Consider the following 115,343-nt stretch of genomic DNA (forward strand, 5'->3'; position numbering starts at 1 on the left):
CGGTGCCCACCGACGTCATACTCGCGCTTGCGGTCGATGGCCCGGACTGGGCGATGCAGGCGGATCGGTCAGCCGCCCTTGGGGTTCCCGACCCGGCCCAGGCATCGCGGCACAGCCTTCGAGGTGCCGCCCACACCGGCCAGATACCATTCGACCGTCCGCCGACCCTGCAGAACAACGGATTCCACGCCTCGGACTCACCGGCTACCGCCCAACACGAAAGACGTATCTGGTTCGCCGACCGGGCCTAGTAGTGGCCTAGTAGTGGCCTAACGGAGGGAAAATATCGTCTCGAGCGCTATGGCGATGGCGCTGGCCGCGACGGTGATCGCAAGTGTCACCCAGTCCGCGAGTTTGGGCCGCGCCGGATACGCGGACAGCTGCCCGGTTCCGCCGCGGGCGGTGATCGCGTCGCCCATCTCGTCGGCGCGCCGCAGGGTCACCGTCATGGCGGCAGCGAGCAGGTCGATCAGCTCACGAGCACGCCATTGGCGTCGGGCTTTGTGGGTTCGCGGTATCCGCTTGGGCCGCAATCGACGAGCTGCGTAGAGCACCTGGAATTCGTCGATCAGCATGGGAAAGGCGCGCAGCGCAAGCGCCAGTGCCACTGCCCATTCGTCGACCGGGATCCGCAAGGCACGCAGTGGACGGCCCAAAGTGGCTACCGCAGGCCCGATTTCGGCGACGTTGGTGGTCCACGACACCATCGCCCCAAGCGCCAGCATCACGATCGACAACGCGGTGATCCGCAGGAAGTTCAACGCCCCACCAAGCGCGAGCTCGACGCCACCCACCGAGATCACGGGGTCACCGCCGGCCAGAGCGGCCGTGAAACCACCGATCGCGATCACGATCCACAGCCAGCGCGGCACCGACGGCAGCGCTCCACGCGGGATGCGCGCGATCCACAGCGCCGCCAGCATCAAGGCGGCCATCATCCCGATCGCCGCCCAACCCGGATAGAACGTCAACAGCACCGAAACGCCGAAGACGACCAGCAGCTTGGTGCCGGCCCACAGGTCGTGGATGGCCGATCGACCCGGCACCGGAATCAGCAGCACGATCGGACGTCCGGGGCGACGGTTACCGCGACGCGTCGGGGCCGACGTGGAAGTCATCGCCTGCCCCCCGCCCCCGGTGCCGCCGCGGCCGACGGCGATTCCAGCACGCCATTGCGCAACTGCAGCGTGCGCGGGCAGAGCTCCTCCATGCCCACGAAGTCATGCGAGATGACCACCACGGTCAGACCCCGCTCTCGGCGCAGGTCCGCCAGTAGCCGCAGCAGGCCACGCTGGCTAGCGGCGTCCAAACCCGCCAACGGCTCGTCGAGGATCAACGCCCGGGGCGAACACGCAAGCAGTCCGGCCAACACCACCCGCCGCATCTGGCCGCCGCTGAGCTGGTCGATGCGCCGCTTGGCCAGCGTGGGATCCAGCCCGACGACGCCCAGCGCCGCGGCCACGCGGTCCTGATCTCGAGCGGAAAAGCCTGCTGCGGAAGCAACTTCCAGGTCGACACGGCTGCGCATCAACTGCAGTCGAGCCGCTTGGAATGACAACGCCACCGCGCCGACCTGCTCGTGTGTGGGCCGGCCATCAAGCAGGCACGCGCCGGTCGTAGGAACCGTCAGCCCGGCCATGATCCACGCCAGCGTCGACTTCCCGGAGCCGTTGCCGCCGTGGATCAGCACCCCGTCGCCCTGCTCCACCACGAAGTTGATATCCCGCAACGCGGTCTTGGCCCACGGTGTGCCGCTGCCGTATTCGTGGCCGACACCCACCAGTTCGAGCGTCGGCGCGTGCTCTCGGTGACCAACCCCGGCGGCCGGCACCGGCGCTTCCTCGGTCTCGGCGATGTCGGTGTTATCCGGCGAATCGCTGAGTTTGATTGTGCGGTGGGCGGAATCGGCCTCGTTGTGGTAGTGCGTGATGTGCACTAGAGCGGTGCGGTGCCGTTTGGTCAGGCCGGACAGCACTTTGAGCAGGGCCTCGCGGCTCTGCTGGTCGACCATGGTGGTGACCTCGTCGGCGATGAGCATTGCTGGCTCTCGCGCCAACGCCGCCGCGATCGCAAGGCGCTGCAGCTCACCGCCCGACAGACTCCCGGTGTCGCGTTCGGCGAGGGCTTCCAGGCCGACCTCGGTCAGGAGCTGGCCGACATCGATCTTGGTGCCCGCCGGCAGACCCCAGACCACGTCGTCGGCGACCCGGGTACCCAGAACTTGGGATTCGGGATGCTGCAAGACAACCGCCGTCCCGCCCAGCTTGCCCAACCCCACCCGGCCCGGACGGTCCACGATGCCCGACGTCGGTTCCCGACCCGCCAGGATCAGCATCAGCGTGGTCTTGCCCGAACCGTTGGCGCCGGTAATAGCTACATGCTCGCCTGCCCCGACGTTCATGCTGAGTTCGCGCAGCGCGTCTTGGCCGGCACCGGGATAACGGAACCGCACCTTGTCTAACCGCACCGGCACCGGACCAATCGTGTCGCCATGATCACCGGCCGGTGCGTCGAGCATGTGCACATCGGGGATTCCGCGCATCCGCTCCAACAGGCGCGACAACGCCCACCACCCGATCAAGGACACAATCATGACGAAGATGGTGAAGTAGCCGAGCACCCACCACGGCCAGGAATGCAGCCCTACGGCGAAATTGCGCTTCAAGCCGGCGCCGGCCCCCTGCAGATGCACCCTGCCCAGGAACTCAGCCAGCCCGTCAATGTTGGCGGTCATGACAGCGAAAATCAGGTGCCGCAGTCGGGCGAGGACAACCAACATGACAACGACCATCGCGCCGAATCCAAATCCGGCGATCAAGGACGCGACAACGACCGTCGGCGTACCCCGGCGCCGGCGTTTGACGATTCCGGTCAGCCCGCCCATGTAGGCGCTTTGGACCACCGCCATGAAACCGCCCAGCCCCGCGATCAGGAAGGCAATCACCGCGGCAGCAACCGTCGCGGCCATCAGCGCCCGGAGCCGGTAGCGATAGGCCAGCAAACCCATGGGCACGGTTCCGAGCAGTGCCAGACCCGCGGCGAACGGGACGACGACGGAAATGATCGCTGTCACCGCGCACAGCGCGGCCATGACCGAAGCCTGTGCCAATTCGCCCGGTCGCAGCGGCCCACGCCGACGATACGAAGAGGGGGGGTCCGCCGCGGTCACTTCATCGATTGTGCCAGGCCCAAGCCCTATGTCGGCGCAGCACACGATTGGTCTCGCATAGCAAACCTATGCAACGATGGGTGCATGACTTCATCCGCCACAGCCAAGCAGGCCGAGGTCGCGCACGGGCTGGGCGCGGATCTGCTGGCCGTGGTCGCACGGCTCAACCGGCTGGCCACCCAGCGCATCCAGATGCCACTGCCATCCGCCCAGGCCCGGCTGCTGGCCACCATCGAGTCCCAGGGCGAGGCACGCATCGGCGACCTGGCCGCCGTCGATCACTGTTCTCAACCGACCATGACCACTCAGGTGCGGCGTCTCGAGGATGCCGGGCTGGTTACCCGAACCGTCGACCCCGGAGACGCGCGGGCCGTCCGCATCCGCATCACGCCCGAAGGACTACGCACGCTCAACGCGGTCCGCGTCGATCGTGCCGCTGCGATTGAACCGCAATTGGCCCGGCTCGAACCGGCCGACCGTCAGATTCTGGCCGATGCCGTCGAGGTGCTGCGCCGTCTGCTCGACAATGCCGCCGTGGCGCCCGGCCGCAACACCCTGTGACGGCGGCGCGCAAGTGGGTAGACACTTGATTCGAGATGAATGCCTTGCCATTGACCGTGTGGGTCGGATCGATGCGGTACGTCTTTGCGCCCGACCGCAACGTGATCGTGGGCTACGGCGAGCGGTGCGACATCCGTCTGGACCGGCTCGGCCCTATCGACCCGAACGCGGTCCCGAATTTGGTGCTGCGGTTTAACGGCACCCATTGGGTGGCCATCGACCGCAGCAACAACGGCATCTTCGTCGATGGTGCACGGATGTCGACGGTCGATATCCGCAACGGCCAATCGATTGCGATCGGCGATCCTGCGCGAGGCCCACGACTGACCTTCCAGCTCGCCGCTCCCGTCGGCCCGGGGGAAGCGGCCACAAAGCAAATGCGGGTACCCCAACGCCCGCAACCGCCGCTCGAACGAGCAACCAGGCCAATGCCGTTGCCACAATCCGCACCTGCAGCCCCAGCAGAGGACGCGCCGCCACAGAGCCGGGGTCTGGTCGATTGGATGGCGATAGCAACGAAACAGCTGCATATCGGTCGCCCTGGCACCGGCGCCGGCGAACCAGCACCACCGACCACCAGTCGGTTACCGCTCAAGCCCGGCGCGCGCACGATCGGTGTGGCCGCATATGAGCTGGGGCTGACCACCGGTGGACACGACCTGCTTTCGAGTGTGTCGTTCACCGCGCGCCCGGGCTCATTGGTCGCGGTCATCGGGCCGTCGCCGGCGCGCAACTCCGCCTTGGTCGGGCTGCTTGGCGGCACCCGGCCGCTGAGCTCCGGTGTGCTGACCGTGGACGGCCACGATGTGCACGCTGAGCCCGAGTCGACCCGATCCCGCATCGGGGTAATAGCGCGTGACGACCGCGTGCACGCGGGCCTCACCGTCGAACAGGCCGTCGGGTACGCCGCCGAGATGCGGCTGCCCCCAAACACTTCGCCGGACGATCGCCACCGGGTGATCAACCAGGTTCTCGACGAACTCGAGCTGACACCGCATCGCAAGACCCGGGTGGCCAAACTGCCCCCCGAGATGCGTCGGTGTGCATCCATGGCGATCGAACTGGTCACCAGGCCGTCGTTGCTGGTTGTCGACGAGCCGAGCGCGGGCCTGACGCCGGCGCAGGAACACCACGTCATGGCGTTACTGCGCCGCCAGGCCGACCTCGGCTGCGTTGTGGTGGCGGCTACGGCGTCACTGTCGCAGTTGAACCTGTGCGACCAGGTGTTGCTGCTCACCCCGGCCGGCACGCTGGCCTACGCCGGGCCGCCCGCGCAGATCGAGTCCGCGATGGGCACCAGCAATTGGGCCGACATCTTCGCACAGATCAGCACCCATCCGGTCGGTGCCCATCGGGCGTTCCTAACTCGGCAGCAGGCGTCGGTTTCCACGACGCCACCGGCGGTCGCCGCACCTGACCGAGCTCCTGCCGAACTCACCTTCTGGCAACAGATCCGCTTGGTGACCCGTCGTCAGGCCCGCCTGCTAGTAGCCCACCGCGGCTACTTCGTCGTTCTGCTGCTGCTGCCATTCGCGATGGGGGCATTGGCGCTGCTGATTCCCGGCAGTTCCGGCTGGGCAAAGGCAAACCCATCGGGCAAGAACCCGCACGAAGCCGTCGAGATCCTGGCGCTGCTCAACATCGGCGCAGTGCTGATGGGCACCGCGCTGACCATCCGCGACCTCGTTGGCGAGCGCCGGATCTTCCGGCGCGAGTACTCCGTCGGACTGTCGACATCGGCCTACCTGGCGGGCAAGATCATCGTCTTCAGCGTGGCCGCGGCCGTCCAGGCGGCCATCCTCACCGCCATCGTCGTCGTCGTCAAAGGCAGACCCGTGCAAGGCGCTGTCCTGCTCCACGACCCCGCGCTCGAGCTTTACGTGGCGGTGACTACCACAACCATCGTTTCGGCGATCGTTGGGCTGGCGCTGTCCTTGCTAGGAAACTCGCTGCGGGAAGTCCTGCCACTGGTGGTGCCGGTGATCCTGGCGTCGCTGCTGTTCGCCGGAGGTCTGGTCTCGCTCGTAGGCACCTGGGGCTACGACCAGATTTCGTGGCTCGTTCCCGCCCAATGGGGCTTTGCGGCAACGGCTTCCACCGTCGATCTGCGCCGCGTCGACACGCTGGCCGCGCACAACCAGGTGTGGACCCACTATGTGGGCTGGTGGATGTTCGACATGTTCGTGCTCATCGTGTTTGGCGCGATGTGCGCCGCGTTTGTCCGATACCGACTGGGCCAGACCGCCACATCGCGAACAACGGGAACTGCGTGACCGCAACGGTTGAGAAACCGTTACAGATACCGCCTGACGCGGCTGCAGTACTCGACGTACTCCTGGCCGTATCGCTGCCGCATGAATTCCTCCTCGCGCAACACCTGCCGGTTGAACAGCCAGGTACCGCCCGCCAGATACGCGAGGGGAATCCAATTGGGAAACACCAAGAACTGACCCACAAGGAACAGGAAAAACCCGACGTAGATCGGATTGCGGCTCACCGCGAATATGCCCGTCGTCACCAGCCCACCGGGATGTTCGGTGTCAATGCCAACCCGGAAGCTGTTGCCGAACGCCACCAGGCTGAGCACCAGGACCACAATTCCACCCAGGCACAGTCCCACCCCGAGCCAAGCGATGAGTGCGGATCGGAAGAACCTCTGGCTGCTTACCAGGGGCCAACCGAAAGCGGCGGCGAACACCGTATAGAAGTAGAACAACGCCACCGGCGGTATCAAGAAATCGGTCTTGTCGAGTTCCCCGAAATGCATTGCCCGTATACCGGTTTTGCGCAGTACCACGAGCCTTCCCAACACCGTGCCCAGCAGAAGCACGATCGTGAGTGCGGCCAGAATCTGCGGCATCGCTGTCCTGTTCGGTCACTTCGGCTCAGGCTCGTTGTCCGCGACATTACCGACTTGCCCGCGCTACTGCCACGGCGGCGAGCCTCGGGCTACGGTCGGGAGTATGGCGCCAGACACCACAACCACTGCCGAACATCTGCGCAACGCGCTGGACGGGCGTTGGCGCGATGTGAAGAACCAGACGCGGGCCAAGCTCAACCACGAAGCATTCCGCCCGCACTACACCCCGAACACCGTTATCGCCCGCGCCAAAGTGGCGGAGCAAATGCAAATCATGGCGGCCGCCGGCGTTTCCGATGAAGGATTCCGCAAAGAGCACGGCGGCACCGGTGACGTCGGCGCGGCCATCACGATGATCGAAATGCTGGCGATGTCGGATCTGTCCCTGATGGTCAAAGCCGGGGTGCAATGGGGCCTGTTCGGCGGTGCCGTGGAGAACCTGGGTACCGAACGCCATGGGGCGTACGTGAAGAAGATCATCACCCTCGAGCTGCTCGGTTGTTTTGCCATGACCGAGACCGGACACGGCAGCGACGTGCAGTCCTTGGAGACGACGGCAACCTACGACGCCGAAACCGAAGAGTTCATCATCGACTCCCCCACCCCGACGGCCCGCAAGGACTACATCGGCGGTGCCGCCGAGACCGCAACCATTGCAGCGGTTTTCGCGCAGCTCATTACCACCAAAGATGGCAAGCCGGTGAACCACGGCGTGCACTGCGTCTTGGTGCCGATCCGCGACGCCGACGGCAATGATCTGCCAGGTGTCACCACATCGGACTGCCACTACAAGGGTGGACTGCCCGGTGTCGACAATGGCCGCATCATGTTCGATCACGTGCGCGTGCCGCGGGTGAACCTGCTGAACAAATACGGTGACGTTGCCGCGGACGGCGCCTACAGCTCGCCGATCGACAACCCGAACCGCCGGTTCTTCACCATGATCGGCACGCTGATCCGAGGCCGGGTCACCGTCGGCGGCAGCGCCGGCGCCGCCGCTCGCGTGGCTTTGGACATCGCCACTCGATATGCGTTGCAGCGCAGGCAATTCAGCGCACCCGACGACGGGGACGAGGTGCTCATCATCGACTACCTGGCGCACCAGCGGCGGCTGTTCCCGTTGATTGCCAGGTCTTACGCGCTGCAGTTCGCGCAGAACGAGCTGGTGTCCAAGACCCACGACCTACAGACGTCCGACGTGGTGGATGCCGAGGAACAGCGTGAGCTGGAAGCTCGTGCCGCCGGGCTGAAGGCCGCCAACACCTGGCACGCCAGTCGTGCCATTCAGGAGGCCCGAGAGGCGTGCGGTGGCGCGGGATACATGGCAGAGAACCGGCTGATCGCGTTGCGCGCCGACACCGATGTGTTCACCACGTTCGAGGGCGACAACCACGTGCTGACACAGCTGGTGGCCAAGGAGCTGCTGACCGCCTACGCCGACGACATCCGCAGCATGAGCCCAGTCGAATGGGTTCGTTTCGCCGCCAACGCCGTCGGTAACCGCGTGATGAAACGCACTGCGGCAGAAACGATTATGCAGACCATCGTGGACTCCCGGCAAGACAGCGAGGAAGAGGGCAGCCTGTTCAACCGCGGCACCCAGGTCAAGATGTTCGAGGACCGCGAGGAATACCTGATTTCGTCGGTCGCCCGGCGGCTGCAGGCCAAATCCAAAGAGATGTCGTCATTCGACGCGTTCAACGCGGTGCAGGATCACGTGCTGCACGCGGCTGCGGCGCACATCGACCGGGTGGTGCTGGAAGCCTTTGTCGCCGGGATCGAGTCGTGCCCAGACCGGGAGGCACGTGAGCTGTTGGGCGTCGTATGCGACCTCTACGCGTTGTCCGTGATCGAGGAAGACAAGGCCTGGTACATCGAGCACCGGTACCTGTCGACCGAGCGGGCCAAGGCAGTCACCCGCGGCATCAACGATCGGTGCCGGGTTTTGCGTCCGCACGCCAAGACGCTGGTCGATGGGTTCGGTATCCCGGAGCCGTTGCGTTACGCCGAGATGCTGCACCCAGAAAATCTCTCCGAGTGAACCCCGGCGCCGGCTGGTCGGCGTACGTACACCTTCCAGGTCAGCGCGGCAGCGGCAGCGTAGAAAGCCATGAAGATCAAGAACGCCGACGTCCCGGTGCCCGTGCTGACGTAGGACTCCCGCAGCGCCAAGTTGATTCCGACGCCGCCCAGCGCGCCGAAGGCCGCCACGAACCCGATGGCTACCCCTGAGATGACTCGTGACCAATCGCGGCGTTCGGCCTCCCCAGCCTCCGGGCCGAGATCCAGGGAACGGCTGCACGACTCGAAAATCGTGGGGATCATTTTGTAGACGGATCCGTTGCCCAGCCCGGACAAGATGAACAGCACGATGAAGCAGACGAAGTAGCCGACGATGGCCGCGCCGGCAACCGAACCGGTCTGCAGGCCATGGTGGTGGCGGTCCTCGAGAGAACTCGCGGCGATCAGCAGGCCGGCGGCAAGGGCCATGGCGACGAAGACCATCAGGGTGAGGCGGCTGCCGCCGATCCGGTCGGCCAATCGGCCACCGTAGACCCGGGCCAGCGCCGCCAATAGCGGCCCGACGAAAGCCAGTTCGGCGGCATGTAGCGCCGCCTGTCCCGCACTTTGTCCACTAGCGATGAAGTTGGTCTGCAATACCTGGCCAAATGCGAAAGAAAACCCGATGAACGAGCCGAAGGTGCCGAGGTAGAGCAGCGAGAGCAGCCAGGTGTCCCGGTTAGAAAGGACCGCGGTGATGATCGGCCGGAGCCGCTTCGCATCGACCCGGTGCTGCTCGACATTGTTCATCCACAATGCCGCTCCGATCGCGGCGATCGCCAGCAGCACCGCGTACAGTCCACAAACCAAGTAGGGCTTCCCGTCGCCCGCAGTAGCGATGACCAGCAGCCCAACCAACTGGATCACCGGCACACCGAGATTGCCTATGCCACCGGCAATTCCAAGTGCGGAGCCTTTGAGCCGATGCGGATAAAAGGCGTTGGCGTTGCTCATCGAAGCCGCGAAATTGCCGCCACCGAGTCCGGTCAGCGCCGCGCATACCAGATACGGCCACAGCGGCAGACCTGGATGGGCCAACAACGCAATGGCGCCAATGATGGGAATTAACAACACGACTGCCGAGAACATCGCCCAGTTGCGACCGCCGAAGATCGCGGTGGCCAATGAATACGGCATCCGCAGGCACGCCCCAACCAGGGTTGCGGTGGTGCCGAGTAGAAACTTGTCACCCGCCGAAAACCCGTAGACGTGCTGCGGCATGAACAACTCCATCACCGGCCACAGCGTCCACACCGAGTAACCGAGGTGCACCGTTACGACCGACCAGAGCAGATTGCGCCGGGCGATGGTCTTGTTACCCGCCTCCCACGCCGCCAGATCCTCGGGGTCCCAACGCGAGATGTGTCGGGAGCCGGAGCGGCGCTTAGTCAAAACCTGGGCTTCGGTAGGTACAGCTCTCACGTCGTGCCCGGGACTGCGCGGCGACTCCTCGCGTTGCAGCAGCAACTGCTGGTCCATCACCCTCCTTACTCCCCGGCCTAGTCCTGGGCCGTCCTCAAGCTGCGTCGACCTTCCAGAGTGCCAGTCTTGCGAGCGCGGAGCATTCCGTGCGTCGCCTGAAACTCCTGTAGAAGTCCTGTAGAACTGCTGTAGAGAACGTGCACCAGGCGGCGGAGCAATATACCCGAGATCGCTGGAAGTTGGTGTGCGCGAACGCTACTGATGCGGAATCGTGTCGAGCGCTTTCAGCTTACCGTCTGGTCCGATCCGAAATCGAACGGTGCCAACGCCGCTGGGACAGCAGGGCCGATCGCCGGCAGTCTGCCATCGGTACTGGACCGTCACGGTGTCATCTCCGGGAGGCAGCACAGTTATGTAGGGCTTCGGGTTGGGAGTTGGTGAACCTAGCGGGGTGTTGTGGTCAAAGAACAACAGCTGCTGGGGAGTCGCCTCGTCGGCAATGGTCGGAATGATCTGCACCCAGTACAAGCGGCATTTTCTGGTATGGCCGCGCCCGATTTCGGCCCAGGCCGAACCGGGTACCACGATCGGAACCCCGGCGATGGCCTTCCCCACGGTGGCGGGAGACGGCCCGTCAGAGTCCTTGCAGGCGTTCGGCGGCGCCGGTCGCGGTGTCGGGGGCTTCGAGCCGCAACCGGCGGCCGCCAGGCCCAAAATCACCAGAATCGCACTCAGCCGACGACGCACGCCGCGAGCTTAGCGAAGACTGTGAATCTTCCCCAGGTTTCGTCATAAGCCCAGGTGTAGGGCCTAGAGCAGGCCACGGCGCGGGTACTGTTGGGCCCAGACCCAGTTGGTCGTTCTCAACGGCGCACTGCCGCGCCCGGAGCCGTCGCGGGAAGTCCGTAAAACGGCTGAAACCTCGGATATCTCGTCCTGAAACATCCTTGTCGCACGATTCAGCGCAAACGATTGAGCACCCGAGAAAGGACGTAAGCGTGGCTACGCAGCCCGGTCAGCATGCCGTGCACTCGATGTGCGCGTACTGCGGTGTGGGCTGCGGAATGGTGCTGCAGATCACAACCGACCCCGAAAGCGGCCGTCGTCACATCACCAAATCGACTGGGGACAACAGCCATCCGGCCAACTTCGGCCGGTTGTGCACCAAGGGCACGACCACCGTAGACCTTTTCGGCGCACCGGGCAGGGCGGAGTCGGCACACCTGCGGTCCGACCGCGGTGAACCCCTCCAACCAATCGATACCGATGACGCCATTACCCTATGCGCCAAACGGTTACGAGCGATCATCGATGAACACGGCCCAGATGCGGTAGCCATCTACGTGTCGGGGCAGATCTCCATCGAGGCCCAGTACCTGGCGAACAAGCTGGCCAAGGGGTTTGTCGGCACCAACCAAATCGAGTCGAATTCGCGGTTGTGCATGGCGGGTGCCAGTTCGGGCTACACACTGTCGCTGGGCGCCGACGGACCACCAGGCTCATACCAGGACATCGATCATGCCGACGTCTTCTTCGTCATCGGCGCGAATATGGCTGACTGCCACCCGATTCTGTTCCTGCGGATGATGGACCGCGTCAAGGCGGGCGCCAAACTGATCGTCGTCGACCCGCGCCGCACCGCGACGGCTGACAAGGCTGACCTGTTCCTACAGATTGCCCCCGGGACCGATCTGGCACTGCTCAACGGATTACTGCAGCAGATCGTCCAAAACGGGCACACCGACGCCGAGTTCATCGCCGAATTCACCGAGGGCTGGGAGGTGATGCCGAGCTTCCTGCGACAATTCACCCCCGCCAGGGTCAGCGAAATCACAAGTATTCCTGAGGAACACATCCGCACGGCGGCACGCTGGATCGGCGAAGCCGCGAACTGGATGAGCATCTGGACGATGGGCATCAACCAGAGCACCCACGGCACCTGGAACACCAACGCGATCTGCAACCTGCACCTGGCCACCGGCGCGATCTGTAAGCTCGGCAGCGGTCCGTTCTCCCTGACCGGTCAGCCAAACGCTATGGGCGGACGCGAAATGGGTTACATGGGACCGGGTCTGCCGGGTCAGCGGTCGGTGACTTGCGCCCAAGACCGCGAGTTCGTGGAGGAACAGTGGGGCATTCCCCACGGATCGTTGCGCAGCGACGTCAGCGCCGGCGTGATCGACATGTTTTCCCGAATGGCCGACGGCCAGATCAAGGCGTGCTGGATCATCTGCACCAATCCCGTTGCCACCGTTGCTAATCGGAAGACCGTGATCGCCGGCCTGGAGCAGGCCGAACTGGTGATCGCCCAGGACGCATTCCTAGAGACCGAGACCAACGAGTACGCCGACGTTCTGCTGCCCGCAGCGCTCTGGACCGAATCCGACGGGGTGATGGTCAATTCCGAGCGCAACCTGACCCTGTTCGAGCAAGCCGTCGATCCGGCAGGACAAGCGCTTCACGACTGGCAGCTCATTGCCCGGGTCGCTTGTGAGATGGGCTTTTCGGACTCCTTCGGATACGAGTCCGCTGAGGATGTTTTCGAAGAGATCAAACGGTTCTGGAATCCCACGACCGGCTACGACCTGCGCGGGGTCAGCTACGAGCGGCTGCGGCAGACACCACTGCAGTGGCCATGCCCACCCGGGGACGCGGCGGACCGTCACCCAATCCGCTATCTGAATGACGGTGTCAGCCAGACTCAGTTGGTCCGCGAGGACGGCCACGTGCCCCGGTTGGCGTTCCCGACCGCGACTGGGCGCGCGGTGTTCTTCGCCCGCCCGCACCTGCCGCCCGCGGAGATGCCGGACGCCGACTACCCGTTCTTGCTCAATACCGGCCGGCTGCCCCACCAATGGCACACCATGACCAAGACCGGCAAGGTGGCCAGGCTCAACAAACTGAACCCCGGACCGTTTGTCGAGATTCATCCCGAGGACGCCGACGCGTTACAAATCGCCGACGGCGACCGCGTCGAGATCGCTTCCCGGCGTGGCCGTGCCGTATTGCCGGCCGCAATCAGCGACCGGGTACGCCCCGGCAACTGTTTTGCACCCTTCCACTGGAACGACGTCTTCGGCGAATATCTCTCGATCAACGCCGTCACCAGCGACGCCGTCGACCCGGTGTCGCGGCAGCCGGAATACAAGGCGTGCGCGGTCACCGTGACGAAGGTCCCCGTTCCGCCGGAGACCGCCGCACCAGACCCGGGAGTGGCCGAAGACAGCCCCGAAATTCGGGGGATCAATGTGTCTCAGGTCGACGCAGTGGCCGAAATTCTCGGCCTGGCCAACGAACCAATGCCGCAGTTCGGTCCGCTCGGCCGTGCCTACCTGGCCGGGGTGATCGCCGGGCTGCGTTCGGAGGCCGGTCGCCGCACGGCGGGCGTGCCCACCCTGCCGCTGAGCGCCCCGTTCGATTCCAACACTCGCCTGTGGGTGGACGGTCTGCTCGCCGGGATGTTCTCGCGCGCCGAGCCACCACCCTCACTGGCGGCACCGATAGCCACCGAAACCACCGCGGCAGCGCCCCATCGGGCGCCGATCGTGGTGTTGTGGGCCTCCCAGACCGGAAATGCCGAAGAACTCGCCGCCGGGATCGCCGCAAAGCTTCGCGGGGCCCGGTTGCCTGTCGCATTGCACGGTATGGACGACTTCGGCGTTGCCGACCTGCCTACCGCGCACGAGCTCCTGCTGATCACCAGCACCACCGGGGACGGCGACCCCCCGGACAACGGCGTCGGCTTCTGGCGAGCGCTATCGGACGACAGCGCACCACATCTGCACGACACGCGCTATGCCGTTCTCGCGTTGGGCGACTCCAACTACAACGACTTCTGCGGTCATGGACGCAGGCTCGACCAACGCCTTGCCGAGCTGGGAGCGACCCGCCTAGCCGGCCGCGTCGACTGCGAACCCGATTACGAGGACGCGGCAGCGGGATGGCTCGACACGGTCTTGCAAGCGCTGACCCGACCCGGCGCACCGACCGGTGATGACCGCGCCCTACCGCCCTCGGCTCTGGTGGCACCAGCGCGCCTTGCCTGCGCACCGCAGACGTACACAAGGAAACGCCCCCTGGTCACCAGCCTCGTCCGTAACACCACGCTCAGCCGACCACGGTCAGCAAAAGACGTGCGGCAGTTGGTGTTTCATTTACCGGAGGGAACCGTCAGCTACGAAGCCGGTGACTCTCTCGGGGTGTGGCCGCGCAATAACGACGGGCTCGTCGATGAATGGCTGACCGTGACCGGGTTGGACGGCCACACCGAGGTGGAGATTGCCGGCCACGGCTCGATGACTTCAATGTCACTACGCGACGCTCTTCTAGAGCGACTTGAGATCGCCCACATCAGCCCCGACCTGCTGCGGTTTGTACGGCAGCGTACTCACGACGCCGCGTCCGCCGCTGAACTTGCCGAGTTGATGAAGCCGGAAAACAAAGCGGCACTGGCTGATTGGTCATGGGGCCGCCAGTCGATCGACCTGCTCGCTAGTGCGCCGGTCACCGCGCGTGTCGACGAATGGCTCACGGTGCTCAAACCGCTACAGCCACGGCTGTATTCGATCTCGTCCAGCCCTAAGGAAAACCCCGGAGAAGTGCACCTGACCGTGTCGCCGGTGCGGTACAACTTTCGCGGTGTACCGCGGCGCGGGGTGTGCTCGACCTATTTGGCGGACCGCTCTCCACGCGATCAGATCGCGCTGTACGTAAGGACATGCAGAAACTTCCGCGTGCCCAGCGATCCGCACACGCCGATGATCATGATCGGGCCGGGAACCGGGATCGCACCCTTCCGCGGCTTCCTACAGGAGCGACGCGCGCTCGGCCACACCGCACCCAACTGGCTGTTCTTCGGCGAACAACATGCCGCCACCGACTTCTACTACCGCGACGAGATCGAGGCGATGCATGCCGACGGGTTGCTCACCGAACTGGATCTGGCGTTCTCCCGGGATCAGCGCGAGAAGGTTTACGTGCAGCACCTGATGCGCAAGCGGGGTGCCCAGTTGTGGCAATGGTTGCAGGAGGGAGCGCAGTTGTACGTCTGCGGCAACGCCAACCCGATGGCCAAGGACGTCGATCGCGCGCTGTGCGAGATCGTGGCCGAACACGGGCGCCTGGACGTTGACGAGGCCACGGCATACATAGAGGCGCTCAGCGCAGACAAGCGCTATCACCGCGACGTCTACTAAGACGTCTACTGCGGGGAACTTGTAATACGGCGGAAACATCGCATGTCGGCCAGTTGAAACATGCCGGTCGCACCATCGAGCCATGACTCGGGAATGCCCGCTGCGGTGTAGTCAGGCGTCGGCACCTGACCACATCGCCTGGGCAGGGCTGCCCGTCAACCTGGACTTGGCATTCTCCCCCGAGCAGCGCGACAAGGTCTACGCGCAGCACATGATGCGCAAACGCTGGTCCCAACTGCGGCAGTGGTCCCGCAACGTGGCACCGCTGTGCGTCTGTGAGATCGCGTTCCACGCGCAACAGCTCGACCCGGACGCGGCCAATTCCGTCTCCGGTCGTTAAGCGCGGGTTCATCTCGATCAGCGCTACCGTGACGTGACGCGCGAAGTCACGGACGGAGGTTCTAAAGATGGGCGATGCCTGCGTGCCACGGTTTCCGGCCGCACTGTCCACACCAAGCCTCAATCGCGGGGTTGGGTTTACTCATGAGGAGCGGCGACGGCTCGGGCTCACCGGCCGGCTGCCGTCGGCGGTGCTCACCCTCGAGCAGCAAGCCGATCGGGTGTGGCATCAATTGCAAAGCCTCGCAACAGATTTAGGACGCAATCTGCTTCTCGAGCAATTGCACTACCGCCATGAACTGTTGTACTTCAAAGTGCTCACCGAGCATCTGCCGGAACTGATGCCGGTGGTGTACACGCCCACCGTTGGCGAGGCAATCCAGCGCTTCTCCGACGAATACCGCGGGCAACGCGGTTTGTTCCTGAGCATCGACGAACCCGGCGACATCGGCCCAGCGTTCGAAACGCTCGGGCAAGGACCCGACGACATCGACCTGATCGTCTGCACCGACGCCGAAGCGATCCTGGGTATCGGCGACTGGGGCGTGGGTGGCATCCAGATCGCGGTGGGCAAGTTGGCGCTGTACACGGCCGGCGGCGGCATCGATCCGCGCCGTTGTCTGGCGGTGTCCCTGGATGTCGGCACGGATAACGAACAACTGCTGCAAGACCCGTTCTATCTCGGCAATCGTCATGCGCGCCGCCGCGGCGCCGAATACGACCAGTTCATCAAGCACTACATCGCGACCGCTCATCGGATGTTTCCGCGCGCGCTGTTGCATTTCGAGGACTTCGGGCCGGCCAACGCGCGGATGATCCTGCGGACATACGGTGCCGATTACTGCGTGTTCAACGATGACGTCCAGGGCACCGGCGCCGTGGTGGTGGCCGCCGTGGACGGCGGATCGGAGGTCACCGGTATTGCGTTGCGCGAGCAGCGGGTGGTTGTCTTCGGCGCCGGAACGGCGGGGATCGGGGTCGCCGATCAGATCCGAGACGCAATGGTCGCCGACGGCGCCGGCGTTGAGCAGGCGACCGCCCAGATCTGGGCGATCGACAAGCAGGGCCTGCTGTTCGACGACATGACCGACCTGCGCGATTTTCAGGTGCCCTACGCCAAGAGCCGCGCTCAGCTCGGCGTAGCGGCCGGGGATCGGGTCGGACTGCTCGACGCCATCAAGATGGCGGCGCCGACCATCCTGCTCGGGTGCTCGGCGGTGTCCGGTGCGTTCACCCAGGAGGTTGTCGAGGCGATGACGGCGTCCTGCGAACGACCGATGATCTTCCCGCTGTCCAACCCGACCTCGCGGATGGAGGCCATGCCGGCCGACGTCCTGTCGTGGTCCGACGGCAAGGCACTGCTTGCTACCGGCAGCCCCGCCGCGCCCGTCGAATACAACGGGACCACCTACACCACCGGCCAAGCCAACAATGTGTTGGTGTTCCCCGGCATTGGACTGGGCGTGATCGTCGCCGGCGCCCGGCTGCTCACCCAGGGCATGCTACACGCTGCAGCGAAAGCCATTGCACGCCAGGCTAATCCGGTGTGCACCGGCGATTCGCTATTGCCGGATGTCCAGGACTTGCGTGCCATCTCGAGCACGGTCGCGGAGGCCGTGTATCACGCCGCCGTGGCCGACGGGGTGGCCACCAGAACGCATGACGACGTCAGGCAGGCCATCCTCGACACCATGTGGCGGCCGACATACGACTAAATGCCGTTGCGATTGCAGTCATTCAACGGCGGCCGGTGTCGCGGCCTCGCGCTTGGCGATGCGACGCGGGAACCAGCGCCAACCGGCGACGAACACGCCCGCCAACGACACGGTGGCGATGAAAAACGCGATGCGGATGCCGTCGATGAAGTCTTCTTCCGCAATTTGCACGGGGTCGCGGTGCGGGATATGTTGCCGCGGTGCGATTGCGCTGACATGCGCTCGCGGGTTGGCATTATCGATGATGACCTCGGCGATGGCGTGTCGTTCGACCGGGTCGGGCACTACCGGCTCCAGATGAGGCTCGAGTGTGGCCGTTAGCCAAGCGGCGAGGACAGAGCCTAGGACGGCAAAACCAATCGTCGAGCCGATCGCGCGCTGGGCGCTCATGATGCCGGACGCCATGCCCGCACGTTCCGGGGGGACGGCGGTCATGGCGACGGTCGTGATCGGCGTCAGACACAACGCCACGCCCATGCCGCACAGGCCCAACCCGAGCAGAACCAAGCTCGAGCTCCGGTGCTCGCTGGCGATCAGCGTGAGCAGACCCAGCATCAACAGGCAGAGCCCCAGTAAGACGAGCATGCGTGCGCCAACCCGGGCAACCAGGGGCCCAACCAGAGGCGACAAGACGACCACGCCCGCGCTGAACGGGAGGATCATGAGGCCGGTCACGCTCGGGGTGTAGCCGCGCACGTTCTGCAGGAACTGAGTGGTGAGCAGCAGCATCCCGTAGACAGCGAAGAACACCGTGCAGATGGTTCCGATGGACAGTGCGTACGAGGTGTCGCGGAACAAGCTCAGATCCATCATCGGATCCGGCGATCTGCGTTCGAGCCACAAGAACAGGGCGCCGCCAACGGCCGCCACCAACAGCAGCCCGACGGTTTGCGTCGATGTCCAGCCGACCTGGGGGCCCTCGATGATCGCGTACACGAAAGCCCCCACGGTCACGATGAACAGCAGCTGCCCGGACAGGTCGAAGCGTCCCGACCGCTCGTTGCACGACTCCTTCACAAAGCCCACGGTCAGAAGAAGCACAACCACGCCCATGGGCACATTGACGTAGAAGATGCTGCGCCACCCCCACTGGTCGACCAGCAAACCGCCCAGCGTCGGGCCCGCCGTCGTGCCGACACTGGCAATGGCGGTCCAGATCCCAATTGCTTGGGCCTTCTGCTTGGCTTCCGGAAAGGCCGCGCTGACCAGGGCCAACGAGGTCACGCTGGCAGTCGCCGCGCCCAAGCCCTGCACGCCCCGGGCGGTGGCAAGCACCCCGATGGAGGGCGCCATGCCGCAGGCGATGGATCCCAGCGTGAACAAGGAAACCCCCGCGATGTACCAGCGACGGCGGCCGTAGCGGTCGGCCAGTGTCGCCGCCGACATGATGAAGACCGCCATGCCGAGGCTGTAGGCCGCCACCACCCACTGCAGGCCGTCCTCCCCCACGCCGAAGCTGTGCTGGATGTTCGGCAGCGCCACGTTCACTATCAGTGCGTCGAGAAAGATCATGAACAGGCCCAAGCCCGTAGCGACGAGGGTGAGGAGCTGCGTTCGGTTCATACGGGGCCCCAGTTCGCGGAGTATCAGTGGCGATCTGGGGATGAACTTTATGCGGCAGGGAGCGCGAGCAGTCGCAAAAGCGCCCAAATCAGGGGTGATTTGGGCGCTTTTGCGTCTGCTCGCGCTGGTCTCAGCCGCCCTCGGCGATGCGGCGCACCGCCCGCAGGAACACGTCGATCTCCTCGAAGGTGTTGTAGAACGCAAACGAGGGACGGACGGTGGCCTCCAAGCCATAGCGACGCAGAATCGGCTGAGCGCAGTGATGCCCGGCGCGCACCGCGATGCCTTCGGCGTTCAGCGCCTTGCCCACCTCGAGCGGCTCGTGTCCGGCCAGCACGAACGACAACACGCTGGCCTTCTCGTCCGCGGTACCGACGAGCCGAACACCCGGAATGTCCGCCAGCCGCGGGGTCGCATACTCCAACAACGCATGCTCGTAGGCGGCGATGCGCTCGATGCCCATCCGCTCGACATAACGCAGCGCCTCGCCGAGCCCGACGGCGTCGGCGATGTTTCCGGTCCCGGCCTCGAACTTGTTGGGCAGCCCTTGATACAGCGACCGCTCCAGCGTGACGTCGGCGATCATGTTGCCGCCGCCCTGCCACGGTGGGGTCTCGGCCAGAGCTTCCTCGGTCCCGTAGAGCACACCGATTCCGGTGGGGCCGTATATCTTGTGCCCGGAGAACGCGAAGAAATCAACGCCGAGCGCCGAAACATCGATCGGCAGATGCGGAATCGACTGCGCACCGTCGATCAGCACCCGCGCGCCGTAGCGGTGGCCCAGCTCGACGATCTTCTCGACCGGCGTCACCGTGCCCAGTGCGTTTGAAACGTGGGTCGCGGCAACTAGTTTCGTCTTCGGACCCAGCAGGTTCTCGAACTCCGACAACAGCAGGTTGCCCGCCTCGTCCACCGGCGCCACCTTCAGGATCGCACCCGTCTTTTGCGAAATCAGTTGCCATGGAACGATATTGGCGTGGTGCTCCAGGTGGGTGATGACGACCTCGTCGCCGGGTCCCAGGTGTTTGCCGCCCCACGCGTAGGCCACCAGGTTGATGGCCTCGGTGGTGCCGCGCACGAAGATGTTCTGTTCGGCCGCCGAAGCGCCGATGAACCGCCGCACGGTCTCGCGGGCCTCTTCGTAGGCATCGGTCGCCCGGGCCGCCAACTCATGCGCCGCGCGGTGGATATTGGAGTTCTCGTGGGCGTAGAAGTACGACAGCCGGTCGATCACCACCCGCGGCTTCTGGGTGGTCGCGGCGTTATCGAACCAGATCAGCGGCTTGCCGTTGACAGTTTCTTGCAGGATGGGGAAATCCGCGCGCACGGCCTCGACGTCGAAGACTTCGTGTTCGTCGGGCAGCTGCGGCACCGGCTCCGGTCGAGTCAGGAAGTAGTAGTTCGACTCGTCACCCACCGGCCCGGCCGGAGGCGCGCCGGACCAGTCCAGGTCACCTACCGACGGCGCCTCGGGTAGCCAGCCTGGCGTCGATCCTCGCGGCGCCACGGGCACGGTGGGGACAGACCCCGCCAGCACCCCGGGCACCGTCGGCACTATCCCGGAATTCGGTACCGCGAACGCCGTCAGATCCGCAATGCCGGGCGGCAGGAACGGATCGGCTACCGCCTCCGTCGTCTCGGCTGCCGACGGCGCCGCCGTTGCGTCCGGCACGTTTCCACGCGGAGCAACCGGCGCCGTCTGCGGCGGCGCTCCTTCGGGTCCCGGAGACGTCGGCGCCGGGAGATAGATGTCCGAGACCCCGATCAACGGAATCGGAGCCGGGAACGGATCAACCGCGCCGGCAGCCGCCTGGCCAGCCGAAGTGGCGGCCGTCGTGTCGGGCACGGTGCCGCGCGGCGCGACCTGCGTCGTCTGCGGTGGACTATCGGGCCCCGGCCGAATACCGGTCGCATACAACTGGTTGGCTAGCGCGGCGAGCTCCGCGGCGCTAATGGGAAGCTCACCTTCGGCGTCTACCGAACGGTACTCACTTGTACTCATGGAACTGGTCCACAGCGACGTCGTCGAGCACGGCAAGCGCGTCGTCAGTGAGGACCGCCAAAGACGTATAGAGAGTGACCAGATATGTCGCGATTGCCGACTGGTTGATACCGGTGAAACGCACCGAGAGCCCGGGCGCTTGTTCCCCGACCAGGCCCGGCTGGAACAGGCCCACCACTCCCTGGCGCTCCTCGCCCGTGCGCACCAGGATGACCTTGGTCTTGCCGTCCTTGACCGGCACCTTGTCCGACGGGATCAACGGAATGCCGCGCCACGTGATGAATTGCGCGCCGAACAAGCTCACCACCGGGGGCGGCACACCACGGTAGGTGGCTTCACGGCCGAACGCGGCAACACCCTGCGGGTGCGTCAGGAAGAAGCTGGGTGTCTTCCAGACCTTGGTGATCAGCGCGTCGAGATCGTCAGGCGTGGGTGCACCACCGAGCGTCTGGATGGTCTGCTCCGGGGTCGCCTGCGCCAGCAACCCGTACTCCGGGCTGTTGACCAGTTCGGACTCCTGGCGTTCCTTGATCGTCTCGATGGTCAGTCGCAGCTGCTGCGCGATCTGGTCGTGCGGGCTGGAGTACAGGTCAGACACCCTGGTGTGGATATCGAGGAGGGTCGAAATCGTCCGCAGCGTGTACTCACGCGGGCTCGTCTCGTAGTCGACGTAGGTCTCCGGCAGCGGCCCTTCGGTGCCGGCGCCCGCTTCGGCCTTGACCGCAACCTGCTCGGGGTTTACCACGCGGTTCACGCGGTAGATACCCGCTTCCACCGGCACCCAGCTCAGCAGATGCAGCAACCACCGCGGCGTGATCGTCGAGAGCTGCGGAACGGTCTTCGTAGCATTGGCAAGCTGCCTGGCGGCGAGATCGCCGAGTGCCTGAGACTCATTTTGAGCCGCCGTCATCATGGTCCTTCCATGGTGTTCCGGTAATGCAGTGGGCGTGGACTATGGGGCAGAGCCATTGTGCCCCACAATGATCGCTTGCGCGGTGCCGAGCGTATGTCACGGTGATGCTTGGGCAAAGAGTTTGGCCCGCGCGTGAGCCAAACTGCCGAAACTCGACCATGCCGTATAGTGGGGCCATGCAACAGGCCGTTCAGCCGCGCTTCATCCCCTCGCGCTGCCTTGCCGTGGACTGTTGTTGTTGATTTCCTGATCCCGTCTGACCCTGTAGTCCTCGCGCGCCGGTCGCCTCGCGGCCCGGTGCCGCGGGAATTCCAAATTTCAGGAAGATCAACCACCCATGACTGTGCTCTCCGTACCCAGCCGTGCCCTGGCGCCCGTCGCGACCCGTCGCCGCATCCAGGTGCGGCCGGTCACCAAGCTGACTCGCATGACGCGCTATCGAGGCGGCACCTATTCGCACACCGTCGACAAGATCGTGTTCGCCGACGGCACCACCGCGCGCACCGACCTGATCAGGCTCAACCCCAACCTGCAGGCCTACTCCCTCGACTTCACCGGCATCGCCCCGCACCAGCCGTCGCGCTACCGGCCAGGGACCTGGTCCGCACTACCACACCTGCTCACCCGCGACTGCGAGGCCGAAGTGGCGTGGATCCTGCGCCACTCCTTCCCCATGCGCTCCGCCGCCGAACTGAGCGGCCAGCTGCGCCGGGCCGGCTATCCACTGGGCCCGGCCAACATCAGCGAACACGAAGCCATCGCCGGAACACAGGCCGCGATCTGGTATCTCACCAACGGCATGTCCCTGGATACTCGGCCACTCAATGCGCCCGTCGCCGTCCACCGCGGGCCAGGCCCGGTGCTCACCTTCGAATTCGAGGGCCAACCACAGCTGGGCGGCTACTCCCTGTGGGCGACCGGGGACGCCGCTGTCACCATCAAGCTGCAGAAGTCGGTCGACGGCCGTGTCTGGCACGACATCTCCGGCTCACAACTGACCACACATGCCGGCAAAGGCCGCTACCAACGCGCTCTGGGCGTCGGCAGTACGCTGTCGACCAGCCGTCATGGCCACGGCGGATCCGGCTACCGCTACTACCGGCTGATCACCACCACACCCGACGCCACGACGGAGATCGACCATGTCGACTTCTGGCTGACCGGCACCCGCCACTACCGCAACGCCGACCGCGTCGTGCACCTCTACAACTACCTGCTCGCGGGGGCACACCAAGCCGTCCGCGCGACACCGGAACCCCGACTCATCGCCACCGACGCGACCGTCGAATCCGAACTCGTCGGACCGTTCCAGGTGCACGTCCCATTGGCGCTGACGGTCGGCGAAGGTCACGAGCTGGTCGATGCCGACGGCTTCCCAATCAACGACGTGGTTCAACCCGATACCGACTTTTACCTGCGTCGCGCCCCGGGTACATCGGCAATAACATTGACTGCAACCACTGCACACAGCATCGGCGGAAGAGTATTGACCGGGCTGGCGTTAGACGGGGCACCACAGCGGTACACACCGGTTGCCCTAGCCGTACCCACGGACGTGAGCATCGAATTCGACATCAGCTGGGACGAGGCCTGGGCCGACATTCTGAGAGAAGGCAGATGAGCATCGCGGACAACATCACGCAACTGATCGGAAACACGCCGCTGGTCCGGCTGCGCCGGGTTACCGACGGGGCTGTGGCCGACGTGGTCGCCAAGCTGGAGTCGTTCAACCCGGCGGGCAGCGTGAAAGACCGCATCGGGGTGGCCATGATCGACGCAGCCGAGAAAGCCGGCCTGATCACGCCGGACACGATCATCCTCGAGCCGACGAGTGGCAACACCGGCATCGCCCTGGCGATGGTGGCCGCCGCACGCGGCTACAAGTGCGTGCTGACCATGCCGGAAACGATGAGCACTGAGCGACGGATGCTGCTGCGGGCCTACGGCGCCGAGCTGATCCTCACTCCCGGTCCCGACGGCATGGCGGGTGCCATCGCGAAGGCCGAGGAACTGGCCAAAACCGACGATCGGTATTTCATCCCGCAGCAGTTCGAAAACCCGGCGAATCCGGCCGTCCACGCCGTCACCACCGCCGAGGAGGTGTGGAAAGACACCGACGGCAAGGTCGACATCTTCGTGTCCGGGATCGGCACCGGCGGCACTATCACCGGAGTCGCCCAGGTCATCAAGGAACGCAGACCATCGGCACAGTTCGTCGCCGTAGAGCCCGCCGCGTCGCCGGTGCTCTCCGGCGGCCAGAAGGGACCACATCCGATCCAGGGCATCGGCGCTGGCTTCATCCCGCCGGTGCTGGACCTGGGTTTGGTCGACGAAATCGTCACGGTCGAGAACGAAGACGCGCTCGAACTGGCCCGGCGGCTGGCCCGGGAAGAGGGTCTGCTGGTCGGCATTTCCTCGGGCGCGGCCGTATGGGCCGCCCTGCAGCTGGCCCGCCGGCCGGAGAACACCGGAAAGCTGATCGTCGTCGTGCTCCCCGACTTCGGCGAGCGGTATCTGAGCACTGTGCTATTCGCCGATCTGAGCGACTAGCCATGCTGGCGGATATCCGGCGCGACATACGGGCGGCGAGGGAGCGAGATCCGGCCCGACCCACCGTGCTGGAGGTCGTCTTCTGTTATCCCGGCGTGCACGCGGTATGGGGCCACCGGATCAGCCATTGGCTGTGGCTGCGGGGCGCCAGGCTGGCCGCGCGGGCGTTGGCGGAGCTCACCCGGGTGCTGACGGGAGTCGAGATCCACCCCGCTGCCGTGCTCGGTGCCGGCCTGTTCATCGACCACGCGACCGGCGTGGTGATCGGAGAAACCGCGGAGGTGGGCGACGACGTCACGCTCTTCCACGGCGTCACGCTGGGCGGCACCGGCCGAGAAACCGGGAAACGCCATCCCACCGTTGGAGACCGGGTGATCATCGGCGCCGGAGCCAAGATTCTCGGCCCAATCAAAGTCGGCGACGACAGTCGGATCGGCGCCAACGCCGTCGTGGTCAAGGAGGTTCCGTCAAGCGCTGTGGTCGTCGGGGTCCCCGGACAAATCGTCAGCCGCTCCAGCACCGCTCGCGAGGACGACTCGATGCTGCCCGATCTCGTGGGTGTCAGCCTGCAATCGCTGCTCACCAGGGTGGCCAGGCTGGAAGCCCAGGATGGCGGCTCACGCGGTGAACGCATCATCCGGCCACCGGAAGCCGGTGTCTGGCATGGCGAGGACTTTTCCATCTGAGGGGTTGTTGGAGAGGCTGTGAGCACTCTTGTGGTGGCGATGACTGCAACCATCGCAGCGTTGGCCGGAGCCACCGCGATCGGCGTCGCGGTCAATCGACGCTCGGGCGTATTGCGGGAAGCCGGTTTAGGGTGCGACCAGGACATGTCGGACCTTGGCTTATCCAGTACCGGGCCGACCGTCGTACATTTCACTGCCCAGTGGTGCGGTCCGTGTGACGCGGTGCGTCGCGTGGTCGACCAGGTGTGCGGCGATCTGACGGACGTGGCGCACGTGGAGATCGACATCGACGCCAACCCGGTGGCCGCCAAGCGCCTGTCGGTGCTTTCGCTGCCTACGACGTTCATCTTCGACGCCGAAGGGCAACAGCGATACCGCACCGCGGGTGTCCCGAAGGCAGCTGACCTGCACACGGTGTTGCGACCCCTAATTCCCGACAGGAGCAATTGATGGCGATCACTACCAACCAAGTCGACGTGCGGGGACCACGATTCGCCGCGTGGATTACCAGCACGGTTCTGGTGCTGACGTTGGCACTGTCAGCATTCAGCCAACCCGTCGCGGCGGCGATCCTGAGCGCCCAGGCAATCGTTTTCGCGATCAGCGCCGCGCGCGGGCCGCGTAATAGCCCTTACGGGCTGCTGTTCGCCAAACTCGTCGCACCGCGGCTGGGACCGGTGAAAGAGCGCGAATCGGTGGCACCGCTGAAGTTCGCCCAGGTGGTGGGGCTAATTTTCGCTGTCGTCGGGGCCGCTGGCTTCACCGCGGGAATCCAGCTCCTCGGCGTGGTGGCAACCGCGTTCGCGCTGATCGCCGCGTTCCTCAACGCCGCCTTCGGCATCTGCCTTGGCTGCCAGTTGTATCCGTTCGTCACGCGGCTGCGTCGCACACCAGCGCCGTAGCCGTCGAACAGCCAAGCAACCGAACCGGTCTCAGCACGTATCTGAGCGCGCGAATCTACGCGAAGTGGGTATCCCTTTTCACCGCAATAACTCTCACGAAACCGGCTCACGCCCGGGCACCCACACCAAGGGATTGGATAGGAAGTCCACGACAGCTGATCGAAGATCTACAAAACCAGCTACCACGTGGCTCTGGCGGCCACGAAAACACGCGTGATCTCGACACAGCCGTCGGGTGGCGCCGGTGCAACACCTATGCCGCCTTCCGGGAACTGATCTCAGCCAGCGAGCGTCGTCATGGTGATCTGCGGTACCGACGAACTAAGTCGTCCTCCCCGAACGTGCTCGTGTGCTGCAGGCCCACCTCGTCGCGGCCGAAAAATGTCCATTGCTTTGGACTTTTCTGCGGCCCGCTGATCAGCTTGACCGTGTAGCGCTCGTCGGTCGGTTGCATCGTGCCGATGATGTCACCGACGCGGATTTCTGAGGGATGAATCTGGGGTGCGTCCCACCAACTTTGTGCTGCCATGCCACCCATCCTCACCTCAGTTACCGGCCACACTACCCCGCCTACGCGTGGGCGTTTCTACGTTGAGTTTTTTCGTGCCTGTGCACTCATCCGACGAGTCGTGACAGTCGCCTGCCCGCTGCCAATTGCGTTGGCAACTTTGCGCTTTCGTGGATCCATGCGGCGACTTCCGCACTCCGCGGCAACGCCGTCGATATACCCGCTGCGGGGAGCGGCTCCCATCTTGACCGCGACGCGGGCCAAATCAATGATCGGCGACGACATGGCTTTGAATAGTCACGTACGAAGTATCACCGATCAGCCCCCACCCTACCCTCGTCGTCAACGCGAAGCGAAACGGCCAGCGAAAGGCTGAAGCTGTGACCGAAACACACTGCGGCGGCAGCGTTTTCGTAACGCGGAGCATTTCAGCCACCAAAACGACGCTGGTGGCGTAGTGTCAACGGTGAGCCGTTTCGTTGTCAGCGGTGGTCCGCCGCAAAACTGCGGGGATGATAGCCACGGGCAATGTGATTCCTCCGTCCGCCCGCACCCGTGGGGCGGTAGCCACCGAAGGTGAAGGAACCGCCCGTGAGTTGCGCAGCCGCAAGCGTTTCGCGACAACGAGACGGCTCAAGCCCGGCCTTCGGGCTCGACAGGCGTGCCAGCGTCATCATCTGGCGGCCCCGGTCCCAACCGCGATACCGCCGATGACGCGGCCGTTCGGAGGTCGGGGTCGCGTCAACTCCATTCGGCTATCGCTGGCATCCGAGTTCGGCCGCGACATCGATGGAGCATGGTGGCCCCGCGCCGACCGCATCACCAATGAATTGCCCGACCTTGTCGCGGTCTTGACTCCCCTGCTGGGAGACATCACATCGATCAACGTCAATTGGCCGCCGCTACAACGACCACCCGACTTCAACTGCCCGGGATGGGAACACAAACGCCAACACGTAATGACCGTTAGCGGTAGCGATGCTTGCGCAAATCTCCTGATCATCCCGTACGGCACCTACAGCACGCTCGCAGTCATGGTGCTGCGCCGGGCCGCAGACCTGCCCATCAAGCCCGCTGATCGCGATAAACCCGTGTTTCTGACCGCCGGATCGATTCTGCGGGCCGCCCAAGAACAACGCGCCTCCGGCTGTCTCTGACCCCAGCCAGGGCTTGAAGCTCCCCCGGAAGGACTCGAACCTTCAACCCTTCGGTTAACAGCCGAATGCTCTGCCAGTTGAGCTACAGGGGACTATCAAGTCGCGCGTCTGCTGGCGCAGATCGCGGGACGACTCTAGCGTACTGGCATACCCGCACCCAACTAGAGGGAACGCGCGATCGCCTCATCCCCTCGTTAGGGATGCCAGGCCACCTGGCCCAACGGGGATCGGGCGCGGCTCAATCCGCGCCCATGAGGCAGGATGGAATCAACTGCACTATTTGTCGGAGGGGACCGCTTTGATCGGGTATGTCGCCGTGCTTGGACTGGGTTACGTGTTGGGCGCGAAAGCTGGGCGCCGGCGCTACGAGCAGATCGCGGGCACGTACCGCGCGCTGACCAGCAGTCCTGCCGCGAGGTCGGTGATCGAAGGCGGGCGCCGCAAAATCGCGAATCGGATCTCACCCGATGCCGGGTTCGTGACCTTGACCGAAATCGACAACGAGACAGCCGTTGTTGAACGCCCCGTTGAATACCCGATCGAGCGGCGGTCGAAAGCGGCGCCGTAGCCTCAGGCACTCAGATCGTCGCCGCTGGCTTGCTCCAACAGGCTGCGCCGATACGCCTCCATGGCCACCAGGTCGCCGAACAGCGCGTGATACTCGTCGCTTTGTTCGATCGGCGACATGCGCTGCAGCTTGGACTTCACCTCGGCGATCTGGCGGCCGATCCACACCTCTTGCAATCGAGCCAGCACGCCCACGATGTAGCGCGGCAACTTTTCGTCGTCGTCAACCTTGATCGCTTCCACCCCGAGCTCGCTGATCAGCCCAACGGTCGCGGCCGACGTGGTCTGCTGACGGACCTTATCGATCCACTGCGCCCCGCTGACACCGGTCGAGGTACCTCCGGCGGCCTCGATGGCCGCGCGGACGGCCGCGTAGCCGGGGTGCGTGAAGCTCTCCACGGTCAGGGAGTCGAACACTGGGCCCGCCAACGCCGGGTATTGCAGCGCCGACTTGAGCGCCTCCCGCTGCGGCCGCAGGGTGGGATCGCGCGGATCGGGACGGGCGACGGTGGGCTCGGCCGGGGCCGCGTCAGGGGGCTGTGCGGCCCGTGCCTTCCAGCCGGGCCGGCTGGGATTCTTAGACCTCTTGGCTTCGCCGCGCGCCCGGTCGATGACCTGGGCGACATCGGCCCAACCGACCCAGCCGGCGAGCTGGCGGGCGTACTCGTCACGCAGCGTGGGGTCTTTTATCTGGCCCACCATCGGTACGCAGCGTCGCAGCGCGGCCACCCGGCCTTCGGCGCTGTCGAGGTCCATTTCGGCAATCGCGGTGCGAATGGCGAACTCGAACAACGGCGTTCGTCGCGCCACCAGGTCGCGCAGCGCACCGTCACCGGACTTCAGCCGCAAGTCGCAGGGATCCATGCCGTCCGGGGCTACCGCGACAAAGGACTGACCCGCCAGGTTCTGCTCGCCGTCGAGGGCCTTGAGAGCGGCAGCGCGTCCGGCCTCATCGCCATCGAAAACGTAGATCAATTCGCCGCGAAAGAAACTGTCGTCCATCATCAGCCGGCGCAGCATCGCCAGGTGCTCGTCGCCGAATGCGGTGCCGCATGACGCCACCGCGGTACTGACCCCGGCCAGATGCATCGCCATCACGTCGGTGTAGCCCTCGACGACCACTGCCTGATGTCCCTTGGCGATGTCGCGTTTGGCCAGGTCGATGCCGAACATCACCGCCGACTTCTTGTACAGCAGCGTCTCGGGCGTATTGATGTACTTGGCTTCCATCGGGTCGTCGTCGAACAACCGCCGGGCCCCGAAGCCGATCACCTCGCCGGCCGAGGTGCGGATGGGCCACAGCAACCGCCGATGAAACCGGTCCATCGGGCCGTGACGGCCCTGCCGGGACAGGCCCGCAGCTTCCAGCTCCTTAAACTCAAAACCCTTGCGCTGCAAATGCTTTGTTAACGAGTCCCAGCCCGACGGTGCGAAGCCGCAGCCGAAACGACGGGCGGCGTCGGCGTCGAAGCTGCGCTCGGTCAGGTATTGCCGGGCCGGTGCCGCCTCGTCGGACTCGAGCGCCTCCGCATAGAACGCTGCCGCAGCCGCGTTGGCGGCGATAAGCCTGCTGCGGCTGCCGCGATCGCGCTGCACGCTGGTGGCCGAGCCGGTGTAGTTGATCGTGTAGCCGATCCGGTCCGCGAGCACTTCGACTGCCTCCACGAAGCCGACGTGTTCGATCTTCTGGATGAACGCATACACGTCGCCGCCTTCGCCGCATCCGAAGCAGTGGAAGTGGCCGTGGTTGGGCCGCACGTGAAACGACGGTGATTTCTCGTTGTGAAACGGACACAAGCCCTTCAGCGAGTCGGCGCCGGCGCGCCGCAACTGGACGTAGTCGCCGACAACATCCTCGATTCGCGCCCCTTCGCGGATGGCGGCGATGTCGCGATCGGAAATTCTGGACCGACCTGGACTCGACATCGGCTCAGTCTAAGCCTTGATATGGACCGGCTTGGCCGCGCTGTGCGGCGTCAATGCGTTCCAACCGCCCCTCGGTGTAGGACGCGATCTGATCGACGATGACCCGCATGCGGGCACCGTCATCAACAGCGGTGTTGAATGCCGCCGCAAACACCGGGTCGAGCGTCTGCGGCGCTCCGGAGTAGAGCCACTCCGCCACCCTATGGATGCGTTCGCGCTGCCGGGCCTGTGTTTCCAGATGCCGCGGATCGGACATGATGAACTGCAACGCCAAGATTTTCAGCACCGCGACCTCGGCACGCACCAGGTCGGGCACCTGCAAGTCGGCCTGGTACCGCACGAGCGGCCCCGGACCGGCCACCGCGCGGGTTGTCGCGATCGCCGCCGACGCGAACCGGCCCACCAGCTCGCTGGTCAACCGTTTCAGCGCGACCGCCGACGCCAATGTGGCGTCGTACTTGCCGACCGCGGAGACCACGGGTAGGCCCGAAAGCCGGTGGGCGGCCTCCATCAATTCGTCGGCACGCACGCGGGAGAACTCGCTCTCCCCTAACTTGGCCAGTGAAGCAGCGTCGTCGTCGTCGGCAAGCACGCGCAGGTCGATGCGTTGCGAGACGACGCCGTCCTCGACGTCATGGACCGAATACGCGACATCGTCGGCCCAGTCCATCACCTGGGCTTCCAGGCACGAGCGATTCGCCGGTGCCCGTGCGCGGACCCAGGCCGCCGGTTGGTGGTCGTCGTCATAAAACCCGTACTTGCCTCGGCCGGCACCACGGGTCCACGGATATTTGGTGACTGCATCCAGCGATGCCCGCGTCAGGTTCAGTCCGGCGCTATACCCTTGTACATCAAGGACTTTGGGCTCAAGGCTGGTCAGGATGCGGAAGTTCTGCGCGTTCCCCTCGAAGCCCCCGTACTCGGCAGCGACCTCATCGAGCGCCCGCTCACCGTTGTGCCCGTAGGGCGGGTGCCCGATGTCGTGAGCCAGGCCGGCCAGTTCGACCAGGTCGAGGTCGCAGCCCAGTCCGACGGCCATTCCGCGCCCGATCTGGGCAACTTCCAGCGAGTGAGTCAGCCGGGTGCGTGGCGTGTCGCTTTCCTGCGGTCCGACGACTTGCGTCTTGTCGGCGAGGCGGCGCAGCGCGGCGCTGTGCAGCACTCGGGCCCGGTCCCGGGCGAAGTCGGTGCGGTGCTGGCCTTCCGTACCTGGCAGACCCGCCGTCTTCGGCGCTTCGGGTACCCGCCGCTGACGGTCGAAGTCGTCGTAGGGGTCGTGCTGAATCGTGGTCACCGACCCATAGTCTGCCAGGGAGGACGCAGCGCGGTCCGCATCGTCGCCGGGCTGGATTAGATTGCCCGTATGCGCACCGGTCGCCTGCTCGGCATGATCCTGACGCTCGTCACCGTGAGCCTCATCGGGCTGCTGCCGGCGCCGCGCTGCGCCGCGCAACCGCCGTTCCGGCTTCCGAGCTACGTGACCGACAACGCGGGCGTGCTGACAGATTCCGGGCGCGCCGCGGTGACGTCGGCCATCGACAGCCTTTACACCGATCGGCACATCCGGCTATGGGTGGTCTACGTCGACCACTTCTCCGGGCAGAGCGCGGTGAACTGGGCACAGCGCACCATGAGGACCAGCGATCTGGGTAACTACGACGTGCTACTCGCCGTGGCCACCGTTGATCGTGCCTATGCCTTCCTGGTGCCGTCCATGGTGCAAAGCATCACCGAAAGCCAGGTCGACAACCTGCGCCGCAACCACATCGAACCCGCGCTGCGCAACGGCGACTGGAGCGGTGCAGCCGTCGCCGCAGCCAACGGACTCAACAAGTCGCCCAGCTCGTCAGGTCGGTTGTTTCTGCTGGTCGCGCTTGGCGTCATCGTCGTCGCCGTGGTGATCTTGCTGATTGTGATGCGTGGGCGTGCCAGGCGACGGCGCGCCGAGGCGTTGGCGGCGGCGCGACGAGTCGATCCCACCGACGCACGGGCGCTGGCCGCGGTGCCGCTGGATGTGCTCGACGATCTGTCCCGGTCGATGGTGGTGGAGGTCGACAACGCGTTGCGCACCAGTTCCAACGAGCTCGCGCTGGCAATCGACGAGTTCGGCGACGAGCGGACCGCACCATTCACCCAAGCGGTGAACAATGCCAAAGCTGCGCTTTCGCAGGCGTTCACGGTGCGCCAGCAACTTGACGACGGCACGCCCGAGACACCGGTGCAGCGCCGTGAGCTACTCACCCGAGTAATCGTGTCGGCGGCGCGCGCCGACCGCGAACTGGAATCCCAGACCGAGGCTTTCGAGCAGCTGCGGGATTTGGTGATCAACGCCCCGTCACGACTCGATCTGCTGACACAGCAGTACGTCGAGCTCACTACCCGAATCGCTCCGGCAGAACAGCGGCTAGCCGAGCTGAACAACGAATTCGGAACTGCCGCACTGACTTCGGTCTCCGGCAATGTCGCCACCGCGCAAGAGCGGCTGGCGTTCGCCGACCGCAACATCACCTCGGCGCGTGAGCTGGCCACCCGGGCGGTGAGCGGGCAGCAGACCGGTTTGGTGGACGCGGTGCGTGCGGCCGAGTCGGCGCTTGGGCAAGCACGTGCACTGCTCGATGCGGTGGAGAGCGCGGCCAACGACATTCGGCATGCCGTGGCCGCGCTGCCGTCGGTCATCGCCGACGTCCAGGGCGGCATCCAACACGCCAACGAGCAATTGCAGCAGGCCCAAGGCAACAGGGCTGCGCACACCGGCGAGCTTATCGCGGCGCGCGATACGGCAGCCCGGGCCTTGGACAACTCCCGCAGCTCCCGCGGCTCCGCCGATCCGCTGGGCGCGTTTGCCCAGCTGACCAAGGCCGACGCGGACCTCAACCGGCTGTTGGCCACACTGGCGCAACAGCAGGCGGATGCCGATCGGCTCAACCGTTCCGTCGAGCAAGCGTTGTTCACCGCGCAGTCGCGGGTGCGCGCGGTCTCCGACTACATCGACACCCGCCGGGGCAGCATCGGACCGGAAGCCCGAACCCGGCTCGCCGAGGCGAAGCGACAGCTCCAAGCGGCAACGGACAAGCAGTCAACCAACCTGACTGAAGCGATTGCCCACGCCAACGCGGCGTCCACGTTAGCCGCCAATGCGCAGTCGCTGGCAAACGCCGATGTGCAGTCGGCTCAGCGCGCCTACAGCAGCCGCAGCGGCGGAAATGCAGGCACTGATTGGGGGGCAATGATCGGCGGCATCATCATCGGCGACCTGCTCAGCGGAGGCATGCGGGGCGGGTTCGGCGGCTGGAGCCCCACCTCGTTCGGCGGCTCCGCTGGCTCATCGGGGAACTCGTCCGGCGGCGGCTTCATGGGTGGCGGCGGACGGTTCTAAATTCTCCACTCAACAAAGATGCACGCCCACGCGTCAGGCATTAGCTACCCGCGCGTGGGCGTGCACTAGTGGTTTGGGCGGGCGCACCGAATAATCAGTGCGCCGCCGCCACCACCGAGACTTCGCTAGGTCTCAGGCCCAGCTGGAACCGACGGCGCTGTCTGTCTGCGCCATGTTGCTGCCCGCGGCCTGCACCTTCTGGCCGTGAGCGTTGGCCTGCTCGTAGATCACCTGGAAATTGCGACCCAACTGGGTGATGAACTCCTGGCACGCCACCGAACCGGCGCCGCCCCAGAAGTCGCCGGCAGCCAGCACATCGCGCACAATCGCCTGGTGCTCGGCCTCAAGCGACGCGGCCTGCGCCCGAATCAAGGCACCGTGGGCGTCGACATCGCCGAACTGGTAGTTGATCGTCATCGAACCTGTTCTCCTTAGCTTGTAAAGGTGTTGTGGCGTTAGCTGCTGAGGATCTGCTGGGAGGCCTGCTCTTGCTGCTCGTAGTTGTTCGCGTCGCGAACCAGTCCGTCGCGCACCCCGTGCAGCATGTTGACGATGTTGCGGAACGCCGTGTTCATCTGACCCATGGTGTCCAACGAAGTTGCCTCGGCAAGACCGCTCCAGCCAGCGCCGGAGATGTTCTGCGAGGACGCCCACATCCGGCGGGCCTCGTCTTCCACGGTCTGGGCGTGCATCTCAAAACGGCCCGCCATGTCCCGCATCGCGTGCGGGTCCGTCATAAAACGTGTTGCCATGTTGCCTGTTCTCCTTATTTCCTGGACTCAATTACATTCGTGCACATTGACTGTTGTGACCGCCGGCCCGGGGGAAGGCCCAAGTCGCCGACCACTTGTAAACAAGACAGTCTTCCCCCTCTCTCTCAACCTGCCGCCGGCGAACGCGGCACCACGCCGCTGCTACTACGTGGCATTTCAAAGCGAGGTTCGGCGTTTTCGGCTTCCCACTCGCGCCACTCCGCCCATTCGTCCCACTCCTCCATGCCTGGTTCGGCAGGTTCCGGATCCACCGCACCGGGCACCAGGTCGGCAGCGGGGTCCGCGTCGGACTCCTTAGCCCAGTGGTCATATTCGTCGGGTGGAACGGCCACGCCCCAGCTGAGCGGAACCGACAACCCGCCGAGCATGCCCGACTCAGCGCGTTTTGCCACCACTGCATCGGGCGGCAAGGGCGGACCAAGTGGCAAAAGCACCGCTATCCCCTTCCAGTGCCGATCTCACTAAAACACCAACCCTCAGTGGCCAACCTCACACCACCGAGCACTCCGCATCGTATGGCAATACTTCGGACAATATCCCTAATTCCCCGATTTCTCTGCCCCCAACTGCACAAGTGACCAAAAAGCACACCGGCCGATGGGAGCGTTGTGCAGTCCTCACGGTCCTACGGTCGGTGGCTAGCAGAGCCCACTGGGAATCCCGCGGGCCGGCCCGGATTCCTGGGCCGGCATAGCTTGCGGATAGGGCACCCGATACGGCAGCCCTTCATTCAAGAATCCCAACACCACGTTGGGCACACACGTGGCGACCTTCGGCAGTTGGCGCACGGGGTGGTCCAAGTTGGGTCGCGACGGGTCCGGCGGAACGGCGAAATTGAATGCCGACGTCAGATCTCCGGTCACGCTGGCCCGCCAGGGGGTCAAGTTGGGTACCGGAACCCCGAACCGCTTGCCAATAAATTGCAGCTGCGACGTGTGATCGAACTGGTCATGGGCCATCAGCCCGCCACGGCTATACGGTGAAATGACGAAACAGGGCACGCGATAACCCAGACCGATCGGCCCGCGTATGCCGCCGGAGCCGTCGACCTTGTTGATGTCCACGGTGTCTGGAATCCATTCGCCGGGGGTTCCGATCGGTGCAGTAACGGGTGTGACGTGGTCGAAAAACCCGCCGTGTTCGTCATACGCGATGATCAGCGCCGTTTTTTCCCATACGGCCGGATTGCGAAGCAGCGCCTTGATCAGATTCACAATCGTCCAGGCACCTACCGCTATCGGAAACGAGGGGTGTTCGGACTCGACGGTCAACGGGACGACCCAGGACACCGCAGGCAAGGTGTTGTTCATGACGTCGCGGACGAAGTCGCCGGGATAAGTCGGCGCGATGCCATAACGCGCCAGGTCCGACCTCGGGTCTCCCGCTTGCTTGAAACTGCCCACATACCCGTTGCGACTCAGCGAGGTGTCGTTAAGCCCCCCGAGCAACTTGCTGTTGTAGACCTTCCAGCTGACCCCGGCGTCACTGAGGTTCTCCGGCATGATGCGCCAGGAGAACGTCAACTTCGGCTGGATGGAAGGCTCGACGATCTGCGGCCCACCTTTGTCCCCGTCGGGATTGACAGTTGCGCTTATCCAGTAGAGCCGGTTGGGCATGGTCCCGCCCAGCAGCGAAGAGTGGTAGTGGTCGCAGATCGTGAACGTGTCCGCCAGCAGGTAATGAATCGGAATGTCTGGACGCGCGTAGTAGCCCATCACCACCGGGGTATTGGCCACCGACCGGGTTCTCGCTTGCGCCGCCAGCCAGCCGTCATTGGCGCCGCCGTTCCATGACAAGTGCGCGGCAATCCACTGGTGGTCGGGATCATTGACACACTCACCAACTCCGTTGGGGCCCCTCGTCGTATCGATGCGGTAGGGCAATGTAATGCCGGCGGGGTCCACCGCCTGCGTCTGTGGATTCCAGCCCTTCTGCTGGAATAGTGGTGTCGGGGTGTTGAACCCATCGATAGCCGACAGCGTGCCGAAATAGTGATCGAACGATCTGTTCTCTTGTAGGCACAGCACAATGTGCTCGATGTCGGTTAGGTGCCCCGAGCACGGGCCGGCACCATAGGCCTTTTCGATTACCGGGGAGGCCCAGTCCGTCAGAAACGCGGCGGCACCGGCACCCGTGGCCTTTGCCAAGAACTCTCGACGCGACATTCCGGCGAATGCGCTCTGGCTCACCGGCACTCCCTTCCAGCTATTCTGGCTCACCGTATATGCGCAATGACGATGTGGATTCAAATACCGTGCGGTGTGTCGCTGAGCGATTTTTAGATGGCTATTTGCAGTTTTTAGAACAATTTGAATTCAGCAGGGGCCGCTGGGAGCCGGACGGGCGGGCTGGGTTTCCTGATTGGGCATGATCTGCGGGAACGGCACCCGATAGGGAATTGACGTCTTCGTCGTCGTGCCCAATACCGCGTTCGGGACGCACTGCGGCAGTTTCGTAAGCGCCTTCACCCTCGGGTGGTCCAAATTGGGCTTCGACGGATTCGGTGGGGACGCGAAGTTGAATGTCGAGGTCATGTCTCCGACGGTCGCGTTTCGCCAAGCGCTGATATTGGGAACCGGGACGCCGAACCGCGCGCTGATCAGCTTCAGCGTTGAAGTGTGGTCGAAAGTTTCACTGACCTTCAGGGGCCCGCGGCTGTAGGGCGAGATGACGATGCAGGGGACGCGGAAGCCCAGTCCGATGGGTCCACGGATGCCGCCGGATCCGGGTACGGAGTTAATGTCGGCGACGGTGACAAATTCGCCGGGGGTGCCCGACGGCGGTGTCGGCGGCACGACGTGGTCGAAGAACCCCCCGTTTTCGTCGTAGTTGACGATCAGCGCGGTTCTTTCCCATACCGCCGGATTGGACAGCAATATCCGCAGCACGTCGACGATCCCGACGGCGCCGATGGACACCGGGAACGCCGGATGCTCCGACAGCAAGAATCCGGGGAGAACCCAGGAGACTTTAGGGAGCCTGTTGTTTCTGACGTCGGCGGCGAAATCAAGGGGGTAGCTCGGGGCGATGCCGAAGCGGGCTAGGTTCGACCTCGGATCCGCGGCTTGCCTGAAGTCATTGACCAGCCCGTTGTAGCCGACGACCGTGTTATTGAGTGGCCCCAGCAATTTGTTCTGATAGACCTTCCAGCTGATGGCGGCATCTTCGAGGTTCTCCGGCATGATGCGCCAGCTGTATTTCTGCAGCGGTTGGATGTTGGGCTCTACCAGCACCGGGCCGCCGTTAGTGCCGTCGGGGTCGATCCACGCACTCATCCAGTAGAGCCGGTTGGGGGTAGTCCCGCCTAGCAGCGAGCAGTAGTAGCCATCGCAAACGGTGAATGTGTCGGCCAGCAGGTAATGAATCGGTATGTCCTGGCGGGTGTAATAGCCCATTGTCACCGGCGTATTGCCCTGTAATGCACTAACCGCCGCCTGCGCCGGCAGCCAGCCGTTGTTGGCGCCGTTGTTCCACGACTGATGCATGGCGGTCCAGCTGTGGTCCGGGTCGTTGACGCATTCGCCGGCCACCAGAGGGCCCCGGGTGGTATCGAACCGGAACGGGATAGTGGTAGTGGCGGGGTCGTTCGCCTGCGTTGCCGGGTTCCAGCCTTGCTGCGCAAACACCAGCGGTGGGGTGAGATCATCGAAACCGCGAACAGCGGACATCGCGCCGAAATAATGATCGAATGACCGATTTTCCTGCATCAACAACACAATGTGTTCGATGTCGGTCAAATGACCACCGCAGGGCCCCGCCCCGTACGCCTTTTCGATTATCGGACCGGCCAAAGACATGAAAGCCCCGGCGGTCGTGGCGGCAGCGGCTTTAGCCAAAAATTGTCGACGGGTCATTCCGTCGACGGGATGCTCGCTCCGCACACGCCCTCCTCCAAGGCTTTCGCGCGCCGCTTCCAGATCAAGGTATAGTTACGCCGGTCATCAGCCAGGTCAGCCGACCGGCGTGTCGTCGCCTAATCCGGGTCATTTGCCCAGTAGTGGCGCGGCCTGTCATTTGAGTTTGCGCGCGGAATGCCGCGTAATTTCCGTCGCGGCTTAAATTCAACTGCATAGCCCGCTCGGAATGTTGCGGACGGGGGTGGTTTCCTGGCCGGGCATCACCTGCGGAAAGGGCACCCGATAAGGAATGGCCGGCAGCGTGCCGTTGGTGGTTCCCAGCACGACATTGGGGATGCATTGCGGCAGCTTTGGCACGGCAGCCAGCAACGGGTGGCTCAGGTTGGGCCTGGTCGAGTTCGGCGGGACTCCGAAGTTGAACGTCGACGTCATATCGCCGACCACGCCATCCCTCCAGGCGGTCAAGTTGGGAACCGGCACGCCGAACCGCGCGCGAATCAACTTCAGTTGTGAGGTGTGGTCGAAGATGTCATGGACCATCAGTGGGCCACGGCTGTATGGAGAAATGACCAGGCAAGGAACCCGGAAGCCCAAGCCGATCGGCCCACGGATGCCGCCGGAACCCGGCACGGCATTGATGTCGGGTACCGTGACGAATTCACCTGGCGTCCCGGGCGGCGCGGTCGGCGGTACCACGTGGTCGAAAAAACCGCCATTTTCGTCATAGCTGATGATCAGTGCGGTCTTTTCCCACACCGCCGGATTGGACAGCAAAATGCGTAGCGCGGTCACCATGGCCACCGCGCCAAGCGCTACCGGCAACGCGGGATGTTCGGACTGCAGGACATTCGGAACTAGCCAGGAAACCTTGGGCAGCCTGTTGGCTCTGACGTCGGCAGCGAAGTCTCCGGGGTAGGCCGGGGCGATACCAAAGCGCGCCAGATTCGACCTCGGATCCGCTGCCTGCTTGAAAGCCTGTACCAGCCCGTTGTCGCTGATGGGCGTGTTGATGAAGCGCCCCGCATCTTTGCTCTGGTACACCTTCCAACTGACCCCGGCATCTTCGAGGTTCTCCGGCATGATCCGCCAGCTGAATTGCTGCAGCGGTAGGAAGCCGGGCTCCACGAGTTGGGGTCCGCCGTCGGTGCCGGCGGGATCGATGTTGGCGCTCATCCAGTACAGCCGGTTGGGCAGCGTGCCGCCCAGCAGCGAAGAGTGGTAGCCGTCGCAGATGGTGAACGTGTCGGCGAGCAGATAGTGGATCGGGATATCTTGGCGTGTGTAATAGCCCATCACCATCGGGACATATGGCCCGGCACGGGTGTTCGCCTGCGCAGGCAGCCAGTTGTCGTTGGCACCGCCGTTCCACGAGTTGTGCATGGCGGTCCACTGGTGCTCAGGGTCGTTGACGCACTCGCCATCCAGGAACGGGCCGCGGGTGGTGTCAAGTCGGAACGGAATCGTGATCCCGGACGGATCGAGCGCCTGTGTCTGCGGGTTCCACCCTGCCTGCTGGAAGTTTGGAGAAGGGTCGTTGAAGCCGCGAGTGCTCGAGAGCGTGCCGAAGTAATGATCGAATGACCGGTTCTCTTGCATCAGCAACACAATGTGCTCGATATCGGTCAAATGCCCCTGGCAGGGACCGGCGCCGTAGGCCTTTTCGATCACCGGGGCGGCAAAATCGGTCAGCAATGCCGCGGCACCCGCGCCGGTGAGCTTGGCCAGAAACTCCCGCCGTGACATTCCTAGGAACGGGTTGCCGCTCACCGAATCTGCCTCCCTGCGCACATTTCAGATCACGGTATAGTCACAGCGCTGGTCAGTCGCGATACGCGAACCGGCGTGTCGCAAGCGGGTTTTCGCGTGATTGCAAGCGCCACTGCGTTTTCGGCGTCGATATATGGACTAACGCGGTTATGGACTCTAAAGGCCTTGGGCGCCAACCAATACCGGGCCACAATGACCCCGCAAGGTGGAATGGCTATGGTCACAAACGGCGGCTTGCCAGGCAGCTGGTGCAGCGCCGCCGGCCCCGGCTGTCAATGCTGCGAAAGGTCATTGTCGTTTGCGACCGGATCGTAGGCAGTCAAAGGCGGTCGCGCCAAAAATTTATTTAATCTCACATTCCTAATCGAACCCACATACAGCCATTTCCCGTTACGTGCCGGCGCTGGCATCCCTCAGATTGTCCGAGGTCAGCGACCATCGATCCGGGTCCGGCGAGATGGCATCTGCCAGCGGCCTTCTTACCCCCGCGCCAGAAATGCTCCGATGCTGAGGTTATCCCCGCGTGATCGGTAAACCGGTGTGCTGAATGGGGTTTCGTAATTCGAACCACCGATGTAGCGTCCTCTGCCATGTGGGGCACGGTGCTGGTGTTAGCCCTTGTTGCGACGGCAGACCCGGTTCGAATCGGGATGAGTGTGCTCTTGTCGTCGCGGCCTCGTGCCGTGGGTCAGCTGGTTGCGTTTTGGCTCGGCGGCATCGCAATGAGCGTTTGTTTGGCTGCAGGTGTGCTTTTTGGGCTACGCGACCTCGTGCTGCGAATGGTGCACCGGATCGAACTCGCCACCGCTAGCTCAACAGCCGGCCACGTTCAGATCGTGATGGGCGCGTTGGCATTACTCATCGCGGGACTCGCGGTCAGCCTATCGCCGCGTCAGCGCGCGCGACTCGGCATGCCCAGCAGCAACACGTCCCACCTCCAGGTACGGACGTCGAACGCAATCTCGAGATTGTCGACGCGCACCCAGGCTGCGCTGCAAGCCAGACCCCTGAGGGTGGCGTTCATTCTCGGATTTGGGATGTTGGCAGACTTCAGGTTCTTGGCGGCGCTCGCGGCCATTGTGGCCTCCGGGGTCACTGTGGGCACCCAAATCGGTGCGGCCGGGGCGTACTCCCTGGTGGCGCTGGCGTTTATCGAACTTCCGCTCGTCAGCCAGCTGGCGGCGCCGGCAAGGACCGGCCACGTCGTGGCCGCGGTGAGCGGTTGGATGAAAGCTCACCGACAACAAGCCTTCGCCGTCGTCATTGCTTTGCTCGGGTTATTTCTGATGGCCAGCGGCATGGGCAACACCTGAAACCCAACGGGTCGATCGAAGGATTTTGGGGGCCGATCGTCCCGACGCTATCCGATGCCCGTCCGCGGCACCACGCTGGGCCGCTGCTGAACAACGTGGGGATTCGCGCCACCCCGGCCCATCATCCCGCCGGGCATGCCGGCTCCAGCTCCGGCACCCATCGGCATCGGCATCATCGGCATACCGCCACCAACGCCCCCAGCTTGCGCGAGTTCAGCGGCCGTGGGCATGGCTCCCAGGCCCGCCATTGCGCCACTGGCCATGCCCTTCGGCATCGACCCTTCCCAGGTGGGCGGCACCGACATCGCCCCCACCAACCGCGCCTTACCCAAGTCCGCCGCGGCACCCAAACCGGCGCCACCACCCAAACCCTTCATCGCGGGCGCGACATCACCGGCGAACTTCGGCATATCAGCGGCCGCCAGACCCGCAGAAGCCAACCCGGCCGAACTCGCATTCGCCGATTGCCCCAGTTGCATCAGCGGACCGAGCATCATGCTGGCCGGATACATGCCCATCTGGGCCGCCGACATCAGCGATTCCGCTGGCACCGCCGCAGCCGCCGACTGCACCGCCGTCACCGCGCCGGGCACCCCCGCCACCGCGCCCTCCAGCATCGGCGACACCGCGGCCGACGCCGCCGTCGCCGCACCGGCAACCTGCGCACCAACCTGCGACGCGAAACCGGTGACCTGCGACGACAGCCCGGCCAAACTCGCCGGCGGCAAACTAAACGGCGTCAACGTCGAAGCCACCGACGTCGCCCCCGTGTAATACGCCACCATCGCGCCCACATCCTGGGCCCACATCTCCACATAATCGAACTCAGTGGCCGCAATCGCCGGAGTGTTCTGACCCAAGAAATTCGTCGCTATCAACGACAACAACGACACCCGATTGGCCGCCACCGCCGCCGGATGCACCGTGGCCGCCAACGCCGTCTCAAACGCCGTCGCCGCCGCCCGAGCCTGAGCCGCCGATAACTCCGCCTGCGCCGCCGCCGCGCTCAACCACGACACATACGGCGCCGCCGCAGCCGCCATCGCCATCGACGCCGGACCGGTCCACGGCCCACCGGTCAGGTCGGTCAGCAGCGACTGAATCGCCGAAACCGACGACTGCAAGTCCGCGCCCAGGCCTTCCCAGGCCGTCGCCGCCGTGAACAACGGCGACGATCCCGCACCAGAAAATATCCGCGCCGAGTTGATCTCCGGCGGCAGTACCGCAAAGTCCAAAATCATTCGTAACCCTAACCAGCCCGCCGCCTCAGCGGCTCCGACAACCACAAGCCGTGGCTGTCACCCACAGCAGCGAAAAAACCCTCCGGCGGATCGTACGCGAGCCCACAGCGAAAGTCTGCAATTTCACCAAAAACCGACATTAGGCATTTACTGAGATTCACACGCGAGCCTCAGCCGATTTTGGACTGCGGACATGCCAAGGGCGCCGGCGACACAAACTCCCCCATGTGTCGCCCGCGCCCCTGACGGCTCGCAGGTGAAGTTAGGCCCAGCTAGAACCCACCGCAGAATCGGTTTGCGCCATGTTGCTGCCGGCGGCCTGCACCTTCTGCCCGTGAGCGTTGGCCTGCTCGTAGATCACCTGGAAATTGCGACCCAACTGAGTGATGAACTCCTGGCAGGCCACCGAACCGGCGCCGCCCCAGAAATCCCCGGCCGCCAGCACGTCGCGCACGATCGCTTGGTGCTCAGCCTCCAACGACGCCGCCTGAGCCCGAATCGTCGCGCCGTGGGCATCCACGTCACCGAACTGGTAATTAATCGTCATAGTCAATGCTCCCTATCGCTGAGTTAAGCCACTAACTGCTCAAGATTTGCTGCGAAGCCTGCTCCTGCTGCTCGTAGTTATTGGCGTCACGGACCAGTCCATCGCGCACCCCGTGCAGCATGTTCACAATGTTGCGGAATGCGGTGTTCATCTGACCCATGGTGTCCAACGAGGTCGCCTCGGCCAAGCCGCTCCAGCCGGCACCAGAAATGTTCTGCGACGACGCCCACATCCGGCGCGCTTCGTCCTCGACCGTCTGTGCATGCACCTCAAAACGACCCGCCATGTCGCGCATCGCGTGCGGATCGGTCATAAACCGACTTGCCATTACACCCGTCCTTTCACAACGGAACAATCAATTTCGATCACGTGCCGAAATACAGCAAGCTCGACGACCCCGACCAATCACCCCCGCCCTATCCGACGCCAGTTCGCGGCACCACACTGGGCCGCTGCTGAATTACGTGTGCGGCTGCTCCGCCGCGGCCCATCATTCCGCCGGGCATGCCGGCTCCAGCTCCAGCACCCATCGGCATCGGCATCGGCATCATTCCCATACCGCCCGGTCCAGCCGCCGCCATCTCCGCGGGCAGAGCGCCCAGCCCCGCCATCGCGCCACTGGCCATGCCCTTCGGCATCGACCCCTGCCAAGTGGGCGGCACCGACATCGCCCCCACCAACCGCGCCTTACCCAAGTCCGCCGCGGCACCCAAACCGGCGCCACCACCCAAACCCTTCATCGCGGGCGCAACATCACCGGCGAACTTCGGCATATCAGCGGCCGCCAGACCCGCAGACGCCAACCCGGCCGAACTCGCATTCGCCGATTGCGCCGCGTTCATCAGCGGACCGATCAACATGCTGGCCGGATACATGCCCGCCTGGGCCACCGAAAGCAACGACTGCACCGGCAGGCCTGCAGCCGCCGACTGCACCGCCGTCACCGCGCCGGGCACCCCCGCCACCGCGCCCTCCAACACCGGCGACACCGCGGCCGACGCCGCCGTCGCCGCACCGGCAACCTGCGCACCAACCTGCGACGCGAAACCAGTGACCTGCGACGACAGCCCGGCCAAACTCGCCGGCGGCAAACTAAACGGCGTCAACGTCGAAGCCACCGACGTCGCCCCCGTGTAATACGCCACCATCGCGCCCACATCCTGGGCCCACATCTCCACATAATCGAACTCAGTGGCCGCAATCGCCGGAGTGTTCTGACCCAAGAAATTCGTCGCTATCAACGACAACAACGACACCCGATTGGCCGCCACCGCCGCCGGATGCACCGTGGCCGCCAACGCCGTCTCAAACGCCGTCGCCGCCGCCCGAGCCTGAGCCGCCGACAACTCCGCCTGCGCCGCCGCCGCGCTCAACCACGACACATACGGCGCCGCCGCAGCCGCCATCGCCATCGACGCCGGACCGGTCCACGACGCGCCGGTCAGGTCGGTCAGCACCGATTGAATCGCCGAAACCGACGACTGCAAGTCCGCGCCCAGGCCTTCCCAGGCCGCCGCCGCCGTGAACAACGGCGACGATCCCGCACCAGAAAATATCCGCGCCGAGTTGATCTCCGGCGGCAGTACCGCAAAGTCCAAAATCATCGCAACCCCAAACCGGCCTGCCGCATCAGCGACTCCGACCACCTATCGACCGCACCCACACACTCGCGAGTACCCACGGCCGGATCGTATGACACATCACACCCGAAAGTCTGCACTTTCACCAAAAATAAGAGTTTCTACAATTCTCCCTGGAGCGACGCGAGCCAACACGTCGCCGCGCCCGGCTCGCCGGACGGCTGTCCAGGCGAAGTCAATACATTGGAAAAGTGCCCGTGGTCCTTGGGAAATCACGGTGCGAACACACATGAAATTTATATGGTTCTCAGAATGGCTGATAACGACTGTCAGGCCGGTGAGCGGCTTGTCTGTCCGCCATCATGGTTGACCGCCGCGCCACGGCCATCGGCGTCAGTCGCTCAGCACTAGAACAAATTTCGGAAGAAGCCGGAAAGCCCATTGCCGGAGACGAATAGGCCGGAGCTGCCGGTCCCGGAGTTGAGAATTCCCGAAGTCATGACACCGGCGATGAAGATACCGGCATTCTGCACAGCCGCATTATAGAAACCGGCATTCCCGTAGCCCGTATCGAGCACACCGGAGTTTCCCCCGAAGGTACTGGTGGTGCTCGTATTGACGTAGCCGGAATTACCGAAGCCGGAGTTTTGAATACCCGAGTTGCCGCTGCCAGCTGGGTCGTTATGGCCAAAGCCTGAGTTACCCGTGCCGACATTGAAGAAGCCCGAATTGGGGCCAACCTGAGTCGCCGCACCGAAGAACCCGGTGTTGAGGTTGCCCCCGTTGAAACCGCCTGTGTTGGTGTCGCCGGCGTTACCAAAACCGGTGTTGACGTCGCCCGCGTTCCCGAAGCCGGAGTTGATGTCGCCGGCGTTGAGGAAACCGGTGTTGACGTTCCCCGAATTCCCGAAGCTAGTGTTTGAGTTGCCCGCGTTGAAGCTGCCCGCGTTGAAGTTGCCGGAATCGAAAAAGCCGAAGTTGCCGGCCCCGGCGTTCACGGCGCCGGTGTTTGTGCTCCCGCCGTTCCAAAATCCGGTGTTGGTATTGCCGGCATTCCCGAAGCCGGTGTTCCCGATGCCCGAGTTACCGAACCCCACGTTGCCGGTGCCCGAGTTGAAGAAGCCAATATTCCCGGTGCCTGAGTTTCCGAAGCCGATATTTCCACTGCCAGAGTTCAGCGCGCCAATCCCAAACTGGCCGTCGCCGGTGAGTCCAAAGCCGATGTTTCCGTTCCCGGTGTTGCCGAAACCGAAATTCCCGCTGCCGGTGTTGCCGAACCCGACGTTGTTGCTACCGAAATTCCCGCTGCCGAAGTTGAAGCTACCATTGTTTCCATTGCCGAAGTTGGTGTCGCCGATGTTGCCGCTGCCAACATTGGTGTTGCCGATATTGCCGCTGCCCAAGTTGGTGCTACCGATATTGCCGCCGCCCAGGTTCTGGCTGCCGAAGTTGCCGCTACCCAGGTTCAAGTTGCCGATGTTGCCTAGGCCCAGATTGAAGTCACCTTGGTTGCCGCTGCCCAGGTTGGTGCTACCGATGTTGCCGCTGCCCAGGTTGCTGTTGCCGATATTGCCGCTACCGAGGTTGGTGTCACCTATGTTGCCGCTGCCCAAATTGAGGGATCCGATGTTGCCGAAGCCGAAATTGATGCCCTGCAGCGGTGCCGGCACGGCACTGGCGGCCGCGGCCGTGGCGCCGCCCACCAGACCCGACAATCCCTGCCAGGACGTCAGCTGCGACGCCGCCGCCGAAGCGCAGCCGTGATACCCCACCATCGCGGCCACATCGGCGGCCCACATCTCCTCATAGACCGCCTCGGCGGCCGCAATCGCCGGCGCATTCTGACCAAAAATGTTCGACAACACCAACTGCACGAACGCATTCCGATTAGCCGCCACCGCCAACGGATGAATCATCGCCGCCCGCGCCGCCTCAAACGCACTCACCACCGCCTTGGCCTGAGCCGACGCCCCCGCAGCCCGCGCCGCCGCCGCACTCAACCACCCCGCGTACGGAGCCGCCGTCGCCGCCATCGCCGCCGCCGCCGCACCCTGCCACGCCTGACCCACCAACCCCGACGTCACCGACCCAAACGAATCCGCCGCCGACCCCAACTCCGCGGCCAAACCGTCCCACGCCAGCGCCGCCTCCAACATCGGCCCCGACCCCGCACCGGAGAACATCCGCAACGAATTAACCTCAGGCGGCAATACCGAAAAATTCATCATCAGAACAGCCCCTCCTCTTACGGCTTATTCTCGACCGCAAGCCCGTCCGTTACCTGAAACGACACGCGGCACCGCCTACCGGGAACCAACCGGGTTCCATCCGACTACCTGAAGAAACCGGAAAGTCCTGTCCCCGAGTTGAACCCGCCGGAGTTCTGGTCGCCAGAGTTGACGACACCCGAGCTGTCGTCACCCGAGTTGGAGATACCAGCGAGGTTATTGCCTGAGTTGGTAATTCCAGCGTTGAAGGTGCCGATATTTCCGAACCCGGAGTTGAAGCCGACGAGCGAAGTAGTACCCGCGTTCGAGAAGCCCGAGTTACCAGTTCCGGTATTGAAGAAACCGGAGTTCAGACCACCGTTGGGATCGCTGTTGCCCCAGCCGGAATTGCCCGTACCAGCGTTTCCGAAGCCCGAGTTGAGAACTGGTTGGTTGACCGCGTTGCCGAAACCGGTGTTGAGGTTGCCCCCGTTGAATCCACCGGTGTTGGTGTCCCCGCCGTTGAAGAAACCAGTATTGACACTACCCCCGTTGGCGAGGCCGGTGTTGGAGTCACCGGCGTTGAAGAAGCCCGTATTTCCCGCACCCGAATTTCCGAAACCGGTGTTCTGCCAGCCCACATTGAAGCTACCCGAGTTTGAGTCTCCCGCATCGAAAATACCGAAGTTTCCGTTACCCGCGCTCCCGAAACCGGTGTTCACATTACCCGCGTTCCAAAAGCCGGTGTTGAAATTGCCCGCATTCCCGAATCCAGTATTTCCGTTGCCCGCGTTCCCCCAGCCGATGTTATTGTCGCCGGAGTTGAAGAAACCGATGTTGTTGTTGCCGGAGTTGAACAAACCGATATTTCCGGTACCCGTATTCAGGGCACCAAAGCCAATCTGACCGTCGCCCGTGAGCCCAAAGCCTATGTTGTTGTTGCCTTTGTTACCAAATCCGATATTGCCGGTGCCAAGGTTCCCAAACCCCAGGTTGGTGCCGCCATTGTTTCCACTGCCGAAGCTGAAGTCGCCGATGTTTCCACTGCCGATGGTTAAGTCGGCATTGTTTCCGCCACCCAAGAGGTTGAGCGTGCCGAAGCTTCCGCTAGCCAAATTGAGGCTGCCGATATTTCCACTGCCCAGGTTTCCGCTGCCGAAGTTTCCACTACCGAAGTTATAGTCGCCGGTGTTCCCGCTGCCGGTGTTTCCAGTCCCTGTGTTTCCGCTGCCCCAGTTCACGCTGCCGTAGTTCCCGCTGCCGACATTCCAGTCGCCGAAGTTTCCGCTGCCCAGGTTGAGGCCGCCGAAGTTGCCGCTGCCGAGGTTGAAGGAGCCGACATTTCCAACACCCAAGTTAAAGATCAGATCGGCAATCCCTTGAGCGGCCCGCGGGGCGGCACCGGCCGCCGCACCACTACCTACCAAACTCGACAAGCCCGGCAGGCCCGATAAGGCGCCTCGCCACGACGTCAGCTGCGACGCCGCCGCCGAAGCGCCGCCGTGATACCCCACCATCGCGGCCACATCGGCGGCCCACATCTCCTCATAGACCGCCTCGGCGGCCGCAATCGCCGGCGCATTCTGACCAAAAATGTTCGACAACACCAGCTGCACGAACGCATTGCGGTTGGCCGCTACCGCCAACGGATGAATCATCGCCGCCCGCGCCGCCTCAAACGCACTCACCACCGCCTTGGCCTGAGCCGACGCCCCCGCAGCCCGCGCCGCCGCCGCACTCAACCACCCCGCGTACGGAGCCGCCGTCGCCGCCATCGCCGCCGCCGCCGCACCCTGCCACGCCTGACCCACCAACCCCGACGTGACCGACCCAAACGAATCCGCCGCCGACCCCAACTCCGCGGCCAAACCGTCCCACGCCCGGGCCGCCTCCAACATCGGCCCCGACCCCGCACCGGAGAACATCCGCAACGAATTAACCTCAGGCGGCAATACCGAAAAATTCATCACCAACCCCCTCCTCTACGGGAGTATCTCCACCGCACGCCCGCGCGTTACTAGAAGCGACACGACACCTCCCACAGCCAGCCACTTAGGAACCCTAGGCCGAACCCCGACCAAAACCCGGGATTTGCCGCACGACTCACCGTCGTCGCGAGCTGCGAGCTGCGAGCTGCGTTTCTAGATTCCCTTGAGCCGGACGGCCAGATAGTCGGCAACCTTGTCCATGGCGATCCGCTCCTGTGTCATGGCGTCGCGCTCGCGCACCGTGGCGGCATTGTCCTCGAGCGAATCGAAATCCACCGTCACGCAGAATGGCGTACCGATCTCGTCTTGACGTCGGTAGCGCCGTCCGATCGCGCCCGCATCGTCGAAATCGATGTTCCAGCATTTCCGCAATTCCGCGGCCAAGTCACGAGCCTTGGGGCTCAGGTCTGCGTGCCGCGACAGTGGCAACACCGCGGCCTTAACCGGCGCCAACCGGGGATCCAGCCGCAGGACCGAACGTTTGTCCATTCCCCCCTTGGCATTTGGCGCCTCGTCCTCGGCGTACGCATCGATGAGAAATGCCATGAACGACCGGGTCAGGCCGGCTGCCGGTTCGATAACGTACGGTATGTACCTGCTGTCGCTGGCCTGGTCATAAAATGACAGATCGGTGCCGGAATGCTTTGTGTGCGTTGATAAGTCGAAGTCGGTTCGGTTAGCGACGCCCTCCAGCTCGCCCCATGGATTGCCGACGAAGCCGAACTTGTACTCGATGTCGACGGTGCGGTCCGAGTAGTGCGACAACTTGTCCTTGGGATGTTCCCACAGCCGCAGGTTCTCCCGATCGATGCCGAGGTCGACATACCACTGCAGCCGAGTGTCGATCCAGTACTGATGCCACTCCTTCGCGGTCGACGGCTCGACAAAGAACTCCATCTCCATCTGCTCGAACTCGCGGGTGCGGAAGATGAAGTTGCCCGGGGTGATCTCGTTGCGGAAGCTCTTCCCGATCTGGCCGATACCAAAGGGCGGCTTTCTGCGCGCCGTCGTCACCACGTTGCCGAAGTTGACGAAGATGCCCTGCGCGGTTTCGGGTCGCAGATAATGCAGCCCCTCCTCGGTCTCAATGGGACCAAGGTAGGTCTTGAGCATCATGTTGAATTCCCGCGGCTCGGTCCACTGGCCGGGCTCACCCGTGTCCGGGTCGCGAATATCGGCCAGCCCGTTGGGTGGCGGGTGACCATGCTTGGCTTCGTAGGCCTCGATGAGATGGTCGGCCCGGTAGCGCTTGTGGGTGATCAGCGACTCGACCAGCGGGTCGTGGAACACCTCGACGTGGCCGGAGGCCACCCACACCTCCCGCGGCAGGATGATCGACGAATCGATACCGACGACGTCATCGCGCCCGGTGACCACCGATAGCCACCACTGCCGCTTGATGTTCTCTTTGAGTTCCACCCCTAGTGGACCGTAGTCCCAGGCAGACTTGGTACCCCCGTAGATCTCGCCCGAGGGAAAGACGAAGCCGCGCCGTTTGGCCAGGTTGACTACGGTGTCGATGACGGACGCCACGGGGTGGTCCACTCCCTTCGGGGGATCGGCAAGCACGTGCAGCGGTGAATCACACCGTTGCGAAACATCAGTCATGGTAGCGATCGGCAGCTTGGACCCATATCCGTCTTTGACATGCGTCATCATGCATGTGACAGTGGAGGTCGGCCGCAAGCCTTCCGAATACCGGCGCTTTCGAGGTGGTGACTCCGATATGGTGACGTCCCCCGCCACGCCGACCGCCGCTCATCGGGACGTGGGTGGCGACGTGGCCGGCGGTCACGAGCATGGCACCGCTAGATCGCTGGACTTCCCAGCACCGCCGTCGCGGGAGATTCTCGACGCGGCGGGCGAGCTGCTGCGCGCGCTGGCGGCGCCGGTACGGATCGCCATTGTGCTGCAGCTGCGGGAAGCCCAGCGCTGCGTCCACGAGTTGGTCGACGCGTTGGGGGTGCCACAGCCGCTGGTCAGCCAACATCTGAAGATCCTCAAGGCGGCGGGCGTGGTCGCCGGGGAGCGGTCCGGCCGCGAAGTGCTGTACCGGCTTGCCGATCACCACCTGGCGCACATCGTCGTCGACGCCGTCGCTCACGCGAGTGAAGGCCCCCAGTGACGCGCCGACGACGATGCAGTGGGGGTACCTCCCGCTTGGGGACGAAGCGATGAGGTGGGGGCACCGCCCGCTTGCGGGGGAGAGCGGCGCCATATGACGGGCTCGAGCGTTCGCTCCACCCGGCAGCGAGCAGCGATCTCGACGCTGCTGGAGACGCTGGACGAATTCCGCTCGGCCCAGGAATTGCACGACGAACTGCGTCGCCGCGGCGAGAACATCGGCCTGACCACCGTGTACCGGACGCTGCAATCGATGGCGGCCACAGGGCTGGTCGACACGCTGCGCACCGACACCGGTGAATCGGTCTATCGCAGGTGCTCGGAGCATCATCACCACCATTTGGTGTGCCGCAGCTGCGGTTCCACCATTGAGGTCGCCGATCACGAGGTCGAGCAATGGGCCGCCGAAGTGGCCACCAAGCATGGCTTTTCCGATGTCAGCCACACGATAGAGATCTTCGGCACGTGCTCGGACTGCGGGGCCTAATGGCGATCGCAAGCGCGGCGAAGCCGGGCGCAGCGGGTCGCCATCATCAGGCCTAATGGCGATCGCAAGCGCGGCGAAGCCGGGCGCAGCGGGTCGCCATCATCAGGCCTAATGGCGATCGCAAGCGCGGCGAAGCCGGGCGCAGCGGGTCGCCATCATCAGGCCGGTGGCGATCGCAAGCGCGGCGAAGCCGGGCGCAGCGGGTCGCCATCATCAGGCCGGTGGCGATCGCAAGCGCGGCGAAGCCGGGCGCAGCGGGTCGCCATCATCAGGCTTAGCCGGCAAGCTTAGACAGTTAGCGCGCGGCGCATCTGAGCGCCCGTATCCAGCACCAGCAGGATCAGGGTGCGCAGCGCGTCGTCGGTCAAGCCGGCGCCGGGAAAGTTGTAGCGCAGCATCACGTCTGCGGTTTTGGCCGCACCCTTGCCGGAGTTTCGCTGTACGGCCTTGTCCGCAATCTTTTCGACCATCGTCACGGAGCCGAAGTTGGTATCCCGCGCCTGCTTGGCCACCTGATCGCGGATCTTCTTCGTCAGCGGCAAGTCCCACACCAATATCTGGGTCATCGACACCAGGTCGAGGTCTTCGACGATGGTCACCACCCGCAGCGACGCGAACGTGCCGTCATGCCGGACCGTCAGCCCGCCGTCGGCTTCCTCCTCGACGGAAAGGATGTCCCGGAGTATCGATGCCAGCCGCTCCTGCAGAGATGGCACTAGGCGCTCCCGAACCGTCGATTTCGGGACGCGTATTCCTCGCAGGCCGCCCACAAGTCGCGACGGTCATAGTCCGGCCACAGCTTGTCCTGGAATACGTACTCGGCGTACGCCGCCTGCCACAACATGAAATTGCTCGACCGGTGCTCACCGGAGGTCCGCAGAAACAGATCCACATCAGGGATGTCCGGTCGCTGCATATGCCGGGAGATGGTCGACTCGGAGATCCGCTCCGGGTTCAGTCTGCCCGCGGCCACCTCACGGGCGATTTCCCTTGCCGCTTCGGCGATTTCGGTTCGGCCGCCGTAGTTGACGCAGTAGTTGATGGTGATGACGTCGTTGTTGCGCGTGGTATGCTCCGCGATCGCGAGTTCGTTGATGACGCTACGCCACAGGCGTGGCCGCGAACCCACCCACCGGATCCGGACTCCCAGCGCGTTGAGGATCTCACGACGGCGTCGCACCACGTCGCGGTTGAAGCCCATCAGGAAGCGGACTTCCTCGGCCGAACGCTTCCAGTTTTCGGTGGAGAAGGCGTAGAGACTGAGCCACTTGATCCCGAGTTCGACAGCACCACAAGCGATATCGATCACTACCGCCTCGCCCATCTTGTGTCCCTCGGTTCGAGGCAGTCCACGTTGGGTGGCCCAGCGGCCGTTACCGTCCATCACGATGGCGACGTGATTGGGCAACCGGTCGGCCGGGATACGGGGCGCCGTCGCTTTCGAAATGTGCTGCGGTGGCCGCCGCGGGCCGCCGTCGGGCGATGGCGGCAGCTCCGGGAAGACAACCGGCCACGTTGACGTATCGGGAAAAGTCGGATAGTCGTCGGGCGCCGGGGGCAGCTGCGGAAAGTCGGTCGGCTTCAGCTTTCGGGCGTTTCTAGCCACACGCCGTATCCTGCCCGATCAGCCCAGCGGGACGCTGGGCAGTTGCGCGATCACCCTGATAGACCCGCTCCACCAGTGGCAACGTTTTGAGCTGCCGTTCCAGATGCCATTGCAGGTGTGCGGCCACCAACCCGCTGGCGTAGCTGCGGTGCGATTGCGGTGCCGCCTCGGCGGCCTCCCAATCCCCGTCGTGCAGCGCGGACATCAGATCCAACACACCTAGCGGCGGTGTGGTGGAACCGGCCGGGCGGCAGTGCACGCAGACGCTGCCCCCGGCGGCGATGTGAAACGCCCGATGCGGACCGGGTGTGGCGCAGCGGGCGCACTCGGTCAGCGCCGGGGCCCATCCCGCAATACCCATGGCGCGGAGCAGATAGGCGTCCAACAGCAGGTCACGCGGCCGGAGACCGTCTGCCACCGCCCGCAGTGCGCCAACCGTAAGCCGGTGCAGAGCCGGGGCCGGCGCCCGCTCCTCACCGGCGAGGCGCTCGGCGGTTTCCAGCATCGCGCACCCGCAGGTGTAGCGGCCATAGTCGCTGACGATGTCGGTGGCAAACGCGTCGATCGAGACGACCTGGGTGACGATGTCCAGGTTGCGGCCGGGGTGCAGTTGCGCATCGATATGTGCGAACGGCTCCAGCCGTGCACCGAATTTGCTGCGGGTGCGACGAACGCCTTTGGCTACCGCACGGACCAGCCCGTGATCGCGGGTCAACAGGGTGACGATCCGGTCGGCTTCGCCGAGCTTGTGCTGGCGCAGCACAACAGCCCGGTCTCGATACAGCCGCATCACAATAGTTTTGCACCCCGCCGCGACATCGCGGGTATCCGCGCCGATAGTCTCGTACCCCGTGGTTGGCGCTTCTGGGTCCGATTTTGGGGCCATTCCTGGATCCGGCGGCCAGCGCCTGCCCACGCTGACCGACCTGCTCTATCAGCTGGCAACTGGCAAAGTAACCTCCGCTGAGCTGGTACGACGGTCCCTGCATGCGATCGATGTGAGCCAGTCCACCTTGAACGCATTCCGGATCGTGCTCACCGAGTCGGCGCTGACCGATGCGGCCGCGGCCGACCGGCGCCGCGCGGCCGGCGACACGGCACCGCTGCTGGGGATTCCGATAGCGGTCAAAGACGACGTGGACGTTGCTGGAGTGCCCACCGCATTCGGTACCGAGGGCTTTGTGCGGGCCGCTGCCCACGATGCCGAGGTCGTTCGCCGGCTCAAGGCGGCAGGCGCGGTGATCGTCGGCAAGACCAACACCTGCGAACTGGGCCAATGGCCCTTCACCAGCGGACCCGCCTTCGGGCACACCCGAAACCCGTGGTCGCGCCGGCACACGCCGGGTGGATCCTCGGGTGGCAGCGCGGCCGCGGTGGCCGCGGGCCTAGTCACCGCCGCGATCGGCTCCGACGGCGCCGGCAGCATCCGTATCCCAGCGGCGTGGACGCACCTGGTGGGCATCAAGCCGCAACGCGGCCGCATCTCTACCTGGCCGTTGCCGGAGGCGTTCAACGGCATCACGGTCAACGGCGTGTTGGCCCGCACGGTCGAGGATGCGGCGCTGGTATTGGACGCGGCGTCCGGCAACGTCGAGGGAGACCTGCACAAGCCGCCGCCGCTGACCGCGTCCGACTACGTCGGTATCGCGCCTGGCCCGCTGAAGATCGCCTTGTCAACCCGATTCCCATACACCTTCTTTCGCGCCAAATTGCATCCTGAGATCCTGGCCGCGACGCAAACGGTGGCCGAACAACTTGAGCTGCTCGGCCATACTGTCGTCAAGGGCAACCCGGACTACGGCCTACGGCTGTCGTGGAACTTTCTCGCCCGCTCCACGGCCGGCCTGCGTGACTGGGAGGAGCGGCTCGGCGACGAGGTCATCTGGGACCGCCGCACGCTGTCCAATTTCCGCACGGGTCACGTCCTGGGCCAGGCGATCCTGCGCAGCGCCCGCCGTCACGAAGCCGCCGACCAGCGTCGGGTGGGCTCCATCTTCGACATCGTCGACGTGGTGTTGGCGCCGACTACCGCGCAGCCACCGCCGCTGGCCCGCGCGTTTGACCGGTTGAGCGGGATGGCAACCGATCGCGCGATGATCGCCGCGTGCCCGGGTGCCTGGCCGTGGAACGTGCTGGGCTGGCCATCCGTCAACGTGCCGGCCGGGTTCACCTCCGACGGCTTGCCGATCGGCGTGCAGCTGATGGGACCGGCCAGCAGCGAGGGAATGCTGATCTCGCTGGCCGCCGAGTTGGAGGCCGTCAGCGGCTGGGCCACCAAACAGCCGACGGTGTGGTGGAACACCGGCAACGGCACGCCGCCGATCTATAGTGTGCCGACGCCCGGGCGCTAGAACCCAAGCCGGCCAAGCTGTTTGGGGTCGCGCTGCCAGTTCTTGGCGACCTTGACCCGCAGGTCGAGGTAAACCTTGGTCCCGAGCAGCTTTTCAATCTGGCTGCGCGCTGCGGTGCCCACCTCCCGCAACCGGGCACCGCCCTTGCCGATGACGATTCCCTTCTGGCTGTCCCGTTCGACATACAACACGGCGTGCACGTCGATCAGGTCGTCGTGCCCGTCCCGCGGGCTGACCTCGTCAATCATCACGGCCAACGAATGCGGGAGCTCGTCGTGCACCCCCTCTAAGGCGGCCTCCCGGATGAGCTCGGCCATCAGGGTCTCTTCGGGTTCGTCGGTGAGCTCGCCGTCGGGGTAGTACGCCGGGCCGGGGGGCAGCGCCGCGGCCAGCAGGCCGATCAGCACGTCAATCTGCTCGCCGGATACCGCCGACACCGGGACGATCTCGGTTGCGTTGGTGGCCAGCTCGCTGACGGCGGCGAGCTGAGCGGCCAGTCGGTCCTTTCCCACCTTGTCGATCTTTGTGACGATGACGATCAGCGCCGTCTTCGGCGCGATCGAGCGAATCTGGTCGACGATCCATCGATCTCCGGGACCAATCGCCTCGTCGGCCGGGATGCACAGGCCGATGACGTCGACCTCGGCGTAGGTGTCGCGGACGAGGTCGTTGAGCCGCTTACCGAGCAGGGTGCGTGGCCGGTGCAGGCCCGGAGTGTCGACGAGAATGATCTGAAAGTGCTTGCGGTGCACAATGCCCCGAATGGTGTGCCGGGTCGTCTGCGGCCTCATCGAGGTGATGGCCACCTTGGTGCCCACCAGCGCGTTGGTCAGCGTGGACTTGCCGGTGTTTGGCCTACCGACCAAACACACGAAGCCGGAACGGAATTCGGTCATGTCGCTTTCCTTGACGAGCGTGCGCGTCTGCACAACGACACGCCGTCTGGTGTGTCATTCTGCGCACGCTGGCGGCATCGGGTCACAAAGGTTGGCCTGCATTGTCGGTCAGGATGACCCTCGCAGTAGGAGCAAGCTCGCGGACGGCGGCGATGCCTGGGTCATTCGGTGACCCGGCGACCAGCACGGCCGCCTCGAGGCGGGTCGCGCCGCTGGATGCGGCCGCGGCCACCGCCGCTTGCAGGCCCGTCAACTCCAGAGTCGACAAGCTCACCGGCGCAGCCGCATACGTGCGCCCGTCGACGTCGCGTACCGCGGCGGCGCTGCCCGCCTCGGCACGCGCCATCGCGGCGCGCGCCAGCACCACCAGCTTGGCGTCCTCGGCGTCCAGGTGCTCAGTCATGGTCGGCCGCCGTGCCGTCGACCGGGCTCAGCAGCACGGTGCCGATCCGTACCCGGCCCCGATGGTCGGGTCCACCCTCGGCGTGCAGCCGCAGGCCATGAGAGACCACCTCGGCGCCTGGCAACGGAACCCGGCCCAGTTCCAGGGCCAGCAGGCCACCCACCGTGTCTACATCGAGATCGTCGTCGAATTCCACGCCGTACAGCTCTCCCAAGTCTTCAATCGGTAGTCGCGCCGACACCCGGAAACGGTTGTCGCCCAAGTCTTCCACTGGCGCCGTCTCGGCCTCGTCGTATTCGTCAGCGATCTCACCGACAATTTCTTCCAGCACGTCTTCGATGCTCACCAGGCCGGCGATGGCGCCGTACTCGTCGACCAACATGGCCATGTGGTTGCGGTCGTGCTGCATTTCGCGCAGCAACGCGTCCAGCGGCTTGGAGTCGGGCACGAACACCGCCGGGCGCATGACCTTCGCAACGGGAGTCTCCCGGCCGCCGTCGGTTGAGCAGACCGTCTGCTGCACAAGATCTTTCAGATACACCACGCCGAGGATGTCGTCGACGTTCTCACCGATCACCGGAATGCGCGAATGTCCACTGCGTACGGCCAGATTCATCGCCTGACCGGCTGACTTGTCGCCCTCGATCCAGATCATCTCGGTTCGCGGCACCATCACCTCACGCGCCGGCGTATCGCCGAGTTCGAAGACCGACTCGATCATCCGATGCTCATCCGCGGCGACCACGCCGCGCTGCTGGGCAAGGTCGACGACCTCACGCAGTTCGATTTCGGATGCGAACGGCCCGTTGCGAAAACCGCGGCCCGGAGTAAGCGCATTACCCAGCAGCACCAGCAGCCGACTGATCGGCATCAATAGCCACGAGATCACTTGTAACGGAACGGCCGTCGCCAAAGCGATGGAGTACGCGTTTTGCCGACCGAGAGTGCGTGGCCCGACACCTATGACGACGAAGCTGGTTACCACCATGACGGCCGCGGCGGCGAATAAGCCCCAGTCCATGCTGAGGTTGTGGCGGAAATAGACCACCAGTAGCGCGGTTGCGGTGATCTCACAAACAATGCGCAGCAGCACCACCAGGTTGATATAGCGCGGCCGGTCGGCCATCACCTTGAGCAGCGCAACCCCGCCAGGACGCTCGTCACGAACGAGTTCTTGCACGCGGGCCAGCGACACCGTGCTAAACGCGGCGTCGAGCGCTGCGAATACTCCGGCCAGGCCAATCAGCGCGACGGCGCCGAGCAGCTGAGAAAGGCCAGTCACGGCTGGTCGAAATACCTTGACTTGTCCAGCAGCCGGCGGTCTCGCTCGTCCTGGCGGTCCTGCTGGTAGGCCTCGACCTGGTCGGCCACCCACTCCTCAAGTAACCGCTCCTGCAGGGCGAACATCTCCTTCTCCTCAGCCTGCTCGGCATGGTCGTAACCGAGCAGATGCAGCACGCCGTGAATGGTCAACAACGCCAGCTCATGCCCAAGACTGTGGCCGGCAGCCGCCGCCTGTTCGGCGGCGAACTCCGGGCACAGCACAATGTCGCCCAGCATCGCTGGCCCGGGCTCGGGAGCGTCGGGGCGACCGCTCGGCTCGAGCTCGTCCATGGGGAAACTCATCACGTCGGTCGGCCCGGGCAGGTCCATCCAGCGCATGTGCAGGTCGGCCATCGCCGCGGTGTCCAACAGCACCATCGACAACTCAGCGCCCGGGTTGACGTCCATCTTGGTGATGACAAACCGCGCGACGCTGACCAGTTCCGCCTCGGAGACGTCGACGCCCGACTCGTTGGATACTTCGATGCTCATAAGATGCTCATAAGACAGCTCACGCACTCATCATCGACGACTGCGGCTGCCGGACGCCCGCCGCGCCGCCCGGTTCATCCCAGAACCCGGTTCCTCGTATCGCGCGTAAGCGTCGACGATCTCCGAGACCAATCGATGGCGGACCACATCCGCACTGGTCAGTTCGGCGATGTGGATATCGTCGATGTCCTCGAGGATGTCGACCGCGGCCCGCAGGCCCGACCTGGCGCCGCCCGGCAGGTCGATCTGGGTGACATCCCCGGTGACGACGACCTTGGACCCGAAGCCCAGCCGGGTGAGAAACATCTTCATCTGCTCGGCTGTGGTGTTCTGGGCCTCGTCGAGAACGATGAACGCGTCATTCAGGGTCCTACCCCGCATATACGCCAGCGGCGCCACCTCAATTACCCCGGCGGACATCAGCTTTGGGATCAGCTCGGGGTCCATCATGTCGTAAAGCGCGTCATACAGCGGCCGCAGGTACGGATCGATCTTTTCGCTGAGCGTGCCCGGCAGAAAGCCAAGGCGCTCACCGGCTTCCACCGCCGGGCGGGTCAAGATGATCCGGGTGACCTGCTTGCTCTGCAGCGCATGGACAGCCTTGGCCATCGCCAGATAGGTCTTGCCGGTGCCGGCCGGGCCGATTCCGAACACGATGGTGTTGGCGTCGATGGCGTCGACGTAACGCTTTTGGTTGAGCGTCTTGGGCCGGATCGTCTTTCCCCGGCGCGACAAGATGTCGAGGGTGAGCACTTCGGCCGGTGACTCGTTGCCGGTGCCAAGCAGCATGGCGACGCTGTGACGCACCACTTCTGGCGTCAGCGGTTGGCCACTGCCCACGATCGCAACCAGCTCGGTGATCGCACGTTCGGCGAGCGCGACATCGGCCGGCTCCCCCGAAAGGGTGACACTGTTGCCACGCACATGCAGGTCGGCACTCAGGGTGCGTTCGAGGGCCCGCAGGTTCTCGTCGGCCGAACCAAGCAAACCCACGACGAGGTCGGGCGGAACATCAATGCTGCTGCGAACCAATGCGTCGGCTTGCCGGGCTCCAACGGTGTCAGCAGCGCGGGTCTCGCGGGGCGTCACGTGGCTTCTGATGCCTGCTTTCTGGCCTATCGACTGGAAGGGCAAATGCTGAATTTCTAGTCTACCGCCGGTCAAGGACGGCTTCTCAACGATTCGATGCGTTCCGAAGCCATTCGTGCCTGCGGCAGCACCAGCGCGTAGACGTGTTGCGGGCGCGCCTTTCAGCGCTGCAACAGCGTGTTCGCCGGCAGATCCTTATCGAGCACCTTGCGGGCTTGGTCGGCCCCGGTGACCGGCAACAGTGCCTCGTCCAGCAGTCCGACCTGCACGAGCAGTGACGCCTGGTCCCAGTAGATCCGTTCGTAAGCCACCTTGTCCCCTTCGAACCCCATCACGACCACCACCGGCAGCATGACCGCACGACCGGTGGGCGGCACGCCGGGAAGCAAGGTCGGCATCGGGATGTCGTGGGTGAACGACATGACGGCCTCGTCGACGACACGGTCCGCTCCGACGGTGCGGCACACCGGGTTGATCGTGGTGTCGGCGGGCCAGTGCCCGACAAAGTAGTTGCCATAGAAGTCCGCGACGCCGTCAAAGCCGACGCCGCCCATCATGGTGGGCACATGGTTGACGAAAGGGTTCGCGGACATCGTCGCCATGGTCGCGCCGACGTCCCTGGCAACGAATTCGTGGGCGACATGCTCGTCGAAGATCGCGCTGAGGTTGTGGGCGGTCCCGGTCATGGATCTGTCTCCTTCATGTTCGCGTCGAGTGCGAATCTGGCGACGGGTTACCGGCGTGTCGCGTCGTGAAATTCACAGTCGACCCGCGCATCCCAACGTGACGTAAGCACGCCCAACGCCCCCAGCGCCACCGCTGCCGCGCTCGACGTGCGCAGCACGGCCGGGCCCAGCCGAACCGCAACAGCACCGGCGTCGGTCAACGCGGCAATCTCGTCCGGCGTGATCCCGCCTTCGGGCCCAACCACGAGTATCAGCGAATCAGCTTGCGCCACAGCGACATCCGCAATCCGGTCGGTCGCCGACTCATGCAGGGCCAGCACCACAGCGCCGGCGACCACCTCCTCCCGGACGCGCTGAATCAGTGCCGCAGTCGACAGCACGCCGTCAACCGGAGGGATATGCGACCGACGGGATTGCCGGGCCGCCGAACGCACCACCGCTCGCCACCGGCGCAGTCCCTTGTCGGCGCGCGACCCCTCCCAGATGGCCACGCAGCGCGCCGCCTGCCAGGCCACGAACGCGTCGGCGCCGGCTTCGGTGCCCAATTCCACTGCCAATTCGGAGCGCTCGGACTTGGGCAGCGCCTGTACCACCGTGACCGCAGGCCGCCCGGGCGCGACGCTCCAGCGTTCCAGGACCCGGGCCCCTAACCCGTCGCGCCCGGCCTGCTCTACCACGCAGCGGGCCAGTCCACCGGCGCCGTCGCCGAGTATCAGCTGCTCGCCGGGGCGGATCCGACGCACGGTGGCGGCGTGAAAACCTTCGTCGCCGGCTACGACCGCCACCGCGCCGGTGTCGGGCAATGCGTCAACGTAGAACAGGGTCGCCACCATGCGCGGCCCGTAACTAGCGTCCGGTGAAGGTCTCGCGCAGCCGGCTGAACAGCCCGCCGGCAGCGTGCGTCGAGCGCACCTCGGCGATGTCGCGGCTGCGCCGGCTCTTCAGTTCGCGCAGCAGATCGGTGTCGTGGCTGTCCAGCCGGGTGGGGACCACCACCTCGATGTGGACATGCAGATCGCCGCGGGCACTGGAACGCAGATGCGGCATCCCGCGGCCCCGCAGGGTGATGGTCGAACCCGGTTGCGTGCCAGGCGGAATGACGATCTCGCTCATGCCGTCCAGGATGGCGTCCACGGTGACAGTGGCTCCCAGTGCCGCATCGACCATCGGTACCGAAACAGTGCAATGCAGGTCGTCGCCCTGGCGCACGAAGATGTCATGGGCCTGCTCGTGGACCTCGACGTACAAGTCACCCGCCGGCCCTCCCCCGGGCCCGACCTCGCCCTGCGCGGCCAGCCGCACCCGCATTCCGTCGCCGACACCGGCAGGGATCTTGACGCTGATATCCCGACGGGCCCGCACCCGGCCGTCGCCCATGCATTGGTGGCACGGATCGGGGATGACGACGCCCACGCCGCGGCAGGTGGGACAAGGCCGCGACGTCAACATCTGACCCAGCAGCGAACGCTGCACGGTCTGCACCTCACCGCGGCCACCGCAGGTGTCGCACGGAATCGGCGCGGAATCGCCGTGGGTGCCTTTGCCCTGACACCGGTCGCACAGCACCGCGGTGTCGACGGTGACCTGCTTGGTGACACCGGTTGCGCACTCATCGAGATCCAGTCGCATCCGCAGCAGCGAATCCGAACCCGGCCGAACCCTGCCGGCCGGACCGCGTGACGCCGCACCCCCGCCGAAGCCGCCACCGAAGAATGCCTCGAAGACGTCGCCCAAACCGCCAAAGCCGGCGAACCCGCCAGCCGACGCGCCGGCAGTTGCCAATGGGTCGCCGCCCATGTCGACGATGCGGCGCTTTTCGGGATCGCTGAGCACCTCGTAGGCGATGCTGATTTCCTTGAATTTCGCCTGCGCGGCCTCGTCGGGATTGACGTCGGGATGGAGCTCGCGCGCCAGCCTGCGATAGGCGCGTTTGATCTCCGCATCGCCGGCGCTCTTACTGACGCCGAGCAGCCCGTAGTAATCGCGTGCCACGATTGGCTCTCCTATGCGGGGTCTTATGCCGCGTCTATGCGGCTGTCCACAAACTATGCAACGGGTGCGCGGTCATCGAGCACCTAGCACTTCACCGATATACATGGCAACCGCGGCAACACTCGCCATAGTTCCCGGATAGTCCATACGCGTGGGCCCCAGCACGCCCATGCCGCCGTAAATGGTGTCGAGGGTGCCATAGGCCGTGGACACCATCGACGTGCCGGCCATCTGCTCGGCCTCCGTTTCATGGCCGATGCGCACCGTCACCTTGCCCGCCTCCTGCTGGGCAGCCAGCAGCCGCAGCACCACGACCTGCTCTTCAAGAGCTTCCAGGATGGAACGCAGCGACCCGCCGAAGTCGGCGGCGTTGCGGGTCAGGTTGGCGGTGCCACCCAGCAGCAGGCGCTCCTCGGTGTGTTCCACCAGCGACTCCAGCAACACCGTCGCCGAACGGCCGACCGCGTCACCCAAGCCACCGGCACCGCGCAGCTCGCCGGCGAGGTCGGCGACCGCGGCCGAGGCCGCGGCGAGCTTCTTGCCTTCCAGCGCCTGGCCGAGTATCTCGCGTAGCTGCGACAGCTGGTGGTCGTCGATGACGTCGCCGAGTTCGACGATGCGCTGATCCACCCGACCGGATTCGGTGATGACAACCATCAGCAGCCGGGCCGGGCTCAGCGCGATCACTTCCAGGTGGCGAACGGTCGAAGTCGAAAGCGTCGGGTATTGCACCACGGCGACCTGCCGGGTCAGCTGGGCCAGCAGCCGTACCGCGCGGCGCAGCACGTCGTCGAGGTCGACGCCGGACTCCAGAAAGCCTTGGATCGCCCGCCGTTCGGCGGCCGACAGTGGCTTGACGTCATCGAGCCGGTCGACGAACTCGCGGTAGCCCTTTTCCGTGGGAACCCGCCCGGAGCTGGTGTGCGGCTGGGTGATGTAGCCCTCGGCCTCCAACACCGCCATGTCGTTGCGGACGGTGGCGCTGGATACGCCCAGGTTGTGACGTTCCACCAGGGACTTTGAGCCAATGGGCTCCTGGGTGGCGACGAAGTCGGCGACGATGGCGCGCAGCACCTCAAAGCGTCGCTCATCGGCGTTTGCCATTGACTGTCACCTCCTTGACCTGATCATTTTACGGTCTCGGCAGGAACCGACCGTCAACCTGCGCGATCAGTGGCACGGGCTTCGCGGCCCGGCTTCTTGCGGGGCCCACGATCGATCCGGTCGCCTGCGGATTAGCCTTTCCACCATGGTCCCGCACGCCGGGACGTGTCAGGGGAAAGCGACTGCGAATGATTTTTAAGGGCGTCCGCGAAGGCAAGCCGTACCCCGAACACGGGCTAACCTACCGGGACTGGTCGCAGATACCACCACAACAGATCCGGCTCGACGAACTGGTCACCACGACGACGGTGCTCGCCCTGGACCGCTTGCTTTCCGAGGACTCGACGTTCTACGGCGACCTGTTCCCGCACGCGGTGAAGTGGCGAGGCGTCACCTATCTCGAGGACGGTCTGCACCGGGCAGTGCGTGCCGCCCTGCGCAACCGCACCGTGCTGCACGCACGAGTGTTCGACATGGACATGCGACCGGGCCCACCGAGATAGTTTGGTCACGTTCGCATCCCCCCAGGTGTCGATCTAGTGAGGACACTCATTAGGAGGGACGCAATGCCACGACTAACCGGAGTCTCCGACCGCGAGGCCGGCCTGGGCGCCAAGATCGCCTTCTTCTTCACCAAGCGCAAGCTGGCAGCAATGGCCGGACTCGAGACCGCCGAAATGCTTGAACCGCTGCGGATGTATGCCCACATCCCCCGATTGCTCAGCGCCTACGGCAAGCTGGAACAGGCGGAATCGAAGCTGGACATTCTCAGTCCCCGGCACCGGGCGCTGGCCGAACTGAAGTCGGCGACCACGGTCCGCTGCGAGTACTGCATCGACCTGGGTTCGCAGATCGCCCGCGAGATGGGGATCACCGACGAGGAACTACGGTCGATGGCCGAGTACGAGAACGCCGCATGCTTCTCCGACGTCGACAGGCTGATCCTGCGGTACGCCACGGCGATCAGCCGCACCCCGGTCGAGGTCAGCGATGAGCTGTTCGACGCCCTGCGCGCCCACTTCGACACGGCTCAACTGGTCGGACTCACGCACATCATCACGCTGGGCAACCTTCGCGCCCGATTCAACATCGCACTGGATATCGGGTCTTCGGGCTTCTCGGGCGGCAGGGTGTGCGCGCTGCCCGACGCCCGTGAAGCATGACTGTCGACCCGGCGCTGACGGCACGTTTCGAGGCAGCTCGACCGCGGCTGGGCGCGCTGGCCTACCGGATGCTGGGCTCGATCGACGACGCCGAGGACGCGGTTCAGGAAACCTGGCTGCGATTGCGCCGCAGCACCGACGGCGACGCGGCTATCGCCAACCTGGACGGTTGGCTCACCACCGTGGTGGCGCGGATCTGCCTGAACATGCTGCGCGAGCGCCGCAGCCACGTCGGTGCGGAGCTGGTGTCGCGGCTGCCGGATCCGATAGTGGACCCCGAAGGGGAATTCGACCCTGAACACGAGGCGATGCTGGCCGATGCGGTGGGCCTGGCGTTGTTCGTGGTGCTGGACACCTTGTCGCCGCCGGAGCGACTGGCGTTCGTCCTGCATGACGTCTTCGCCGTTCCGTTCGATCAGATCGCACCCATCGTCGAGCGATCACCCGAGACGACCCGCAAGCTGGCCAGCCGGGCGCGGCGGCGCATCCAGCAGGCCGATCCGGTTCCCGACGGCGACCTCGCTGCCCAGCACGAGGCGGTCGACGCCTTTTTCGCGGCCGGGCGCAGCGGCGACTTCGACCGCCTGGTTTCGGTGTTGAATCCGGACGTGGTGCTGCGCGGCGACTTCGGACCCGGCGCCGCCATGTTCCGCGCCGAGGGCGCGTCCTCGGTGGCGAAACTGGCCCGCAGTTATGCGGGGCCGGAGCGTGAAGTGCGCGCCGCCATCGTCAACGGCGCCGCCGGCGCGGTCATCTTCGTCTCCGGTCGACCATCGGCGATCATGGGATTCATGGTGCGCGACGGACGGATTTCCGCGATCGACGTGCTGGCCGACCCGCAGCGCGTCGGCAGAGTCGACCTGAGCGCCCTGAACGGATAGCGGTCAGCTCCCCGCGGCGCGCAGCAGCTCCATCGCCGAGTCGCGCGACAGCACCCAGCTGCCCTGGTTGACGAATGTGAGGTTCTGCGTAACCGGCGGCGAAAGCTTCGGGCCCGACACGGACACGTCCGCGGTGGCCGAATTGCCCGCGGCGGGTTGGATATTCGCCACGCTGAACGACAGCGGCAGGTCCCCGTTCTTGTCCGCCTTCTTCAGCTCATGGTCGGCGATGCGCGCCTCGGTCCCGCCGATGCCGCCCTCAACCAAATTGCCCTTGTTCGTGAACGAAACGCTGGGGTCGGCCAGGGTGTTGAGCAGGCCGGTCAACTGGGCCGCGGTCGGAAGGTTTGCGGCCGCGGCCGGAGTCGGGGTCGGTGCCGGGTCCAGCGGCAACGGTGCACCGACGGCCACCAGTTGCACCTGGCATGCGGCCGGAGTGCTGGATGCGATGGACGTCACACCGGCGGCCGCTGCACCGATCGCGGCTACGGCGGCTAAACCCACGGCGAGCGATTTCATGATCTCCCCCTCTGATTCACACGGAACGTTGCTACTGGTGTTTCGCTTTCGGGACGGATTGCATTACATCCGACGTAACTGTGAGCTTCGTCGGCGAGTCTGTGGCCCAGCTGTGTAGCAGGCGTGAATTTTGGCTCCCCCAACGCTGCGGGTTGCGCGACATGACCTGCACTAGCCTGCGACTAGCCTTGCGCGAGAACCTCCTCATCGGTCATGGCCGCCACCTCGAGGTAGTGGCGTGCGATCACTGCCAGTCGTTGCGGCGTACCCCGTTGGGCTTCCCGGTTGTTCAGCCGCTCGGCGAATCCGGCAACCGTGCGGGTCGCGAACAGGTCCGCGACGACGGCGTGATCGATGTCGAGCCAATCTCGTACCCGCGCAACGACCGTGGTGGCCAACACCGAATCGCCGCCGAGGGCAAAGAAGTCTTGGTGCACGCCCACCGAAGGTTGTCCCAGCACTTCGCCGACGATCCCGGCAAGTGCAGCCTCCAGATCGTTGCGCGGGGCGCTGGCTGCACATTCGAATCCTTCTTCTAACGCCTCCGCTTGGAGCAACGCAGTCACGGCCCGGCGATCCAGTTTGCCATTCGGGGTCAGCGGAAACCGCTCGAAAAGCACTGTGCGAGTGGGAACCATGTAACTCGGCAACAGATCCGCCACCGCCTTGCGGACTGCCTCGGTGACGTCACCGACCTCACCCGGGTTGCCCGCGATCGCGGCGACCAGTTTGGGTGCGTTGGCACCGACGACGGCCGCGACGGCGTGACGCACCCCGGGCACGCTCCGAAGCGCGCTCTCCACCTCGCCGAGTTCGACTCGGTATCCGCGAATCTGCACCTGGTTATCGGCGCGGCCAAGGAACTCGATGGTGCCGTCGGGCCAGTACCTGGCCATATCACCGGTCTTGTACCAACGAATTCCGTCGTGTTCAACGAAACGCTCGGCGGTGCGTTCCGGCTCGTTGCGGTAACCCGCAGCGACGTTCGCACCGCCGACCCACAGTTCACCGGGAACCCAATCGAGGCAATCGCGGCCCGAAGGCGAAACCACTCGACACCGAACGTTGCGCAGCGGAACACCGAACGGCACGGTCACCCAGCGCGCCGGCGGTGCGCCGATCACTTCGCAAATGGTGCTGTGAATGGCCGTCTCGGTCGCACCGCCAAGACCAGAGAATCGGCATCCAGGCACCAGCTTGGCTAGCCGACGAGCCAACTCGGCGCCAACCCAGTCACCGCCGAGGAGGACGGCGCGTAAGGAGTCGCCGAGCCGATCGCCGCCGAGCTCGAGGATCATGTCCAGCATGCTTGGCACGCAGTTGAGGATCGAAACCCGGTGCTGGCGAATCAATTCCACCCACGTTGTAGCTGCGACCCGGTCCTCGGAGTCGACCTGGACCACTGCCCCACCCACTGAGAAAATGCCGAAGATGTCGTAGACCGACAAATCGAATTCGAGAGCCGAAAGCGCCAGTGCCCGATCGCCGCTGTTGACGCCGAACCACTCGTTGACGGCATCGATGGTGTTCATCGCGGCGCTGTGCGGTACGTCGACGCCCTTTGGCAGACCCGTCGAACCCGATGTGAACAGGACGTAGGCGATCTCATCGGTATCCGGGAAGACCGGTGCCGACAGTGGCTCCGCAAAACTGCTTGCCGCATCGATGGAAAGGCACGGAATCGGCAGCCGGCCGTCGGCGCCGTCGACGGTTAGCGCCGCAACGACGTCAGCGGTCTGAAGAATCTTGGCGCGCCGCGCATCTGGCTGGTCGAATCCGATCGGCACGTACGTTGCGCCCGCGGCAAGTATCCCGAGCACCGCCACAACTTGATTGCGTCCCTTCGGCAATTGGACGGCGACGGCGTCACCGGCCGCCACGCCCCGGGCGTGTAAGGACCCCGCGACGGCAAGCGACCGTTTCGCCAGTTCCCGGTAACTCCATTGGCCTTTATCGTCGCCGACACCCCACAGCACGGCCGTTGCGTCGGGATTCGCCGCGGCGTGCTCGAAGAAGCCCTGATGCAAACACCGCCCGCTGACCGGCCCGTCGGTTGCGTTGACCGCCGCCCGTACCTGCGCCTGTGCACTCGGCAATCGGACCGTGGCTTCGGCGTCCCAGCCGGCGTCGCCCTCCGCGAGCCGCTCGACCGCATCGGTGAAGGTAGCGAACATGGCATCGATCAGGCCGTCCGGGAATGCTGACTCGCGAACGTCCCAGTTGACCAGCAATCCGCCGCGCAGTTCGGTGATTTGGGCGTCCAGCAATACCTGGGGCCCCTGCGAGATGATCCACACTGGTGCACCGAATGTCTCAATGACGTTGCCGGCAAACAACTCACCGAGATCCAGCGCACTGGTAAAGACAACCGGCGCCAGCACCGGCTCACTCCGGCATCTGCCCAGATCGCGCAGCACTTCAAGTCCGGAATACGCTGCATGTGAACAACTTTCATACATACTGCGCTGAATTTCGCGGGCCCGGACGGCAACCGACACGTTCTCGGTCACGTCGACCTCGAGCATGATCGACGAGGTGAAGTCTCCAACCACCCGGTCGATGTCCGGGTGCACCGGTTCGCGATGGAACAACGGCACATTCAGCAGGAACGCGCCTTGCGCCGACCAGCCCCCGATGGTGTCGGCGAAGACCGCGGCCAGCGCCGTCGCCGGTGTGACGCCGCGTGCGTGAGCGCCGGCCACCAGCCGCTGTTTGGCGTCCGGTGCCAGCCAATGGTCGTAGCGCACAGTGCGATGCGGTGCCCTACGTTCCCCCACCGCAACGGTCGGCAGTTCCGGCGCGCCCGGCATCTCCGGCAACCGCCGCTGCCACCAGTCTCGGTCTCGCTCGCGCGCGCTGGGGTCTTCGCGTCGCTGCGTGCGAAAACTCCGATAGCTGTAGCCTGGCGCCGCCAGCTCCGCACCCTGGTACAACTCGGCCAGATCGTAAAGCAGCACGCGATAGCTCATTGCGTCGCCGGCCAACATGTCAATATCCAGGTGTAACCGGCTGCGGTCCGGGTCACGCAACGTCAGGGTGACGTCGAAGACTTGACCGTCTTCAATTGCCAGACGCTGGTGGGTTTTGCGGTCGCGCAGTTCCATGAGTGCGGTCTCCACCTGCTCCCAGCTCTGGCCGCGCAGATCGACCACACTGAACACCGGCCTGCCCGGCCGGGACAGCGTTTGCTGGGTCCCGTCCGGGAGGAATCGGGTGCGAAGCATCGGATGTGCCGCTACGAGGTTGGACACCGCGCGCTCCAAACGCACGGGATCTATTTGCCCACCATCGAATTCGGCGTAGAGATGGGCAGCGACGCCGCCCAGCTCCTGCTCATCGGAACGGCCGACCCAGTACGCGTGTTGCATGGTGGCCAACGGGAACGGGGTCTCTTCGGCTGCCGGTTCGGTGGGGTCAGCCACGAATGTCTCGGCCGCGTCTTGCATTCCATCCGCGCTGAGCAACCCGTACCACGAATCGACCGTCGGACTGGCCGCGAGTTCGGCAAAGGTGATGGCGGCCCCGCGTTTGCGCCAGCCGCCGGCGAGCACCATCATGCGGATCGAGTTCAGGCCCAACTGGATCAGATTGTCGTGGTCGGCGACATCTGAGGCCGGACAACCAAGTTCGGCCGCCACCGCAGCCCTGATCTCGTCCCTACCAATCATTCCGGTCCTTCCCACGGTGCCAGCCCAGCTGCGAGTACCGCGATCCCGCGCTGCCAGAACTGCATCAGTCGATCGATATCGGCTGGCGCGAACAGGGCATCGCTCCAGCGCAAGTTGCTGATCAGTTGCGTGCCCTCCGGCGTATTGGCAATGAACGCGCTGATGTTCAAAGCAAAGCGCAGCGGCAGATCTGGCTCGGGCGCGTTCGGAAGCGCATCGATGTACTCCCCGCTGAGGAGTGACCAGGGTTGGTCGGCGACACTCCCGAGGTCCAAACGACCCAGATAGCTGAACTGAATCTGCGGTTCGGCCGCCTCCTGCAGCTCCGGGACGCGGTCCACGTAATGCAGCAGACCGTAATCCAAGCCGTCGTTGGGCACCTCCGCAAGGTGAGCCACCACCGAGTCGACCAGGGCCCGGGCCGAACCCGGATCCTGTTCGGCCTGTTCGATATCGACCGCCGCGGCACCCACTCCGAATCGCACCGGGAACGCGTTGGTGAACCAGCCGACGGTGTTGGTGGTGTCGGTGTCCAACATGGCGTCGGCCCGCCCGTGGCCCTCCAGGGCGACGAGAGTCCCCGACGCCGGATCCTCGTCACGACTGCGGCGCCAACTGGCCATGGCCATCGTCGTTGCCGCCAGCAGGAATTCGCGCACACCTTCGTCTCTGGTGAGCGCCGTCAACACCCGCGCAGTGACCTCGACCGACGTAACTGCCCGTGTGACACGCAGGGTGGACCAGGTGTCCCGGGCCGGGTCCGGATGCCGCGTACCCAACGCGGCATCGGGCTCACAGACTTGTCCCATCCAGTAGTCCCGCTGGGCCTGCACCTCCGGCGTCGCCGCACGCTGCCACATGAGCTCGCACCACCGTCGGTAAGAAGTGAACTCTGGCAGCATTTTCGGCGTCTCACCCGCACTGACCGACCCCCAAGCCGCGGCGAGATCGCCCAGGATGATGTGCCAGGACACCACGTCCACAGTCAGGTGGTGCGCGGTGAGCAGTAGCGCGTCTGCGTGCTCAGACCCGTGCTGGGCACCGGAGAACCAGACGGCTCGCACCATCGCACCCGCGTAAGGGTCGATTTCATCCATCACCCTGGGTGCCGAATGTGTGATGGCCGACACCAATTCGGCATCGGTCGGTTTCGGTAGCCGCACTTCGGTGAGTACGTCGGCGGCGTTGACCACTCCGAGCCCACGGGTCACCAGGCGTGGACCCGCAGGGGTGTCGATCAGAATCGAGCGCAAGGTGTCGTGTCCGTCCAGCAGCAACTGCAGCATCAGCTCGATAGACGAACGCTCGATGCCCGGCGGCAGCCGGAGCAGGACGGTATGGGTGAACCGGCGGAAATTGCCGTGCTCGTATAGCCAAGACACCATCGGCAGTGGCAGGACTTCGCCGCATTCGGCGCTCGTGACGGCCACGTCGGAGTAGACGGCTGAGTCGATCGCGGCCGCGAGTTCACGAATTGTCGGAGCACTGAACACCATCCGTGGGCTCAATGTGAGCCCACGCCTGCGGGCCTTGTGGACCAACGAGATCGCCACGATGCTGTCTAACCCGCACGCAAAAAAGTCATCGTCGATGTGCGGCACCACGCCGTTGAACTGCTCTGCGAATAGTTCGCACAGCACTCGTTCGGTCGCGGTCGACGGCGACGCCGCCGCACCCGCAGTGACGTGTGAGAGCGCATCCTGCGCCAGCCGGTCCAGTGCGTGGTTATCCAGCTTGCCGTTGGCGTTCACCGGCAGCTTGGGTAACGCGACGATCCGGGCCGGAACCATGTACGACGGCAGACGGCCGGTGAGCGCGGCACGCAGCCGGAGCGGATCCTCGTCGATATTCTCTTGCCACACAACGAAACCCACCAGGCTGGCGCCACCCTCACGGCGAAGCACCGACACTGCCGCATCGTGCACTTTCGGCTCCCTACGCAACGCGGCCTCGATCTCGCCGATCTCGACTCGGTAGCCACGAATCTTCACCTGGGCGTCGCCACGTCCCAGGTAGGCGTAGCCGCCGTGGGGTAGCCGACGCACCAAGTCACCGGTGCGGTACATGCGCTGTCCGGGGCGGAACGGGTCCGCGACGAAGTGTGCGGCGGTCATGGCGGACTGGCCGACATAGCCGCGGGCCAGTTGCGCTCCGGACAGATACAGCTCACCCACCACGCCGTTGGGGACGATCCGCAGCGCCGAATCCAGGACATAACCGAAGGTTCCGGTGTTGGCCGTACCGATCGTCGGTTCAGGGTAGTCCGTGACCGGGGCCACCACCGCCTCGACGGTCATTTCGGTGGGTCCGTAGCAGTTGTAGACGGTCGTAGCCGACAGCGTGCGCAACTGTTCCCACAGCACGCTATCGATCGCTTCGCCGCCCAGGGCCAGCACCGTCAGATCGTGATTCAACAGCCCCGAAGCACGCAGCTGCACCAACATCGACGGGGTGGTGTCGATCATGTCGATCTGGTAGGTCGCCATGCCCCTTACCAGCCGATCAGCGTCGCGCATCTCCTCGGCGTCGAACACGTGGATCGCGTGACCCTCGCACAGGCCGACCATGGGCTGCCAGGAGGCGTCGAAGCTCAACGACCAAGCGTGAGCGATGCGCAGCTGACGACCTACGCGCGTCAACGCCTCCCGGTAGACCCGCTCCCGGTGGTCCGCCAGGTAACTCACGATCGCGGCATTGGTGCCGACGACGCCCTTGGGTTCCCCGGTCGAACCGGACGTAAAAATGACATACGCGCTGTGCGCGGGATGCCGATGAACTTCCGGCGCCTTTGCGGCAACTCGGGAAATACGCTCGGCCACAGCGGGATCGTCAATGACCAAGGTGGCGATCTCGACACCGACCAGATCCGCGCAGCCGCTTTCGGCAACGGCGAGTACCGGATTGGCTTGGCGCAAAATTGATCGAATCCGCGCTTGCGGGAGCGTGATATCGACCGGCAGATACGCGCCACCGGCGGCCAGCACGGCCAGGATCGCCACGATGGATCGCGCCGAGCGTGGCAGCACCAGCGCCACCACCCGTTCCGGGCCGACGCCGTGCGTCGCCAGCACCTGAGCCAATCGGCTTGCGTCCGCGTGTAGTTCGGCGTAGCTGTAACGGTCCCCGCAGCCGGTGGTCAGGGCGTCGGCTTCGGGTGTGGCGCGTACCTGCCGCTCGAACAATTCCCACACCGTGGCCTCCGGGGTGGGTACTGACCGCGTCGCAAGACCACGGAATTCCGAGCGCTCAGCGCAGGTGAGAACATCCAGCGCGGCTGGGGTTCGGTCGCCGATGTCGGGAAGTTGCCGCAGCACCCCGACCAGTCGCTCGCAGATCTGTGCCGCCGGAAGATGCGGCAGCGCTTCACGAATCGTCTCGACCACCACCACCAGGGTGTCGTCCCGCAGATGCGAGACCACCGTCAACGGATAGTGCGTCAGACTCTCGCCCTCGACCGGAGCGAAGGTGGTGCCGTCGGAGGTTGTCACCGGCCGAATGGCGTCCTGGATCGGCGCGTTCTCAAACACAAACAGGCTGTCGAACAACGTTCCTCGGCCATGCTCCCGCTGCAGCTCCGACAGGCTGAGATAGCCGATCTCACGCATCGCCGACGACTCGCGCTGCAACCGCGCGCATTGTTCGACCACCGAGGCTGTGCCGCTCAGCTGGCACACGACCGGCACCGAGTTGATGAACATCCCCACCATGGTCTCCACGCCAGACAGCTGCTCGGGACGGCCGGAAACCACAGTGCCGAAAACAACGTCACGACGATCGGTGAGCCTGCCCAGGACGACAACCCAGGCGAAAAGCACTGCGGTACCCAGGGTGAGACCGTTACGGCCCGCCCACTGCCGCAGCCGAGCCGTTTCGCCGGCAGGCAGTAGCAAGTCCGACTTTTCCGGCACTCCGCCGACCGCCGCGGTCCTGCCATCGGCCAGCATCAGCGGCGCGGACACTCCCTGCAAATATTCAGTCCACTTGGCGGTCGCAGCCGCTCGATCTTGTCCTGCCAGCCAAGCGATGTAGTCGCGGTACGGACGTGGGTTGGCTAGCCCGTCAAGCGATCCCCCCGCCTGATATATGGCCAACATCTCGGTAAAGAACACGCCAAGTCCCCAGCCGTCCACCAGAATGTGGTGCGCGGTGAAAATCATCCGGCGCCTGGTCTCACCGGGCACAGTGAGCAGCACGACGCGTAATGCGGGGCCGCGGCTCAGGTCAAACGGACGGCGCCGCTCCGATCGGGCAATAGCATCGAATTCCATTGGCATCGCGACTCGTTCAGACCACGGCAGCTCCGCGTGCGCGGGCACGATCTGGACCGGTTTCGGCACGTCGCGATCCCAGAACGCGGCACGCAGATTCGGGTGCCGGTCCAGCATGGCCTGGGCGCTGCGGCGGAGCAGCTCGACGTCGAGCGGTCCGTCGATGTCTGCCACGAATTGCATCGTGTAGATGTCAACGCCGTCCTCTGCCAATCGGTATAGCGCAAACAGCCCCTCCTGCAGCGGGGTGAGCGCAAGAACGTCCTCGATCTGCGGCGCAGTGGTCACGATCGCCTCACGATTGGTTATGCCAGGATGCGGTGAGCGCCGCCAGCGCGTCGGCGTCCAAACCCGACGCGCTCATCGGTGTGCCCTGCTGCGCCGGCACCGAATCCGGCTCGCCCGCAGGCTGATCGGCGGCCTCGTCGATTGCCGCGGCGAGCTCGGCGATGGTCATGTGCTCGAACACCATTGCCGGGGTCAAGGCCAGCCCTTGGGCGCTGGCCCGGGCCGCCCACTGCACCGAAATGATGCTGTCGCCGCCGAGGGCGAAGAAATTGTCCTCACGGTCGACGTCGCTAATTTCGAGTAACTCCTCCAACAAGCCGATGAGGGCCCGCTCGGTTTCCTCGGAACCGCCGGTGACCGGCCCCGACCGCGCAACGGTTGTCGGGGTGGCCGGCGTGACTAGCTTCTCCAACGCAGCCGCGGGCAGTAACTCCAACGCGGACAACGGATGATCCGGCGTCGTCACGAACGCTTCCAGCACGGCGTCCAGAGCATCGGCGATAAGCGCGGCGGTCTCAGGTTCATACAGATCAGCGTTTGCGACGACCCGCACGTCGAGTCCTGCATCCGGCGTGACATTCAGCACCAGGTTCAGATCCAGGATGGATATCTCGAAGTCCATCGGCAATGCAACAACTGTGGTCTCGCCGTTTTCGGTGAGATCGGGGGGCAGCAACGCCCAATCCTGCGCACCATGGAAGTGGATCGAGTTCTGGAACAGCGGGTGGTTTCGAGATGGTGAGCGCGGTGGGTTCAGCGCCTCGACCACACGCTCGATGGGAAGTTCCTGGTGTGCCAACGCATCGAGCACCGCATCGCGGCTGAGCGCGAGCGTGGTGCGCAAACTCGGATCACCGGACAAATCGGTGCGCAGCACCACCACATTGGCGCATGGGCCGCTCATATTCGTCGTGGCCACATCGACCCGAGCCGCGACCGGGCTGCCAATCGCAATATCCGTGCCACCGCCGAGTTTGCGCAACAACACCGCGAAGGCGGCCTGATACACCATGAACTCGGTGGCGCCGTTTTGCTCGGCGAGCCGGATGAGGGCCGCTCGGCGCGCCGCGGAAACCGTGAAATCCACCACCTCGCCCCGCCTTCCGAGGACTGGCGGGCGGGTGTGATCCGGGACTATCGAGATCTCATAGGGCATTCCGGCCAACACATCGCGCCAATGCGCCAGCTCGGCTTGTCCCCAGGCGCTCGCCGCGTCGAACGCACCTTGTTGCCACAGCGCGTAATCCACGAACTGGAACGGCGGCGCCGCCCACTGCGGCGCCTTTCCTTGCAAGCGCGCACGGTACGCGACGATGAGGTCCTCGAAGAGAATCCCGAGCGAGACGTGATCGGTAACGATGTGGTGGACGAGCACGAGCAGCACGTGCGTATTCGCGCCAACTGCCAACAGGGTAGGCCTGATCAGCGATTCGGACTCCAACGCGAAAACATACCGACGCAGCTCGGCTACCGTCTCGTCGAGCTGGTCAGCGGCGATCTGGGTCACCTCCAGTTCCAGCTGACGTATCGGATGCACGAGTTGATACGGAACACCCTCATGTTCAACGAAATTCGTGCGAATCGCCTCGTGGCGAGCCACGACGTCGTTGAGCGCCGCGGCGAGCACGGGGATGTCGAGTGGACCGTTGATGCGAAGTGCAAGTGCCATGTTGAAGACATCATTGGGACCCCTCATCCGATGTTGGAACCACATGGCGAACTGCGAGTAGGACAACGGGGGCCGTTCCGGGCGAACCGCCGCAACGAGTTCCGGCCGATTCAGATCAATGTCGAACTCGGCTCGGAAGTGGTCAACCAACCGCGCGGCCAAGCCGGCCGGAGTCGGGGTATCGAACACCGCGCGAACGGTCAGCTCGACACCGAACTCGGCACGGATCTGTGCGATCAGCCGGGCCGCCAGCAGCGAATGGCCTCCCAACCCAAAGAACGAGTCTTCGGCACCGATCCTCTCCCAGCCGAACAGCCGGGCGAAGATCGCGCACATCCGGCGCTCGGTGGCCGTCGTCGGCTCGCGGTAGCTGCGTACCGCGACCGGAATCGGCGCGGGCAGCCCGCGCCTATCCAGTTTGCCGCTGACCGTCAACGGAATCTCGGGGATCACCGCAAACGCGCTGGGCACCATGTACTCCGGCAGCACCGCCGCGGTATGCGCCCGTATCTCGTCGAGATCTAGGTGCGCGGCAGCGGCTACGGGCACCAGGAAAGCGGCCAGCACGGGTCCGGCCTCGGTGTCTTCCGTGACGACCAGGCAGTGCTTGACCGCTGGATGCGTTGCGATCACGGACTCGACCTCGCCGAGTTCGATCCGGAAGCCACGAACCTTGACCTGCTCGTCGGCACGACCGACGAATTCGAGCTCACCAGAGATGTTGCGGCGGACCAGGTCTCCTGACCGATACAGCCGCATGCCTGGGTTGAAAGGATCTGCGACGAAGCGCTGGGCGGTCAGGCCCGGACGACCCAGATAGCCACGAGCCAACTGCGCACCGCCCAGGTAGAGCTCACCGATCACCTCGGCAGGCACCGGTTGCAACTCCTCGTCAAGTACGTAGGCGTAGACGTTGCGGTTGGGTACGCCAATGGGCACTACGCGCGCACCGTGCGACCCCTCGACCTGCATGTGGGTCGAGCAGACGACGGCCTCCGTGGGGCCGTAGTGATTGCGCAGCTGCGCATCGAAGTGGCTGGCGAACTTATCGGCTACCTCACCTCGAAGCGCTTCTCCGCCCACCGGCACATGGCGCAACTGCCGCCATTCTTTGACCTGCGGCAACAGCAACAGGGTGCTCAGCATGGACGGCACCATGTGCAGCACCGTGACGCGGTACCGGTCAATCAGGTCGGCTACGTACGGGACGTCGCCGAACGCCTCCGGCTTCGGCACGATCAGTCGTGCGCCCAGCGACAAGGTGACGAAGATGTCCAGCAGCGAAGCATCGAAACTCACCGACGACGACTGCAACAAGCGGTCTTCGGCGGTCATGCTCCACTCGGCGATGAAACCCTCGACGTGCTCGGCGATCGCCCGGTGCGAGACCGCGACGCCCTTGGGTTGGCCCGTGGAGCCCGACGTGTAAATGACGTAGGCCAAGTTGTCGGGACGCAACGGGCGCAGCCGATCCGCGTCGGTAACCACGGCGTCCGACAACCGCTCGGCGTCTCGTTCTGCGGCCTCGAATTCGTGCTGCCGAATAACCTTCTGTGGCCGGGCGTCGGTGACGAGGTACTCGATGCGGTCGTCCGGGTAGGCCGGGTCGATGGGGAGGTAAGCCGCACCGGCTTTGAGTACGGCGAGCATCGCCACAATGAACTCGATCGACGTGGTCATGCGCAGACCGACGATGTTCTCGGTGCCAATCTCCTGCCCGATCAGCCAGCGCGCCAAGCGATTCGCGCGACGATGCAGTTGCGTATAGGTGAGCTCGGCCTCGTCGGAAACAAGCGCGAGCGAGTCTGGGGCGGCAACCGAGGCCGCTTCGAGCACCGCGACCATCGTCGTCGGCGGCGCTGCGACAAGTTCGCCGTGCGACTGGGCCAAGACGCCAGCCCGTTCGCCGGCACCGAGCATGTCCAGGCCGGCGAGACGATGCTCGGGCTCAGCGAGCGCATGGTCGAGCAGCTGGATGTAGTGAGTCAGCATCTGATCGACGAGCGCAGCTTCCAGCACGTCGGTCTGGTACTCAAACTCGACGACTGACGCCTCTGGCTCCTCTGACGCCTCTGGCCCCTCCGGTTCAAGCACGACGGCCAGGGCAAGGGGAAGATGCGCGGTTACCGCACCCAGTTCGAGTTGGCGCACGGTGACGCCGTCCAACACAAATCCGCTCGCGCTCTTGCGCATGCTGAACCCCAGCCGGACCAGTCGGTCCATGCCGTCGTGTCCCATGCGTTCCGGGTTTACTTCGCGCACCACTCGATCGATGCCGACCGCCTGATGGGCAAACCCGTTGAGGCAGGTTTCACGGACCGCCGCGAGAAACGAGGTGAACGTGTCCGACGCCTGCGGTGTCATCCGCAACAACAGCGTGTTGCCGAAGTACCCAATGGCAGCCTCGGCCGCAGCCCTACGCGCGGTTACCGGCACCGAGATCAGGAAATCTGGCGCGCCGGTATAGCGACGCACCAGCACAGCGTAGGCCGCCAGCAACACCATAAACGGCGAGGCGGCATGCCGGCGGGCAAAGTCCTCGACCCGGCTGAAGAGGTCGGCGGGCAGCGGTCGAGTGCGCCGATCGGCTTGCCTGGACGGACTTATCGAGGCCACCCCGGGAAGCTCCAGCGGTTCTGGTGACGGCCGTAACGTGTCTGCCCAGTAGCCGACGTCGGCAACGGAAGGTTCCGCGGCACAGTCAAGTACCTCCACCGCGACGAACTGTGGCGCCTGGCCGGTCGGTTGCTGACCGTTATAGGCAGCGCTCAGATCTGTGCAGAGCACACTCCAGGAGTCGTCATCCCAACAGATGTGATGCACAACCAGCAGCAGCACGAATTCGGCTGCGCCGGTGCGTATCAGCGTTGTCCGCAGCGGTAGATCGTTGGTGAGGTTGAATGGCGTGCCAAACTTGTCTCGCGCTTGTGCCTCGACCCGCCGCTTTCGCTCGCTTTCCGGAAGATCGGTCAAATCACTTAGTTGCCAAGAGATCTCGACGTCATCGTGGAATACTTGATACGGCTCACCCTCGGTGTCCACCCCATACGTGGTGCGCAAAACGGCGTGACGCGCCACGACATCGTCGAAAGCCGCGCGCAGACGTGCCTCGTCCAGATCACCCGTCAGCCGATAGGCAACGCAGATGTTCAACGTGGTGTCGGTGGGGTCCATGGTCTGCAGGAACCACATCCGACGCTGACCGGTCGACAGCGGGTAACGTTCGCCGGCACAGACACTCGGCTTGTCGACCGATTGTCCTGCCGTTAAACCACTTTCAGCGATGCGCCGACGCAACAATTCGCGCCGACGCTCCTGCACCGCCCTGGCATCGTCTGCCATCGCTCACCCCTAACATTGAAGTTCGCCGGGATTACGTCTGTTTGTTCAGGTAGCCGCCGCGCACGAAGAACTCGTCCCCGCGGTGCTCGACTCCATCCGCGTCACGAACGCGCGTGATCACCAAGCCGCGGTTGGCGCCGCGAAATGCGTCCGGCCCGCAAACCACCGCGCCGCCGCCCTCCTGCACGATGACTCGCCCGGGCGTACCGCCGTAACGGGCCTCGGACACGCGCGATTCGAGTACCTCGATCCGCTCCCCGCGGTAAAAGGTGAACGCGCGGGGATAGGGGTCGGACAGTGCGCGCACGAACCGCTCGAGATCCTCGGCCGGCCAACTCCAATCGATCAAACTGTCACGCTCGGAGCGCTTATGGAAGTAGGTACGCTCGGCCTTGTTCTGTGGCCGCCACACCGCCGTCCCGGACTCCAGCGCGCTCAGTGCGTCCCGTAGCGCACCCGGAATCAGGTCCATGCCCCGCAATACCAGCTCGGTGCCGGTATCGGTGGGGCCGATCGGCAATGCGCGCTGGATCAGAATGTCCCCGGTATCCAGGCCGTCGTCCATCCGGTGAATCGTCAGCCCGAACTCGGACTCACCACTGATCAGCGCCCACACGACGGGGGAAAATCCGGTGAATTTCGGCAGCAGCGAATCGTGCAGGTTCAGCGTGCCGTGTGGTGGCAGGGTGTACAGCTCCGGCGGCATCCAGCTGTACCAGCTGTTGACGACGATGACATCGGGTTCAGCGCGCTTGACCAAGTCGATGGTCTCGGCATCGACCCGCTCGGTGATGTGCACGGGGATGCCATGGTCTCGCGCGAGGTCCTCGACCGACTCCGACCAGATCGCCTTGTAGGACTGTGCGCTGGCCGGGTGGGTGACCGCGAGCACGACCTCCTGATCCAGCTCGATCAGCGCCTGCAGCGTGTTGAACCCCCAGGTCTGGAAGCCGAACGACACGATGCGCATCACACGAACCCCTCTACCTCTCAAGTGTCGGCCGGGCGGTTTGCTTCGGTTTCGGGTGCGAACCAAAGGCTCAAGCAGATTATGTTAGCCTTCGCTAAGTTGCATGGCTCTTGCGGCCGTCGGCCCGTCGCTCACGCGGGACCATGCGGGCCATTCGGAGCTAAGCGATCGAACGGTACGAGAGGCAGGGCTGCATGCCGCGGCAACTAGGGTGGATCAGGCAATTCCACCAACCGGAAGCGCCCGACAGTCTTTCGCTGCTGGTTTTTCCGCATGCCGGCGCTGGCGCATCGGCCTACCGCACATTTTCGAAAGTTCTCAGCACCACGTTCAACGTCATCGTTTTCCAATATCCGGGTCGCCAGGACCGGGCGGCCGAGTCGCCTTTGGGCTCGCTGCCCGAGATCGCCGCCGGAGCGTTCGACGAGTTTTCGACGTCAAAACACAATCGCGGGGGCCCGATCGTCACGTTTGGCCACAGCATGGGTGGTTGGGTCGCGTTCGAATTCGTCCGGATCGCAGAACCCAGGGGCATCGAGGTGCGACAGCTCGCCGTCTCCGCCGCGGTAGCTCCGTGCAACGCACCCAACAAACCGCCCCATCCGACAGATGACGAGGACATCCTGAACCACCTTGCGGCGCTGGAAGGCACCACCTCCGATGTTTTCGGCAACCGCGATCTCATGCGGCTGGCGCTTCCGGTCGTCAAGGCCGACTTTCGCGTCTGCGATGCGTACTCCCGGGCCGACGACGTGAAAGTTGCGGCACCGATTCACGCGATCGGCGGCGATCAAGACCCCATCGTCACGCTGGGCGACCTTTACGGATGGGGTAAGCACACCAACAACGTCGAAGTCACCATGTTCGACGGCGGCCACTTTTTCCTCAACGATCACGTCGACGCCGTCGCCGAGCTGTTGGCGTCGTCCGCGCAAAGCGAGCAAACGGCGTGAGCGACTACGGCTCGCCGAGCGATCCAGTGGTCATTTCCGGAATCGCTGTCGAGGCGCCCGGGGGGATCGACACCCCCGCCGCGTTGTGGTCAGCGCTTGCCGAATCACGGGAATTGATTACGCCGTTTCCACGCGATCGCGGTTGGCCGGTCGAGGATCTTTTGTCGGTGTCCGAGCTGGACGGCTGGGGACCGGTTTGCGATGCAGGTGGATTCCTGGACGACGCAACGAAATTCGACCCGCCATTCTTCGGAATCACGCACCGCGAGGCTCTGATGATGCATCCACAGCAGCGGGTTGCGATGCGCGTGGCCTGGAAGGCGCTGGAGAATTCCGGGATCAACCCCGCCACGCTCGAGGGCGAATTCGTTGGCTGCTTCGTCGGAATGTCACCGATGGAGTACGGCCCACGTGCGGCGGTCGCCGATGCCTACAGCGGACATCGGATCGCCAGCTTGGGACAACTGGGCGGCGCCGCGCGCATCTCGCATAGCCTTGGACTGACCGGCCCATCGATCAGCCTCGACACAGCGTGTGCATCGTCATTGACCGCGTTACACCTGGCGGCCATGGCGGTGGCGATGGACGAATGCGAATGGGCGCTTGCCGGCGGGGTCTGTGTGATGGGATCACCGGGAGCCTTTTACGAGTTCGCAAGGCTCAATGCGCTTTCCGATGACGGTCATTGCCGCGCGTACGCCGACGACGCCAGCGGTACCGTCTGGGGCGAGGGCGCGGGGATGATGGTCGTCGAACGTGAATCGCGGGCACGGCAATTCGGGCACCCGATCTACGGACGCATCCTGGCCATCCGTACCAACCACAACGGCAAAGGCAAGCCGATTCTGGTTCCCCGGGTGCGCGCGCAAGAGCAGGTGGTGCGCAAGACACTCGATGTCGCCGAAATCGATCCGGCCGACGTCGGAATGATCGAAGGGCATGGCACCGGAACCCTCGCCGGCGACCCGGTGGAACTGCTCGCACTGTTCAAGACCTACGGCGCGGCGGGATCCGAGGCGCTAGTGGGCTCGATCAAGTCGAACATGGGACATCCGCAGGCGGCGTCCGGAATCCTCGGACTGATCAAGCTGCTGCTGGCCGGCCAGCACGGACAGATTCCGCCAACCCTGTTCTCCGACAACCCAACCAAGATGCTGGACTGGGATCTGACGGGTCTGCGGCTGGCCACCAAGCTGCACGACTGGCCGGCAAAAGACGGCCTTCGCTATGGCGCCGCATCATCGTTCGGCGCCGGCGGCGCCAATGCGCACGCAATCATCGCGATGCCCGCGAGCTCTCGGGAGTGACGAAGTGACAGTTGTTAGCTACCAGCTCCCGAACGGATCGGCGCCCGTCCTGGTGTCGTCGGACACGCCCGAGCTGCTGCGGGGCGAGGCTGCCGCACTGCTCTCGTATGCCGCCGATCATCCCGAAGTACCACCGCAGGAGATCGCCGGGATGTTGTTCCGGACGCGGATCGCTCGCAAGCATCGAGCCCTGGCCATGGTCACCAACCGCCGCGAGTTGCTCAGTGCCCTACAGGCGGTCATCGACGACAGCGAGCATCCTGCGGTGGTTCGCACTGACACGCCCGCCGCGGCCCGCAGATTCGCCCATGTCTTTCCCGGCCAAGGCGGCCAGCGCCCCGGGATGGGGCGGCTGTTCTACGATTCGGTCCCCACGTTCCGGGCCGAGGCGGATCGCTGCGCTGCGGAATTCCAGACGCAGTTCGGACTATCGCCACTGAATTACCTTCTCGACGAACATCTTTCGACCGACGACAGTGCGGGCACGGTGCAGCCGGCATTGTTTACCCAAATGGCAGGGCTGTCCGCGGTATGGCGGTCGTTCGGTATTGCGCCGAGAGTGACCATCGGCCACAGCCAAGGTGAGATCGCTGCGGCCTATGTGTCCGGCCTGATCACGCTGGCAGATGCCGTCCGTATTATCGGGATCCGCGCCCATGCCGCCGACGAAATCGCTTCGGGCGACTACGCAATGGCAGTCGTCGCGGCCGACCGCGACACTTGTGAGGAACTACTCGCGCGCCGCTCGGGCTGGGCGGAGTTGTCGGTGATCAATTCGCCGAACGTGAGCGGAATCTCCGGTGATCGAGAAACGGTGCAAGCCATCGTGGACACGCTCACCGAGCGCGGCGCGTTCGCACGAGTCATCCGAGTCGCATACCCCGCGCACACCAGCCTGATCAACGAATTCGGCGACAAAGTTCGCACGGCCACCCAACGCGAACTGCGGAATCCGAAGTTCCTCGACGCGGATATCGACTGCCTGGGCGCTACTCTCGGCGGTCCCATCACCTCGGACCTGCTGGTCGACCAATACTGGTTCTGGAACCTACGCAACACCGTTCGATTCGATAAGGCTGTGGCTGCCGCATTGCAAATGGGAGTCGACACGTTTGTCGAACTGGCCGAACATCCCACGCTGCAGTTGGCAATTCAAGAGAATGTCGATGTCTTGAACGTCGATGACGAACCGACGACCATGGTGGTCGGTACGTCCAACCGGACGGCAATCAACCTTGACGAGTTCACGCGCAACCTCGCGCAACTGGCAGTTCATGACCTGGACTACTCATGGGATCACCTCAGCGCCGAGTCGACTGGCCCAGTCCCGCTGCCACTAGCGGATTTTCCCAATACCCGAATGAACGAGACCTTCCTGTGGCTGCCATACGATGAAGTGCTGCCCCGGCGCGCCCGCCAGGCATCCACATCGGTGATAGCGACCACCGAACCGGTTCGTACGGCCGCACCGCCACGACTGCTCACCGAAGAGTGGTTTCGGCTGTCCCGCCGCTCACTCTTACCGCCGCGCGCGATCGGGATCATCGATCACACTCGAGCCTGCGCAGGGCTTGCCGACGCACTGTGCGCCGCAGCCGCCGACCTTGGCGCGACCGTCCGGGTGATCGATATCGTAAACACCAGGGCAACAGACGATCTCAATACCTTGGCCATTCTTGTTCCGGAGTCGCCGAAGCTGGACGCCGTCGAGGCGGCAGCCGAAGTCGCAACATTTTTCGGGGACCGTGTGTGGTGGCCGGGGGTGGACGGCGGAATTACCGACTGCTGGCTGGTGACGGTGAGTAGTGAGGCAGTGGTTGGCGAGGATGCACCGCCGGACCTGGTGCACGCGGCCGCAAGTGCCGGCTTCCGCAGCATCGGCGCTGAGTACCCAGGCGTGAGATTCCGGCACCTCGATCTGCCGGCGGGCTCGACATCGGAAGCGGCGACGACGATCCTGGCGGCACTGCATACGGCGGAGGAATCGGAGCTGGCCGTACGCAGCGGCGGCCTCTACGCCAAGCGCGTCGTTGACGCCGACACCTCGGTAGCAGACCCCGATCGCTCCATTGAGACGCCCCCAGAACACGTGCTCATCGTCGGGGGGACGGGCAAGCTCGGACTCGAATTCTGTGACCACTTCGCGCGTCGCGGCGCAGGGCGCATCACCCTGGTCAGCAGATCGGGCGAGACCGCGGCGGTCGCGGACCGGCTAGCGGGCATCCGCTCTGCCACGTCGACGCAAATCGGTGTGGTGCGGTGCGACGTCGGTGACCAAGCAGCGATAGCCGAACTGGCTGAGCAGCATCACCACACGCCCGCGGATCTGATCATCCATGCCGCCGTGCAGTATTCGGGTGTCGAGCTGCAAGACGTCACGGCCGAAATGGTAGACGAGGCGTTGCGAGCCAAGGTTGTCGGCATTTCGCGAGTGTTGGCGACGTTCCCCCGGACCGACCACTGCCGGGTGGTGCTATGCTCCTCGATCTCGGCGACCGTCGGCGGTCGCGGCCTGGCACTGTATGCCGCCTCGAACCGAGTGCTCGACGCCCTGGCCTACCGGTACCGATCCGAAGGCCTAGATTGCGCTTCCGTGCAGTGGGGGCTCTGGAAGGTCGATCTCGACCGCTCGGGCATCGAAATGTGGGCCGGCATCGGTGTCGTTCCCATGCTCCCCGCCGACGCGCTCACCGTGGGAATGCGAATCCCGGTGCGTAGCAACGCCATCGTCGCGTCGTTCGATCTGGATCGCGCCCGTTCGGTGCTGGAAACATGCGGTCGCGGGTCGTTGTTGTCACAACTAAGCGCGGCCCAACCAACACTAATCGACCCAGCGGATTCTTGTCGCGCTGCCGAGGTCCCGGTCGAGGCCCAAGATACCGGTCGCTCGCACCGGTTGGTCAGGCTGCTGGCCGGGGCCATCGGCGTCGACAGGGTCGACACGATTGACACCACGGTTCCTATGGTGGCGATCGGCCTAGATTCGTTGCAGGCACTAGAGTTACGCCGTCGCGTCAAGATGGAGTTCGATCACGATCTCGAGGTCTCAGATCTGCTCGGCGGCGCGTCCATTGCCGACGTGCTGGCTAAGTTGGGCGGTTAGCCACGTGTGAACTCAGGGCTTTCAGTGTGCGTGCAGGGCGGAATCCGGCCGGATTTCGCACCCTGGACTCACACTCAGAGCCCGCATGTCAATGTCAGCTCCGAGGATCCGGTCGGACAGCAGCCCAAGGCAGCTCAGATTCGGAAATCCCGGGCCCTCGTTGAGGCCGGATAGATTGGGCAGAAACAATTTTGGGGTGACGCCGGCAACCGCCAAATCGTGGCCGATGGACTCCTCCAAGCGCTCAACCGTCAACGGCCCGCCCACCCCGAGCTCCAGTAGGTCCAGGGCATTCTGATTCAGCAGCGGCGTGAACCACAGCGCGTCGGCGCCGGATCCGTCGATGACGAGGTCGAAGCTATGCAGGGTCTCGCACGGTTCGCCGACGTTGTCGGTACAGATGGTGATCCAGATTCGGCTGTCGCGGTCGACCGCGCGGGCGACGCGCCCGCGCAAATGCTGGATCCGCTCGTCGGCAAGTAACGACTCCTGAACCCGTGCGGAGAAGACCCCGCGGTCGGTGCGGGCAATGCAGTCGCGCCGTTCGGCCTGGCTGAGGCTGCGCCATTGCGCGGGATCGGAAAACAGCGAGTTCTCGAAGAAGCCCTCGCCGCGGGTGAACAAGGTTGCCTGCGGTGAGATGGCCGTGATCGACGAAACCCGGTGATGGAACAGCTCGTTAAGAATCGAAGCGGCGGTCTCTCCCCCGCCGATGACCGCAACATTTTCGGCGACGATGCGGTCGTGGCGCGCGGCGCGTTGCCAGAACTGCGCGATCGACAACACCCGTGGGTCACCGGACAGCATCGATCGCTCGGGCTGACCCGGACCGGTGATCATCAACGTTTCGGCGGACAAGCTCGACTCGGGCGTGCACAGCACCCAGTGCGATTCGTTCACCGAGATCTGAACCACTTCGCCGCGAACGACTTTCAAGCCCACCTCATCGGCAACCCAGCGCAAATACCCAGCCCAGGTGTCGTGAGTGGGCGCCGGCCTACCCCGATCGATCCAGCCCACGAATTGGTCGGTAGCGACCAGATAGGACTGCCAGCTCCACCGCATCATCCGTGCGTCGAGTTCGTCGTTGCGCCCGGGTACGAGCGTCGACCGGTACGGAAAGCCGACATCCTTTTCCGGATTGGTACCCAGCCGCTGCCTGCCGTCTGTCCAACCACCGCCGGCCAGCCAGTTGGCGGCAACGCCGGAGCGTTCGACAGCGATGACGTCGGCCGTCTCGACGCCCATTTCGCGCAGCGTCGCCGCCTTCGCGGCCACCGCGACTGCCTTCGCGCCGGCTCCGACGATCGCGAGTGTCCCAGTCATCGTGGACCGGCGATCCGTGCGTGCGCGGGGTGATGGTGGTGGCATTCCCCGTTCGCCAGCACACCGGCGAATGATGCGCCACCCACTAGCCACCTCCGCTGCTTAGCCCAGGCTGTCCTAACTTCGTGTACGCTACCCTATCGCGGGGCAGGACACACGCCCCTAGGGGAGCCACCGAATGCCTGTTACCTCCGCCCAGTCCGAACCCGCCGCACCAGCTGCGCCGCTGGATGGGTTCATTCCTTTTCCACCGGAACGGGCGGCCGCATACCGTGCGGCCGGCTACTGGACCGGTCGCACGGTTGACTCAGTGCTGCGACGGGCCGCGACCACATGGCCCGGGCACGTCGCTGTCGTGGACATACACGGCAGCCATACCTACGCCGAGCTTGACAAACTCGCAGGGCGGGCCGCCGCAGGGTTCGCCGCGCTCGGTATCGCGCCCGGCGACCGGGTACTGCTGCAGCTGCCCAATTCGTGTCGGTTCGCCGCCGCCCTGTTCGGTCTGCTGCGTGCCGGCGCCATCCCGGTGATGTGCCTGCCCGGACACCGGTTCACCGAACTCAGCCACTTCGCCGAAGTCAGCGGTGCGGCTGGGTTGATCATCGTCGAAACCGCGGGCGGTTTCGACTACCGCCCGATGGCCGAACGACTGGTCGCCGCGCATCCGCAGCTGCGCCACGTCGTTGTCGATGGCGAACCCGGCCCGTTCATGGCCTGGTCGGACCTGCCCGACGGCGACCCACCTGAGGTCGCGCACGACACCACCTCCCCCGCGCTGCTGCTGGTTTCGGGTGGCACCACCGGCACACCGAAGCTGATCCCCCGCACCCACGACGACTACGTCTACAACGCCACAGCGAGCGCGCGGCTTTGTCAGTTGACGAGCGATGACGTGTATCTCGTGGCGCTGCCGGCGGCACACAATTTCCCGCTGGCATGCCCCGGCATCCTCGGTGCGATGACCGTCGGCGCCACCGTCGTTTTCAGCGCCGACCCAAGCCCGGAGGCAGCGTTCGCCACCATCGAACGGCACGGCGTCACGGTCACCGCACTCGTGCCCGCGCTGGCCAAACTGTGGGCACAAGCCTGTGATTGGGAGCCAGTGACACCAAAGTCGCTGCGGCTGTTGCAGGTTGGCGGGTCGAGGTTGGAGCCCGAGGATGCTCGGCAGATACGTATCGAGCTGACCCCGGGCCTGCAGCAGGTATTCGGGATGGCCGAGGGGCTACTGAATTTCACTCGTATCGGGGATCCGCCCGAACTGGTCGAGCACACTCAGGGCCGACCCCTGTGCCCCGCCGACGAATTGCGCATCGTCGACGCCGCGGGCGAGCCGGTGGCGCCCGGCCAAGACGGCGAACTCCTGGTGCGCGGCCCATACACACTTAATGGCTACTTTCGCGCTGAACGCGACAACGAGCGCTGCTTTGATCCCGACGGCTTCTACCGCAGCGGCGATCTGGTGCGGCTGCGCGACGACGGCTACCTCGTGGTCACCGGGCGGGTCAAAGACGTCATCTGCCGTTGCGGTGAAACCATCGCAGCCCAGGAGCTCGAAGAGCAGCTGCTGAGCCACCCGTCGATCTGGTCGGCCGCTGCGGTTGGGCTCCCCGACCCGCAACTCGGGGAAAAGATATGCGCCGCAGTTGTTTTCGCCGGGCACCAGGTAACGCTGGCGGAATTGAACGGCTACCTTGATGAGCGCGGTGTGGCCACGCATGCCCGACCTGACATGCTGATCGCGATGCCCGCCCTGCCGACCACGCCGGTAGGCAAGATCGACAAACGGGCGATCGCCCGCCATGTCGGCGCGGCGGCTGAGCCCCAAGCGCAGAAAGCCTAAACAGGCCGGCCATTTCGTCCTACGATCAAGTTACTGGGCGAATACTCCATCGGGCGGAGGGTCGCGATGTCTTTTGTGTTTGTGACGCCAGACCTATTGGCGATCAGTGCCTCGGATCTGGCAGGGATCGGCTCGGCGATCGGCGCGGCCAATGCGGCGATGGCGACACCATCAACCGCGGTAGTGGCGGTAGCTGCCGATGACGTGTCGACGGCCGTCGCCTCGCTTTTCTCCGGCTACGCCCAGAGCTACCAGGCGCTGGGCGGGCAGGCCGGGGCATTTCATGACCAGTTTGTCCGCACTTTGAACGCGGCTGCGGCAACCCCGGCGGCGGGTCAGGGGCTAGCACCGGAACCGCCGGCGCCGGAGGACAGTTCGGCGACGGCGGCGACGCCGGCAAAGGCGTTGGCGGCATCAGCGTCAACGGCGACCCCGGCGACCCGGACGAACTCGGCAAAGCCGGCTCGTTGGGCACCGACGGGATCGACGGCGCAGCCGGTCAAATTGCCGGTTGGCTCTAGTTGCGTGCCGGCGAAACGCCACTGGCAAATCCGCCCGCGAATGTGCAAATGTGCCATTGACTATGTCAACCTTTGATATGAACTGCGTTGCCATGGACAACGGCGTTCCGGTGCGTGGGTCCCTGCGATCCCGTGGCGCGGTAGCGGTGAGTTCACTGATGCTGCGGCCGATCACCGCGGCGATTCCGCCGGACCGCGCCTGGGGCATCTGGGCGTCCCGCCAGCTCATCGCCAGGCTCATGGGCACCTTTGGACGGTCGCTGGCGGGCACGCGCGTCGAAGCGGTCAACTCGGTCCTACCCGACGGACGCCGGGTCATCGGTGAATGGGTCTACGGGCCGCACATGCCGACCGGGGCCAGTCGCAATAGCGGAGCGATCTATTACGTGCATGGCAGCGGCTTTACGATGTGTTCGCCCCGCACCCACCGGCGGTTGACCTCCTGGCTGTCGTCGCTGACCGGACTGCCGGTGTTCAGTATCGATTACCGGCTCGCGCCGCGGTACCGCTTTCCGACGGCAGCAGACGATGTGCGCGCGGGCTGGGAGTGGTTGCCGCAAGCGTGCGGTGTGCCCCCCGAAGCCATTGTGATTGCCGGCGATTCGGCCGGCGGGCATCTGACGGTGGACATGCTGCTGCAACCCGACGTCGCCGCGAAACCGCCGGCAGCGCTGGTCTTGTTTTCACCGCTGATCGACCTCACGTTCGGGCTCTGTGCCGCTCGTGAAATGCAACGCCCCGATCCCGCCGTCCGAGCTGCGGTGGCGGCTCGAGTGGTCGCGTTGTACTACGCCGGTGTCGATCCCGACCACCATCGCCTGAAGCTCGACGTCGCCCGCGGGCCACAACTTCCTCCTACGCTGATCCAGGCCGGCGGCGCCGAAATGCTGGAGGCAGATGCCCGTCAACTCGCCGCCGACATCCGTGCCGCCGGCGGCAGCTGCGAACTGCAAGTGTGGCCCGACCAGGTTCACGTATTCCAGGCACTGCCGCGGTTGTCGCCAGAAGCGCCCAAAGCTCTGGCGTACGTTGCCCAATTCATCGCGAATTCACTGTCGGTGCGGGACACCGTCGCGGACAAAGCGGGCTGATTTCGGGTTATTGCCGCTCAACCAGGTACGGCGCGAGCGTGGACAGCTTCTCGCAGGTCTCCTCGAATTCGCGGTCGGGTTCCGATGCCTCAATGATGCCGGCGCCGGCCCGAAGCCAGGTCCGCCCGTCGCGCGCATACGCCGCCCGCAACGTCAGCGCCGCGTCGAGTCCGCCATCTGCTGAAAACATCACCACGGCACCGGAATACAGCCCGCGCGGACTCTCGTCGAGACGTAGGATGGCTTCGACACCACTCGCTTTCGGGATTCCCGACGCGGTGACCGCAGGAAAAAGCGCCTCGAGAGCGTCCATCCGGTCACTTGACGGGTCCAGCCGCGCGCTGATCGTTGAGCCGAGGTGTTGCACGCTCCCACGCTCACGCACCGTCATGAAATCGATGACGGCCGCACTCCCCGGTTTAGCGACCTCGGTGATCTCCTGAAGCGAGGTTCGGACCGAAATAGCGTGCTCAACAATCTCTTTCGAATTTGACTCCAGATCGTCGCGAGCCCGTCGGTCATGCGCCGGGCCGCGGCCGAGCGCACGGGTTCCAGCCAGCGGCTCGGTGACCACCGAACCGTCGGGGTGGACTGCGGCGACGAGTTCTGGACTGTATCCCAGCGCGCGAATTCCGCCGAGCCGCAACATAAACGACCTTACCGGGGTGTTATGGCGACGCCCCAGCCGATATGTCGATGGGAAGTCGAGCTCGAAAGGCACTTCGACACAACGAGATAGGATCACCTTGTGGTAGCTGCCTGCTTCGATCTCCCGGACAGCGACCGCCACTCGATCGCGGTAGCCGGACGGGTCGGCGGATAGATCGATCGCGTGGGGCCTCGGAACGGCGCTCACCCCGTCGCTGAGCAATCGTTCTACCGCCTCGCGATGGCGAACTTCGGCGCCGGAAAGCTGAATCTGCTCCGGGGTCATCATAATTCGGGTACGGGGCCAAAAGACCCGGGCTAGCGGTGTATGCGGCGCGAGCCGCTGCTGCAGCCCGTAGCGGTAGACGCCGAATTCGAAGGGGAGCCACCCAAAGGCTTGATCGGTCTCCAGTAACAGCCGGTCGACGGTTTCACCTAGGACTTGTCCCGGTCGTCCCGACCACAGTTGCCGCTGCGTCACGCCATCGCGAATTATGCGTAGTTCGTCGCTATCCAGCTCCACCATCGCCTGTACGCCCGCGGCGAGGACCCATTGACCCTCGTACTCGTAGAGCAGGTATTCCTCGTCCGCCGGCTCCATCACTACCGCGGCCAGCTCGGCAGCCAGATCAGCCGGGTCAATGTGGGCCGGCACGGGCATGGAGAGCGACGCAGTGTTGGCAGAACTCGTCTGGACGCTGGCCTCGGTCACAGCTAGTAAATGTAGCCTAACCTACGTAGATATGCGCGACCCCTCCCGGACCTGTCGGCCGTAGAAGCCTCAAGGTGCAGGTTAATCTCACGTGGAATAAATAGCTGGCATCAGTCCGGGGCACATCCCACCCACGTCTGGCTACCGCACGCCTACCCAGTTGCCCACAGTTTGCGCAGGCAGCGAGGGGTAGCACTCTATTTCACGGACGCTGCAGCCGAACCTGCTACGCGCGTGAGACGCCAAACGTTTCCCAACCGTTTACCGCCTGGTCGTACCGCGATCTGTTGCCATCTTGGGAATTCTCCTAGCATCACTACCCAACGGCGCGGACCGGTGGACTGAGCGATCTGCGCAACAAGTAGTTGAAAATTCGTCCACACACCCCGATCGCACCGGCGCCATCAAGGGGCAATCACAGGGAAGGACACCACATGTTCGTCATCCGGCTCCTTGACGGAGAAGAAATCAAAGGCGAATGCGACGAGCTCACGATCAACCAGGAAACCGGCGTACTTACCGTTTGCCGGGTCGACGGTTTCGAGGAGATCACCACGCACTACTCGCCCGCCGCGTGGCGGTCAGTGACGCACCGCAAACGTGATATCGCGGTCCGGCCGTCGCTGGTTTCCTCCGCGCGGTGACGCCGCGCGCACAAACTGACAGCACATTCACAGAAAACCCATTCCGGTCGAACATTGACCGCATATTGTCCAGCGCAGCCGTGATTGTCGCCCGTACCAACCACTTTCGCACCCGGGAAATTTGAAAGTGCTGGTATTACCGCGCACATCCCAAGTGGCGGTTTGGCATCAGCCCCGTTACATTCTCCAGGTCGTCTTTGGATGTTCGCGGTCGCCCCACTGACGGTCGGTGCTTCCTTATTGCCGCATGACGCTCGGGAGGGGCCAATGCTGCATGAGTTCTGGGTGAACTTCACCCACAATCTGTTCAAGCCGCTACTGCTCTTCTTCTACTTCGGGTTCCTCATCCCGATCCTGAAGGTGCGGTTTGAGTTCCCCTATGTGATCTATCAGGGCCTGACCATGTACCTGCTGCTGGCCATCGGCTGGCACGGCGGCGAAGAGCTCGCAAGGATCAAGCCGTCCAGCATCGGCACCATTGTCGGGTTCATGGTCGTGGGCTTCGTGCTGAACTTCCTGATCGGAGGTCTGGCCTACGTCCTGCTGAACCGCATGAGTGCCATGCGGCGAGTCGACAAAGCGACGGTCGCCGGCTACTACGGGTCGGATTCGGCGGGGACGTTTGCCACCTGCGTGGCGTTTCTGACCAGCGTCGGAATCGCCTTCAACGCCTATATGCCGGTCATGCTCGCCGTTATGGAGATTCCCGGCTGTCTGGTGGCGCTCTACCTGGTGGCGTGGCTGCGCCACCGTGGGATGGACGAGGCAGGCTTTATGCCCGACGAGCCGGGCTACACCGCACCGGCAAAGATCGGACCAGGCACGGCCGCTAGGCCCACCCAAGGCCAGAGCCTGCAGACCGAGCACGAACGTGAGATAGAGCAGGAGTTGGAGCTCTCCCTGGAAAAGCGCGAACATTCCGACGAGAGCCGGAAACCAGCGACACAGAAGACGACGTCGCTGTTCTCCCGAGAGCTGTTCGGAGAAGTTTTCCTCAATCCTGGTTTGTGCCTCCTACTGGGCGGCATCATCATCGGCCTCATCAGTGGACTGCAGGGCGAGAAGGTCGTCCACGACGACGACACTTTCTTCGTTACGGCCTTCCAGGGTGTGTTGGCGCTGTTCCTGCTCGAGATGGGAATGACGGCCTCCCGAAAGTTGCGGGATCTGCGGTCCGCGGGCGCCGGTTTCATCTTCTTCGGTCTATTGGCACCGAATCTCTTTGCCACGCTCGGGATCTTCGTCGCCCACAGCTACGCCTACCTCACCAATACCGAGTTCAAGCCAGGCACCTACGTGCTGTTCGCGGTGCTGTGTGGCGCGGCGTCCTACATCGCCGTCCCGGCCGTGCAGCGACTTGCGATCCCCGAAGCCAGCCCGACCCTGCCGCTGGCGGCATCACTGGGTTTGACGTTCTCCTACAACGTCACGGTCGGGATCCCGCTCTACATCGAGATCGCCCGCATCGTGGGAAACTGGTTCCCCACCACCTGAGACCGGGTCCGACCACCTGCGGCGCGCTGATCACCCCAGCAGCGTTCGCACGACCGCGTCGGCCAGCAACCGGCCGCGGCCGGTGAGGACGAGCCTGTCGCCGTCGGATATCAGCAAACCGTCCGCCACCGCACCGTCGGCGCGCTCGCGTTCGGCGGCCGTTAACCGGTCCAGCGGCAACCCTTGGCGCAGCCGGATTTTCAGCAACACATCTTCGGTGTGCAGCGCATCAGCGTCAAGCTGCTCAAAGCCCGCCACCGGCAGCGTCGCGTCGTTCAGCAGCTGCGCATAGGTGTTGGGATGCTTGACATTCCACCAACGGGTCGCGCCGACGTAACCGTGTGCCCCCGGCCCCGCGCCCCACCACTGGCCACCATCCCAGTAGCCAAGGTTGTGCCGGCACTCGGTGCCCGGCCGGCACCAGTTGGACACCTCGTACCAGTTCAACCCCGCCGCCGCGAGCCGTGCGTCCACCAGCTCGTAGCGATGTGCCAACACGTCGTCGTCGGGTGCGGCCAGCTCGCCGCTTCGGACCCGTCGGGCCATTGCGGTGCCCTGCTCGACGACCAAGGCATACGCGGACACATGATCGACACCGGCCTGAACCGCAGCGTCCACGGAGCGCAACACGTCGTCGTCGGACTCCCCCGGGGTCCCATAGATCAGGTCCAGGTTGACGTGCTCGAAGCCCGCTGCCATCGCCTCGCGGGCCGCGGCCGCCGCCCGCCCCGGCGAGTGCACCCGGTCGAGCGTCGCCAGCACCCGCGGCGCCACCGACTGCATGCCCAGCGACACCCGGGTATAACCCGCTTCGCGGATGGCCGCGAAGAACTCCGGCCAGGTCGACTCGGGATTTGCCTCGGTGGTGACTTCGGCATCTGCTGCCAACACGAAATGGTCGCGCACCATGCGCAGCAGCGTGGCCAGGCGCTCACCCCCGAGCAGCGATGGCGTCCCCCCGCCGACGAACACGGTGTCGACCGTCGGTGCGTCCAGCCGTGCGGCCGCCAGCTCGAGCTCCGTCCGTAATGCCTGTAACCAAGCGTCCGGGTTGACGCCGCCCAACTCTGCTGGGGTGTAGGTGTTGAAATCGCAATACCCGCAACGAGTCACGCAGAACGGGACATGCACGTACACCCCGAACGGCTGTCCGGGCCCCGGTTTCATGGCGGGCAGGTCTGCCGGCGCCGCACCAACGGTCATGCCAAATCATGACAGCTTTCGCCGAGATCGACGTTTTGCAGACAAACTGCGAGAGATGACCTGCAAAACGTCGATCTCAGCGAAAGGCGCATGGGCGGCGGCGCCCGACACCGAATTTCTCAGGGCATTCCCGGTCCTGTTTGCCCAACCACCCAGGATTGCCCCCTAGTTTTAATCATCGTGAGAAGAAATTTGGCCTGGTCGCGCGGTTGGTCGCCATCCGTGGCAGAATGGGCCCGTGACCGCCGCCAAACCGAGCCTGGGTGTAGCGCTAGTAGCGCGGCGGCACATCGACCTCAAGCGTGTCTGCAGCTGTAGCTGTCTGCCTTGATGTCGTAGACCCAGCCCACCTGTACCTCCAGCTGGCCACCGGATCTGCGCCGCCCGGAGAATCGGTGTTTGCGCGGTCCAAGGCCGACGACGTTCGCGAAGGAGAACCGTCGAATGACCACGGCACGTCCCGCCAAGGCCCCCCGCAATGAGGGCCAGTGGGCGCTGGGCAATCGCGAGCCGCTCAACGCCAATGAAGAGATGAAGAAGGCCGGCAACCCGCTCGACGTCCGGGAACGCATAGAGAACATCTACGCCAAGGGCGGTTTCGACAGTATCGACAAGGTCGATCTGCGCGGGCGCTTCCGCTGGTGGGGGCTTTACACCCAGCGCGAGCAGGGCTACGACGGCTCGTGGACGGGCGACGAGAACATCGACAAGCTCGAGGCCAAATACTTCATGATGCGGGTGCGCTGCGACGGCGGCGCGATCTCGGCAGCGGCGTTGCGCACGCTGGGCCAGATCTCGACCGAGTTCGCCAGAGACACCGCTGACATCTCCGATCGGGAGAATCTGCAATACCACTGGATCGAGGTGGAGAACGTCCCCGAGATCTGGCGCCGGCTCGACGAAGTTGGCCTGCAGACCACCGAGGCATGCGGCGACTGCCCTCGTGTGGTGCTGGGTTCGCCACTGGCCGGTGAGTCGCTCGACGAGGTGCTCGATCCAACCTGGGCGATCGAGGAGATCGTGCGCCGCTACATCGGCAAGCCCGACTTCGCCGACCTGCCGCGCAAGTACAAGACCGCCATCTCGGGTCTGCAGGACGTCGCACACGAGATCAACGACGTCGCGTTTATCGGCGTCAACCACCCCGATCACGGGCCCGGCCTGGACCTGTGGGTCGGCGGCGGCCTGTCGACCAACCCGATGCTGGCCCAGCGCCTCGGCGCCTGGGTTCCGCTGGATGAAGTGCCCGAGGTGTGGGCGGCCGTGACCTCGATCTTCCGCGACTACGGCTATCGGCGGCTGCGGTCCAAGGCACGGTTGAAGTTCCTGGTCAAAGACTGGGGCGTCGCGAAGTTCCGCGAAGTCCTCGAAACCGAATACCTCAAACGTCCGCTGATTGACGGTCCAGCCCCCGAGCCGATCAAGCATCCGATCGACCACGTCGGCGTGCAGCGGCTCAAGAACGGGCGCAACGCGGTCGGCGCTGCCCCTATCGCCGGGCGGGTGTCCGGCACCATCCTGACGGCGGTGGCGGAGCTGGCCGAGCGGGCCGGTTCGGACCGGATCCGGTTCACCCCCTACCAAAAGCTGGTCATCCTCGACATTCCCGACGCCTTGCTCGACGAGACGATCGCCGGCCTGGAAAAGCTGGGTCTGCAAACACGTCCATCGCATTGGCGCCGGAACCTGATGGCGTGCAGCGGTATTGAGTTCTGCAAGCTGTCGTTTGCCGAAACCCGGGTCCGGGCGCAGTCTTTGGCGCCCGAGTTGGAGCGCCGGCTCGAGGACATCAACTCTGCGCTCGACGTGCCGATCACGGTCAATATCAACGGCTGCCCCAACTCGTGCGCGCGAATTCAGATCGCTGACATCGGGTTCAAGGGCCAGATGGTCGACGACGGGCATGGCGGCTCGGTAGAGGGCTTTCAGGTGCACTTGGGCGGTAGCCTCGGCCTGGATAGCGGATTCGGCCGCAAACTGCGCCAGCACAAGGTCACCAGCGACGAACTCGGCGACTACATTGAACGGGTGACTCGCAACTTCATCAAACACCGCAACGACGGTGAACGCTTCGCGCAGTGGGCAATTCGGGCCGACGAGGACGACCTGCGATGAGCGAGTCGACCAGGCAGACCGAACCCGAGTTGCGTGAGCTGGCCGCGCGCGGCGCAGCCGAACTCGACGGCGCCAACGCCACCGAACTACTGGAGTGGACCGAGCAAACCTTCGGCGGAGTCAACGGGCCCCGCGGGTGGGCGACGTGCAATTACGTGGTGGCGTCCAACATGCAGGACGCGGTGCTGGTGGATCTGGCCGCCAAGGTGCGCCCCGGCGTACCGGTGATGTTCCTGGACACCGGCTATCACTTCGTGGAGACCATCGGCACCCGAGATGCGGTCGAATCCGTTTACGATGTAAGGGTTCTCAACATCACACCGGAGCACACGGTCGCCGAGCAGGATGAATTGCTGGGCAAGGACCTGTTCGCCCGTGATCCCGGCGAATGCTGCCGACTGCGCAAGGTAGTCCCGCTGGGTAAGGCGCTGCGCGGCTATTCCGCATGGGTGACCGGGCTACGCCGGGTCGAGGCGCCGACTCGCGCCAACGCCCCGCTGATCAGTTTCGACGAGGCGTTCAAGCTGGTCAAAATCAACCCGCTGGCAGCGTGGACCGATCAGGACATACAGGACTACATCGCCGAGCACGATGTGCTGGTCAATCCGCTTGTCTACGAAGGCTATCCGTCGATCGGCTGCGCCCCGTGCACGGCCAAACCCGCCGAAGGCGCCGACCCGCGCAGCGGGCGCTGGCAGGGGCTGGCGAAGACCGAATGCGGGTTGCACGCCTCGTGACACTCGTACTGACAGCGCACGGAAGTGCCGATCCCAGGTCGGCGGCCAACGCACGGGCCGTCGCGCGACAAATCGTGCACCTGCGGCCGGACCTAGATGTCCGGGTTGCGTTCTGCGAGCACAATTCTCCAGCCCTGGTCGACGTGCTCAACCGGTGCCGTGGCGCGGCTGTCGTCACTCCCCTGCTGCTGGCCGACGCCTACCATGCCCGCGTCGACATTCCCGACCAGATCGCAAGCTGCGCTGCCAGTCATCGTGTCTGGCAGGCCAACGTGCTCGGCGAGGACGATCGGCTGGTGTCGGTGCTGCGTCAACGTGTGACGGAGTTGGGCGTTTCCCCGCTCGACGGCACCCTCGGCCTTCTTGTGGTGGCGATCGGCTCATCGAACGCCGCTGCCAACGCACGAACCGCCGAGGTAGCGCCGAAGCTGTTGGCGGGAACGCACTGGGCAGCTGCGACAACGGCTTTCGCCAGCCGTCCGGAGCCGTCGTTGGCCGAAGCGGCCAACGAGTTGCGGCGCCGCGGCGCCCGCCGGGTGATTATTGCGCCATGGTTCTTGGCACCCGGGCGGTTGCCGGATCGGGTGCAACGCTTCGCGCTAGGGCTGGGTATCCCGATGGCGGCGCCGCTGGGGGCCCACCGGCTGGTTGCCGAGACGGTGCTGGATCGCTTCGATCGGGTAGCAGCTGAGCGAGCGGACCGGACCGCGGCCTGAATTCCGCACGCTGCATCACTCGCGCTCCTGACGTTTCAGCCGCTCGCGGGCTTCGCGATCTGATGGTCGGCTGGTGCCGGGTAGCGAGGATGTTGAGATGTCTCGGGAAAACCCGGATGGCGCGCCCCCGAGTCGCTATAGTCAGCTCCGCCGATTGGTCCGTGGTGACCAAGCACGATCGTCCGGTCGTCATGGCCTGTTGGTCACGACATATGGAGGTGTCAGATGTCATTTCTGATCGCTTCGCCGGAGGCGGTAGCGGCGGCGTCCACGAATTTGGCGGGCATCGGTTCGGCAATCACCGCGGCGAACGCGGCCGCAGCCGCCCCGACAACCGAGATCCTGGCGGCGGGCGCCGACGAGGTGTCAACGGCGATCTCAGCGCTGTTCGGCGCGCATGCCCAGGGCTATCAGACGCTCAGCGCCCAGGCGGCGAGGTTCCACGACCAGTTTGTGCTTGCCTTGACCACGGGTGCGGGCTCATACGCGGCCGCTGAGGCCGCCAGCGCCTCGCCTTTGCAGACCTTGCAGCAGGAGCTGCTCAACGCCATCAACGCACCTACGCTGGCGCTGTTGGGACGCCCGTTGATCGGCGACGGCGCCGATGGGGCGCCGGGGACCGGGGCGGCCGGCGGGGCCGGCGGCATCTTGATCGGCAACGGCGGCGCCGGCGGGTCCGGCGCACCCGACATGCCCGGCGGTGCCGGCGGGGCCGCGGGGCTCTTCGGCAACGGGGGCGCGGGCGGAACCGGCGGGTTCGGCGCCACCGGCACCGGGGGTACCGGCGGGGCCGGCGGGGCCGGCGGGCTGTTCGGCGCCGGCGGCGCCGGCGGAACCGGCGGGCTCAGCGCCCTCCACAACGGCGGAGCCGGCGGTGCCGGCGGGACCGGCGGGCTGTTCAGCGCCGGCGGCGCCGGCGGGACGGGCGGTGCCAGCGATTTAGCTGGGACGGGCCGCGGCGGGGTCGGCGGAGCCGGCGGGGCCGGCGGGCTGTTCGGCATCGGCGGCGCCGGCGGGGCCGGTGGATCCGCGGTGGCGTTCGGGGGTGACGGCGGTGCCGGCGGGGCCGGCGGCGCGTTCAACGGTGGCGGCGCCGGCGGCGCCGGCGGCGCCGGCACTGTCGCCGGAGATGGCGGGGCAGGCGGCAACGCTGGCACGCTCCCCAACGTCGGCGCGCTGTTCGGTACCGGCGGCGCCGGTGGCGCCGGCGGCGCCGGCGCCGCCATTGGGGGTAATGGCGGGGCCGGCGGCACCGGCGGGGTGTTGGGCGGCGGCGGCGGCGTCGGCGGCTCCGGCGGGTTCGGCGAGGCCATCGGGGGTGACGGCGGCACCGGCGGCAACGGCGGCATGCTCTTGGGCGCCGGCGGCTCCGGCGGAGCCGGCGGGGGCGCCAGCAACGGCGCGAGTATCGGGGGTGACGGCGGCACCGGCGGCGCCGCCGGCATGCTCTATGGCTCTGGCGGCGTCGGCGGCAACGGCGGCAACGCCATCGCAATCGGGGGTAACGGCGGGGCCGGCGGCAAGGCCGGAGCGATCGGCAACGGCGGCGCCGGCGGCAACGGCGGGACTGCCAACTCCTCCGGTGGTGACGGCGGCGACGGCGGCAACGCCGGACTGATCGGCAACGGCGGTAACGGCGGCAACGCTGAGATTGTCATCACCGCAGGCAGCGTAGCCGGCACCGGCGGCGCCGGCGGACTGCTGTTGGGCCTGAACGGTACGAACGGGTTGCCGTAGCGGGCAGGCCCGCCGCTGGTGTTGTCGGGGCAAACGCTCGCGATGGTCACCTTCACCGTCATCCGAAGATGCCCACGCGAGCGCGCCGAGCCAGCCGGATCACGTCGATGTCAGTGCGACCCGATCCGTGTCAGCATCGTCGACGCCATCATTGGGCGGGCCCGATACACCTCCGACAATGGGCGGAACCCGGGTGGCGCGCACGTAGACGGCGTCACCCTCCCGGAGAGCCAGCGCCTCGGCATCTCCGCGGGTGATCTGGGCGGTGAAGGCCCCTCCGGTGGCGGCGCTGGTCAACTCCACGCGGACCTCGAAACCCAGCACCACCACCCGTTGCACAGTGGCACGCGTGACACCAGTGGATTCCGCGGTGCCGTCGGCGGCGGCAACCGCCATGTTGGGGGTCCGGCCTACCCGAATGTCGTGCGGGCGAACCAGGGCCCCATTCAGCGTGGATACCGTACCCAGGAAGGACATCACGAACGCGTTCGCCGGGGTGTCGTAGACGTCGGTTGGGGATCCCACCTGCTCGATACGCCCCTTGTTCAGCACGGCAATTCGATTGGCCACGTCCAGCGCCTCGGCCTGATCGTGGGTGACCAGCACCGTTGTGACATGCACCTCGTCGTGCAAGCGGCGTAGCCAAGTTCGCAGATCTTCACGCACTTTGGCGTCCAGCGCGCCAAACGGCTCGTCAAGCAACAGCACTTCCGGATCGACCGCCAGCGCCCGGGCCAACGCCATCCGCTGACGTTGACCACCGGACAGCTGATTGGGATAGCGGTTCTGAAAGCCGCTCAGCCCCACCACTTCCAGTAGGTTGTCGACCTTCGCCTTCACCTCGGCTTTGGGACGCTTGCGGATCTTCAACCCGAACGCCACGTTGTCGCGCACGGTCAAATGCTTGAAGGCCGCATAGTGCTGGAACACAAATCCGATGCCGCGGCGCTGCGGCGGCACCCTCGTCACATCACGACCGTTGATCGTGACGGTTCCGGAATCGGGCTGGTCGAGGCCGGCGATGGTGCGCAACAGCGTCGACTTGCCCGAACCGCTGGGGCCCAGCAATGCCGTCAGCGAACCGGCGGGAACGACGAAATCCACATGGTTCAAGGCCACGAAATCGCCGTATTGCTTATAGGCATCGCGCACGACGATCGCGTGCTCGCGCTGGGTGGTCGCAGTGTCGGTCGTGGCGGCGCTCATTTTCACGGTCTCCTTGTCAGGCCTGGTTGGCCGCTCGTGCTCGGCGGGCGTCCAGAATCACCTGGACGATCAGGACTATCACTGCGACAGTCATCAGCAGTGTCGATAGCGCATAGGCGCCGTATTCAGCCCCTCGGTTGTAGCGGTCCGAGACCAGCAGCGTCAGCGTTTGGGATTCCCCGGGCAGGTTGGACGAAACCATGATCACCGCGCCGTATTCGCCGAGGGTACGTGCAATGGTCAGCACGATGCCGTAGGTCAGGCCCCACCGGATGGACGGCAGTGTGATCCGCCAAAACGTCTGCCACCAGCCGGCACCCAGGGTTGCGGCCGCCTGCTCCTGTTCGGTTCCCAACTCGTGCAACACCGGTTCGACCTCGCGCACCACGAACGGACACGTGACGAAAATGCTGGCCAGCACGATGCCGGGCAGACCGAAGATGATCTTCAAACCGAGGTCTTTCTCCACAAATCCCAACGCACCACCCGATCCCCACAGCACGATCAGCGCGACGCCCACGATGACGGGCGATACGGCAAACGGGAGATCGATGACCGCCTGCAATATGCCCTTGCCGCGAAATCGGTTGCGCGCAAGGACGAGTGCCGTCGGAACGCCGAAGATCACATTGAGCGGCACCACAATGGCCACCACCAGCAGCGACAAGTTTAGCGCGGATACCGCCGCCGGTGTGCTGACCCACGCGTAGAACTGCTCGAACCCCGGCGCAAAGGTGCGCCACAGGATCAGGGCCACCGGAATTACCAGCAGCACAACGATATACGCCAGTGCGGCAAAGCGGAGGACATGGCGAATCCGAGGCGACGATGTCATTGCGTCATCTCCTCGCGCTTGGCCGCACGCGCGCCGACGATGCGCAAAATCAAGAGTACGACGAACGAGATCGACAGCAGCACAATGGATATCGCGGCAGCACCGGTGCGGTCGTCGTTCTCGATCAAGGTCCGAATCCATTGTGAGGCAACCTCGGTTTTGCCTGGCACGGCGCCGCCGATCAAGACCACCGAACCGAATTCGCCGATGGCGCGCGAGAATGCCAGTCCTGCGCCGGACAACAACGCCGGCGTCAGCGACGGCAACACCACGGAGGTGAAGATCTTCGGGCCGCTGGCCCCCAGCGACGCCGCCGCCTCCTCGGTCTCCCGATCGATCTCCATCAGCACCGGTTGGACGGCACGTACCACGAACGGCAAGGTCACGAACGCCAGTGCCACCCCCACACCCCACTCGGTGTGCTGCAGATGAACACCCACCGGGCTGTGCGGCCCGTACAGCGCCAGCATTACCAGGCTGGCGACGATCGTGGGCAGCGCGAATGGCAGGTCGATGATCGCATCGACCAGCCGTTTGCCGACGAAATCGTCGCGCACCAGTACCCAGGCGATCAACAGACCGAACACCGTGTTGATCAACGTGACCCCGGCGGAAATGATTAGCGTCACCTGCAAGCAATCCAGCGCCGCATGCGACGTGACCGCCAGCCGGAAAGCGTGCCAGCCGCCTTCGACGGCCTGCCAAGCGATGGCGGCCAGCGGCAGCAGCACAATCACCGAAAGCCACAGCGTGGCCACCCCGACTCGCAGTGACGTGGTCTCTGGCCGCCGAGAAAGGTGCTGCCACAGGCCACCACCACGGTGAGGGTGGTCGAGCTCGGGCCGGATCGCCTCGGGGGTAAGGCTTGGGCCCGAAGTAGATCCAGTCATCCGGTGGCCTTCGTGTAGATCTTGGTGATGCTGCCGGTGCTCTTATCGAATAGTTGCGGATCTACCGCGCCCCAGCCACCGAGGTCGGCGATCGTCCACAGTTTCACCGGTACCGGAAACTGAGCTCTGAACTCAGCGGCGACCGCCGGATCGACCGGACGGAAACCCGCCTGCGCCCACAATCGCTGCGCCTGCGCCGTGTACTGGAAGTTCTTGAATGCGACCGCGGTTTCAAGGTGGGCGCTGGTGGTGACCACCGCCAGCGGATTTTCGATCTTGAAGGTCTGCGGCGGGGTGACGTGTTCGACCGCCTTGCCCGCCCGCTCGGTGGCGATGGCCTCGTTTTCATAGCTGATCAGCACGTCACCACTGCCCTGGACGAACACATCGGTGGCTTCTCGTGCCGAAGCTGGACGCATTTTGACGTGTTCAGTCACCAACCGGTTGACGAAGTCGATTCCCGCTTGGCCGTTCCTGCCGCCTTCACTCTTGGCCGCGTACGGGGCGAGCAAATTCCATTTGGCCGAGCCTGAACTGAGCGGACTGGGCGTGATGACCTCCACGCCGGGCCGCAGCAAGTCATCCCAGTCTTTGACGTGCTTCGGATTACCCTTGCGCACCACCAACGTCACGACCGACCCGAACGGGATGCCCTTGGTGGCGTCGGTATCCCAGTCCTTGGAAACCTTGCCGGCCTTGACCAACCGGCTGATGTCCGGTTCGACCGAGAAATTCACCAGATCAGCCGGCTTTCCGTCGGCAACACCGCGGGACTGATCGCCGGACGCCCCATATGAGGTAATTACCTGCACACCTTCGCCGAGCTCAGACGCGTTGAACGCGGGAATCACGTTGCTCCAGCCGGGCTCTGGGGCAGAGTAGGCGACCAGCGTGATACTCGTGCGCGCGTTGTCCGGCCCCCCACCGCCGACCACATCGCTGGGACCGCTCTGGCACGCCGAAACACCGCCGACGCTAACGGTCAACACGACACTAAATGCGGCGAGGTGGCGGAGGCGCCGTGCGCGCCGGATGTCGCGGAACCTTGGCGACATTTACGACCTTCCAGTGCGGGACTTGTGGGCTGGGTTCTTGGTCCCGTAACGACGGAAGGCGACTGATCAGAACTCAGGGAATCTCACGAACTCCACACCAGACCGCGTACGGGTTGGGAGTCAGCGACAACAGTGCACGTCAGCCACGGCGCACAGCCCCGCGGCCACATTCGGGCAGCCGAGCGCGAACACACTGCGCTCCACAACACCCGATGCTGCCTGCATGGCGCGAAGCCTAACAGAACTCGCCGAACCATCGTCTTGAGCACGGCCTCAGTGGGTCAGCAACCACGTGGCGATCACCAACACCACGAGCGTGACAAGAACCAGCGTGACGTGCGAGCGAGGCATCCGCACTACCCGGACGGCTGGTCGGGATGGGCGCGGCGGCGCAGTAATTGGATTCCCTGTCCGAGCAGGGCGTCCAGCAACGCCGCGGTGAGGTAGGCCAAAGCCAGCACGACCGGCATGACTCCCAGTGTCTGAAGCACGAAGGGGAGGCCGGAAAGCCACAGCTCTACGCTGTCCCACCAATTCAGGAACCCGTTCATCGAGCTCACCTTATTCGGCCACTGCCGGCAAACCAATATGCCAGGATCGGCGCATGCGTGGCGCAAGCGACGAAACGACCTGTCTCATCGTCGGCGGCGGACCCGCGGGCATGATGCTTGGACTGCTACTAGCCCGCGGCGGCGTTGACGTCACGGTGATGGAAAAGCACGCTGACTTCTTGCGTGACTTCCGCGGGGATACCGTGCACGCGAGCACCCTGCGCCTGCTCGACGAACTCGGCTTGGGATCGCGGTTCGCCCAGGTTCCCCATCGCCTGATCGACACCATCCAGATGAAGCTGCAGGGCCAGCCGGTCGACCTCGACTTGAGTCGGCTCCCCGGCGCACATCAACACATCGCCCTGGTGCCGCAATGGGATTTCCTGGAACTGCTGGCCACGGCCGCCGAGACGGAGCCCAACTTCCGGCTGTTGCGCAGCACCGAGGTGACCGGGGTGGTCCGGGGTTCCGGGGAGGCCCACGTACACGGCGTTACGTACCGTGATCAGGCGGGCGAAATCAAACAGATGCGCGCCGCACTGACGGTGGCCTGTGACGGCCGCACGTCGACAGTGCGCTCGGCACTGGGCCTGGAACCCCGAGCGTTCGGTGCGCCGATGGACGTGTGGTGGTTCCGCCTCCCGCGCCAAAACGACGATCCGAGAGGACTCGCCGGCGTCTTCAATGCCGGGCACGGGGCCATCATGATCGACCGCGGGGACTACTACCAGATCGCCTACATCATCCCGAAAGGTACCGACACCGCGATGCGGGCACAGGGCATCGAGGCGTTGCACCGAGTGCTGGTGAATATGGCCCCTTGGACCGCTGACCGTATTGGCGCGTTGAGTTCGTTCGATGACGTGAAACTGCTTGACGTGCAACTTAATCGGCTGCGGCGATGGTACTCCGACGGGGTACTGTTCATCGGCGACGCGGCGCACGCGATGTCTCCGGTCGGCGGCGTCGGCATCAACCTGGCGGTGGCCGACGCGGTCGCCGCCGCACGGCTGCTCGCCGGCCCGCTGCGCTCCGGACGGGTGTCGACGCGGCAGCTGGCGCGGGTGCAGGCACGCCGCTGGGTACCAACGGCGATTCTGCAGGCGGTACAACGGATGATCCACGCCAAGGTGGTCGCGGTCGCGGTGGCCGCTGCCGGGGATAAATCCCAGGACAAACCGGTGCGGGGCATCGGGATGGCGAGCCGGTCAATTGTGCTGCGGCGCATGCTCGGCTACATGGTGGCGATCGGTCCGCTTCCCGAACACGCGCCAAAGTTTGCCAGGCGCCCAGCCAAGCCACAATCCACCGATGGGCAGGCAATGTCGAGGCATGATCGCTTTTGATCTTGATTTCTGCATCACCATATCCAGGTTTCTAGCTGGAAACTCCAAGCAGCCAGCCCAGGTTCAGGTCCGTACCGCTTTCCCGAACTGCACACCGAGCGCCGAGCGCACCGCTACTCTGCAGATGTTCAAGACCGTTCGTTGCGTGAAATCGGAGGGGCATGACTGCGACGCAGTCCACGGCCGAGATTGCGGTGCCGCGACGGGGATGCCCGCCCGCGCACGCCACGCCCGAGCTTGGGCCCACCACGCACGTCGCGACTGGTGAGTCCTATCGTCAGATGAAGACGATGTGGCGCGAGGCGCGGCTGCTGGGGACCTATTGGCCCGGGCTCGCTAACGGACTCGCATGCCGTGGCTCCGGAGCGGCCAAGTCGACGCTGGTCGGCACTCACCGTCGAAAGTACGTGCAGCTCACTGACTTTGACCCGTTTGATGTCATTCACTGGTATCCCCGGACCCCGCTGGCGCGGATTGAGGCCCAGGCGGTCCCGCGTGAGCCGCCGGTGTGGACCACCAACGCCAACCTTCGCGGCCTGACCCGGCTACGCGTTGCCGTGACGCCGCGCGCGACGGTATGAAGCCGCCCGAGGCGCCGCTGTGGATCGGCTGCAACTTCTCAGCCTGGACGCGCTTGCTGATCAGCAACCGCTGCGCCGTGCACTGGAGTCGCTGGCATTTCGCCATCCTCTACACGTTTATCAGCGTGATGAATTCCCTTCTGGGGTTGTTCCAGAAGATCGCGTTCGGCAGGCAAGTGGCCAAGACGGTGATCGAAGATCCGCCAATCTTCATCATCGGGCACTGGCGTACCGGCACCACTTTGCTACACGAACTGTTGATCCTCGACGATCGCCACACCGCTCCGACGGGTTTTGAATGCATTGCGCCACAACATTTTCTACTCACCGAACGGTTTGCTCCGTTGGTGGGATTTCTGGTGCCCAAGCGGCGGCCCATGGACAACATGGACTTGAGCCTGCAACACCCCCAAGAAGACGAGTTCGTGTGGTGCATGCAGGGCCAGCCGTCGCCATACCTGACTCTCGCCTTCCCAAACCGGCCGCGTCAGCACGAGCGGTATCGAAATATGGAGGAGTTGACAGCGCGAGAACTACAAGCCTGGAAAGACACCCTCTTGCGGTTCGTTCGGCAGCTGTACTTCCGCCGTCGCAAGACAGTGATCCTCAAGAACCCGATGCACACCTGCCGAATCAGGGTGCTGTTGGACGTATTTCCGCAAGCGAGGTTTATCCATATCGTCCGAGATCCCTACGTGATCTATCCCTCGACCATTCATCTGCTTAAGACGTTCACCCGGGCGCACAGCCTGCAGCGCCCGACGTTCGAGGGGCTGGAGGAATCGGTTCTCGCTACCTACGTCGACATGTATCGAAAGTTGGACGAAGGGCAAAAACTCGTTGATCCGTCACGCTTCTTCGAGATGCGGTACGAGGATCTGATCGCTGATCCCGAGGGGCAGCTGCGCCGACTATACGAGCACCTGGGGTTGGGCGGCTTCGAGCAGTTCGCACCGCGGCTGCGGCAATACTTCGCCGAGCATGAGGACTACAAGACCAACACCTATGAACTTACGGCGCAGGAGCGTGCGACGGTCGATGAACAGTGGGGCGAGGTCATGGAGCGCTACGGCTATGCGGTACGTCCTCAGCCGATGGTTGGCGGGCTTAGCGGCATGCGGAACCGGTCAGCGTCTGACCGTTAGCGGCTCGCATCGGCGGATCACCCGCTCATCGCACGGCTGTCCATCGCGCCGGCCCCAGGGTAACCGGCAGTGCCGACCAACCCTGCAATACTCGGGTATTGCGCCTACTCCCGGTACCCGCTAAGCGCACATCGGGGAAGCGATCGAAAAACGTTCGCAATCCGATTTCCCCCTCGGCGCGGGCAAGAGCGGCTCCAAGGCAGAAGTGGCGGCCGGTGGAAAACGCGAGATGCCTTCCGGCATTGGTGCGTTCGATATCGAAGCGGTGCGGATCGGGGAACACAGCAGGGTCCCGGTTAGCGGCGGCCAGATAGATCACCACCAACTCGCCGCGTTTGACCGGGTTACCCGCTACCCTGGCGTCGTTGCGGGCCGCCCGCGCGGTGAGGTTAATCGGCGAGTCTAGCCGCATGATCTCTTCGACCGCATTCGGCCACAATTCAGGACGTTCGCGCAACTGGTCCAGCTGATCGGGGGCGTCCAGCAGTAGGCGAATCCCGTTGCCTAACAGGCTTACTGTGGTTTCGAATCCGGCGGCCAGCACCAATCCGGCGAGCGCCAAGAGTTCATTCTTGCTGAGATGCATTTCGGCAGAGCCGGTTTCAGCCGTCTGGATCAGCTGACTCATCAAGGTGTCATTTGGGCTCCGTCGCAACTGATCGAGGTGCCCCGCAAGCCAGGAGTTGAAGCCAACGATCCCATTCTGCGCGCTCCGGTACTGGCGCCACGGCAGTCCGATGTCCAGACTCGGCGATGCCAACTCGCCGAATTCCAGGACATGCCTGCGGTCCCGCTCCGGCACGCCCAGGATTTCACCGATTGTCGCCACTGGAAGTTGCGAGCAATACCGCTCGGCGATATCGACAACACCGGAGTCACCCGAGCGGTCGGCCAGCCGATCCAAGAGATCGATCGCGGTCTGCTCGACTCCATCCCGCAACGCTGCGACGGCCCTGGAGGTAAACACCGCGGATACCGTCTTGCGGTAGCGCGTGTGGTCGGGTGGCTCGACGGCCAACAGCGACGGCGCACGGAGCGGATGGAACTGGTTGTCTCGGGCGCGGCGCTCCAGCCAGCGCATCGGAGCCGGCAGGTATTCTCCGTACGTCAACGCCCGGAAGTCGTCGGAGCGAAGCACCTGGTGCGCAACCGCATGGTCGGCCGTTATGTGGTTGGCCGGGCATCGTACCAACGGGCCACGGCGCCGCAGTTCGTCGTAGAACGGCACCGGGTCGGCGTGTACTTTGGGATCGGCGATCAACCTGGCCTGCAACCCGCCCCACCGAACCCCCATCCTCGCGCCACCCCGGACAAGCCCATGCATCGCGAGCCAGTGCAATCTGTGCTTCAGTTGTCCACCCCTCGATCGGCTGGGTCGGAAGTGATGTTTGACCAGGCGTTGGCCGGCTGACCTGGCGGGCGGCCGTTGCGCACTCAGCGACGATCTTAAATTCCATCGCCGCCATTTTGTTGGGATTGGTGTTGCTGGTGCCGTGGGCACCGCCGGTGTTCAGGTATCAATGCTTCATCGGTGGATCGAGCCTGAGCCACGCAGGAGCAGAAGGTGGACTCCCGGCAGGTCGACGGATGATGATGTCGGGATGGTCCTCGACGCCCAACAAGCCGACCCCCCGACTGACCCCCCAACAGACCAAGCTCCAGCATCACTCGAGTTGAGGCCGCAGGCGATCTTCGCATCCAGCTCGCCGCTACGTAATCCGTTCCCTCCGATTGCCGATTACGCGTTCCTGTCCGATTGGGAGACGACCTGCCTGATCTCACCGGCCGGTTCGGTGGAGTGGCTGTGTGTGCCCCGACCTGACTCCCCGAGCGTGTTCGGCGCGATCTTGGACCGCAGCGCCGGCCATTTCCGTTTGGGCCCCTACGGCGTCTCGGTGCCCTCGGCCCGCCGTTACCTTCCCGGCAGCCTGATCATGGAGACCACCTGGCAAACGCCGACCGGCTGGCTCATCGTGCGTGACGCGCTGGTGATGGGACCCTGGCATGACATCGAGCGCCGATCGCGGACACACCGTCGCACCCCGATGGACTGGGACGCCGAGCACATCCTGTTGCGCACCGTACGTTGCGTCAGCGGCACCGTCGAGTTGATGATGAGCTGCGAGCCTGCGTTCGACTACCACCGCCTTGGCGCTACTTGGGAATACTCGGCCAGCGCGTATGGCGAGGCCATCGCCCGCGCCACCAAGCAACCAGACGACCACCCGACGCTGCGGCTGACCACCAACCTCAACATCGGACTGGAGGGCCGTGAGGCGCGGGCACGCACCCGGATGAAGGAGGGTGACGACGTGTTCGTCGCCCTGAGCTGGACCAAGCACCCGGCGCCGCAGACTTACGAAGAGGCCGCCGACAAGATGTGGCAAACCACCGAGTGCTGGCGCCAGTGGATCAATATCGGAAACTTCCCCGACCACCCGTGGCGGGCCTACCTGCAGCGCAGCGCGCTCACCTTGAAGGGGTTGACGTACTCACCTACCGGCGCGCTGCTGGCCGCCAGCACCACCTCGCTTCCGGAAACGCCACGGGGCGAACGCAACTGGGACTACCGCTACGCCTGGATTCGTGACTCCACGTTCGCGCTGTGGGGCCTGTACACCCTGGGGTTGGACCGTGAGGCCGACGACTTCTTTGCGTTCATCGCCGACGTGTCCGGCGCCAACAACAACGAACGCCATCCGCTGCAGGTGATGTACGGAGTGGGTGGCGAGCGCAGCCTGGTCGAAGACGAACTGCACCACCTGTCCGGCTACGACCACGCCCGCCCGGTACGAATCGGCAACGGCGCCTACGACCAGGTGCAGCACGACATTTGGGGCTCGATCCTCGACTCGTTCTACCTGCACGCCAAATCCCGCGAGCAGGTCCCGGAGACGCTGTGGCCAGTGCTCAAGAAGCAGGTCGAAGAGGCGATCAAACACTGGCGTGAACCCGACCGGGGAATCTGGGAGGTGCGCGGGGAACCGCAGCACTTCACCTCGTCGAAGGTGATGTGCTGGGTGGCCCTGGACCGCGGCGCCAAGCTCGCCGAGCGGCAGGGCGAGAAGAGCTACGCCCAGCAGTGGCGGACCATCGCCGAGGAGATCAAGGCCGACATCCTGGAGCACGGGGTCGACTCACGCGGGGTGTTCACCCAGCGCTATGGCAGTGATGCGCTGGACGCCTCACTGTTGCTGGTGGTGCTGACTCGGTTCCTGCCTTCGGACGACCCGCGGGTGCGCAACACGGTACTGGCCATCGCCGAAGAACTCACCGAGGAAGGCCTGGTGCTGCGGTACCGGGTCGAAGAGACCGACGACGGGCTGTCCGGCGAGGAAGGCACGTTCACGATTTGCTCGTTCTGGCTGGTGTCGGCATTGGTCGAGATCGGCGAGGTGGGTCGCGCTAAACGATTGTGTGAGCGGCTGCTGTCGTTTGCCAGCCCGCTGCACCTGTACGCTGAGGAGATCGAGCCGCGGACCGGGCGGCACCTGGGCAACTTCCCGCAGGCGTTCACCCATCTGGCACTGATCAACGCGGTGGTCCACGTGATCCGGGCCGAGGAAGAAGCCGACGGCTCCGGGACGTTCCAGCCCGCCAATGCGCCCGTGTAGGACCGCTCCTAACTCAGCGCAGTGATCCTGTCCATCATGACGTGTGCGATATCGATGGCGCTGGTGTTGGGATCGCCGGATCCTTGATCCGAGGGACTTTGGGTGCTGAAGAAGGTGACCTCAACCTCAACAAGGCAATTCACCCGGACCCCGATGGCCCGCGCTTCCGGCCGCTTTCCACTCGGCGTGCCGGACAAGTGAACGAAAACCGTTGCGGCAAGGACAGAATTGGCCACCCGAACGTCGGTGACCTGGTCCTCGAAATTGAGACCGCTGCCCTCGACGGTCACGGTCTTGCCATTGCAGCCCTCCCACTCCTCGGAGAACTTGGCGAACAGGGCGTCGGCGTCGGCGGCAGTCGGCAGCGCAACCACAGCCTCGGCGACGCTGATTACCTTCGCGGGACCCCCTGCGTTCCACCATGACTCGCGCGCGACATTCTTAACGTCGGCGGAAGCGTAGGCACTTCGCACCGTCATGGTCGAGACGCCGGCGCACTCGACAGGTGTGATCACTCCGAACCCGGTCTGCAACTTTTCGGGTCCGCCAAACCGCGGCGGTAGGTGGGAATCGGCCTTGAAAGGCTGGTTGAGAATTTTTGACAGCGTCGCGTCGTCGAGGAGAACCTGCTTGATGGTTTCCCCGGCCACTGGACGCGGCGTGAGCCCCGGTGCCGGTCGCGGGTTGCCTGCGATGGCGGCGGTGCACCCGGTGGCCAGCAGGACGACCAACAGCCCGGCACAGCAGCGGGTTTCGCGCGCCATTCCTACTTCTTGCCCTTGTCTGCTGCCGCTTCGGTGGACAGTGCGGCGACGAACGCTTCCTGCGGCACCTCGACCCGCCCGATGGTCTTCATCCGCTTCTTGCCTTCCTTCTGCTTCTCCAGAAGTTTGCGCTTCCGCGTGATGTCACCGCCGTAGCACTTGGATAGCACGTCCTTGCGGATCGCCCGGATATTCTCGCGTGCAATGATTTTCGATCCGATGGCAGCCTGCACCGGAACCTCGAACTGCTGGCGTGGAATCAGCTCCTTGAGCTTGGTCGTCATCTTGTTGCCGTAGGCGAACGCCGAATCCTTGTGGACAATCGCGGAGAACGCATCGACCGCCTCGCCCTGCAGCAGGATGTCGACCTTGACCAGTTGAGCCTCCTGCTCGCCCGCCTCCTCGTAGTCAAGGCTGGCGTAACCGCGGGTGCGTGATTTCAGCGAGTCGAAGAAGTCAAAGATGATCTCCCCCAACGGCATTGTGTAGCGCAGTTCCACCCGCTCCGGCGACAGATAGTCCATGCCGCCCAGCTCGCCGCGACGCGACTGGCACAGCTCCATGATCGTGCCGATGAACTCACTGGGCGCGATGATGGTGGTCTTGACGACGGGCTCATACACGGTGCGGATCTTGCCTTCCGGCCAATCCGACGGGTTGGTCACCTGCATTTCGATGCCGTCTTCTTTTACGACTCGGTACACGACGTTCGGCGACGTCGAGATCAGGTCCAGGTCGAACTCGCGTTCCAAGCGCTCCCGGGTGATCTCCATATGCAGCAGACCCAGGAAGCCGCATCGGAATCCAAAACCCAGCGCCACCGAGGTTTCCGGCTCATACGTCAGGGCGGCATCGTTGAGCTGCAGCTTGTCCAGGGCGTCGCGCAGGTTCGGATAGTCCGACCCGTCAACGGGATACAGCCCGGAGTAGACCATCGGTTTCGGTTCGCGGTAGCCGGTAAGCGCTTCGGTTGCGCCGTGGCGGGCGGTGGTCACGGTGTCACCGACCTTGGATTGACGCACGTCCTTGACGCCGGTGATCAGGTAACCCACCTCCCCGACGCCCAGGCCCGCGCTGGCCTTCGGTTCGGGCGAGACGATACCGACCTCGAGCAGTTCGTGGGTGGCGCCGGTGGACATCATTGCGATCCGCTCACGCGGGCTGATTTTGCCGTCGACCACGCGCACGTAGGTCACCACGCCGCGGTAAATGTCGTAGACGGAGTCGAAGATCATGGCCCGGGTGGGCGCGTCGGCATCGCCTTGCGGGGGCGGAACTTCATGCACGACGTGATCGAGTAGATCGGCCACGCCTTCGCCGGTCTTGCCGGACACGCGCAGCACGTCACTTGGCTCACAGCCGATGATGTGGGCGATCTCGCCCGCATAGCGATCCGGGTCGGCGGCCGGCAGGTCGATCTTGTTGAGCACCGGGATGATGTGCAGGTCGCGGTCCAGCGCCAAGTAGAGGTTCGCCAGCGTCTGCGCCTCGATGCCTTGGGCGGCATCGACCAGTAGCACCGCGCCTTCGCAGGCCTCCAGCGCGCGGGACACCTCGTAGGTGAAGTCGACGTGTCCTGGGGTGTCGATGAGGTGCAACACGTAATCGGTTTCGTCCACCCGCCACGGCAACCGCACGTTCTGGGCCTTGATGGTGATGCCACGTTCCCGCTCGATGTCCATCCGGTCCAGGTACTGAGCCCGCATCGAGCGCTCGTCGACCACCCCGGTCAGCTGCAGCATTCGGTCGGCCAGCGTCGACTTGCCATGGTCGATGTGAGCGATGATGCAGAAGTTCCGAATCTGCGCCGGCGGGGTGAAGGTCTTGTCGGCAAAACTGCTGATGGGAATCTCCTGGAGCGGGCGTTTACGGATGTCCAGCGTATCGGTGTCGGGCACTGGCGACCCAATCGCGCTCGGCCGATCGCGTCTATGCTGCGAACATGGCGTCTGCCAGGAAGTCACAGTGGAAGACGTTCCAGCGTTTCGCGGAAAACCTCGTGTTCAACGAGGGTCCCAAGCTTGTCCGTCAGATACAGAACACCCAGAACACACTGCGGACCATCCAGCAAGCCGTCAAGGTCACCGCCAACATCATGGTCTCGGCTGTCCCGTCACCGCCCGCAGAGATTACCGCGGGTCGCCCAGTGACCAGCACCAGCTTCCCGACCGCCCAGCGGGCCCGAAAACTGGTCTATGCCCCGGATCTGGATGGGCGGGCCGATCCCGGGGAGATCGTGTGGACGTGGGTCGTCTACGAAGACGATCCCACCCGTGGCAAGGATCGACCGGTGCTAGTGGTGGGTCGGGACCGTAGCGTCCTGCTGGGGCTGATGCTGTCCAGTCGAGAACACCACGCTAATGACCGGGACTGGGTTGGGATCGGTTCTGGCGATTGGGATTACGAGGGCAAACAGAGCTGGGTGCGACTGGACCGCGTGCTCGACGTGCCGGAGGAAAGCATCCGCCGCGAGGGTGCGATTCTGGATCGCGAGACCTTCGAACTGGTGGCCGCCCGACTACGCGCCGAATACTCGTGGCGGTAGGGCTTGGCGTTGCGCCGCGAGCATAACCGGACTGCGATCTTCGGCGTCGGATTTCGCAGTGTGGTTACGGTCGCGGGGAAGAATCAGCCTTGAGTGATATAGGACTGCAGCTGCTGCTGCTCGGCCTCGAGTTCACCCATCCGGGTCTTCACGACATCACCGATGCTGACGATGCCAATCAACTTCTTGCCGTCGAGCACCGGCACGTGCCGCACCCGGTTCTGCGTCATCAGGACGCTGATTCGGTCGACCGTGTCGGATTTCGTGCACGTGGCGACGGCACTGGTCATGATCTTCGAGACGGGGCGCGACAGGACGCTGGCGCCATGCGTATGCAGCTGGCGCACCACATCGCGTTCCGACACGATGCCGACCACCCCTTCGTCGCCGACCACGACCATGGCGCCGATGTTCTGCTCGGCCAGGCCGGCGAGCAGCTCCCGGACCGTCGCGTCAGGGTTGATCGTCACCACCGCCGCGCCCTTATGCCGCAAGACATCCGCGATCCGCATCAAGCCCTCCCGTCGGTTGTGAGCCGCTTCACACCAGGCTACGGCTAGTTCGCGCGGCGGGAAAGCCAACACCCGGACGC

At 64.6% G+C, this 115,343-nt stretch carries 91 protein-coding genes, 1 tRNA gene and 2 pseudogenes (1 of these 94 cut by a window edge); 40 read left to right on the forward strand and 54 right to left on the reverse strand.

Annotated features, from left to right (window positions below; genetic code table 11):
* On the forward strand, positions 1-251 hold the final stretch of the coding sequence (locus AADZ78_RS17490) for a nucleoside-diphosphate kinase (RefSeq protein ID WP_085250463.1). Its footprint begins 1,096 nt before the window's first position; the window shows 251 of its 1,347 coding nt (coding positions 1,097-1,347); its start codon lies beyond the left edge, outside the window; the stop codon is at positions 249-251.
* A gap of 18 nt (positions 252-269) precedes the next feature.
* Here the strand turns inward: AADZ78_RS17490 and AADZ78_RS17495 are convergent, their stop codons facing one another.
* Positions 270-1,118 (reverse strand): energy-coupling factor transporter transmembrane component T family protein, encoded by an 849-nt coding sequence (locus tag AADZ78_RS17495; protein ID WP_085250462.1) that lies wholly within the window; start codon positions 1,116-1,118, stop codon positions 270-272.
* On the reverse strand, positions 1,115-3,169 hold the full coding sequence (locus AADZ78_RS17500; RefSeq protein ID WP_085250461.1) for an ATP-binding cassette domain-containing protein: 2,055 nt from the start codon (positions 3,167-3,169) through the stop codon (positions 1,115-1,117). The genes AADZ78_RS17495 and AADZ78_RS17500 overlap by 4 nt, the downstream gene beginning before the upstream one ends.
* Before the next feature lie 84 nt (positions 3,170-3,253).
* Between AADZ78_RS17500 and AADZ78_RS17505 the strand changes: the two genes are divergently transcribed.
* Together AADZ78_RS17505 and AADZ78_RS17510 are read left to right on the forward strand one after the other, a co-directional pair.
* Positions 3,254-3,730: a MarR family winged helix-turn-helix transcriptional regulator gene (locus AADZ78_RS17505; protein ID WP_085250460.1), complete on the forward strand. Its 477-nt coding sequence runs from the start codon at positions 3,254-3,256 to the stop codon at positions 3,728-3,730.
* Positions 3,731-3,765: 35 nt separating this feature from the next.
* Entirely contained in the window at positions 3,766-6,003 is a 2,238-nt protein-coding gene (locus AADZ78_RS17510) for an ATP-binding cassette domain-containing protein (RefSeq protein WP_239656704.1), read from the forward strand.
* Between the two features lie 20 nt (positions 6,004-6,023).
* On the opposite strand, the gene AADZ78_RS17515 is transcribed toward AADZ78_RS17510, so the two are convergent.
* Positions 6,024-6,590 (reverse strand): methyltransferase family protein, encoded by a 567-nt coding sequence (locus AADZ78_RS17515; RefSeq protein ID WP_085250459.1) that lies wholly within the window; start codon positions 6,588-6,590, stop codon positions 6,024-6,026.
* A gap of 103 nt (positions 6,591-6,693) precedes the next feature.
* On the opposite strand from AADZ78_RS17515, the gene AADZ78_RS17520 reads away from it, so the two are divergent.
* Positions 6,694-8,631, forward strand: a complete 1,938-nt coding sequence (locus tag AADZ78_RS17520) for an acyl-CoA dehydrogenase (protein ID WP_085250458.1) — start codon at positions 6,694-6,696, stop codon at positions 8,629-8,631.
* Here the strand turns inward: AADZ78_RS17520 and AADZ78_RS17525 are convergent.
* Both AADZ78_RS17525 and AADZ78_RS17530 read right to left on the reverse strand, forming a co-directional pair.
* A complete protein-coding gene (locus AADZ78_RS17525; protein WP_085250457.1) occupies positions 8,592-10,130 on the reverse strand; it encodes a nitrate/nitrite transporter in 1,539 nt (512 codons plus the stop codon). The genes AADZ78_RS17520 and AADZ78_RS17525 overlap by 40 nt on opposite strands.
* 198 nt (positions 10,131-10,328) lie before the next feature.
* Positions 10,329-10,796 carry an LppP/LprE family lipoprotein gene (locus AADZ78_RS17530; protein ID WP_085250477.1) on the reverse strand — a complete coding sequence of 156 codons (468 nt, stop codon included), beginning with the start codon at positions 10,794-10,796 and terminating at the stop codon, positions 10,329-10,331.
* 311 nt (positions 10,797-11,107) lie between these two features.
* Between AADZ78_RS17530 and AADZ78_RS17535 the strand changes: the two genes are divergently transcribed.
* The 3 genes from AADZ78_RS17535 to AADZ78_RS17545 all read left to right on the forward strand — a co-directional run bounded on the left by AADZ78_RS17535 (position 11,108) and on the right by AADZ78_RS17545 (position 17,322).
* On the forward strand, positions 11,108-15,268 hold the full coding sequence (locus AADZ78_RS17535) for a bifunctional nitrate reductase/sulfite reductase flavoprotein subunit alpha (RefSeq protein WP_085250476.1): 4,161 nt from the start codon (positions 11,108-11,110) through the stop codon (positions 15,266-15,268).
* Positions 15,269-15,350: 82 nt separating this feature from the next.
* Positions 15,351-15,608: a hypothetical protein gene (locus tag AADZ78_RS17540; protein ID WP_204081279.1), complete on the forward strand. Its 258-nt coding sequence runs from the start codon at positions 15,351-15,353 to the stop codon at positions 15,606-15,608.
* A gap of 67 nt (positions 15,609-15,675) precedes the next feature.
* Positions 15,676-17,322, forward strand: a complete 1,647-nt coding sequence (locus AADZ78_RS17545; RefSeq protein WP_085250456.1) for an NAD-dependent malic enzyme — start codon at positions 15,676-15,678, stop codon at positions 17,320-17,322.
* Between the two features lie 18 nt (positions 17,323-17,340).
* Here AADZ78_RS17545 and AADZ78_RS17550 read toward each other — a convergent pair whose 3' ends face one another.
* The 3 genes from AADZ78_RS17550 to AADZ78_RS17560 form a co-directional block, all read right to left on the reverse strand.
* Entirely contained in the window at positions 17,341-18,885 is a 1,545-nt protein-coding gene (locus AADZ78_RS17550) for a DHA2 family efflux MFS transporter permease subunit (protein ID WP_085250455.1), read from the reverse strand.
* 130 nt (positions 18,886-19,015) lie between these two features.
* A complete protein-coding gene (locus AADZ78_RS17555) occupies positions 19,016-20,887 on the reverse strand; it encodes a family 2A encapsulin nanocompartment cargo protein cysteine desulfurase (protein ID WP_085250454.1) in 1,872 nt (623 codons plus the stop codon).
* Positions 20,874-21,797, reverse strand: a complete 924-nt coding sequence (locus AADZ78_RS17560; protein ID WP_085250474.1) for a family 2A encapsulin nanocompartment shell protein — start codon at positions 21,795-21,797, stop codon at positions 20,874-20,876. Before AADZ78_RS17560 ends, AADZ78_RS17555 begins: the two co-directional genes overlap by 14 nt.
* A gap of 340 nt (positions 21,798-22,137) precedes the next feature.
* Here AADZ78_RS17560 and AADZ78_RS17565 point away from each other — a divergent pair, with 340 nt between their 5' ends.
* From AADZ78_RS17565 to AADZ78_RS17585, 5 genes are read left to right on the forward strand one after another with little or no spacing between them, the layout of a single operon-like run.
* Entirely contained in the window at positions 22,138-23,421 is a 1,284-nt protein-coding gene (locus tag AADZ78_RS17565) for a TQXA domain-containing protein (RefSeq protein WP_085250453.1), read from the forward strand.
* Positions 23,418-24,350: a cysteine synthase A gene (gene cysK / locus AADZ78_RS17570; RefSeq protein WP_085250452.1), complete on the forward strand. Its 933-nt coding sequence runs from the start codon at positions 23,418-23,420 to the stop codon at positions 24,348-24,350. Before AADZ78_RS17565 ends, cysK begins: the two co-directional genes overlap by 4 nt.
* Positions 24,351-24,352: 2 nt before the next feature.
* Entirely contained in the window at positions 24,353-25,036 is a 684-nt protein-coding gene (gene cysE, locus AADZ78_RS17575) for a serine O-acetyltransferase (protein ID WP_085250451.1), read from the forward strand.
* An 18-nt stretch (positions 25,037-25,054) separates the two neighbouring features.
* Positions 25,055-25,486 carry a thioredoxin family protein gene (locus tag AADZ78_RS17580; protein ID WP_085250450.1) on the forward strand — a complete coding sequence of 144 codons (432 nt, stop codon included), beginning with the start codon at positions 25,055-25,057 and terminating at the stop codon, positions 25,484-25,486.
* Positions 25,486-25,938, forward strand: a complete 453-nt coding sequence (locus AADZ78_RS17585; RefSeq protein WP_085250449.1) for a DUF4395 domain-containing protein — start codon at positions 25,486-25,488, stop codon at positions 25,936-25,938. The genes AADZ78_RS17580 and AADZ78_RS17585 overlap by 1 nt, the downstream gene beginning before the upstream one ends.
* Positions 25,939-26,233: 295 nt before the next feature.
* Here the strand turns inward: AADZ78_RS17585 and AADZ78_RS17590 are convergent, their stop codons facing one another.
* On the reverse strand, positions 26,234-26,467 hold the full coding sequence (locus AADZ78_RS17590; protein ID WP_085250473.1) for a hypothetical protein: 234 nt from the start codon (positions 26,465-26,467) through the stop codon (positions 26,234-26,236).
* 689 nt (positions 26,468-27,156) lie between these two features.
* Between AADZ78_RS17590 and AADZ78_RS17595 the strand changes: the two genes are divergently transcribed.
* A complete protein-coding gene (locus AADZ78_RS17595) occupies positions 27,157-27,603 on the forward strand; it encodes a DUF5994 family protein (RefSeq protein WP_085250472.1) in 447 nt (148 codons plus the stop codon).
* Positions 27,604-27,622: 19 nt separating this feature from the next.
* On the opposite strand, the gene AADZ78_RS17600 is transcribed toward AADZ78_RS17595, so the two are convergent.
* Positions 27,623-27,695: transfer RNA gene (locus AADZ78_RS17600), tRNA-Asn, on the reverse strand.
* Between the two features lie 206 nt (positions 27,696-27,901).
* On the opposite strand from AADZ78_RS17600, the gene AADZ78_RS17605 reads away from it, so the two are divergent.
* Entirely contained in the window at positions 27,902-28,171 is a 270-nt protein-coding gene (locus tag AADZ78_RS17605) for a hypothetical protein (protein ID WP_085250448.1), read from the forward strand.
* 2 nt (positions 28,172-28,173) lie between these two features.
* Here the strand turns inward: AADZ78_RS17605 and dnaG are convergent, their stop codons facing one another.
* Both dnaG and AADZ78_RS17615 read right to left on the reverse strand, forming a co-directional pair.
* A complete protein-coding gene (gene dnaG, locus AADZ78_RS17610; protein WP_085250447.1) occupies positions 28,174-30,096 on the reverse strand; it encodes a DNA primase in 1,923 nt (640 codons plus the stop codon).
* Between the two features lie 4 nt (positions 30,097-30,100).
* Complete coding sequence (locus tag AADZ78_RS17615; RefSeq protein WP_085250446.1) at positions 30,101-31,390, reverse strand: deoxyguanosinetriphosphate triphosphohydrolase; 1,290 nt, start codon at positions 31,388-31,390, stop codon at positions 30,101-30,103.
* Between the two features lie 69 nt (positions 31,391-31,459).
* Here AADZ78_RS17615 and AADZ78_RS17620 point away from each other — a divergent pair, with 69 nt between their 5' ends.
* Positions 31,460-33,472, forward strand: a complete 2,013-nt coding sequence (locus AADZ78_RS17620; protein WP_085250445.1) for a TPM domain-containing protein — start codon at positions 31,460-31,462, stop codon at positions 33,470-33,472.
* 132 nt (positions 33,473-33,604) lie between these two features.
* Here the strand turns inward: AADZ78_RS17620 and AADZ78_RS17625 are convergent, their stop codons facing one another.
* The 6 genes from AADZ78_RS17625 to AADZ78_RS17650 form a co-directional block, all read right to left on the reverse strand.
* The gene (locus AADZ78_RS17625; RefSeq protein ID WP_085250444.1) at positions 33,605-33,889 is read right to left on the reverse strand and encodes a WXG100 family type VII secretion target; all 285 of its coding nucleotides are present in this window, start codon (positions 33,887-33,889) and stop codon (positions 33,605-33,607) included.
* Positions 33,890-33,927: 38 nt separating this feature from the next.
* On the reverse strand, positions 33,928-34,224 hold the full coding sequence (locus AADZ78_RS17630) for a WXG100 family type VII secretion target (RefSeq protein ID WP_085250443.1): 297 nt from the start codon (positions 34,222-34,224) through the stop codon (positions 33,928-33,930).
* Between the two features lie 125 nt (positions 34,225-34,349).
* Complete coding sequence (locus AADZ78_RS17635; RefSeq protein ID WP_139828699.1) at positions 34,350-34,679, reverse strand: hypothetical protein; 330 nt, start codon at positions 34,677-34,679, stop codon at positions 34,350-34,352.
* A gap of 204 nt (positions 34,680-34,883) precedes the next feature.
* Positions 34,884-36,410, reverse strand: a complete 1,527-nt coding sequence (locus tag AADZ78_RS17640) for a phospholipase C (RefSeq protein ID WP_085250442.1) — start codon at positions 36,408-36,410, stop codon at positions 34,884-34,886.
* Positions 36,411-36,560: 150 nt separating this feature from the next.
* Positions 36,561-38,099 carry a phospholipase C gene (locus AADZ78_RS17645; protein WP_085250441.1) on the reverse strand — a complete coding sequence of 513 codons (1,539 nt, stop codon included), beginning with the start codon at positions 38,097-38,099 and terminating at the stop codon, positions 36,561-36,563.
* A gap of 207 nt (positions 38,100-38,306) precedes the next feature.
* A complete protein-coding gene (locus AADZ78_RS17650; RefSeq protein ID WP_085250440.1) occupies positions 38,307-39,845 on the reverse strand; it encodes a phospholipase C in 1,539 nt (512 codons plus the stop codon).
* Positions 39,846-40,459: 614 nt separating this feature from the next.
* Here AADZ78_RS17650 and AADZ78_RS17655 point away from each other — a divergent pair.
* A complete protein-coding gene (locus AADZ78_RS17655) occupies positions 40,460-41,182 on the forward strand; it encodes a GAP family protein (RefSeq protein ID WP_085250439.1) in 723 nt (240 codons plus the stop codon).
* A 47-nt stretch (positions 41,183-41,229) separates the two neighbouring features.
* Here the strand turns inward: AADZ78_RS17655 and AADZ78_RS17660 are convergent, their stop codons facing one another.
* The 7 genes from AADZ78_RS17660 to AADZ78_RS17690 all read right to left on the reverse strand — a co-directional run bounded on the left by AADZ78_RS17660 (position 41,230) and on the right by AADZ78_RS17690 (position 50,290).
* Complete coding sequence (locus AADZ78_RS17660; RefSeq protein WP_204806945.1) at positions 41,230-42,423, reverse strand: PPE family protein; 1,194 nt, start codon at positions 42,421-42,423, stop codon at positions 41,230-41,232.
* A gap of 262 nt (positions 42,424-42,685) precedes the next feature.
* A complete protein-coding gene (locus AADZ78_RS17665; protein ID WP_023363993.1) occupies positions 42,686-42,970 on the reverse strand; it encodes a WXG100 family type VII secretion target in 285 nt (94 codons plus the stop codon).
* Positions 42,971-43,001: 31 nt separating this feature from the next.
* Positions 43,002-43,298, reverse strand: coding sequence for a type VII secretion system ESX-5 protein EsxJ (esxJ, locus tag AADZ78_RS17670; protein WP_085250583.1), 297 nt, complete (start codon positions 43,296-43,298; stop codon positions 43,002-43,004).
* 88 nt (positions 43,299-43,386) lie between these two features.
* Entirely contained in the window at positions 43,387-44,574 is a 1,188-nt protein-coding gene (locus tag AADZ78_RS17675; protein WP_204800668.1) for a PPE family protein, read from the reverse strand.
* A 383-nt stretch (positions 44,575-44,957) separates the two neighbouring features.
* Entirely contained in the window at positions 44,958-46,778 is a 1,821-nt protein-coding gene (locus AADZ78_RS17680) for a PPE family protein (protein ID WP_085252532.1), read from the reverse strand.
* 104 nt (positions 46,779-46,882) lie between these two features.
* Positions 46,883-48,724, reverse strand: coding sequence for a PPE family protein (locus AADZ78_RS17685; RefSeq protein ID WP_276063248.1), 1,842 nt, complete (start codon positions 48,722-48,724; stop codon positions 46,883-46,885).
* Positions 48,725-48,898: 174 nt separating this feature from the next.
* On the reverse strand, positions 48,899-50,290 hold the full coding sequence (locus tag AADZ78_RS17690) for a glycine--tRNA ligase (protein ID WP_085252568.1): 1,392 nt from the start codon (positions 50,288-50,290) through the stop codon (positions 48,899-48,901).
* Positions 50,291-50,471: 181 nt separating this feature from the next.
* On the opposite strand from AADZ78_RS17690, the gene AADZ78_RS17695 reads away from it, so the two are divergent.
* Both AADZ78_RS17695 and AADZ78_RS17700 read left to right on the forward strand, forming a co-directional pair.
* Positions 50,472-50,870, forward strand: coding sequence for an ArsR/SmtB family transcription factor (locus tag AADZ78_RS17695; RefSeq protein WP_085252569.1), 399 nt, complete (start codon positions 50,472-50,474; stop codon positions 50,868-50,870).
* A gap of 93 nt (positions 50,871-50,963) precedes the next feature.
* A complete protein-coding gene (locus AADZ78_RS17700; protein ID WP_085252534.1) occupies positions 50,964-51,356 on the forward strand; it encodes a Fur family transcriptional regulator in 393 nt (130 codons plus the stop codon).
* A gap of 287 nt (positions 51,357-51,643) precedes the next feature.
* Here AADZ78_RS17700 and AADZ78_RS17705 read toward each other — a convergent pair whose 3' ends face one another.
* Genes AADZ78_RS17705 through recO form a run of 3 tightly spaced genes read right to left on the reverse strand, consistent with a single transcriptional unit; the run spans position 51,644 to position 53,752 of the window.
* Positions 51,644-52,072, reverse strand: coding sequence for a hypothetical protein (locus AADZ78_RS17705; RefSeq protein ID WP_085252535.1), 429 nt, complete (start codon positions 52,070-52,072; stop codon positions 51,644-51,646).
* Positions 52,072-52,962: a decaprenyl diphosphate synthase gene (locus AADZ78_RS17710; RefSeq protein WP_085252536.1), complete on the reverse strand. Its 891-nt coding sequence runs from the start codon at positions 52,960-52,962 to the stop codon at positions 52,072-52,074. Before AADZ78_RS17710 ends, AADZ78_RS17705 begins: the two co-directional genes overlap by 1 nt.
* Positions 52,955-53,752, reverse strand: a complete 798-nt coding sequence (gene recO / locus AADZ78_RS17715) for a DNA repair protein RecO (RefSeq protein ID WP_085252537.1) — start codon at positions 53,750-53,752, stop codon at positions 52,955-52,957. The genes AADZ78_RS17710 and recO overlap by 8 nt, the downstream gene beginning before the upstream one ends.
* Before the next feature lie 61 nt (positions 53,753-53,813).
* On the opposite strand from recO, the gene AADZ78_RS17720 reads away from it, so the two are divergent.
* Positions 53,814-55,313, forward strand: coding sequence for an amidase (locus tag AADZ78_RS17720; protein WP_085252538.1), 1,500 nt, complete (start codon positions 53,814-53,816; stop codon positions 55,311-55,313).
* On the opposite strand, the gene era is transcribed toward AADZ78_RS17720, so the two are convergent.
* The 9 genes from era to hrcA all read right to left on the reverse strand — a co-directional run bounded on the left by era (position 55,310) and on the right by hrcA (position 63,298).
* Complete coding sequence (gene era, locus AADZ78_RS17725; RefSeq protein ID WP_085252570.1) at positions 55,310-56,209, reverse strand: GTPase Era; 900 nt, start codon at positions 56,207-56,209, stop codon at positions 55,310-55,312. The genes AADZ78_RS17720 and era overlap by 4 nt on opposite strands.
* Positions 56,210-56,291: 82 nt before the next feature.
* On the reverse strand, positions 56,292-56,612 hold the full coding sequence (locus AADZ78_RS17730) for a cytidine deaminase (protein ID WP_085252539.1): 321 nt from the start codon (positions 56,610-56,612) through the stop codon (positions 56,292-56,294).
* Positions 56,605-57,894, reverse strand: coding sequence for a hemolysin family protein (locus AADZ78_RS17735; RefSeq protein WP_085252540.1), 1,290 nt, complete (start codon positions 57,892-57,894; stop codon positions 56,605-56,607). Before AADZ78_RS17735 ends, AADZ78_RS17730 begins: the two co-directional genes overlap by 8 nt.
* Entirely contained in the window at positions 57,891-58,427 is a 537-nt protein-coding gene (gene ybeY / locus AADZ78_RS17740) for an rRNA maturation RNase YbeY (protein ID WP_085252541.1), read from the reverse strand. Before ybeY ends, AADZ78_RS17735 begins: the two co-directional genes overlap by 4 nt.
* 30 nt (positions 58,428-58,457) lie before the next feature.
* Positions 58,458-59,516 carry a PhoH family protein gene (locus AADZ78_RS17745; protein ID WP_085252542.1) on the reverse strand — a complete coding sequence of 353 codons (1,059 nt, stop codon included), beginning with the start codon at positions 59,514-59,516 and terminating at the stop codon, positions 58,458-58,460.
* Between the two features lie 161 nt (positions 59,517-59,677).
* A complete protein-coding gene (locus AADZ78_RS17755; RefSeq protein ID WP_085252543.1) occupies positions 59,678-60,202 on the reverse strand; it encodes a nuclear transport factor 2 family protein in 525 nt (174 codons plus the stop codon).
* Between the two features lie 47 nt (positions 60,203-60,249).
* Positions 60,250-61,035 carry a 16S rRNA (uracil(1498)-N(3))-methyltransferase gene (locus AADZ78_RS17760; protein ID WP_085252544.1) on the reverse strand — a complete coding sequence of 262 codons (786 nt, stop codon included), beginning with the start codon at positions 61,033-61,035 and terminating at the stop codon, positions 60,250-60,252.
* Between the two features lie 13 nt (positions 61,036-61,048).
* Positions 61,049-62,194: a molecular chaperone DnaJ gene (gene dnaJ / locus AADZ78_RS17765; RefSeq protein WP_085252545.1), complete on the reverse strand. Its 1,146-nt coding sequence runs from the start codon at positions 62,192-62,194 to the stop codon at positions 61,049-61,051.
* A gap of 72 nt (positions 62,195-62,266) precedes the next feature.
* Positions 62,267-63,298, reverse strand: a complete 1,032-nt coding sequence (gene hrcA / locus AADZ78_RS17770) for a heat-inducible transcriptional repressor HrcA (protein ID WP_085252546.1) — start codon at positions 63,296-63,298, stop codon at positions 62,267-62,269.
* 188 nt (positions 63,299-63,486) lie between these two features.
* Here hrcA and AADZ78_RS17775 point away from each other — a divergent pair, with 188 nt between their 5' ends.
* The 3 genes from AADZ78_RS17775 to AADZ78_RS17785 all read left to right on the forward strand — a co-directional run bounded on the left by AADZ78_RS17775 (position 63,487) and on the right by AADZ78_RS17785 (position 65,342).
* Positions 63,487-63,801 (forward strand): type II toxin-antitoxin system VapB family antitoxin, encoded by a 315-nt coding sequence (locus AADZ78_RS17775; RefSeq protein WP_085252547.1) that lies wholly within the window; start codon positions 63,487-63,489, stop codon positions 63,799-63,801.
* Positions 63,802-63,864: 63 nt separating this feature from the next.
* Entirely contained in the window at positions 63,865-64,461 is a 597-nt protein-coding gene (locus tag AADZ78_RS17780) for a carboxymuconolactone decarboxylase family protein (protein ID WP_085252548.1), read from the forward strand.
* Positions 64,458-65,342 (forward strand): sigma-70 family RNA polymerase sigma factor, encoded by an 885-nt coding sequence (locus AADZ78_RS17785; protein WP_085252549.1) that lies wholly within the window; start codon positions 64,458-64,460, stop codon positions 65,340-65,342. The genes AADZ78_RS17780 and AADZ78_RS17785 overlap by 4 nt, the downstream gene beginning before the upstream one ends.
* Positions 65,343-65,345: 3 nt before the next feature.
* Here AADZ78_RS17785 and AADZ78_RS17790 read toward each other — a convergent pair whose 3' ends face one another.
* From AADZ78_RS17790 to AADZ78_RS17810, 5 genes are all read right to left on the reverse strand, one after another.
* Positions 65,346-65,861 (reverse strand): hypothetical protein, encoded by a 516-nt coding sequence (locus tag AADZ78_RS17790; protein ID WP_085252550.1) that lies wholly within the window; start codon positions 65,859-65,861, stop codon positions 65,346-65,348.
* 182 nt (positions 65,862-66,043) lie between these two features.
* Complete coding sequence (locus tag AADZ78_RS17795) at positions 66,044-69,529, reverse strand: non-ribosomal peptide synthetase (protein WP_085252551.1); 3,486 nt, start codon at positions 69,527-69,529, stop codon at positions 66,044-66,046.
* On the reverse strand, positions 69,526-74,088 hold the full coding sequence (locus AADZ78_RS17800; protein ID WP_085252552.1) for a non-ribosomal peptide synthetase: 4,563 nt from the start codon (positions 74,086-74,088) through the stop codon (positions 69,526-69,528). The genes AADZ78_RS17795 and AADZ78_RS17800 overlap by 4 nt, the downstream gene beginning before the upstream one ends.
* A 4-nt stretch (positions 74,089-74,092) precedes the next feature.
* The gene (locus tag AADZ78_RS17805; RefSeq protein WP_085252553.1) at positions 74,093-79,096 is read right to left on the reverse strand and encodes a non-ribosomal peptide synthetase; all 5,004 of its coding nucleotides are present in this window, start codon (positions 79,094-79,096) and stop codon (positions 74,093-74,095) included.
* A gap of 31 nt (positions 79,097-79,127) precedes the next feature.
* Positions 79,128-80,066: a methionyl-tRNA formyltransferase gene (locus tag AADZ78_RS17810; protein WP_085252554.1), complete on the reverse strand. Its 939-nt coding sequence runs from the start codon at positions 80,064-80,066 to the stop codon at positions 79,128-79,130.
* Between the two features lie 194 nt (positions 80,067-80,260).
* Between AADZ78_RS17810 and AADZ78_RS17815 the strand changes: the two genes are divergently transcribed.
* The 3 genes from AADZ78_RS17815 to nbtC are packed head-to-tail and all read left to right on the forward strand — an operon-like array spanning position 80,261 to position 85,429.
* Positions 80,261-81,019, forward strand: coding sequence for a thioesterase II family protein (locus tag AADZ78_RS17815; RefSeq protein ID WP_085252555.1), 759 nt, complete (start codon positions 80,261-80,263; stop codon positions 81,017-81,019).
* Positions 81,016-82,326 carry a polyketide synthase gene (locus AADZ78_RS17820; protein WP_085252556.1) on the forward strand — a complete coding sequence of 437 codons (1,311 nt, stop codon included), beginning with the start codon at positions 81,016-81,018 and terminating at the stop codon, positions 82,324-82,326. The genes AADZ78_RS17815 and AADZ78_RS17820 overlap by 4 nt, the downstream gene beginning before the upstream one ends.
* Positions 82,327-82,330: 4 nt before the next feature.
* Entirely contained in the window at positions 82,331-85,429 is a 3,099-nt protein-coding gene (gene nbtC / locus AADZ78_RS17825) for a nocobactin polyketide synthase NbtC (protein ID WP_085252557.1), read from the forward strand.
* 21 nt (positions 85,430-85,450) lie between these two features.
* On the opposite strand, the gene mbtG is transcribed toward nbtC, so the two are convergent.
* Positions 85,451-86,755, reverse strand: coding sequence for an NADPH-dependent L-lysine N(6)-monooxygenase MbtG (mbtG, locus tag AADZ78_RS17830; RefSeq protein WP_085252558.1), 1,305 nt, complete (start codon positions 86,753-86,755; stop codon positions 85,451-85,453).
* Positions 86,756-86,933: 178 nt separating this feature from the next.
* On the opposite strand from mbtG, the gene AADZ78_RS17835 reads away from it, so the two are divergent.
* The 3 genes from AADZ78_RS17835 to AADZ78_RS17845 all read left to right on the forward strand — a co-directional run bounded on the left by AADZ78_RS17835 (position 86,934) and on the right by AADZ78_RS17845 (position 90,213).
* Entirely contained in the window at positions 86,934-88,601 is a 1,668-nt protein-coding gene (locus AADZ78_RS17835) for a (2,3-dihydroxybenzoyl)adenylate synthase (protein ID WP_085252559.1), read from the forward strand.
* 66 nt (positions 88,602-88,667) lie between these two features.
* The gene (locus AADZ78_RS29160; RefSeq protein ID WP_085252560.1) at positions 88,668-89,198 is read left to right on the forward strand and encodes a PE family protein; all 531 of its coding nucleotides are present in this window, start codon (positions 88,668-88,670) and stop codon (positions 89,196-89,198) included.
* Between the two features lie 16 nt (positions 89,199-89,214).
* Complete coding sequence (locus AADZ78_RS17845; RefSeq protein WP_085252571.1) at positions 89,215-90,213, forward strand: alpha/beta hydrolase; 999 nt, start codon at positions 89,215-89,217, stop codon at positions 90,211-90,213.
* Positions 90,214-90,220: 7 nt separating this feature from the next.
* On the opposite strand, the gene AADZ78_RS17850 is transcribed toward AADZ78_RS17845, so the two are convergent.
* Positions 90,221-91,573, reverse strand: a complete 1,353-nt coding sequence (locus AADZ78_RS17850) for a salicylate synthase (RefSeq protein ID WP_085252561.1) — start codon at positions 91,571-91,573, stop codon at positions 90,221-90,223.
* A gap of 434 nt (positions 91,574-92,007) precedes the next feature.
* On the opposite strand from AADZ78_RS17850, the gene AADZ78_RS17855 reads away from it, so the two are divergent.
* Both AADZ78_RS17855 and AADZ78_RS17860 read left to right on the forward strand, forming a co-directional pair.
* Complete coding sequence (locus tag AADZ78_RS17855) at positions 92,008-92,217, forward strand: hypothetical protein (protein ID WP_085252562.1); 210 nt, start codon at positions 92,008-92,010, stop codon at positions 92,215-92,217.
* Positions 92,218-92,484: 267 nt separating this feature from the next.
* On the forward strand, positions 92,485-93,711 hold the full coding sequence (locus AADZ78_RS17860) for a sodium-dependent bicarbonate transport family permease (protein ID WP_085252563.1): 1,227 nt from the start codon (positions 92,485-92,487) through the stop codon (positions 93,709-93,711).
* A 30-nt stretch (positions 93,712-93,741) separates the two neighbouring features.
* Here AADZ78_RS17860 and hemW read toward each other — a convergent pair whose 3' ends face one another.
* Positions 93,742-94,914: a radical SAM family heme chaperone HemW gene (gene hemW, locus AADZ78_RS17865; RefSeq protein ID WP_085252564.1), complete on the reverse strand. Its 1,173-nt coding sequence runs from the start codon at positions 94,912-94,914 to the stop codon at positions 93,742-93,744.
* Positions 94,915-95,152: 238 nt separating this feature from the next.
* Between hemW and AADZ78_RS29165 the strand changes: the two genes are divergently transcribed.
* From AADZ78_RS29165 to AADZ78_RS17885, 5 genes and pseudogenes are all read left to right on the forward strand, one after another.
* Complete coding sequence (locus tag AADZ78_RS29165) at positions 95,153-95,245, forward strand: Ms4527A family Cys-rich leader peptide (RefSeq protein WP_353955312.1); 93 nt, start codon at positions 95,153-95,155, stop codon at positions 95,243-95,245.
* A gap of 113 nt (positions 95,246-95,358) precedes the next feature.
* Positions 95,359-97,029, forward strand: coding sequence for a nitrite/sulfite reductase (locus AADZ78_RS17870; RefSeq protein WP_085252565.1), 1,671 nt, complete (start codon positions 95,359-95,361; stop codon positions 97,027-97,029).
* A complete protein-coding gene (locus AADZ78_RS17875; protein ID WP_085252566.1) occupies positions 97,026-97,766 on the forward strand; it encodes a phosphoadenylyl-sulfate reductase in 741 nt (246 codons plus the stop codon). The genes AADZ78_RS17870 and AADZ78_RS17875 overlap by 4 nt, the downstream gene beginning before the upstream one ends.
* Positions 97,745-98,482, forward strand: a complete 738-nt coding sequence (locus tag AADZ78_RS17880) for a sirohydrochlorin chelatase (protein ID WP_085252567.1) — start codon at positions 97,745-97,747, stop codon at positions 98,480-98,482. The genes AADZ78_RS17875 and AADZ78_RS17880 overlap by 22 nt, the downstream gene beginning before the upstream one ends.
* Before the next feature lie 225 nt (positions 98,483-98,707).
* Positions 98,708-99,244: pseudogene (locus AADZ78_RS17885) on the forward strand (PE family protein); the annotation flags it as partial.
* 1,074 nt (positions 99,245-100,318) lie between these two features.
* Here AADZ78_RS17885 and AADZ78_RS17890 read toward each other — a convergent pair.
* The 5 genes from AADZ78_RS17890 to AADZ78_RS17910 all read right to left on the reverse strand — a co-directional run bounded on the left by AADZ78_RS17890 (position 100,319) and on the right by AADZ78_RS17910 (position 104,756).
* Entirely contained in the window at positions 100,319-101,425 is a 1,107-nt protein-coding gene (locus AADZ78_RS17890; RefSeq protein WP_085252890.1) for a sulfate/molybdate ABC transporter ATP-binding protein, read from the reverse strand.
* A gap of 16 nt (positions 101,426-101,441) precedes the next feature.
* On the reverse strand, positions 101,442-102,260 hold the full coding sequence (gene cysW, locus AADZ78_RS17895) for a sulfate ABC transporter permease subunit CysW (RefSeq protein WP_085252891.1): 819 nt from the start codon (positions 102,258-102,260) through the stop codon (positions 101,442-101,444).
* The gene (cysT, locus tag AADZ78_RS17900; RefSeq protein ID WP_085252892.1) at positions 102,257-103,150 is read right to left on the reverse strand and encodes a sulfate ABC transporter permease subunit CysT; all 894 of its coding nucleotides are present in this window, start codon (positions 103,148-103,150) and stop codon (positions 102,257-102,259) included. Before cysT ends, cysW begins: the two co-directional genes overlap by 4 nt.
* Positions 103,147-104,205: a sulfate ABC transporter substrate-binding protein gene (locus AADZ78_RS17905; protein ID WP_085252893.1), complete on the reverse strand. Its 1,059-nt coding sequence runs from the start codon at positions 104,203-104,205 to the stop codon at positions 103,147-103,149. Before AADZ78_RS17905 ends, cysT begins: the two co-directional genes overlap by 4 nt.
* Before the next feature lie 356 nt (positions 104,206-104,561).
* Positions 104,562-104,756, reverse strand: coding sequence for a hypothetical protein (locus tag AADZ78_RS17910; protein WP_085252894.1), 195 nt, complete (start codon positions 104,754-104,756; stop codon positions 104,562-104,564).
* Positions 104,757-104,809: 53 nt separating this feature from the next.
* On the opposite strand from AADZ78_RS17910, the gene AADZ78_RS17915 reads away from it, so the two are divergent.
* From AADZ78_RS17915 to AADZ78_RS17925, 3 genes and pseudogenes are all read left to right on the forward strand, one after another.
* A complete protein-coding gene (locus tag AADZ78_RS17915) occupies positions 104,810-106,102 on the forward strand; it encodes an FAD-dependent oxidoreductase (protein ID WP_085252895.1) in 1,293 nt (430 codons plus the stop codon).
* A 440-nt stretch (positions 106,103-106,542) separates the two neighbouring features.
* Positions 106,543-106,683: pseudogene (locus AADZ78_RS29170) on the forward strand (cytochrome P450); the annotation flags it as partial.
* On the forward strand, positions 106,680-107,828 hold the full coding sequence (locus AADZ78_RS17925) for a sulfotransferase (protein ID WP_085252897.1): 1,149 nt from the start codon (positions 106,680-106,682) through the stop codon (positions 107,826-107,828). The pseudogene AADZ78_RS29170 and the gene AADZ78_RS17925, both read left to right, overlap by 4 nt.
* 25 nt (positions 107,829-107,853) lie before the next feature.
* On the opposite strand, the gene AADZ78_RS17930 is transcribed toward AADZ78_RS17925, so the two are convergent.
* Positions 107,854-109,179: a cytochrome P450 gene (locus tag AADZ78_RS17930; protein WP_085252917.1), complete on the reverse strand. Its 1,326-nt coding sequence runs from the start codon at positions 109,177-109,179 to the stop codon at positions 107,854-107,856.
* Positions 109,180-109,429: 250 nt separating this feature from the next.
* Here AADZ78_RS17930 and AADZ78_RS17935 point away from each other — a divergent pair, with 250 nt between their 5' ends.
* Positions 109,430-111,442 (forward strand): glycoside hydrolase family 15 protein, encoded by a 2,013-nt coding sequence (locus tag AADZ78_RS17935; RefSeq protein ID WP_085252898.1) that lies wholly within the window; start codon positions 109,430-109,432, stop codon positions 111,440-111,442.
* An 8-nt stretch (positions 111,443-111,450) separates the two neighbouring features.
* Here the strand turns inward: AADZ78_RS17935 and AADZ78_RS17940 are convergent, their stop codons facing one another.
* Both AADZ78_RS17940 and lepA read right to left on the reverse strand, forming a co-directional pair.
* The gene (locus tag AADZ78_RS17940) at positions 111,451-112,206 is read right to left on the reverse strand and encodes a sensor domain-containing protein (protein ID WP_085252899.1); all 756 of its coding nucleotides are present in this window, start codon (positions 112,204-112,206) and stop codon (positions 111,451-111,453) included.
* 2 nt (positions 112,207-112,208) lie between these two features.
* The gene (gene lepA, locus AADZ78_RS17945) at positions 112,209-114,170 is read right to left on the reverse strand and encodes a translation elongation factor 4 (RefSeq protein ID WP_139829025.1); all 1,962 of its coding nucleotides are present in this window, start codon (positions 114,168-114,170) and stop codon (positions 112,209-112,211) included.
* Here lepA and AADZ78_RS17950 point away from each other — a divergent pair.
* Positions 114,149-114,751: a type II toxin-antitoxin system PemK/MazF family toxin gene (locus tag AADZ78_RS17950; protein WP_085252900.1), complete on the forward strand. Its 603-nt coding sequence runs from the start codon at positions 114,149-114,151 to the stop codon at positions 114,749-114,751. The two genes, lepA and AADZ78_RS17950, sit on opposite strands and share 22 nt — an antisense overlap.
* A gap of 83 nt (positions 114,752-114,834) precedes the next feature.
* Here AADZ78_RS17950 and AADZ78_RS17955 read toward each other — a convergent pair whose 3' ends face one another.
* Positions 114,835-115,263: a CBS domain-containing protein gene (locus AADZ78_RS17955; protein ID WP_085252901.1), complete on the reverse strand. Its 429-nt coding sequence runs from the start codon at positions 115,261-115,263 to the stop codon at positions 114,835-114,837.
* Positions 115,264-115,343 lie beyond the last annotated feature (80 nt).

It is taken from the genome of Mycobacterium riyadhense (assembly GCF_963853645.1).
In the GTDB taxonomy this organism is placed as follows: Bacteria; Actinomycetota; Actinomycetes; order Mycobacteriales; family Mycobacteriaceae; genus Mycobacterium; species Mycobacterium riyadhense.

Coding starts and splice junctions, on each gene's coding strand:
- AADZ78_RS17495 (WP_085250462.1), bottom strand. CDS start 1,118: ATGACTTCCACGTCGGCCCCGACGCGTCGCGGTAACCGTCGCCCCGGA.
- AADZ78_RS17505 (WP_085250460.1), top strand. CDS start 3,254: ATGACTTCATCCGCCACAGCCAAGCAGGCCGAGGTCGCGCACGGGCTG.
- AADZ78_RS17510 (WP_239656704.1), top strand. CDS start 3,766: ATGAATGCCTTGCCATTGACCGTGTGGGTCGGATCGATGCGGTACGTC.
- AADZ78_RS17515 (WP_085250459.1), bottom strand. CDS start 6,590: ATGCCGCAGATTCTGGCCGCACTCACGATCGTGCTTCTGCTGGGCACG.
- AADZ78_RS17520 (WP_085250458.1), top strand. CDS start 6,694: ATGGCGCCAGACACCACAACCACTGCCGAACATCTGCGCAACGCGCTG.
- AADZ78_RS17525 (WP_085250457.1), bottom strand. CDS start 10,130: ATGGACCAGCAGTTGCTGCTGCAACGCGAGGAGTCGCCGCGCAGTCCC.
- AADZ78_RS17535 (WP_085250476.1), top strand. CDS start 11,108: ATGTGCGCGTACTGCGGTGTGGGCTGCGGAATGGTGCTGCAGATCACA.
- AADZ78_RS17540 (WP_204081279.1), top strand. CDS start 15,351: ATGACTCGGGAATGCCCGCTGCGGTGTAGTCAGGCGTCGGCACCTGAC.
- AADZ78_RS17545 (WP_085250456.1), top strand. CDS start 15,676: ATGGGCGATGCCTGCGTGCCACGGTTTCCGGCCGCACTGTCCACACCA.
- AADZ78_RS17550 (WP_085250455.1), bottom strand. CDS start 18,885: ATGAACCGAACGCAGCTCCTCACCCTCGTCGCTACGGGCTTGGGCCTG.
- AADZ78_RS17555 (WP_085250454.1), bottom strand. CDS start 20,887: ATGAGTACAAGTGAGTACCGTTCGGTAGACGCCGAAGGTGAGCTTCCC.
- AADZ78_RS17560 (WP_085250474.1), bottom strand. CDS start 21,797: ATGACGGCGGCTCAAAATGAGTCTCAGGCACTCGGCGATCTCGCCGCC.
- AADZ78_RS17565 (WP_085250453.1), top strand. CDS start 22,138: ATGACTGTGCTCTCCGTACCCAGCCGTGCCCTGGCGCCCGTCGCGACC.
- cysK (WP_085250452.1), top strand. CDS start 23,418: ATGAGCATCGCGGACAACATCACGCAACTGATCGGAAACACGCCGCTG.
- cysE (WP_085250451.1), top strand. CDS start 24,353: ATGCTGGCGGATATCCGGCGCGACATACGGGCGGCGAGGGAGCGAGAT.
- AADZ78_RS17585 (WP_085250449.1), top strand. CDS start 25,486: ATGGCGATCACTACCAACCAAGTCGACGTGCGGGGACCACGATTCGCC.
- AADZ78_RS17590 (WP_085250473.1), bottom strand. CDS start 26,467: ATGGCAGCACAAAGTTGGTGGGACGCACCCCAGATTCATCCCTCAGAA.
- AADZ78_RS17595 (WP_085250472.1), top strand. CDS start 27,157: ATGACGCGGCCGTTCGGAGGTCGGGGTCGCGTCAACTCCATTCGGCTA.
- dnaG (WP_085250447.1), bottom strand. CDS start 30,096: ATGTCGAGTCCAGGTCGGTCCAGAATTTCCGATCGCGACATCGCCGCC.
- AADZ78_RS17620 (WP_085250445.1), top strand. CDS start 31,460: ATGCGCACCGGTCGCCTGCTCGGCATGATCCTGACGCTCGTCACCGTG.
- AADZ78_RS17625 (WP_085250444.1), bottom strand. CDS start 33,889: ATGACGATCAACTACCAGTTCGGCGATGTCGACGCCCACGGTGCCTTG.
- AADZ78_RS17630 (WP_085250443.1), bottom strand. CDS start 34,224: ATGGCAACACGTTTTATGACGGACCCGCACGCGATGCGGGACATGGCG.
- AADZ78_RS17640 (WP_085250442.1), bottom strand. CDS start 36,410: ATGTCGCGTCGAGAGTTCTTGGCAAAGGCCACGGGTGCCGGTGCCGCC.
- AADZ78_RS17645 (WP_085250441.1), bottom strand. CDS start 38,099: ATGACCCGTCGACAATTTTTGGCTAAAGCCGCTGCCGCCACGACCGCC.
- AADZ78_RS17650 (WP_085250440.1), bottom strand. CDS start 39,845: ATGTCACGGCGGGAGTTTCTGGCCAAGCTCACCGGCGCGGGTGCCGCG.
- AADZ78_RS17655 (WP_085250439.1), top strand. CDS start 40,460: ATGTGGGGCACGGTGCTGGTGTTAGCCCTTGTTGCGACGGCAGACCCG.
- AADZ78_RS17660 (WP_204806945.1), bottom strand. CDS start 42,423: ATGATTTTGGACTTTGCGGTACTGCCGCCGGAGATCAACTCGGCGCGG.
- AADZ78_RS17665 (WP_023363993.1), bottom strand. CDS start 42,970: ATGACGATTAATTACCAGTTCGGTGACGTGGATGCCCACGGCGCGACG.
- esxJ (WP_085250583.1), bottom strand. CDS start 43,298: ATGGCAAGTCGGTTTATGACCGATCCGCACGCGATGCGCGACATGGCG.
- AADZ78_RS17675 (WP_204800668.1), bottom strand. CDS start 44,574: ATGATTTTGGACTTTGCGGTACTGCCGCCGGAGATCAACTCGGCGCGG.
- AADZ78_RS17680 (WP_085252532.1), bottom strand. CDS start 46,778: ATGATGAATTTTTCGGTATTGCCGCCTGAGGTTAATTCGTTGCGGATG.
- AADZ78_RS17685 (WP_276063248.1), bottom strand. CDS start 48,724: ATGAATTTTTCGGTATTGCCGCCTGAGGTTAATTCGTTGCGGATGTTC.
- AADZ78_RS17695 (WP_085252569.1), top strand. CDS start 50,472: ATGGTGACGTCCCCCGCCACGCCGACCGCCGCTCATCGGGACGTGGGT.
- AADZ78_RS17700 (WP_085252534.1), top strand. CDS start 50,964: ATGACGGGCTCGAGCGTTCGCTCCACCCGGCAGCGAGCAGCGATCTCG.
- recO (WP_085252537.1), bottom strand. CDS start 53,752: ATGCGGCTGTATCGAGACCGGGCTGTTGTGCTGCGCCAGCACAAGCTC.
- era (WP_085252570.1), bottom strand. CDS start 56,209: ATGACCGAATTCCGTTCCGGCTTCGTGTGTTTGGTCGGTAGGCCAAAC.
- AADZ78_RS17730 (WP_085252539.1), bottom strand. CDS start 56,612: ATGACTGAGCACCTGGACGCCGAGGACGCCAAGCTGGTGGTGCTGGCG.
- ybeY (WP_085252541.1), bottom strand. CDS start 58,427: ATGAGCATCGAAGTATCCAACGAGTCGGGCGTCGACGTCTCCGAGGCG.
- AADZ78_RS17755 (WP_085252543.1), bottom strand. CDS start 60,202: ATGACCGGGACCGCCCACAACCTCAGCGCGATCTTCGACGAGCATGTC.
- AADZ78_RS17760 (WP_085252544.1), bottom strand. CDS start 61,035: ATGGTGGCGACCCTGTTCTACGTTGACGCATTGCCCGACACCGGCGCG.
- hrcA (WP_085252546.1), bottom strand. CDS start 63,298: ATGGCAAACGCCGATGAGCGACGCTTTGAGGTGCTGCGCGCCATCGTC.
- AADZ78_RS17775 (WP_085252547.1), top strand. CDS start 63,487: ATGATTTTTAAGGGCGTCCGCGAAGGCAAGCCGTACCCCGAACACGGG.
- AADZ78_RS17780 (WP_085252548.1), top strand. CDS start 63,865: ATGCCACGACTAACCGGAGTCTCCGACCGCGAGGCCGGCCTGGGCGCC.
- AADZ78_RS17785 (WP_085252549.1), top strand. CDS start 64,458: ATGACTGTCGACCCGGCGCTGACGGCACGTTTCGAGGCAGCTCGACCG.
- AADZ78_RS17790 (WP_085252550.1), bottom strand. CDS start 65,861: ATGAAATCGCTCGCCGTGGGTTTAGCCGCCGTAGCCGCGATCGGTGCA.
- AADZ78_RS17795 (WP_085252551.1), bottom strand. CDS start 69,529: ATGATTGGTAGGGACGAGATCAGGGCTGCGGTGGCGGCCGAACTTGGT.
- AADZ78_RS17805 (WP_085252553.1), bottom strand. CDS start 79,096: ATGGCAGACGATGCCAGGGCGGTGCAGGAGCGTCGGCGCGAATTGTTG.
- AADZ78_RS17810 (WP_085252554.1), bottom strand. CDS start 80,066: ATGCGCATCGTGTCGTTCGGCTTCCAGACCTGGGGGTTCAACACGCTG.
- AADZ78_RS17815 (WP_085252555.1), top strand. CDS start 80,261: ATGCCGCGGCAACTAGGGTGGATCAGGCAATTCCACCAACCGGAAGCG.
- mbtG (WP_085252558.1), bottom strand. CDS start 86,755: ATGACTGGGACACTCGCGATCGTCGGAGCCGGCGCGAAGGCAGTCGCG.
- AADZ78_RS17835 (WP_085252559.1), top strand. CDS start 86,934: ATGCCTGTTACCTCCGCCCAGTCCGAACCCGCCGCACCAGCTGCGCCG.
- AADZ78_RS29160 (WP_085252560.1), top strand. CDS start 88,668: ATGTCTTTTGTGTTTGTGACGCCAGACCTATTGGCGATCAGTGCCTCG.
- AADZ78_RS17845 (WP_085252571.1), top strand. CDS start 89,215: ATGGACAACGGCGTTCCGGTGCGTGGGTCCCTGCGATCCCGTGGCGCG.
- AADZ78_RS17855 (WP_085252562.1), top strand. CDS start 92,008: ATGTTCGTCATCCGGCTCCTTGACGGAGAAGAAATCAAAGGCGAATGC.
- AADZ78_RS17860 (WP_085252563.1), top strand. CDS start 92,485: ATGCTGCATGAGTTCTGGGTGAACTTCACCCACAATCTGTTCAAGCCG.
- hemW (WP_085252564.1), bottom strand. CDS start 94,914: ATGACCGTTGGTGCGGCGCCGGCAGACCTGCCCGCCATGAAACCGGGG.
- AADZ78_RS17870 (WP_085252565.1), top strand. CDS start 95,359: ATGACCACGGCACGTCCCGCCAAGGCCCCCCGCAATGAGGGCCAGTGG.
- AADZ78_RS17875 (WP_085252566.1), top strand. CDS start 97,026: ATGAGCGAGTCGACCAGGCAGACCGAACCCGAGTTGCGTGAGCTGGCC.
- AADZ78_RS17880 (WP_085252567.1), top strand. CDS start 97,745: ATGCGGGTTGCACGCCTCGTGACACTCGTACTGACAGCGCACGGAAGT.
- AADZ78_RS17890 (WP_085252890.1), bottom strand. CDS start 101,425: ATGAGCGCCGCCACGACCGACACTGCGACCACCCAGCGCGAGCACGCG.
- cysW (WP_085252891.1), bottom strand. CDS start 102,260: ATGACATCGTCGCCTCGGATTCGCCATGTCCTCCGCTTTGCCGCACTG.
- cysT (WP_085252892.1), bottom strand. CDS start 103,150: ATGACTGGATCTACTTCGGGCCCAAGCCTTACCCCCGAGGCGATCCGG.
- AADZ78_RS17905 (WP_085252893.1), bottom strand. CDS start 104,205: ATGTCGCCAAGGTTCCGCGACATCCGGCGCGCACGGCGCCTCCGCCAC.
- AADZ78_RS17910 (WP_085252894.1), bottom strand. CDS start 104,756: ATGAACGGGTTCCTGAATTGGTGGGACAGCGTAGAGCTGTGGCTTTCC.
- AADZ78_RS17915 (WP_085252895.1), top strand. CDS start 104,810: ATGCGTGGCGCAAGCGACGAAACGACCTGTCTCATCGTCGGCGGCGGA.
- AADZ78_RS17925 (WP_085252897.1), top strand. CDS start 106,680: ATGAAGCCGCCCGAGGCGCCGCTGTGGATCGGCTGCAACTTCTCAGCC.
- AADZ78_RS17935 (WP_085252898.1), top strand. CDS start 109,430: ATGGTCCTCGACGCCCAACAAGCCGACCCCCCGACTGACCCCCCAACA.
- AADZ78_RS17940 (WP_085252899.1), bottom strand. CDS start 112,206: ATGGCGCGCGAAACCCGCTGCTGTGCCGGGCTGTTGGTCGTCCTGCTG.
- AADZ78_RS17950 (WP_085252900.1), top strand. CDS start 114,149: ATGGCGTCTGCCAGGAAGTCACAGTGGAAGACGTTCCAGCGTTTCGCG.
- AADZ78_RS17955 (WP_085252901.1), bottom strand. CDS start 115,263: ATGCGGATCGCGGATGTCTTGCGGCATAAGGGCGCGGCGGTGGTGACG.